The sequence below is a fragment of the Gilvimarinus sp. 2_MG-2023 genome (assembly GCF_030547685.1).
GTDB lineage: Bacteria > Pseudomonadota > Gammaproteobacteria > Pseudomonadales > Cellvibrionaceae > Gilvimarinus.
This window is the reverse complement of record NZ_JAUOQM010000020.1, coordinates 1-100,398: the sequence shown is the minus strand read 5'-3', so window position 1 is coordinate 100,398 and position 100,398 is coordinate 1. Positions and strand designations below refer to the sequence as shown.

Annotated in this window: 101 protein-coding genes and 1 pseudogene; 84 read left to right on the top strand and 18 right to left on the bottom strand. The window is 50.3% G+C overall.

Annotated features, from left to right (window positions below):
• The first annotated feature begins 185 nt into the window (after positions 1–185).
• The 16 genes from Q4526_RS04490 (at position 186) to Q4526_RS04415 (ending at position 19,124) form a co-directional block, all read left to right on the top strand.
• Positions 186–1,238 (top strand): LacI family DNA-binding transcriptional regulator, encoded by a 1,053-nt coding sequence (locus Q4526_RS04490; RefSeq protein WP_303604885.1) that lies wholly within the window; start codon positions 186–188, stop codon positions 1,236–1,238.
• Positions 1,239–1,315: 77 nt separating this feature from the next.
• Positions 1,316–4,150 carry an ATP-binding protein gene (locus Q4526_RS04485; protein ID WP_215975701.1) on the top strand — a complete coding sequence of 945 codons (2,835 nt, stop codon included), beginning with the start codon at positions 1,316–1,318 and terminating at the stop codon, positions 4,148–4,150.
• On the top strand, positions 4,140–4,865 hold the full coding sequence (locus tag Q4526_RS04480; protein WP_215975700.1) for a response regulator transcription factor: 726 nt from the start codon (positions 4,140–4,142) through the stop codon (positions 4,863–4,865). Before Q4526_RS04485 ends, Q4526_RS04480 begins: the two co-directional genes overlap by 11 nt.
• A gap of 190 nt (positions 4,866–5,055) precedes the next feature.
• Complete coding sequence (locus tag Q4526_RS04475; RefSeq protein ID WP_215975707.1) at positions 5,056–5,310, top strand: pilus assembly protein; 255 nt, start codon at positions 5,056–5,058, stop codon at positions 5,308–5,310.
• 34 nt (positions 5,311–5,344) lie between these two features.
• On the top strand, positions 5,345–7,480 hold the full coding sequence (locus Q4526_RS04470) for a pilus assembly protein TadG-related protein (RefSeq protein WP_215975699.1): 2,136 nt from the start codon (positions 5,345–5,347) through the stop codon (positions 7,478–7,480).
• Entirely contained in the window at positions 7,477–8,475 is a 999-nt protein-coding gene (locus tag Q4526_RS04465) for a hypothetical protein (RefSeq protein ID WP_215975698.1), read from the top strand. Before Q4526_RS04470 ends, Q4526_RS04465 begins: the two co-directional genes overlap by 4 nt.
• Before the next feature lie 85 nt (positions 8,476–8,560).
• The gene (locus Q4526_RS04460) at positions 8,561–9,136 is read left to right on the top strand and encodes a hypothetical protein (protein WP_215975697.1); all 576 of its coding nucleotides are present in this window, start codon (positions 8,561–8,563) and stop codon (positions 9,134–9,136) included.
• Between the two features lie 49 nt (positions 9,137–9,185).
• Positions 9,186–10,184: a hypothetical protein gene (locus Q4526_RS04455; RefSeq protein ID WP_215975696.1), complete on the top strand. Its 999-nt coding sequence runs from the start codon at positions 9,186–9,188 to the stop codon at positions 10,182–10,184.
• 79 nt (positions 10,185–10,263) lie between these two features.
• Entirely contained in the window at positions 10,264–12,621 is a 2,358-nt protein-coding gene (cpaB, locus tag Q4526_RS04450; RefSeq protein WP_215975695.1) for a Flp pilus assembly protein CpaB, read from the top strand.
• Between the two features lie 41 nt (positions 12,622–12,662).
• Positions 12,663–13,949: a type II and III secretion system protein family protein gene (locus Q4526_RS04445; protein ID WP_303609533.1), complete on the top strand. Its 1,287-nt coding sequence runs from the start codon at positions 12,663–12,665 to the stop codon at positions 13,947–13,949.
• 8 nt (positions 13,950–13,957) lie between these two features.
• On the top strand, positions 13,958–15,634 hold the full coding sequence (locus Q4526_RS04440; RefSeq protein ID WP_303609532.1) for an ATPase, T2SS/T4P/T4SS family: 1,677 nt from the start codon (positions 13,958–13,960) through the stop codon (positions 15,632–15,634).
• Positions 15,631–16,503, top strand: coding sequence for a type II secretion system F family protein (locus Q4526_RS04435; RefSeq protein WP_215975693.1), 873 nt, complete (start codon positions 15,631–15,633; stop codon positions 16,501–16,503). The genes Q4526_RS04440 and Q4526_RS04435 overlap by 4 nt, the downstream gene beginning before the upstream one ends.
• Positions 16,504–16,509: 6 nt before the next feature.
• Positions 16,510–17,394, top strand: a complete 885-nt coding sequence (locus Q4526_RS04430; protein ID WP_215975692.1) for a type II secretion system F family protein — start codon at positions 16,510–16,512, stop codon at positions 17,392–17,394.
• Entirely contained in the window at positions 17,391–17,741 is a 351-nt protein-coding gene (locus tag Q4526_RS04425; protein WP_215975691.1) for a DUF192 domain-containing protein, read from the top strand. The genes Q4526_RS04430 and Q4526_RS04425 overlap by 4 nt, the downstream gene beginning before the upstream one ends.
• A complete protein-coding gene (locus tag Q4526_RS04420; protein ID WP_215975690.1) occupies positions 17,726–18,295 on the top strand; it encodes a tetratricopeptide repeat protein in 570 nt (189 codons plus the stop codon). Before Q4526_RS04425 ends, Q4526_RS04420 begins: the two co-directional genes overlap by 16 nt.
• Positions 18,288–19,124 (top strand): TadE/TadG family type IV pilus assembly protein, encoded by an 837-nt coding sequence (locus tag Q4526_RS04415; RefSeq protein ID WP_215975689.1) that lies wholly within the window; start codon positions 18,288–18,290, stop codon positions 19,122–19,124. The genes Q4526_RS04420 and Q4526_RS04415 overlap by 8 nt, the downstream gene beginning before the upstream one ends.
• A 65-nt stretch (positions 19,125–19,189) precedes the next feature.
• On the opposite strand, the gene Q4526_RS04410 is transcribed toward Q4526_RS04415, so the two are convergent.
• Positions 19,190–20,137, bottom strand: a complete 948-nt coding sequence (locus Q4526_RS04410; protein WP_215975688.1) for a sugar kinase — start codon at positions 20,135–20,137, stop codon at positions 19,190–19,192.
• 253 nt (positions 20,138–20,390) lie between these two features.
• On the opposite strand from Q4526_RS04410, the gene uxaC reads away from it, so the two are divergent.
• From uxaC to Q4526_RS04385, 5 genes are all read left to right on the top strand, one after another.
• Entirely contained in the window at positions 20,391–21,806 is a 1,416-nt protein-coding gene (uxaC, locus tag Q4526_RS04405) for a glucuronate isomerase (protein ID WP_215975687.1), read from the top strand.
• A 259-nt stretch (positions 21,807–22,065) separates the two neighbouring features.
• Positions 22,066–22,689, top strand: a complete 624-nt coding sequence (locus Q4526_RS04400; protein ID WP_215975686.1) for an energy transducer TonB — start codon at positions 22,066–22,068, stop codon at positions 22,687–22,689.
• A gap of 309 nt (positions 22,690–22,998) precedes the next feature.
• Positions 22,999–23,961, top strand: coding sequence for a diguanylate cyclase (locus tag Q4526_RS04395; RefSeq protein WP_215975685.1), 963 nt, complete (start codon positions 22,999–23,001; stop codon positions 23,959–23,961).
• Between the two features lie 3 nt (positions 23,962–23,964).
• On the top strand, positions 23,965–27,450 hold the full coding sequence (locus Q4526_RS04390) for an ATP-binding protein (RefSeq protein ID WP_215975684.1): 3,486 nt from the start codon (positions 23,965–23,967) through the stop codon (positions 27,448–27,450).
• Between the two features lie 215 nt (positions 27,451–27,665).
• Positions 27,666–28,517, top strand: coding sequence for a transporter substrate-binding domain-containing protein (locus Q4526_RS04385; RefSeq protein WP_215975683.1), 852 nt, complete (start codon positions 27,666–27,668; stop codon positions 28,515–28,517).
• A gap of 49 nt (positions 28,518–28,566) precedes the next feature.
• Here the strand turns inward: Q4526_RS04385 and Q4526_RS04380 are convergent.
• Positions 28,567–29,340: pseudogene (locus tag Q4526_RS04380) on the bottom strand (gluconate 5-dehydrogenase).
• Positions 29,341–29,370: 30 nt separating this feature from the next.
• Positions 29,371–30,144: a FadR/GntR family transcriptional regulator gene (locus tag Q4526_RS04375; RefSeq protein ID WP_215975682.1), complete on the bottom strand. Its 774-nt coding sequence runs from the start codon at positions 30,142–30,144 to the stop codon at positions 29,371–29,373.
• Positions 30,145–30,993: 849 nt separating this feature from the next.
• Here Q4526_RS04375 and rpsJ point away from each other — a divergent pair.
• The 28 genes from rpsJ to rplQ all read left to right on the top strand — a co-directional run bounded on the left by rpsJ (position 30,994) and on the right by rplQ (position 44,863).
• Complete coding sequence (gene rpsJ / locus Q4526_RS04370) at positions 30,994–31,305, top strand: 30S ribosomal protein S10 (protein ID WP_215975681.1); 312 nt, start codon at positions 30,994–30,996, stop codon at positions 31,303–31,305.
• Between the two features lie 109 nt (positions 31,306–31,414).
• Positions 31,415–32,059 (top strand): 50S ribosomal protein L3, encoded by a 645-nt coding sequence (gene rplC / locus Q4526_RS04365; protein ID WP_215975680.1) that lies wholly within the window; start codon positions 31,415–31,417, stop codon positions 32,057–32,059.
• A gap of 20 nt (positions 32,060–32,079) precedes the next feature.
• Positions 32,080–32,694, top strand: coding sequence for a 50S ribosomal protein L4 (rplD, locus tag Q4526_RS04360; RefSeq protein WP_215975679.1), 615 nt, complete (start codon positions 32,080–32,082; stop codon positions 32,692–32,694).
• A complete protein-coding gene (gene rplW, locus Q4526_RS04355) occupies positions 32,691–32,987 on the top strand; it encodes a 50S ribosomal protein L23 (protein ID WP_215975678.1) in 297 nt (98 codons plus the stop codon). The genes rplD and rplW overlap by 4 nt, the downstream gene beginning before the upstream one ends.
• A 13-nt stretch (positions 32,988–33,000) precedes the next feature.
• Positions 33,001–33,828: a 50S ribosomal protein L2 gene (gene rplB, locus Q4526_RS04350; RefSeq protein ID WP_215975677.1), complete on the top strand. Its 828-nt coding sequence runs from the start codon at positions 33,001–33,003 to the stop codon at positions 33,826–33,828.
• Between the two features lie 33 nt (positions 33,829–33,861).
• Entirely contained in the window at positions 33,862–34,140 is a 279-nt protein-coding gene (gene rpsS / locus Q4526_RS04345; RefSeq protein WP_215975676.1) for a 30S ribosomal protein S19, read from the top strand.
• Between the two features lie 26 nt (positions 34,141–34,166).
• On the top strand, positions 34,167–34,499 hold the full coding sequence (gene rplV, locus Q4526_RS04340; RefSeq protein ID WP_215975675.1) for a 50S ribosomal protein L22: 333 nt from the start codon (positions 34,167–34,169) through the stop codon (positions 34,497–34,499).
• Positions 34,500–34,512: 13 nt separating this feature from the next.
• A complete protein-coding gene (gene rpsC, locus Q4526_RS04335) occupies positions 34,513–35,190 on the top strand; it encodes a 30S ribosomal protein S3 (RefSeq protein ID WP_215975674.1) in 678 nt (225 codons plus the stop codon).
• Positions 35,191–35,202: 12 nt separating this feature from the next.
• Complete coding sequence (rplP, locus tag Q4526_RS04330; RefSeq protein WP_215975673.1) at positions 35,203–35,616, top strand: 50S ribosomal protein L16; 414 nt, start codon at positions 35,203–35,205, stop codon at positions 35,614–35,616.
• The gene (gene rpmC, locus Q4526_RS04325; protein ID WP_215975672.1) at positions 35,616–35,807 is read left to right on the top strand and encodes a 50S ribosomal protein L29; all 192 of its coding nucleotides are present in this window, start codon (positions 35,616–35,618) and stop codon (positions 35,805–35,807) included. The genes rplP and rpmC overlap by 1 nt, the downstream gene beginning before the upstream one ends.
• A 2-nt stretch (positions 35,808–35,809) precedes the next feature.
• Positions 35,810–36,076, top strand: a complete 267-nt coding sequence (rpsQ, locus tag Q4526_RS04320; protein WP_215975671.1) for a 30S ribosomal protein S17 — start codon at positions 35,810–35,812, stop codon at positions 36,074–36,076.
• A 38-nt stretch (positions 36,077–36,114) separates the two neighbouring features.
• Positions 36,115–36,483 (top strand): 50S ribosomal protein L14, encoded by a 369-nt coding sequence (gene rplN, locus Q4526_RS04315; RefSeq protein WP_215975670.1) that lies wholly within the window; start codon positions 36,115–36,117, stop codon positions 36,481–36,483.
• Between the two features lie 29 nt (positions 36,484–36,512).
• Positions 36,513–36,827 (top strand): 50S ribosomal protein L24, encoded by a 315-nt coding sequence (rplX, locus tag Q4526_RS04310; protein ID WP_215975669.1) that lies wholly within the window; start codon positions 36,513–36,515, stop codon positions 36,825–36,827.
• A gap of 5 nt (positions 36,828–36,832) precedes the next feature.
• Entirely contained in the window at positions 36,833–37,372 is a 540-nt protein-coding gene (rplE, locus tag Q4526_RS04305; RefSeq protein WP_215975668.1) for a 50S ribosomal protein L5, read from the top strand.
• A gap of 10 nt (positions 37,373–37,382) precedes the next feature.
• Positions 37,383–37,688 (top strand): 30S ribosomal protein S14, encoded by a 306-nt coding sequence (gene rpsN / locus Q4526_RS04300; protein WP_215975667.1) that lies wholly within the window; start codon positions 37,383–37,385, stop codon positions 37,686–37,688.
• A 30-nt stretch (positions 37,689–37,718) separates the two neighbouring features.
• Positions 37,719–38,111 (top strand): 30S ribosomal protein S8, encoded by a 393-nt coding sequence (rpsH, locus tag Q4526_RS04295; RefSeq protein WP_215975666.1) that lies wholly within the window; start codon positions 37,719–37,721, stop codon positions 38,109–38,111.
• A gap of 11 nt (positions 38,112–38,122) precedes the next feature.
• A complete protein-coding gene (gene rplF / locus Q4526_RS04290; RefSeq protein ID WP_215975665.1) occupies positions 38,123–38,662 on the top strand; it encodes a 50S ribosomal protein L6 in 540 nt (179 codons plus the stop codon).
• 10 nt (positions 38,663–38,672) lie between these two features.
• Complete coding sequence (gene rplR / locus Q4526_RS04285; RefSeq protein ID WP_215975664.1) at positions 38,673–39,023, top strand: 50S ribosomal protein L18; 351 nt, start codon at positions 38,673–38,675, stop codon at positions 39,021–39,023.
• A 10-nt stretch (positions 39,024–39,033) separates the two neighbouring features.
• Entirely contained in the window at positions 39,034–39,543 is a 510-nt protein-coding gene (rpsE, locus tag Q4526_RS04280) for a 30S ribosomal protein S5 (RefSeq protein WP_215975663.1), read from the top strand.
• 38 nt (positions 39,544–39,581) lie between these two features.
• Entirely contained in the window at positions 39,582–39,767 is a 186-nt protein-coding gene (gene rpmD / locus Q4526_RS04275; protein WP_215975662.1) for a 50S ribosomal protein L30, read from the top strand.
• Position 39,768: 1 nt separating this feature from the next.
• Complete coding sequence (rplO, locus tag Q4526_RS04270; protein WP_215975661.1) at positions 39,769–40,203, top strand: 50S ribosomal protein L15; 435 nt, start codon at positions 39,769–39,771, stop codon at positions 40,201–40,203.
• A gap of 9 nt (positions 40,204–40,212) precedes the next feature.
• Positions 40,213–41,550 carry a preprotein translocase subunit SecY gene (secY, locus tag Q4526_RS04265; RefSeq protein ID WP_215975660.1) on the top strand — a complete coding sequence of 446 codons (1,338 nt, stop codon included), beginning with the start codon at positions 40,213–40,215 and terminating at the stop codon, positions 41,548–41,550.
• Between the two features lie 22 nt (positions 41,551–41,572).
• The gene (rpmJ, locus tag Q4526_RS04260) at positions 41,573–41,689 is read left to right on the top strand and encodes a 50S ribosomal protein L36 (protein WP_215975659.1); all 117 of its coding nucleotides are present in this window, start codon (positions 41,573–41,575) and stop codon (positions 41,687–41,689) included.
• A 261-nt stretch (positions 41,690–41,950) separates the two neighbouring features.
• Positions 41,951–42,307, top strand: coding sequence for a 30S ribosomal protein S13 (rpsM, locus tag Q4526_RS04255; RefSeq protein WP_215975658.1), 357 nt, complete (start codon positions 41,951–41,953; stop codon positions 42,305–42,307).
• A 55-nt stretch (positions 42,308–42,362) separates the two neighbouring features.
• Entirely contained in the window at positions 42,363–42,755 is a 393-nt protein-coding gene (gene rpsK, locus Q4526_RS04250; protein ID WP_215975657.1) for a 30S ribosomal protein S11, read from the top strand.
• Between the two features lie 12 nt (positions 42,756–42,767).
• On the top strand, positions 42,768–43,388 hold the full coding sequence (gene rpsD, locus Q4526_RS04245) for a 30S ribosomal protein S4 (RefSeq protein WP_215975656.1): 621 nt from the start codon (positions 42,768–42,770) through the stop codon (positions 43,386–43,388).
• 26 nt (positions 43,389–43,414) lie between these two features.
• Positions 43,415–44,404: a DNA-directed RNA polymerase subunit alpha gene (gene rpoA / locus Q4526_RS04240; protein ID WP_215975655.1), complete on the top strand. Its 990-nt coding sequence runs from the start codon at positions 43,415–43,417 to the stop codon at positions 44,402–44,404.
• 72 nt (positions 44,405–44,476) lie between these two features.
• Positions 44,477–44,863 carry a 50S ribosomal protein L17 gene (rplQ, locus tag Q4526_RS04235; protein WP_215975654.1) on the top strand — a complete coding sequence of 129 codons (387 nt, stop codon included), beginning with the start codon at positions 44,477–44,479 and terminating at the stop codon, positions 44,861–44,863.
• 99 nt (positions 44,864–44,962) lie between these two features.
• On the opposite strand, the gene Q4526_RS04230 is transcribed toward rplQ, so the two are convergent.
• The 3 genes from Q4526_RS04230 to uvrA all read right to left on the bottom strand — a co-directional run bounded on the left by Q4526_RS04230 (position 44,963) and on the right by uvrA (position 51,447).
• Complete coding sequence (locus tag Q4526_RS04230) at positions 44,963–45,934, bottom strand: glutathione S-transferase family protein (protein ID WP_215975653.1); 972 nt, start codon at positions 45,932–45,934, stop codon at positions 44,963–44,965.
• 173 nt (positions 45,935–46,107) lie between these two features.
• The gene (locus Q4526_RS04225) at positions 46,108–48,336 is read right to left on the bottom strand and encodes an NADP-dependent isocitrate dehydrogenase (RefSeq protein WP_215975652.1); all 2,229 of its coding nucleotides are present in this window, start codon (positions 48,334–48,336) and stop codon (positions 46,108–46,110) included.
• Between the two features lie 255 nt (positions 48,337–48,591).
• A complete protein-coding gene (gene uvrA, locus Q4526_RS04220) occupies positions 48,592–51,447 on the bottom strand; it encodes an excinuclease ABC subunit UvrA (protein ID WP_215975651.1) in 2,856 nt (951 codons plus the stop codon).
• A 171-nt stretch (positions 51,448–51,618) separates the two neighbouring features.
• On the opposite strand from uvrA, the gene Q4526_RS04215 reads away from it, so the two are divergent.
• The 6 genes from Q4526_RS04215 to Q4526_RS04190 all read left to right on the top strand — a co-directional run bounded on the left by Q4526_RS04215 (position 51,619) and on the right by Q4526_RS04190 (position 57,467).
• Positions 51,619–52,977 (top strand): MFS transporter, encoded by a 1,359-nt coding sequence (locus Q4526_RS04215; protein ID WP_215975650.1) that lies wholly within the window; start codon positions 51,619–51,621, stop codon positions 52,975–52,977.
• Between the two features lie 100 nt (positions 52,978–53,077).
• A complete protein-coding gene (ssb, locus tag Q4526_RS04210) occupies positions 53,078–53,653 on the top strand; it encodes a single-stranded DNA-binding protein (protein WP_215975649.1) in 576 nt (191 codons plus the stop codon).
• 174 nt (positions 53,654–53,827) lie between these two features.
• Positions 53,828–54,178 (top strand): hypothetical protein, encoded by a 351-nt coding sequence (locus Q4526_RS04205; RefSeq protein WP_215975648.1) that lies wholly within the window; start codon positions 53,828–53,830, stop codon positions 54,176–54,178.
• Between the two features lie 638 nt (positions 54,179–54,816).
• Complete coding sequence (locus tag Q4526_RS04200; RefSeq protein ID WP_215975647.1) at positions 54,817–56,148, top strand: cellulose binding domain-containing protein; 1,332 nt, start codon at positions 54,817–54,819, stop codon at positions 56,146–56,148.
• A gap of 313 nt (positions 56,149–56,461) precedes the next feature.
• A complete protein-coding gene (locus tag Q4526_RS04195) occupies positions 56,462–57,109 on the top strand; it encodes an RHS repeat domain-containing protein (RefSeq protein ID WP_303609531.1) in 648 nt (215 codons plus the stop codon).
• Positions 57,090–57,467, top strand: a complete 378-nt coding sequence (locus tag Q4526_RS04190; RefSeq protein ID WP_215975646.1) for a hypothetical protein — start codon at positions 57,090–57,092, stop codon at positions 57,465–57,467. Before Q4526_RS04195 ends, Q4526_RS04190 begins: the two co-directional genes overlap by 20 nt.
• Before the next feature lie 172 nt (positions 57,468–57,639).
• Here Q4526_RS04190 and Q4526_RS04185 read toward each other — a convergent pair whose 3' ends face one another.
• On the bottom strand, positions 57,640–58,659 hold the full coding sequence (locus Q4526_RS04185) for a transposase (protein ID WP_215975645.1): 1,020 nt from the start codon (positions 58,657–58,659) through the stop codon (positions 57,640–57,642).
• A gap of 226 nt (positions 58,660–58,885) precedes the next feature.
• Here Q4526_RS04185 and Q4526_RS04180 point away from each other — a divergent pair, with 226 nt between their 5' ends.
• The 4 genes from Q4526_RS04180 to Q4526_RS04165 all read left to right on the top strand — a co-directional run bounded on the left by Q4526_RS04180 (position 58,886) and on the right by Q4526_RS04165 (position 60,930).
• Positions 58,886–59,152 (top strand): hypothetical protein, encoded by a 267-nt coding sequence (locus Q4526_RS04180; RefSeq protein WP_215975644.1) that lies wholly within the window; start codon positions 58,886–58,888, stop codon positions 59,150–59,152.
• 152 nt (positions 59,153–59,304) lie between these two features.
• On the top strand, positions 59,305–59,598 hold the full coding sequence (locus Q4526_RS04175; RefSeq protein ID WP_215975643.1) for a hypothetical protein: 294 nt from the start codon (positions 59,305–59,307) through the stop codon (positions 59,596–59,598).
• Positions 59,599–59,688: 90 nt separating this feature from the next.
• Entirely contained in the window at positions 59,689–60,036 is a 348-nt protein-coding gene (locus Q4526_RS04170; RefSeq protein WP_215975642.1) for a hypothetical protein, read from the top strand.
• A gap of 156 nt (positions 60,037–60,192) precedes the next feature.
• Positions 60,193–60,930, top strand: a complete 738-nt coding sequence (locus tag Q4526_RS04165) for a class I SAM-dependent methyltransferase (RefSeq protein WP_215975641.1) — start codon at positions 60,193–60,195, stop codon at positions 60,928–60,930.
• A 68-nt stretch (positions 60,931–60,998) separates the two neighbouring features.
• Here the strand turns inward: Q4526_RS04165 and Q4526_RS04160 are convergent, their stop codons facing one another.
• Positions 60,999–61,883 (bottom strand): alpha/beta hydrolase, encoded by an 885-nt coding sequence (locus Q4526_RS04160; RefSeq protein ID WP_215975640.1) that lies wholly within the window; start codon positions 61,881–61,883, stop codon positions 60,999–61,001.
• 148 nt (positions 61,884–62,031) lie between these two features.
• Between Q4526_RS04160 and Q4526_RS04155 the strand changes: the two genes are divergently transcribed.
• On the top strand, positions 62,032–62,388 hold the full coding sequence (locus tag Q4526_RS04155) for a YibL family ribosome-associated protein (protein WP_215975639.1): 357 nt from the start codon (positions 62,032–62,034) through the stop codon (positions 62,386–62,388).
• A 67-nt stretch (positions 62,389–62,455) separates the two neighbouring features.
• The gene (gene cls / locus Q4526_RS04150) at positions 62,456–63,898 is read left to right on the top strand and encodes a cardiolipin synthase (protein WP_215975638.1); all 1,443 of its coding nucleotides are present in this window, start codon (positions 62,456–62,458) and stop codon (positions 63,896–63,898) included.
• On the opposite strand, the gene Q4526_RS04145 is transcribed toward cls, so the two are convergent.
• Positions 63,895–64,536, bottom strand: a complete 642-nt coding sequence (locus tag Q4526_RS04145) for an SDR family oxidoreductase (RefSeq protein ID WP_215975637.1) — start codon at positions 64,534–64,536, stop codon at positions 63,895–63,897. The two genes, cls and Q4526_RS04145, sit on opposite strands and share 4 nt — an antisense overlap.
• Before the next feature lie 83 nt (positions 64,537–64,619).
• Here Q4526_RS04145 and Q4526_RS04140 point away from each other — a divergent pair, with 83 nt between their 5' ends.
• Together Q4526_RS04140 and Q4526_RS04135 are read left to right on the top strand one after the other, a co-directional pair.
• On the top strand, positions 64,620–65,279 hold the full coding sequence (locus Q4526_RS04140) for an SDR family oxidoreductase (RefSeq protein WP_215975636.1): 660 nt from the start codon (positions 64,620–64,622) through the stop codon (positions 65,277–65,279).
• Positions 65,273–65,785, top strand: coding sequence for a hypothetical protein (locus Q4526_RS04135; protein ID WP_215975635.1), 513 nt, complete (start codon positions 65,273–65,275; stop codon positions 65,783–65,785). The genes Q4526_RS04140 and Q4526_RS04135 overlap by 7 nt, the downstream gene beginning before the upstream one ends.
• Positions 65,786–65,803: 18 nt before the next feature.
• Here Q4526_RS04135 and Q4526_RS04130 read toward each other — a convergent pair whose 3' ends face one another.
• Positions 65,804–66,514, bottom strand: a complete 711-nt coding sequence (locus tag Q4526_RS04130) for a DUF599 domain-containing protein (protein WP_303604854.1) — start codon at positions 66,512–66,514, stop codon at positions 65,804–65,806.
• A 323-nt stretch (positions 66,515–66,837) separates the two neighbouring features.
• Entirely contained in the window at positions 66,838–67,116 is a 279-nt protein-coding gene (locus Q4526_RS04125; RefSeq protein WP_215975634.1) for a YebG family protein, read from the bottom strand.
• 154 nt (positions 67,117–67,270) lie between these two features.
• Here Q4526_RS04125 and murJ point away from each other — a divergent pair, with 154 nt between their 5' ends.
• The 6 genes from murJ to ispH all read left to right on the top strand — a co-directional run bounded on the left by murJ (position 67,271) and on the right by ispH (position 74,656).
• Positions 67,271–68,854: a murein biosynthesis integral membrane protein MurJ gene (gene murJ, locus Q4526_RS04120; RefSeq protein ID WP_303604853.1), complete on the top strand. Its 1,584-nt coding sequence runs from the start codon at positions 67,271–67,273 to the stop codon at positions 68,852–68,854.
• A gap of 105 nt (positions 68,855–68,959) precedes the next feature.
• On the top strand, positions 68,960–69,928 hold the full coding sequence (gene ribF, locus Q4526_RS04115) for a bifunctional riboflavin kinase/FAD synthetase (RefSeq protein ID WP_215975633.1): 969 nt from the start codon (positions 68,960–68,962) through the stop codon (positions 69,926–69,928).
• On the top strand, positions 69,921–72,722 hold the full coding sequence (gene ileS / locus Q4526_RS04110) for an isoleucine--tRNA ligase (protein WP_215975632.1): 2,802 nt from the start codon (positions 69,921–69,923) through the stop codon (positions 72,720–72,722). Before ribF ends, ileS begins: the two co-directional genes overlap by 8 nt.
• Positions 72,723–72,731: 9 nt before the next feature.
• Positions 72,732–73,244 carry a signal peptidase II gene (gene lspA, locus Q4526_RS04105; RefSeq protein WP_215975631.1) on the top strand — a complete coding sequence of 171 codons (513 nt, stop codon included), beginning with the start codon at positions 72,732–72,734 and terminating at the stop codon, positions 73,242–73,244.
• Complete coding sequence (locus Q4526_RS04100; protein WP_215975630.1) at positions 73,237–73,686, top strand: peptidylprolyl isomerase; 450 nt, start codon at positions 73,237–73,239, stop codon at positions 73,684–73,686. Before lspA ends, Q4526_RS04100 begins: the two co-directional genes overlap by 8 nt.
• A 37-nt stretch (positions 73,687–73,723) precedes the next feature.
• Positions 73,724–74,656: a 4-hydroxy-3-methylbut-2-enyl diphosphate reductase gene (gene ispH / locus Q4526_RS04095; protein WP_215975629.1), complete on the top strand. Its 933-nt coding sequence runs from the start codon at positions 73,724–73,726 to the stop codon at positions 74,654–74,656.
• On the opposite strand, the gene Q4526_RS04090 is transcribed toward ispH, so the two are convergent.
• A complete protein-coding gene (locus Q4526_RS04090) occupies positions 74,653–75,168 on the bottom strand; it encodes a GspH/FimT family protein (protein WP_215975628.1) in 516 nt (171 codons plus the stop codon). The genes ispH and Q4526_RS04090 overlap by 4 nt on opposite strands.
• Before the next feature lie 160 nt (positions 75,169–75,328).
• On the opposite strand from Q4526_RS04090, the gene Q4526_RS04085 reads away from it, so the two are divergent.
• The 6 genes from Q4526_RS04085 to Q4526_RS04060 are packed head-to-tail and all read left to right on the top strand — an operon-like array spanning position 75,329 to position 82,528.
• On the top strand, positions 75,329–75,922 hold the full coding sequence (locus Q4526_RS04085; RefSeq protein ID WP_215975627.1) for a GspH/FimT family pseudopilin: 594 nt from the start codon (positions 75,329–75,331) through the stop codon (positions 75,920–75,922).
• Positions 75,923–75,924: 2 nt separating this feature from the next.
• A complete protein-coding gene (gene pilV, locus Q4526_RS04080) occupies positions 75,925–76,317 on the top strand; it encodes a type IV pilus modification protein PilV (RefSeq protein ID WP_215975626.1) in 393 nt (130 codons plus the stop codon).
• A 10-nt stretch (positions 76,318–76,327) separates the two neighbouring features.
• Entirely contained in the window at positions 76,328–77,353 is a 1,026-nt protein-coding gene (locus Q4526_RS04075) for a PilW family protein (protein WP_215975625.1), read from the top strand.
• 20 nt (positions 77,354–77,373) lie between these two features.
• On the top strand, positions 77,374–77,904 hold the full coding sequence (locus Q4526_RS04070) for a PilX N-terminal domain-containing pilus assembly protein (RefSeq protein WP_215975624.1): 531 nt from the start codon (positions 77,374–77,376) through the stop codon (positions 77,902–77,904).
• A 35-nt stretch (positions 77,905–77,939) separates the two neighbouring features.
• Complete coding sequence (locus Q4526_RS04065; RefSeq protein WP_215975623.1) at positions 77,940–82,118, top strand: pilus assembly protein; 4,179 nt, start codon at positions 77,940–77,942, stop codon at positions 82,116–82,118.
• 11 nt (positions 82,119–82,129) lie between these two features.
• Positions 82,130–82,528: a type IV pilin protein gene (locus Q4526_RS04060; RefSeq protein ID WP_215975622.1), complete on the top strand. Its 399-nt coding sequence runs from the start codon at positions 82,130–82,132 to the stop codon at positions 82,526–82,528.
• A 31-nt stretch (positions 82,529–82,559) separates the two neighbouring features.
• On the opposite strand, the gene Q4526_RS04055 is transcribed toward Q4526_RS04060, so the two are convergent.
• Complete coding sequence (locus Q4526_RS04055) at positions 82,560–83,951, bottom strand: sigma-54 dependent transcriptional regulator (RefSeq protein WP_215975621.1); 1,392 nt, start codon at positions 83,949–83,951, stop codon at positions 82,560–82,562.
• Positions 83,948–85,555 carry an ATP-binding protein gene (locus Q4526_RS04050; RefSeq protein ID WP_215975620.1) on the bottom strand — a complete coding sequence of 536 codons (1,608 nt, stop codon included), beginning with the start codon at positions 85,553–85,555 and terminating at the stop codon, positions 83,948–83,950. The genes Q4526_RS04055 and Q4526_RS04050 overlap by 4 nt, the downstream gene beginning before the upstream one ends.
• A 129-nt stretch (positions 85,556–85,684) precedes the next feature.
• Between Q4526_RS04050 and Q4526_RS04045 the strand changes: the two genes are divergently transcribed.
• Positions 85,685–87,316: an NAD+ synthase gene (locus Q4526_RS04045; RefSeq protein WP_215975619.1), complete on the top strand. Its 1,632-nt coding sequence runs from the start codon at positions 85,685–85,687 to the stop codon at positions 87,314–87,316.
• Positions 87,317–87,390: 74 nt separating this feature from the next.
• Here the strand turns inward: Q4526_RS04045 and Q4526_RS04040 are convergent, their stop codons facing one another.
• The gene (locus Q4526_RS04040) at positions 87,391–88,290 is read right to left on the bottom strand and encodes an outer membrane protein assembly factor BamD (protein WP_215975618.1); all 900 of its coding nucleotides are present in this window, start codon (positions 88,288–88,290) and stop codon (positions 87,391–87,393) included.
• Between the two features lie 146 nt (positions 88,291–88,436).
• On the opposite strand from Q4526_RS04040, the gene rluD reads away from it, so the two are divergent.
• The 3 genes from rluD (at position 88,437) to clpB (ending at position 92,948) form a co-directional block, all read left to right on the top strand.
• Positions 88,437–89,393 carry a 23S rRNA pseudouridine(1911/1915/1917) synthase RluD gene (gene rluD, locus Q4526_RS04035; protein ID WP_215975617.1) on the top strand — a complete coding sequence of 319 codons (957 nt, stop codon included), beginning with the start codon at positions 88,437–88,439 and terminating at the stop codon, positions 89,391–89,393.
• Entirely contained in the window at positions 89,383–90,150 is a 768-nt protein-coding gene (gene pgeF / locus Q4526_RS04030) for a peptidoglycan editing factor PgeF (RefSeq protein ID WP_215975616.1), read from the top strand. Before rluD ends, pgeF begins: the two co-directional genes overlap by 11 nt.
• A 149-nt stretch (positions 90,151–90,299) precedes the next feature.
• The gene (gene clpB, locus Q4526_RS04025; RefSeq protein WP_215975615.1) at positions 90,300–92,948 is read left to right on the top strand and encodes an ATP-dependent chaperone ClpB; all 2,649 of its coding nucleotides are present in this window, start codon (positions 90,300–90,302) and stop codon (positions 92,946–92,948) included.
• A gap of 39 nt (positions 92,949–92,987) precedes the next feature.
• On the opposite strand, the gene Q4526_RS04020 is transcribed toward clpB, so the two are convergent.
• On the bottom strand, positions 92,988–93,419 hold the full coding sequence (locus Q4526_RS04020; protein WP_215975614.1) for a DUF4124 domain-containing protein: 432 nt from the start codon (positions 93,417–93,419) through the stop codon (positions 92,988–92,990).
• Between the two features lie 183 nt (positions 93,420–93,602).
• Between Q4526_RS04020 and Q4526_RS04015 the strand changes: the two genes are divergently transcribed.
• The 3 genes from Q4526_RS04015 to ilvN all read left to right on the top strand — a co-directional run bounded on the left by Q4526_RS04015 (position 93,603) and on the right by ilvN (position 96,085).
• Positions 93,603–93,770, top strand: a complete 168-nt coding sequence (locus tag Q4526_RS04015; protein ID WP_215975613.1) for a hypothetical protein — start codon at positions 93,603–93,605, stop codon at positions 93,768–93,770.
• A gap of 85 nt (positions 93,771–93,855) precedes the next feature.
• A complete protein-coding gene (locus Q4526_RS04010) occupies positions 93,856–95,592 on the top strand; it encodes an acetolactate synthase 3 large subunit (protein WP_215975612.1) in 1,737 nt (578 codons plus the stop codon).
• A gap of 1 nt (position 95,593) precedes the next feature.
• Positions 95,594–96,085 (top strand): acetolactate synthase small subunit, encoded by a 492-nt coding sequence (gene ilvN / locus Q4526_RS04005; RefSeq protein ID WP_215975611.1) that lies wholly within the window; start codon positions 95,594–95,596, stop codon positions 96,083–96,085.
• 59 nt (positions 96,086–96,144) lie between these two features.
• On the opposite strand, the gene Q4526_RS04000 is transcribed toward ilvN, so the two are convergent.
• Both Q4526_RS04000 and ilvY read right to left on the bottom strand, forming a co-directional pair.
• Positions 96,145–96,960: a LuxR C-terminal-related transcriptional regulator gene (locus Q4526_RS04000; protein ID WP_215975610.1), complete on the bottom strand. Its 816-nt coding sequence runs from the start codon at positions 96,958–96,960 to the stop codon at positions 96,145–96,147.
• A gap of 399 nt (positions 96,961–97,359) precedes the next feature.
• Positions 97,360–98,226, bottom strand: a complete 867-nt coding sequence (ilvY, locus tag Q4526_RS03995) for an HTH-type transcriptional activator IlvY (protein ID WP_215975609.1) — start codon at positions 98,224–98,226, stop codon at positions 97,360–97,362.
• 117 nt (positions 98,227–98,343) lie between these two features.
• Between ilvY and ilvC the strand changes: the two genes are divergently transcribed.
• Together ilvC and pssA are read left to right on the top strand one after the other, a co-directional pair.
• Positions 98,344–99,360: a ketol-acid reductoisomerase gene (gene ilvC / locus Q4526_RS03990; RefSeq protein WP_215975608.1), complete on the top strand. Its 1,017-nt coding sequence runs from the start codon at positions 98,344–98,346 to the stop codon at positions 99,358–99,360.
• 112 nt (positions 99,361–99,472) lie between these two features.
• The gene (gene pssA / locus Q4526_RS03985) at positions 99,473–100,351 is read left to right on the top strand and encodes a CDP-diacylglycerol--serine O-phosphatidyltransferase (protein ID WP_215975607.1); all 879 of its coding nucleotides are present in this window, start codon (positions 99,473–99,475) and stop codon (positions 100,349–100,351) included.
• Positions 100,352–100,398: the final 47 nt, after the last annotated feature.

Sequence of the window (100,398 nt, the reverse complement as noted above, 5' to 3'; positions counted from 1 at the left end):
TGCCAAAATCATCGACTAATCCCTTCGGATAAGTTGATGTCAAAAGGCCGCTTTCAAGCGGCCTTTTTTTTACTCTTTGGTGGGAGAATAGCGTTTTTCGGGTAATTGTGTTATCAATACAAGGCCAATAATGTCAGAACAAGTGCCATCAGAGCACGCCTATTCACCGCTGGAAGTCAGACTGAATGAGTAAAGAGCAGACCACCAAGCACAAAAAAGTCACAATGAAAGACGTCGCCGCCATGGCAGGCGTATCCATAATGACAGTGTCACGTGTCTTAAATAACGATAAAGTCTCTGAGCAGACCCAAGAGCGGGTTATGGAGGCAGTTAAAACACTCAATTACCGGCTTAATGTTTCGGCCCGCAGCTTGTCTGGCTCGCAATCCTATCTTTTGGGTTTTTTCTACGATAACTCTTTGGGCAGCTATATCAGCCAATATCTGATTGGCGTATTAAAACGCTGTAACGAGTTGGGTTATCACTTAGTCCTAGAGCCTTGCTCCTTTGGCGAAGAAAATGTCGAGAGTATTATTGAAGAGCTTTCCAATCGCTATATGCTCGATGGTGTTATTGTACCGCCGCCACTAAGTGAGTACTTACCATTACTTGATGGTCTGGAGGCTGCGGGTATGCGTTATGTGCGAGTGGGGCCTGGCTTAGAGTTAGATCGCTCGGCTTATGTCTCAATCGACGACTACCAGGCTACCTTCGATATGACGGAGCACCTGATCGATGAAGGCCACAGACATATCGGCTTTATTAAAGGTGATAGCCATCAAGGGGTTGCGGCTAATCGCTTTCGCGGCTTTAGCGATGCCTTGGCGGCACACGACATCCCTCTGGCCGATGCGGTCGTCGCTGAAGGGGATTTTAACTTTAGTGGTGGTATGCAGGCCTGCGAGGAGATATTAGATTCCGGGCGCAAGGTAACCGCTATTTTTGCCAGTAATGATGATATGGCCAGTGCGGTACTCGCCTCGGTACACAAGCGCGGTTTGCGCGTGCCCGAGGATATTGCCGTTGCTGGCTTCGACGATACATCCATTGCCCGCTCGGTCTGGCCACCCTTAACAACGGTGAGGCAGCCTATTGATGATATGTCTGTAGATTCGGTCAATCTATTGATTGAGGCTATTAAGGCGGATCAAATGCTGGGTATTGAGCTGAATAAGCGCGATATTTTGCCGCACTCTATCGTTGTTCGAGGGTCTACCCGAGCGGCGGACAAACAGTAGAGCGCTCAGGCGCAGATCGCAGTTGCTTCGAGAGCGGGGTAAGCTTTCGCTATAAAACCATCCGGCAATAAAGATACATGCGCGAGCTGATTAATAGGTTTTTTTCCCCGACGGTGTTGGCTTTCATTGTATTGCTAACATTGATTGCCTACACGGTATTGCAGCAGCGGGCGACCCAATTGCCAGTAGTGGCTGAAGTGCGTAATGGGCAGCTGGAGGTGGGCGCGGACCAGGCTTCTCGCATAGTGCTAAGAGGGGAGTGGCGTTTCTACTGGCAAGAACTATTAACCCCCGCCCAACTTCACGATGACTACCAACTCGCATGGTTACCTGCCCGCTGGCATGACTCCAATCACGGTACAGAGCCTTTACCTGGCCAGGGGTACGCTACCTATGCTGTCGATATACATTTTGCTCAAGCCCCTCAAAATTTAGGTCTTAGGTTACCAACGTTATATCGAGCTGCCCAAGTATGGATTAATGGCGAACTGGTCTTGGCCGCAGGGCAGCCAGGAGAAAGTGCAGCGAGTGAAGTGCCGCGCGATGAAATCAAACAGGTTAAATTGAGGCCAAATATTGGCCGCCATTTACAAGTAGTGGTGCAAATATCGAGTTTTCATCATGTCGATGGGGGCATGCATCACCCTATCGTTATCGATGATTGGGATGCCTTAGTTAGCGCCGAAAAATGGCGAGTACTGCGAGGCATTTTTCTGATGTCATCGACTCTCACCTTGGCGATTTATTTACTTGTTATGTGGAGTCATGCCCATGCTGGACGCGAATATCTTTACTTGGGTGCAGGGTTGTTTTGGTACTCAGTGCGTATTTTTGGCACCGAGAAATTAATTTATTATATCTTTCCTGAATTTTCGACATTGTGGCTTTTGCGCGCCGAATACTATGGAATGTTTCTGTGTATTCCGGCCTATATATTGTTTATTCAGGCGCTTTTTCCCCGCGATATCAATTACAGATTTATACGAGGTTTTTGGTGGTTGGGGGTGGGGGCATCATTATTTGCTTCTGTAACAAGCGCGCGCTGGTTTACGTTGCTGCGAGACCCGTTTGAGGCTATCTGCGTTCTTTATATTTTGTACTTTATTGGCTGCTTGATCTTAATCGTTTGGCGCCGTCGACCTTGGAGTGGGCTTGTCAGCTTTTTGGGTGGGGTAATTGCACTTCTATTCGTCAATGAGGTACTTTATTATCGCCAGGTTACTGCAGTTCAGCTGACGCCCTGGGTGTATATTTTCGTGGCGTTGACCAGCATTATTTTTTTGGGGCAGAGGCTTAACCAGCTCCTGTCCATTGAGTCTAAACAAAAAGCATTGTTGCAAGATGCGGTCGATGCCAGAACCTTTGAATTGCAGCGCCGACTGGAAGAGCTGGATCAAGCGCGTCGACACGCTTTAGAGTTGGCGCAAAAGCGCAGTGAGTTTATGGCTGAACTTAGCCATGAAATACGCACCCCTCTTTCCGGTCTTATTGGCACTATGCGACTTGTTGGCCGGGAGGGAGCAAATCAACCGACCCTTATTCGCCATGCCATTGATGCTGGCGAATCTCTTTTAGCGGTGGTGCGTGAGTCACTCAGTGCCAGTGGCTCAGGGCATATGCAAGCGAGCAAAAGAATACGGTTTGATGTGCTTGAACTGCTGTACTCAACAATCGACATTATGCGAACGGTGGCCCAGGAAAAAGGTCTGGCGCTCGAAATAAAAACAGACCTGGACACACCCCTGTGGGTTAATAGTCACCCTCTGCGAATTCGTCAAATTGTCAGTAATTTACTGAGTAATGCCATCAAATTCACAGCCCAAGGTGGTGTGATTGTGAGCGTGAAAGTTTCTCATGCACAAAAGCAGGTTGTTCAGCTACAAATTGACGTCAGTGATACGGGGATTGGGATTGAGCCTGCAGAGCAGGAACAGGTTTTTGCAGAATACGTACAGCTGAACCCAGAGCCAGAAAATCCAGGTGTTGGATTGGGGTTGGCTATTACTCGAAAATTAGTGCTCGATTTGAAGGGCAGTATTCGATTGCAGAGTGTTCCTCGAGAGGGTACACGTTTTACGGTGGTATTGCCGCTTGAGCGTGTTGAGAATTGTCGTGACCTTGAGGCGCCTACCCGGGCTGTGTATCGCACCGAGCAGGCACTCAATGTGTTAGTGGTAGAGGATGACCGAGTCAATCGAGCGATTGTGGCGCAGCTGTTGAGGTCGGAGGGGCATAAGGTGCGTGCCACTTCACATCCAGTTGAAGCCTTAAGTTGGCTGCAGCAAGAGCATTTTCAATTGTGCCTGTTTGATATTCGCTTGCCGGATATGAGTGGCTTGGAGTTGGTTGAGCGCTCTCGGTCAATAAATGAAGGTAGGCAGACGATTTATGTAGCACTGACTGCAAACACTAGCGAAAGTGATATAGCGCAATATCGCAAGGCGAATTTTGATTATGTGATGGAGAAACCGGTAGACAAATTCCATTTGCAAATGGTGTTATCTCGGGCCGAAAAGGGAAGGGAGGCGACGGACACCTTCTTTTTGCATAATGATTTAGGGCAGGAGGCCGGTAATTTACTGGTGGATCGACGACTCTGGCAAGGCATTGTTAATGATCTGGGCCGCCACCGCGCTGAAACTTTACTCGAAGATGCTCGGTTGTCACTGCGCGAGTATAGTAATGCTCTAGAGGTGGCATTGGGGCAAGGCAGGTTCACGGACATTCGCGATGTTGCCCACAAAATAAAAAGTGCGGCCAAGTCGGTCGGTATGATCAGTGTTGCAAATATTGCTCATCATGTCGAGTCAGAGCCTACGCGCGCTTTTAGCGTCTTAACGAATCTCGATAATCTAATTACTACATCCTACGAGCAAATGCGAATGGGGCTGGAGAGCCGACATGATCAGTAACAAGATCCCCAAGGTGCTAGTGGTTGAGGACGAATTAACCGCACGCAGCCTTTTAATGGGATACCTGCAGGAACAGGGTTGGCAGGTGGACGCATTGCCGGGGGTGGAGTCCGTATTAACACAGGTGGCGCAGCAAGATTACGATTTAATCTTTTTGGATATTCGCCTGCCTGGAGGGGATGGCTTGAGTCTGTGCCGGGAAATACGGGCAAAATTCCCGGCAGGCGTCATATTCACCACCGCCATTGACGACCCTATCGAGCGGATCGTGGGGTTGGAGGCCGGGGCCGATGCTTACTATTCCAAGCCGTTGCCGATGCGCGAAATGATCGCCGGAGCCAAAGCATTGCTGCGTCGCGTGGACCAAATCAAACAATTAAGCGTCGATAACCCGCAGGCGAATCGGCGACAATATCAATTTTCCGGCTGGTGCTTTGACAGTGCAACCCAGCGCTTGAGCGGCCAGACCGTACTCTCCCTAAGTCACAACGAGACAGTAGTCATGCGAGCTTTGTGTGACCGTGCGGGGGCTTCGGTTAAGCGCGATGACTTAATGCGTGCGTTGGGTAAAATTGACTGGATGCCATTTGATCGTACGCTTGATGTGCTTATTGGCCGACTTCGCAGTAAACTTAAAAAAATTGTACCCGATGGGGGGAATCTAATTAGCGCCCAATACGGTAAGGGTTATATCTTAAATGCTCAGGAGATATAAAAAGAATCATCGACCTTTGATTTAAAAATGTAATAATTTATTACATTTGTTGCAATTGCTCTGATTTATTTGCCAATTCTGTCACATTAATTCTGTTAGTCTAATATAGCTAAGTGGGGGTGAACTCACAGTAGCGAGCGCTTGCATAGCTAGGGGGTGGGCGTTCAGGCACTTAATTCGGAGAAAAACTATGAAAATGCAACAAAAAATAAAGCAGCTCGGCCAGGGCATGACCGAGTACATCATTATCGTGGCGCTGATCGCTATTGCAGCCATTACAGTTTACAACCTGTTTGGTGACACTGTTCGTGGCCAGGTGGGGAATATGGCTCAAGAGTTGGGTGGTAGTGACAGTACCAATGACACTACCGGCCGTGGTGACGCGGCAGCGGCTGAGCAGGATGCCGACTACGGCCTGGATGACTTCCAGCAAGACGATACCTGATATTTTAGTCCCGTCGGGGCTAGATTGTTCATAGATGAACTCCATCAGATCGGATAAAGGGCAGGCCTTTATTTTTGGCCTGCTCTTTCTTGCTGTCGTTGTTATGGCGCTGCTAATCCTGTACAACCAGGGTCAGCTGGTGACCAATCGTATTCAGCTGGAAAATGCAGCTGACGCAACCGTATATTCGCAGGCCAAGCTTGCGGCCCGCAATCAAAACTTTGCCGCCTATACTAACCGTGCCATGGTGGCTAACGAAGTCTCCATCGGTCAGATGGTGTCCTTACTCTCTTGGGCCAAACACTACAAACAAGTAGGCTCATTTACCAGTTACCCGCTTTACCGGTTTCCCGTTGCTCCACCTTCTCCTACCACTTTTGCCGATGTTTTAAATGCGGTGACCACGCCGTATCGGATAATGGGGGAAACTGTTTCAGCGGCAGCTAAGCCGATGGTAGAGGTCTGGCCCACGGTGGTCTCCTACTTTAATAGCACGCTTGGCGTGTTTCAAAAAATGTTTGCTTTAGCCACCTTGGCGGCTCAGGTGGAAGTGGGCATGGGGGTGGTGGAAGACCACGAGGATGACCCCGATAACCCTGAGATGTATATACCTGTTATCGGGTGGTATTTTTTTACGCAGAATGCGTTGTTAACGTATTTTGGGGAAAATTTTAGCCCCACCAATTTAGCCGACTTGGTGGGGGATGCAACGGCTGATCAAGACTGGTCAGCTGATGCGACCGATCTGACCCGAGATTTTCTCGGCGATCAGGTCGGAGAGCTGGAAAATATGATCAATGACAACAGTCCGGGGTTGTCCAAGAAAAAAAGTAAGAATAGCAGTGGCGGGGCCAACTCCAACGTCAATACCGGTGATCAGGCCGAAGCCAATGCGGTGGAGGCCTACCAGCGCTATATGGCGATTGTGAATCGCAACCGGGCCAGCTTTACGGAAGATCGCCACTGGCAGCTGTGGGCGACTATCCCCGATATTATTCCAGAAATCACTCTGCCGCTCGGGATTGTGACCTTAACCATTGATTTAGACTTTTCCGTCGGCGGCGGTTTTAAAAACGATGGCGGCTCGGTTTATATGTCTAACTCCGCCATTGAGACCGATGAGGATATTGCCAAAATCAACTGGTCGGCTATCGATGTACTCTCCTTTGGTTTAGAGTTTGATATCGGCTTGTATGTTGAGATTGAATTATGCCTGCCTATCGTGGGCTGTAACTCTTGGGTGTTACTCGACTTTAATTTCGTGTTGCCGATAGGTTTTCCTCTGGCGGGGGCAACCCATCAGGTCGTTGCGCAAAACTCCCATGCGAAAAAGATTTTAACCGACTGGGGGCTGCCTTTTAATAATGACACGGGTAAATTCGGCGGCGATCCGGATGACTCGGATAACAATGGCGCCTTAGATGGCTTCCATATGCAAACTTTGGCTTGGGGGCAGGCCTCGCCGACATTGCTGCCGGGTATGTACGGTGCACGTACCTCGTTAGATGTTACAGACAGCTACGCCGGTCCTCCCTCCTTCTTTAGTTTAGGGGGGAGTTTTCAGGAGTCTGGGGTGAGTTATGAATTTACAACCGCTCTGGCAAAAAGCCTCGACGATGTACAGACCAGTGATAACGATAATTTAAATATCGACTCAAATGATGCCGATTGGGATAGCGGAGCGATTCAGTACACAAACTTTGATGTACAGACCCGATCTCGTGCCGAAGGCAACGATTTTGCCGCCAACTACCAACAAGTCATTTGGAATGATGATCGGCCGATGATGACCGTCAGCTCCGCCGAGACCTATTTTGCCAACCCCATGCAAAGCTTAAGTGATGGCAGTGCTGAGCCCGCGAGCTTATTCAGTCCGTTTTGGGATGCGCGCCTGCGCGAGCCCAGTGCTATTGCTATTTTATTGGCTACCGGTGAAATAGATTTTGAAGATATGTTTGAGGGGATCAGTGATACCGCCATCGGCATGGTGGATTGGCTCTTACGTGCCATCGGTGATCGTCTGGTAGATACCGGTGTGGATTACTTGGTGGAACAAATTGACCCGCCGTGGGGCAGCTTGATTGAAGGGCCAATTCGCGATGGTGCCACTCAAGTAAAAGACATCGCTGTTGATGAAATCGTCGAGGAGTTAGAGGAGTTTATGCCATGATTGCTCCGGCCTCGACGCGCCAGCACGGACAGGCCATGACAGAGTTCGTGGTCAGCGTGGCGTTTATTTTTATGGTGCTGTTTGTCATTGTGCCCACCTTCGGCAAAATCATTGATATTAAAATGAAAAACCAACAGGCCTCTCGCTATGCTGCCTGGGAGCGAACCGTCTGGCTGAAGGATATGAACGCCTGGAACGCAACGTCTACCACTAACACGGAAGACTTCGTCATCAGCTCAGACGAGTTTGAAAGCGTTGCTTTACGCAGCGACACGGAGCTGGAGAACTCGGTTGCCTCACGTTTTTTTTACGGTCAGGGGCGGGCCGAAATAGTGCCGATCAGCTCTAGCGATGTAACCGGCCCCGGTACGGCTGGGTCTGAGAGTCCTGTTTGGACCTACCATCAGTCCCGGCAGGAAATGTTGGGGCAAGTGGAAGTGCTCGATCTAAACGAGAGAGATACACCCAGTGTCGCTTATGATGTGCTCGATTATTTGGAAACAGGATTGGGCGCCATCACAACACCGATTGAATTTATGCTAAACGCTATCGGCGGCGACAACCCTGATTTGTTACAGCTCGACTATAATTTAAACGGTTACTATAAACCCAGTGTGCGCACTTCTCTTAATACCGGCAATGCTAAAGGCGGCGGTAATGGTGAGTGGGACCTCAATGATGGTGATTGGGGCGGTGGTATTGAAGATGCTATTTTTCAGCAGTGGGATGGCCGGTTTGTTTCCAACTCAGCTATTTTGGCTGATGGCTGGAATGCTCAAAGTGTAGGCTACTATGCCGACCGGGTCGATAATTTCGTTCCCTCTACCGTGTTTGATAACGCTCTGTTTGATGTACTTAAAACGGCGGCCAGTATTCTGGAGGCGGGCCCTTCGCAAAGCGCCATCTATCGTTTGGATTTTGGTGAAATGGGGGTCGAGCCAATGCCCGCTGAAGACGTAACCTGTGACGACGGACACTGCTACTACAATGATTGAAATCACTAAGCGTCTCTGCGTTTGTTGGCTTATTACAGTATCCCCACTGGGTTGGGCAAGTTGTGACTTCACCGACTTTCCAACTATGTCAGAAATGAAAGTGAGCGGTCTACTGAATGATGCCCAATACAACTCTCGGCCTATGACGGTGCGCTCATTTAGTGCCAATGTTTCGGGAGAAGAAGTGGCAGGTTTTTATCGTCGACGTTGGGAAGATGCCTTTTCTGAAAGTCGCTTTGGCCCTTGGCAACAGATAGGCACCTTAGCAGATGAGTGTTTCTTCACGGTGCAATATGGCGAAGCTGGAGGGAATGCCTTTGGCCGTCTGTTGATCAGCGTGGTCCCTAGTGGTGAGTCTAATGCCCCTTTGGGCCAGGGGGTGGTGAAGCCCTCAGACGGTGTTGTGGTGTCTGATTTGCTCACCAATGACGGTCCGAAAGAGGGGCGGGTAACGGTGATTAGCAGCGAGCAAACTGTGTCTGAGGTGGCGAGCTTTTACCAAACGGAGATGACCGTTGATGGTTGGGGTTTGGACCAGCATTTCGCGGAACGAGGTGGGGTGGTATTAGTATTTCGCAAAGGTACGGACGAGAATAATATTGTCATTATGCCCGCGGGTGATGCCACGCAAATTCTAGTCAATGAGGTTGAAATCAACTGATATGACCAGTCCCAAACGATCCAAATTATGGCGTCAACTGGGTCAATCTATGGCTGAATACACCGTGGTGATGGCCGCGCTGGTTGGGGGACTATTGGTGGCTAATCGCGGTGCCTGTCCCGATCAGTACGAGGATTGTATTGAGTACTTGCTGACGGTAATGCACGATAATTACGATGGTTATTCTGCCTCTATCGCTGCGGTTCATGAATATGCCACTGATTACGAAGTCTCTGAAGGTGGTGGCGGTGGAGATGACGATGGCGGTGGCGATGACAGCGGTGGAGGCAGTACTGGTGGCGGCGATAATGGGGGTGAGCCAACCGCAGCAATCTCGCAAACCACGATTGTCTCTTCCAACGGTGGCTTTAACAACCACGGTGAGCTCGACCCATCCACCGGTTTGGTTACCAATAATGGTGAGGTAGTCGGTACCTATGACGACGATACGGGCACTTACGAAGCCGCTGACGGCAGCACCACCGATGCCTACCTACAAGATGTGGTGGTAGATGCGGATGGCAATGTTTTGCAGCGCGAAGCGATAACCGATTGTGGCGACCCACCTCAAGTGTATGGTTTTGGGTACGAGAGTAAGGCAGACGGAAAATTTTACGACTCGCTGCAATTTAACGAAATGGATGTAGATGGGTATTGCACCGAAGCGGCATACAAGATGGTGGATCGTGATGGGGGGAGCGATGACGGTCGGATTATAGACGGACACTATTATGCTTTTTCCACTACACCGGATACCTCAATTGATACTGGCGTAATGGAGCCCGATGGCGAAGTGGTTTACTTCGATTTGGGGGGTGCTTCTTTTTGCGCAGTAATGGCCGCTGGCTGGGATAGCGGTATTGATGAAGACCTGAGTGACGATGAGTTTTACGCAGCTCAGATGGAGCTTTTATTTGAGCCCAACCAAGATGAATCTACTTGGATCGGCTCGCTCGACAATGAACATTATACCGAGCAGGTGTACATTAATGGAGAGCCTTCCTCTCCTAATGACTGCCCGTCTAACCGGGTAATCAGCGAACCATAAGAAATCTTTGGGAACTAACAGCCGAATCCGCTCATAACGGAGACATTTAAACCGGCGCACAAGTAACTTGGGGAAAACAATGAAACAAATGTCTGGCTCTCGCCTCTTTATGATTGCCGTGGTCTGCGGTGTAGTGGCTGCCTTTTTGACCGTGTATTACTTAAAATCAGTTGAAGAGCGGTATCGTAAGGCTAACCAACCTGAACAGGTAAGAACTATTGCTGTGGTCGTTCCCAAGCGCAATCTCAATAAGGGCGACAGTATTACCGTGGATGCTATTGGTAAGCTCATGGTTCCTACCAAGTTCCTTCCCTCGAACTTTGTTCCCGCATCCGAATATAAAAAAATCTTGAATCGGACCATTGCCTCGCCCATGAAAGCGGGACGCATTATGACCATGGACGCCATTACCGGCACCAAGGCAGAAACATTCTCTGAGAATTTGGATCTGGGGCGTCGTGCATTCAGCGTTAAGGTCAACAAAATTGACTCCTTTGACGGCCTGTTAAGACCGGGTGACACCATTGATTTGATGGGCGAGTTCGATTTAGAGGATCTGGGCTTTAGTGGTGGTGTACAAGATGTGAATCAGGTGGTCATGCCGGTACTGGAGAGTGTCATTGTTTTGTCGGCGGGCCGCGAGGATTACACTGGGCGCCGTTATGAGCGCTCGCGCCAACAAAACTCGGTGGATGGATTCAATATGGAATTCACCATTATTACCCTTAGTTTAACGCCGCGTCAGGTGGCGCGTGTACAGTTGGCCGAAAAAACAGGCAGTGTGTTCGCCGTATTGCGTCACCCCAAGGATACCAGTATGGCGGAATACGACTATATTCGCGCTGACGTACTGCTTGATCCTGAGCCCGAACCTGTGGTCGATGTAGTTTTAGATGAAAACGGCAACCCTATAGGGCGGATCATTGGTGACAATGTTGTCGATGCCAATGGCAATATTATCGGCAAGGTAGTGGATGGTAAGGCTGTTGGGTTTGATGGTAAATCCTTGGGTAGCATTGTCGAAAATGTGAGTGAAGACGACCCCATGCTGCGTGTGCGCGAGCGGGCAGATGTTGTGCGGGATGCCAACGGCAATGTTATTGGGAAAGTTGTAGATGGCCAAATTCTGGATCGCGACGGTAACGTCATTGGGCGTGTGGATGAAAGTGGTCGCGCGATTGGCCTGAATGGTGAAGAGATCGGCACTGTCCAGAAAAACGTTGCTCTCGATGCCAAGGGCAATGTTGTTGATTTGCGCAACTCCACCGTGCCGCAGGGCCGCTCTGAAGTGACTCAGGTCGTGCGAGATAAAGATGGCAACGTGATTGGCCGTGTGGTCGATGGAAAAATTGTCGATAAAACTGGCCGCGTGATTGGCCGCGTAGACGATAGTGGCAATGCGATTGGTTTGAACGGGGAAGCTCTCGGTACAGTGGAAGAAGCTGTTGTGGATAGAAACGGCAATGTTGTCGGTAAAGTGAAAGAAGTTGTGAGGGATTCCAGTGGTCGCGTAATTGGGGATGTGCAAGAGGTGGTGCGAGATGCTGATGGCAATGTCATTGGACGGGTAGTCAACGGCCAGCTCGTCGATGAAAACGGCAAAGTGATCGGCAAAGTTAATGCCGACGGCTCGGTTACCGGCACCGATGGAAAAATACTCGGTAAGGTTGAAAAAGCCGTACTGGACGCCGACGGCAATGTGATTGGACTAGTCGATGAAAATGGTAAAGCTGTTGGTTTGGATGGCGCCGTACTGGGCAGCGCAGAGAAAGTCATGGTTGATAGCCAGGGCAATGTCATGGGCGAAGTGGCCGAAGTAGTGCGCGATGCCAGCGGAAATATCATTGGTAAAGTTGAAGAAGTTGTGCGCGATGCGGACGGCAATATTATCGGTCGTGTTGTTAACGGCCAGGTCGTGGATACAGAAGGCAATGTGATTGGAAAGGTAAATGCTGATGGTTCAGTTACCGGAACCGATGGCGAGATATTGGGTACAGTGGAAAAAGCCGTGGTAGATGCGGATGGCAATATTGTCGGGCGTGTTAACGCAGATGGGACGGCGATTGGTATGGACGGGCAAATACTTGGCACTGTCGAAACGGCAGTGTTAGGAGCCGATGGTCAAGAGCTGGATGAGCAAACCCAAGTTGTACGCGACGCAGATGGCAACATTATTGGTCGCATTGTCGATGGACAGGTGGTGGATGCCGAGGGCAACGTTGTGGGCCAGGTGGTTGACGGTCAGGTTATTGATGCCGATGGCAATATAATTGCTTCTGGTGTCACAGTGACGACCGAAAGCCGGCGTGATGTTGCCAGCCAAATGCGTGCCGACAATGCGGCAAAAGTGACTCGCGATGTGGACTACATCGAATTTATACCGGGCGGCACGGGCGAAGAGGGTATCGTTACTGTACGTCGTGTTCGCTTGCAGTAAGAGCGATGAGTCTAACAATGAAAACAATGGATTATACAGTTATGAATATTCGAGTTTGGGTGGGGACCTTTTTGGCACTGTTGTTGGCGCTTAATGCGCAGGCCAATGTTCTGCCGGAGTCACTTACGCTGTCTGTCGGAGAGTCGCGTGTTATAGAGGCCTCCAATATAGTGCGAATGTCTGTCGGTACGACTTCGCTGGTGGACTCAACACTGCTAAAAAGTGGTGAGATAGTCTTAACGGCAAACAGTGTGGGTGAAACCAATATGCAGGTGTGGTTTGCCGACGGCAGTCGCGAGTCTATGGCGCTCACTGTGGTTCAAGTCAACAGTAGTCGACTTGAGTTGAGTGAAGTTAAAGAGTTATTGGGCGATATTCCCGGCATAAAGATTAAAAGTGCGGGACGCCACACCATCATTGATGGTGTGATCGATCAACGCGATATGGAAAAAGTTGAGATCGTGCAGAGTATGTACGGTGACCTGATTGTGATGGCTCGTATTCTCGGCGAGTTTGAGCAGAAAATGATTTTCTTTGATGTGCAAATTGCCGAGTTTGATCGCAGCAAAACCGAAGAGTTGGGCATTAATTGGCAAAAAAGCTTCTCTGGTCCGAGCCTGCGTTATGGCAATACTTGGCGGGCCGCTGGAGCTGCAATTACTCAGTGGTCGGAAGAAGACTTACCAGCCGGTTATATGTATGAAACCGGCACGCGCGGAGTGCTATTTGGTATCGCCTCAGAAATAACGTCAATGATTGACTTGCTAGAGCAGACCGGTTCGGCACTGGTTTTGTCATCGCCTAGGCTAAGTGCGCGCAGTGGTGGTGAGGCTGAGCTGACTGTGGGGGGCGAAGTGCCTGTTATTACCAGCTCGCTGAGTGGCAGCAGTGTTGAATATAAAGAGTATGGCGTTATGCTGGGTTTGCAGCCCAAAATCGACTTATATGGCAATATCACCGCTCGCGTTGATGTTGCGATCAGTCAACTCGACCTGGCACAGGCTGTGGATGGTCAACCAGCTTTTAAAAAACGCGCGACAAGCAATGATATTAAATTAAAAGAAGGGGAAACTTTAGTCTTGTCCGGCCTTATTACACGGGATGAACAAGCGACTCTAAATAAAGTGAAATGGCTGGCGGATATTCCTATTTTAGGAAAGTTATTTCAGTCAAAAAGTTTTACAGGTGGTGAAACAGAGATGGTGATTTTCTTAACGCCACACATTCTCGATGACTTGAAAAGCGGTCCCAATCAGAAGGTGTTAGACCGTGTCGATGAGTACGTCGAAGAGCATGAAGAATATATGCGTACTGGCTTAATAGATTAAGGTGACCTGTGTTTGAGATAACCGTTAGCAGTAAAGATGGTAAATGGCAAGAGGCCGTAAGATGCGGTGCCGACTCTTGCGAAATTGGTCGCTCAAGAGATGTGATTTTGCGTGTGCGTGGCTGGAAGGTCGCGCCCAAGCACTTGCGTTTTGAAAAAGAGCTGGCCGGAGTTTTCGTGGTGGATGTCAGCCGCGGTGCTGGGGTTAGCGTCAATGGGGAAACCATCGAGCGCTACGGCCCGCTTTCAAGCAATGACGAAATCGAGTTTGGCGGCTTTAAGGCCGCTATTGTCGACCACAGCCCGGACCAGGAAGCCGAAAGTCTTGTTGCCGAGTTAAAAACCGACAGCGATGAGGCTCAAGCTGCTGGCCAATCAGGCTCAGTTGCCACTGCAGTAGAGCAAAGTGACAAACTGCGCGATGATTATATGGTCTGGGCCAAGTATGTGCACAAAGAGCTGGTGCGCCAGATGGACCTTAAGCGCATGCAGACCGATACGCTTGATCACGAGCAAATGCGCAGTGAGCTCGGCGGCTTAATCGACACCGTTTTGCAAACTGTGGGTCACAAGTTACCACCGGGCATTGATCGTGAGCGTTTGAAAAAGATTGTGCTCGATGAAACGGTTGGCCTGGGTGCGCTCGAACAACTGCTGGATGACTCAGACGTGACCGAGGTAATGGTTAATGCCTTTAATGACATCTACATTGAAAAATCTGGTCGTTTGATTAAATCCCCTGTGTCTTTTACCAGTGACGAAGCTGTTATGGCAACCATCGAACGAATTGTCTCCCCTTTGGGGCGGCGTATTGATGAAAGCTCGCCTATGGTGGATGCGCGTTTGCGCGACGGCTCACGGGTGAATGCCATTATCCCACCACTTGCACTGCGCGGCCCTTGTATTACCATTCGTAAATTTTCCGATCAAAAGCTTACCGATCGCGATTTGATTCGATTTGGCTCGACCAATGAGGCCATGGTGACCTTTATGCGCACCTGTGTGGAGCAACGCTCTAACATTGTCGTGTCAGGGGGTACTGGTTCGGGTAAAACAACACTTTTGAATATCTTATCTAACTTTATTCCGGTTGAAGAACGTGTGGTAACAGTCGAGGATGCAGCCGAGCTGCGTTTGGTTCAGCCTCACGTGGTGTCACTGGAAGCGCGTCCGGCGAACATGGAAGGCAAAGGACAAGTAACTATTCGCGATTTGGTTAAAAACTGCCTGCGTATGCGCCCCGATCGTATTGTGGTGGGTGAGTGTCGAGGTGGTGAAGCTTTGGATATGTTACAGGCGATGAACACCGGTCACGATGGATCATTGACCACCGCACACGCCAACTCACCGCGCGATATGTTGCGCCGTCTTGAGGTTATGGTGCTGATGGCCGGCATGGATTTGCCCGTGAGTGCCATTCGCGAACAGGTCGCATCGGCGGTGGATATTGTGATTCAGCAGACCCGCTTCGGGGATGGCTCGCGCCGGGTTAGCTGTATTTCAGAGATCACCGGCATTGAGAGTAATACCATTCAGCTGACGGATATCTTCCGTTACAAGCAAACGGGGTTTGACAGTGATGGGCGCGTAGAGGGGCACTTTGAGGCCACTGGTATGGTGCCGACTTTCTATGAAGAGCTGCGCAGTCGGGGTGTGGAAATCGATATGAGTATTTTCAAATCATGATAGGCGGCTTAACGGATATCGGGACCTTGGCAGCGGTGGTTGTTCTCGTGTTTGTCACCGCAATGTGCTTGGCCATGGCTGTCACGCGTGAGGCCGGCGACTTTATGAGTTTCTACCGCCGGAAGTTCACCTCAAACGCCAATCAAGAGCTGGCCGAGATGTTCATTTTTATGGATACCTCGCAGCTGTTTATGATCAATATGGCAGCTCTCGTTCTGATCCCTATGGGGGTTCATTGGCTGTTTCAACTGTGGGTTATTACCGCGGGTGTCTTCGTGGTGTTACTCATTGTGCCCGGTGGGATTTGGGCTCGAATGCGAAAAAAACGCTTGGCAAAATTCGAAGAACAATTGCCCGATATTTTTATGATGCTGGCAAGCAGCCTGCAGGCAGGTGCCAGCATGAATATGGCGCTTTCCGACATGGTTAAACAGGCGCCAGCGCCGGCCAATCAGGAGTTTGGCCTGTTGGTAAAGCGAATGCAGCTTGGCGTAACCTTAGAAGACAGCCTTATTGAGTTGGAAAAGCGTCTGCCCTTGCAGAGCTTTATTATGGCGAGTTCTGCCATTCGAATCAGCCGCGAGGTCGGTGGTAATTTGGTGGAAACCATCCAAAGTATGGCCGAAACTCTGCGCCGGAAGAAAACCATGGAAGGCAAAATCGACTCTTTAACCGCGCAGGGGCGCGCACAGGGCACTTTTATGGCCATGTTGCCGATTGCCTTGGCTGTATTGCTTAGCTTTCTTGAACCCGAGGCTATGCGCAAGTTATACACGACACGCGAAGGTCTTATGGTGTTAGCTGTGATGGTTTTTATGCAGATCATGGGCTTTACCTTCATTCGTAAAATAACCAGTATCGATAGCTGAGGGCAGATGATGAATAATCTAGTCGCGCTGGGGGCAGGCTTAAGTGTCGCTTGTTGCGTCATCGCCGCGATATATATGGTCGCCTCTTTGAGTTATATGCTGGCCGATGAAGAGCGCTCCTATATGGACGAGCCTCCGGCTTTTATGCGGCCTATTTGGCCGTTGATTAAACTGGTTACCTATGTGCTAGGCAGCAACCTGCCAAGCTCATATCTGACTAAGGTAGATAATCAGCTGCAAAAGAATGGCGTCAGTTTTATGGTGACAGCCGAAGAGTATATTTCGGCTCGTGTTGTTTTGGCGATGCTGCTGCCAGCGTTGGGGTTTATGGCATTGGCAAGCTCTGGCAGTGTTGATCCACTCTTGCTAATCCTGCTCGCGGCGGGGGGGTATTATGTGCCTATCGCGTGGGTAAAGGATACACGCCGCAAGCGCGATGGCGAACTGATTCGCTCCCTGCCGGTTTACCTTGAGTATTTAACCATGTGTGTGGATGCCGGCTTGAACTTCGCCGGTGCCTTGAAGCAAGCGGTTGAAAAGGGTCCGCGCGGTGCTATGCGCAACGAGTTTCGCATTGTGTTGCGCGATATTAGCTCGGGCCAAACTCGGGGAGATGCCCTAAATCGTTTGGCGGATCGGGTTGATTTGAAAGATATTTCAGTATTTGTTCGAGCGGTAGTCCAGGCGGAAAAGATGGGCTCCAGCATGAAAAACACTCTGCTCATTCAGGCCAAAACCCGACTAAATGAACGCTTTCAACGCGCGGAAAAAATGGCAATGGAAGCGCCGGTTAAACTGGTAATTCCTCTGGTTATTTTTATCTTCCCGTTGACGTTTATTATTCTTTTATTCCCTATTGTGGTGAAATATATCGAGCAGGGAACATTTTGATTGAAAAAAATGTGCGCTGGTCGCGCCAGGAAGAAGCACTAGGTTATACCCGTGTTGGTTTAGCTGATAGCTACTGGTTGCGTCTGCGTGGTTTGCTGGGACGACCCGCGCCAGCCAGAGGCACAGCATTAAAAATTAAGCCCTGCTCATCGGTGCATACGTGTTTTATGGGGTACGCGATTGATGTCGTCTTTTTGGATCGTGGTGGCGTTGTCGTCAAGTTGGCGTCAAGCTTGAAGCCTTGGCGCTTCAGAGTGTGCCCTGGTGCAGCTTGTGTTGTCGAGTTTGCTGCCGGCGAAATACAAGCTTTGCGGTTACAGGTGGGAGATAAATGCGAATATTGTTAATGATTCTGGTGCTCACGATGCTGTGTGGCTGCGTAAGTGTCGGTGATGACAAAGCCAAAGCGGTCTTTGAATTACAGGAGTCTGCCGAGCGTTTATACCAACAAGGTGAATTTTCACACGCGTTGCCCAAGTACCGGCGCTTAGTTGAGCAATTACCGTTAAGCACTCGCTCTTGGCTGCGATTGGGTAACTGTCACGCGCAAATGGGGGCTTATAGCGACGCCGTGCTTGCTTATCAAACGGCATTGGCCATAGACGAGACCTATGCCAGTGCCTGGATTAACTTGGCTTATGTTCAGTCGCAAATACTGTCGCAGACTGTGGCTAGTATGTATGAACAGGTTCCTAAAACGGATCCTAAGGCCCAGCGAGTACAAAAAATAGTGGACGCAGTACTAGAGCCATTTCCCTCTGGTCGTTCAGCCACCGCTGAATCGCAAGGTGGAAACACAAAAGCTGTGCAACCACAAGGAGTAGAGCCCGAGGTGTCAGACACTGAGCCTCCGAGAGTGAAAGCTACCGATGTCGCCCCAGTGGATGCTCAGCGTGAATAATTTCACACGGGTACATAAAGATAAAAACCGCGGTCAGGCAATGATCGAGTTTGTCATCATCATTCCCGTGCTTTTACTGCTGATATTTGGTGCTATTCAGATAGCTTTTATTTATTCAGCCAAAACAACGCTTAATTACGCAACCTTTCAGGCCGCCAGAGTAGGGGCTACCAATCACGCTACTTACAGTGCATTGCGCCGCGGCTTAGTTCGGGGCATGGCTCCGTTGTTTACTAACTCCAGTTCCTTGGGCAATATGCGCGATGACATAGAGGCAGGTGTAGACAGTGCAGGCACCCGGCGTGATGCAGTGTCAGAAGTCGATACTTATACGCGCATCATACGCATCAATCCCACCAGTGCGATGCTGGAGTTATCCGGCTTTGGTGAAAGCACTGATGACAATGTCGCTATACCCAATGATAATTTGATGTACCGACCAACCTGGGAGGTGGATGGCGCCAGCATACAAGATGCTAATCTACTGAAAATCAGAGTGCAGTATTGTTACAAGCTGATGGTGCCGTTAGTGAATAAAATCATTGGTAATTTGAGCGAATTGAATAACAGCAAAGATCCAGGCAGCTACCATGAGCACCACACCGTTAACGATCCACGCTTTGCCGATGCGAACCGCGCCGAAGTAAATGCGGCAGCGGGGGTGACGGCTAGTTACGAGCAACTGTGTGGCGATCGCGCGGCTAACAATGAGGGCTTTGTGTTGTTTGCGGAAGCCATCGTGCGCATGCAGTCACCCGCGTACAGTGAAGAGACTGATGAGGGCTTGGAGTCCTTTATGTGCGATGGCACCAAGATGGCCTGCCCTTAGGAAGACTGAGCCACACGAGCATAACCCGGGCCATTGCATACGGACCCGGGAGCAAAACTGAAAATTTACCGCTCAGCCACTTCATTAAGAAAGACTGATTTATCAATCACACCGCCACGATGGCGAATAATCACGCTGGCGCATCGGTTGGCCTGTTGAGCGCATTGTTCGGGGGACTTGCCTTCGAGGTGAGCGGCCAAATAACCCGCGTTGAACGTGTCTCCCGCAGCGGTTGTATCAACAATGTTAGTCACTTTAGGTACGGGCACGGTGGTACGTTCCTGACCTTGCAAAATTACCACGTCCTCACTGCCGCGTTTAAGTACAATCTCCGCAATGTCACAGTTGGCGTAGCGATGCTGGAGTTCACCGACGGCATCGCCGTTAGTACCCCAGAGTAATTCTTCGTCGTCCAGTGTCAGTAGCGCCAAGTCAGTCAAGCCGAGTATGTCGCGATTCGCTTGTTGAGCTTGCTCTGGGGTTTGCCACAGGCGGGGGCGGTAGTTGCTGTCAAAAGCCACCTTTCCACCATTGTCTTTATAGCGACGCAAAAAGCTCAGCAAGTTGCTGCGCCCTTCGTCACCGATAATGGCGAGAGTGATGCCGGATAAGTACACCATGTTGCAGTCCGCCAGGCTGGCCTCTAGAGCTGACACTTCCGCTTCATGGTGGAACAGCTCACGAGCGGGGGCACGATCGCGCCAGTAAAAGAACTCGCGCTCACCATCCGGCGTGTTATGAATCATGTATAGACCCGGTACCTTGCCTTGCTGGCGCACAATGTTCTCACTGCCAATATGTTCGGCTTGTAGGCGCGAAATAACTGCATCACTGTAATTATCATCGCCCAGGCGGGTAATGTAGCTCGCTTGAGTGCCAAGGCGGGCCAAGGTTACCACCGTGTTATAGGTGTCACCGGCGTAAGATAACGCTTTCAGTTCAGTACCTTCTGGGGCGGGGGGAGCCACCGCCAGTTCAATCATTACTTCACCGATACAGGCAATCTTCGTCATGGTGTGTGACCCTTGGACTCATCAATAAATGGAACGGCGATTGTACAATTGGGCGCGCCTGCTGTACACGATGAGCTTAATATTCGAGCGAAAATGTTGTTTATTATGGCTTCTGATTCTCAAGCTTTGACTCTAATACCCCATATCGCTTTGGTAAACGCATTGTAAAGGCATTATTGGCTCTGACCTTTGCCCGTCATATTGGGCTGCTAGGCTACGGCAAAACTGACCGATAATGCTGGTGCAGCCGACCATGAGTACACTCTATTTACACCCGGACCGCCTATTACCCGCCGATGAGTCCACTCGAGCCATAGCTCGACGGTTGTACCAAGAAGTTGAAGGTCTTCCCATTATTAGCCCCCATGGTCATACCGATCCGGCCTGGTTTGCTGACAATGAGTATTTTCACAATCCTACGGAGTTGCTGATCAAGCCTGATCACTATGTGTTTCGGCTTTTATACAGTTTAGGGGTGTCCATGGCGGCACTGGGTTTGCCATGTAAAGCGGGTGAGATTGTAGAGCAAGACCCGCGTAAAATTTGGCGGTTATTTGCCCGCCATTACGCCGCGTTTAGGGGCACACCTACGCGCCTTTGGATGGATTATGTCTTCAGTAGCGTGTTTAACTTAACCCAGCTATTGAACGAAAACAGTGCCGATACCTACTACGAGCGTATTAATGAGCAGTTACACACTGAAGCCTTTCGCCCGCGCGCATTGATGGACCGCTTTAATATTGAATATTTGGCAACCACCGAGTCCCCGTTGGATGATTTGCGTCATCACCGAGCTATTCGGGGCAGCGATTGGTGCGGTGGTGTTATTACCACTTACCGCCCCGACCCTGTGGTGGACCCGGACTATGAAAACTTTGTCGACAACGTGATGGCACTAGGTGAATTGACCGGGGAAAACACAAGCAGTTGGGCGGGATACTTATCCGCATTGCGCCAACGGCGCGATTATTTTAAGACGTTCGGTGCAACCGCTACCGACCATGGCCATCCATCTGCCCAGACGTCCGATTTATCCCTTGATCAATGTCGTGCACTCTTTGCCAAAGTATTGGCTGGCAACCACACAACTGACGAGGCGGAAGTGTTTCGCGGTCAAATGCTCACCGAGATGGCAGCGATGAGCCTTGATGATGAGCTGGTGATGCAGCTTCATCCGGGTTCATTTCGCAATCATAACCCGCAGGTTTTTCGTGATTATGGGCGTGATAAGGGTGCTGATATACCTATTCAGGCCGAATACGTTAAGGCTTTGAAGCCTTTGTTGGATAAATACGGTAATGACCCGCGTTTATCCATGATCGTGTTTACGTTGGATGAGTCTGTCTATTCTCGTGAGCTGGCTCCATTGGCGGGTCACTACCCGGCCTTAAAGCTAGGGCCACCTTGGTGGTTTCACGATAGTCCAGAGGGGATGCGCCGGTTTCGCGAACAAGTAACCGAGACGGCGGGTTTCTATAATACCGTGGGCTTTAATGATGATACCCGCGCTTTTTTGTCGATTCCTGCGCGGCATGATGTGGCCCGCCGAATGGATTGCCATTTTTTAGCACGATTAGTCGCCGAGCATCGTTTGCCGGAGGACGAGGCGCGTGATGTGGTTGTGGATTTAACCTACAACCTCGTAAAGAAAGCCTATAAGCTCAAATAGCAGAATTAATGAATCGTAAAGCCTTGATTCGCTCAAACCTAGTTATGTGAACTGGCGACGGTAACACCGCCATGAGTATTTGAGAAAATTCCATAGTAAAAAATGGAAGCTTTAACCAGTACTTTTTAAGAATAAGTATAACCAGTAACGAGCATTCATATTCACTATAAGTCTTGGCTGCCATGACTTGCGCCTTCTATGTTTACAGCAGGGGTGACTAACGTCACTTTCTCCTACATTTGTTGCAGAGGGTAGCATTATGAGTACAGCACAACTAAGAGCCGCTCGTTTAACAGCCGTACCCTTGGGTATGTTGGCAACCATGGCGCTGTTGTTAATGATGGCCAGCTTAATTAAAACAGAGCTTGTCTTTGAACCTCAACCGGAAGCCGCTAAAATCGTCAATGTGATTATGCCCGAGGTGAAAACCATCGAGCCCAAATACCCTGAACTGGTGCGCCCCAAAGAGCCCGTCGTTGCTCCGCCCACTGACTTTGAAACCAGTGCTCCAGTAGTGAGCGATGTTTTTTCTCCTTACACAGTCAGCCCACCTGACAGTGTCGGTACCATCGGCCCTATTGAGATCGGTCAAGGTGACGATTTACTCCCCCGGATCAAGGTGGCTCCAAATTATCCCCGAGCAGCGGCCAGTCGCGGGATCGAGGGTGAGGTGGTCGTTTCATATATCGTGACCCGAAGCGGTGCAACACGAGACGTTCAGGTCGTGAGTGCTGTTCGTGCAGATGGCTCTCCCACCACCATTTTTAATCGTTCGGCAATTGCCGCTGCAGAAAAATTTAAATACAAACCCCGTGAAAATAATGGGATTACCATCGAAGTGCACAATGTGCAAAACCGTTTCGTATTTGAGTTGGGCGATTAATGCCTGAGCCCTCACTTTGTGAGGGCGTCATTGTGTGATTGATTTTTCGCTGCGATTCCCGCTCCCATCAATACACTTTAAACACCATGTCGCCGGTTCTGACTGACAACCCATCGTTACTTTATATCGCCGTGACCGACGTAATTGGCGAAAGCTGAAGTCAGCAGTATTCTACGTTTCTTCGCGTGCGAGAATTAAAGGCTGAAATTTGGAGGCCTGGAACAAAACAAACTATATTGAATACAGGCATTAACTGAAAGGAGCGCAGTTATGGTTAATATGTTCTAAAAGCACCGAGAGGTGGTCGCAGTGATCCACAATAAAGAGTGGGGAGGGCAGGGGGCAAAGGTCTTGGTGGTAGACGACGAGGCTATCAATGTTGAGGTAGTAAAGTCTATTGTGCAAGACACATATGCTCTGTCGATTGCAAGTAGTGGTGAGGACGCGCTTGATCAGGCGCAACGGTTTGCCCCTGATGCCATCTTGCTGGACGTTGTGCTAGGCGATATGACAGGCATTGACGTCTGTCGGACTCTAAAGCGCAATCCTCTCACCCAGTCAATTCCTGTATTATTTCTAACCAGCCTGGAGAGTCATACCAATGAGCAGATGTGTTGGGATGCGGGCGGTGTTGATTTTATTCTTAAACCGGTTAATCCCGATACCTTACTCAATCGATTACGGGTACACTTAACCTTAAGGTTTCAGTCGCAATACTTACAAAAACTCGCCTATATTGACGGTCTCACAGGCTTGTATAACCGACGCTATTTTGATGAGCAGATGCAGCGCCACTGGGAACAAGCTCAGCGCAATATGAGTGACATCAGTGTTTTAATGATCGATGTGGATTACTTTAAACGCTTTAACGATAGTATGGGGCATTTGGCGGGAGATGATTGCCTTAAAAGCATTGCCCATTCGCTCGATGAGGCCATCCAGCGGCCTCTGGATATAGCTTGCCGGTATGGAGGGGAAGAGTTTGCGATAATACTACCCGACTCCGACCTGACCGGCGCCAGTGAAGTGGCGCGCCGAGTGCAAGATTGTATTGAGCGCGAGCCGATAGTGCATCCAAAGTCGCCATGGCAGAGGGTGACGGTGAGTATCGGTATAACGACCAGCACAATGCCCAGTCAAGCCACTTACCAGCAACTATTGCAGGTCGCGGATCAACATCTCTATTGCGCTAAAGAGCAGGGGCGTAATAAAGTGTGCCACTTTGATAAAATCACGACATCGACGCCTACACCCAGTCTCCCCAAGGATTAATGGATGCAGCCCACAGCTCACAATCGAACCTTTATCTACAGTGTTATTGCTGTTTTTCTTGTATACGTGGGTATTGTGGGGGCACTCTATCAGTACTCTTACCAGTCAACACTCAAACATTTTCTCGCTCAGGGACAGACTGACGTCAATGAAAAAGTAGCGGTTATTGAAAAAGCATTAAGTGATGCACGTTCGGAAGTGAATTTTGTGTCGGCATTGCCGCCAGTTCAGGGCATGATGCGCGCCGCTGGGGCCGGTGGGGTTGACCCTCATGATGGTACTCGGTATGACACCTGGGTAAGCCGGCTTAACACAATCTTCGAAGCTTTTTTGCACGCCAAACCCAGTGTCTCCCAGGTGCGGTACATTGGTTTTGCCGACAATGGCAGAGAGCTGGTAAGGGCTGAGCACCGGATGGGCGGAGTCGTGATAGTTGCTAAAGCAGGCTTGCAGGCAAAAGGTGACCGGTCTTATATGAGACTGGCTTCGTCATTGTCCTCTGAAGAGGTGGGGGTGACGCCGCTGGAGTTGAATCGAGAGTTTGGCAAAATTCAATACCCCGAGGTTCCGACATTTCGCACCGTTAAAACAATTTACGATACGCAAGGCAACGCATTCGGTGCAATCATCATTAATTATGATGCTCAGTATGTTTTTGACTTAATTGACTCCGTCGCCGATGGTGCTGATAGTTATCTGATGAATCATGAGGGGCATTACCTGCTTCACCCTAATCCTAATAAAGCTTTCGCCTTTGAGCGCAATGCCGTGGCCAGCTGGCAGGAGGACTTTCAGCAAAATCTACCGGAATTGACGTGGCGAGAATTTGCGCGAGCTTATGATGGTAATGGCAATACAGTTTGGTATCTTGCGCAGCGAATTTTGTGGGATCAAACCCGTGATTCACAATACGTTTACCAAGTCTACCCTGTCTCTGATGCGACGGTCAGAGAGGCCGCACTGCTTAAGTTTTTGCGACTGGTAGGGGCGTCCAGTATATTATTGATGGTTGGTATAGCGATTGTTTTTTATTATCAACGTTCGCTATCGAGTCAGCGTCAAATCGCCGGTTTGCAGGTGCATTATAAAGCCATTGTGAACAGCACATTAGACAGCATTTTTTTGTTGAGTACAGAGGGGCGAATACAGGAGTGCAACTCGGCTGTCGGGCGTTTATTTTTATGTGATGCTCAAAAATTACTAGATCAAAATTTTATTGAAAATTTTGTGGCAGAAGCGGATCAAGAGCTTTGTGCCGAGGCGCTGGCTTTGGCTCGAGTAGGGCACGCTGAGAGTCTTGATGAGGTTAGGCTGAAAAAGGGAACAGCAGACATTTTTTATGGCGCACTGTCTGTGGATGGTGTGCGCGATCTTAATGGTCGCGTGGTGGCCCTATGTTTGGTGGCGCGAGATGTAAGCGAGCAAATACAGACTCGTCATTTACTGCAAAAAAGCAATGACTCGCTCGAGCAAAAGGTTGCCCAACGTACCGATCAATTGGAAGAGGCGCTAGCGCAGGCCAAACACTCAAACGAATCAAAAGGAATTTTCTTGGCTAATATGAGCCATGAAATTCGCACGCCTATTAATGGTGTTTACGGCATGCTAAACCTGCTGCGCCGCGATGGTTTGTCGCAAGCCCAGACTCGATACTTAACTATGGCCGAAGATAGTGTCAAGTCGCTCACTACATTGGTGAACGACATTTTGGACTTTTCCAAAATAGAAGCTAATAAGTTAGAGTTGGAAAAAATTGATTTTGACTTGGGCCGCATGTTGCAGTCGGTATTATCTACCTTCTCTGTGGCGTGTGATGAAAAATCGCTTATTTTGATTTGCGATACGTCCAATCTCACCGAGCGTCAGGTTAATTCAGACCCCAACCGATTGCGACAAATTTTAAATAATTTGATTAGCAATGCCGTTAAATTTACCCAGCAAGGTTACGTTCGGGTTGAGGTTTCAAGTGAGCAGCAAGGGGGGCGGGTGTTTGTCCGCTGCAGCGTGCAGGATACCGGCATGGGCATTTCGCCAGAGGTGCAAGATAAACTATTTAATCCATTTGAGCAGGGGGATACCTCCCGGGCGCGCAATTATGGGGGCACGGGGTTAGGTTTGTCTATTTGCTGGCGGCTTTGTCAATTGCTAGGAGGGGCGATAGAGCTAGACAGTGAACCTAATAAAGGCAGCGTTTTCCGGTTCCAAGTGGTGCTTGATGTCGGGAAGGCAGAGGTTTCGGCCTTGAAAGAAGTTAGAGGGGTGAAAGCGCTGTTGGGGTTGTCAGATCCTGTAGAGGCGGCGGCGGTCAAAGTAATGCTGCAAACTAACGGTGCTGAGGTATTACCACTGGCAACGTTTACCGAGTCACTCAGCCAAAAGGCATCGCAAGACTGTTCTGATATGGCCCTGTTGTTGGATCGTGTCACATTGGATGAAACAGCAGAGAAGCTTTCGGATTTCTTCCAATCTCTTTCTCCTGATCACCGTCCGTTACTTCTGTTGTGCGGCAATACCGAACCATTGGATGATCCGCTTTTATCTGCTTATACCGAGCGCTTGGCGCGCCCCTTGTTTGATGAGTATATGTGCGCTGTATTACAGCATTGGCGTAATCATCACAGTTTGTTTTCCACCTCGGGCAAAACCTTGGTGGGGGAAAAGACCCCCGATATTCGTTACCAGCCTGAAACTGTTCTGGTTGTGGATGATCACACCATTAACCAAGAAGTTATGCGCGGTTTATTGGAAGGGATGGGGCTGCTGGTGGCGATCGCTAAAGATGGTCAGGATGCACTGAAAATTCTCAAACAAAGTGGTGCAGATCGGGCAGTTGCGCTTGTATTTATGGATTGCCAGATGCCCATTATGAACGGCTATGATGCGACGCGCGCTATTCGCGATGGAGATTGTGGCGAGACGGTCGCCTCTATTCCAATTGTCGCGCTAACTGCCGGCGCGATGGATGGAGAGCGTCAGCGCTGTTTAGATGCCGGTATGAATGAATACTTGAGTAAGCCTATTAATGTTGAGGCACTTATTTATCAGCTGGACCAGTATCTTGAACGTGTTAAATGGCAACCTGTAAATGATAGCGGTCTGCCAGCAGGGTCGGTACAGGATGAGTTGGTGGCTGGCGAGCCTGTGCAAAACTTGTGGGATAAATCGGAGGCTTTGGCCAGGTTGTCGAACAGCGAGGCAATACTCACCAAAATCATCTCGATGTATGTAGCGTCATCGAATGAGAATGTCGAGCGTTTAATGACTGCAGTAACTGAGCTTGACCGAGCCTCTATTGGCCGCGAGGCGCATACTATAAAAGGCGTGGCTGCTAATTTAAGTGCAGAGCCATTAGTGGCAGTAGCGCGTCAGTTAGAGCAGGGCGCAGAGTGCTTGCCCCAAGAAACCTTAGCGTCACTGGCCGAAAGACTCAACCATATTCAGCAACGGCTGTTGATCGACTTGCGTACTTATTTAGCCCAATCCAGTTAATGAGCAGTTCGGGGTATGGTGGCTCTTAAATCTCGGCCACCTGGGGCATGCAGTGGCGTTTAATGACAGCCTCTTGGGTCAATCTCACCTATTTTTGCATAAAATTATGATTTTTGATCCAATTGCTTTTAATATTACGCAATAGGCTGCTTTTGGCGGCGTCGAGAATGATAGGAGCGGCCTCTGCCAAAGTCTGTATTGGGGCAGGGATAGCGATGATAAATCCAATCAAGTTAATACGTGTGGCGATCGCTGGGCTGGCAATGTTAAGTCTGTTGGCGAGTGCCGGTATGGCGACCGATGATGCTCAGGTGCAGGAGTATGTACTCTGGGTCGGTGCCAATGCTCCTGGTCGCGCCGATCACGAAGCAAATATTATTCGTCAGGCCTTGCAGCGCACCGCGGATGATTATGGCCCTTTTAAGTTGATTGTTTCCAGCGAAACGTCGATCTCAAAACATTGGCGCCAATTGCTCGCCCAGGGCGAGCGTATGCAAATTGCCCCCACTTCTTTAATGGACTTCCCTCCTGGGGAGATCACCTTAATTCCGGTGCCCATTGCCGGGGGTAAATTAGGGTATCGCAACTTGATAGTAAGTAAGCAGCGTTTGGCGGAGTTCCGTAAAGTGAAGAGCGCAGCCCACCTGTCACATTACACTGCAGGTCAGGGCAGTTCTTGGTTTGACACTTGGGTCTACGAGGCCAATAACCTGCCCATTATCGGAGCCCCTGAGCTAAGTGATCTGCTGATAATGCTGGCTCAAGGTAAGATCGATTACCTACCGCTGAGTGTGGATGAAACGCCAGATATATTGGCTGCCCACCCTAAGTTGGCCCGTGACTTGGTGGTCGTGCCTGACCTTTTTATTTACTACCCGCTGTCGAGCTTCCCGGTGGTGTCGAACCGCCACCCCGAGCTGATTGAGCGCCTGCGTATTGGTTTAGAGGCCATGCATGCCGATGGCAGCATCGGCGAAACTGGGCGCGATGCCATCAGTCAAGAAACACTTGCCAACTGCTCCGTCATTGCGCTGGAAAATCCCAGCCGATTGCTGCCGTTGCTTTAGGTTAGTGATCTAGAGCCACGGTCATTACGGCTTAAGGATATTCTGTCTTCTATGTTTCGATTGCCGGTCGGCCGATAGTGGCTAGAAGGCCGCCGTCGAGGTAGACGATTTGCCCGGTGACAAAATTTGATGCTTTCGAGGCCAAAAATACTGCAGCACCCTGTAAGTCATCCGGGTCGCCCCAGCGGCCTGCCGGGGTGCGATTGAGGATGAATTCGTGCATTGGGTGGCCGTCGACCCGAATGGCCTCGGTTTGGGCTGTGGCAAAATAACCGGGGCCAATGCCGTTGACTTGTACATTGTGTTTGGCCCATTCAGTGGCCATGGTGCGAGTTAACATTTTGAGCCCGCCCTTGGCGGCGACGTAAGCACCAACAGAGCTGCGGCCAAGCTCGCTCATCATCGAGCAAATGTTAATAATCTTACCGCCGCCGCGTTGCACCATATTGGCGGCAACGGGTTTGGTCATGGTGAAGACTCCGGCCAGGTCGGTTTTAATCACACATTCCCAGTCATCGAGCGCCATTTCTAATAGCGGTGTTGTTGACTAGAATATCATTCGGCCCGATCTCGCGTTCAATGGCGCCCACCGCATTATTCACCTGCGTTTCATCGGTGACATCCAAGCGGTAACCATGGGCGGTTATTCCTGCCGCGCGGTATTGCTCGACGGCGGCCTCTACTTCTCGCTGGATGAATGACCGTTTACGACCACTGTGGCGCCTGCTCGCCCCAGTCCCATCGCCATGGCTCCTCCCAGTCCGTGGGTTGCTCCGGTTACGAGGGCGATCTTACCCTGTAGTGAAAATAAGTCGGTAGGTATAATCAAACCTCTGGACGCTGTCAGGCTCCATTAATGTTCGTTGGCAAGGTTAAAGCGCTCGCGATTAAGCGCAATAGCACGCCGGGCCTCCGCCACGGCATCGGCTTCGATGGCGTCCAGCAATTGCCGAATAACGCGGCGCAGGTGTTCGCGCATCGCGGCGCGGGCAGCCTCAGGGTTGCGTTGTTCTAGTGCTATAAGAATGGCTTTGTGTTCATCAATGCGAGCTTCTCCGCCGGCTTGGTAAACTCGCTGCGCTACCGAGGTTGATACCGGTGCGCTATCGCGCAACGACCAAAGATGTCGGCACACCGATACAATAGCCGCATTTTTGGTGGCTCGTGCGATGACCCGGTGAAAATCCGCATCGGCAGTTTCTGAAAAAGTCGCCTCTTGATGGTTGTCGACAATGGTGTGGAGCGCTTGGCGTACCTCGGCCAGCTCCTGTTCGGTGATGTTTTTAGCCGCCAGTGCCGCGGCTTCACCTTCAAACACAATTCTGGCTTCGAGAATGTCAAAGGGACTTAACTGGGGCGGAGTGCCGCCCAGTTCCAGTGGGTCGCTGTGGCGCACATAAACTCCAGAGCCGCCCCGAACTTCAACTAACCCTGCCAGCTCAAGGGCAATAATGGCTTCGCGAATCGTGGGTCGACTGACCTCAAAGCGTTCGGCTAGTTTTCGTTCCGCCGGTAGTCGTGTGCCGGCCGTGTACTCGCCCTGGGCAATAGTCGCGGCAAGCTGTTGGGCGACACGTTGATAGAGGCGCCCGCCGGAAAAGTGCTCGGGTTTTAGCGTTGGGATCATAAGCAAGTAGGCCGGAAACGGTGATTGTCCTCGGGATCTTACCAATAGAGGGGGAGTTGCTCAAGCCAATACTGTTATTTTGGTAAGGCCAAATATGGTGATGGACTTACCAGTTCAGGTGCTTGCGGTATGACGGTAGCACAGAAAGCGGCCGGTGCCTCGTCACTCAGCTAAGAGTGGTAATAAAGAAGGGGTGTATGTAAATAGCGATAAGGGGGTGGCGGCGAGCCAATAAAAATTGGTGTTGTGGTTGAAATAGGTGGCGCTGTGTTTATGAGGTATTTCACCGAGGGGCTGCCATAGTGCGACTCGCCGATACCATAAAGAGGTTGGAGTTTGTGTTTGGTTGTGTTGGTTGTTTTTTTGGAGGGATTGGTGAGGATAGGAGGCGTCGCTGAGGTTTGGTTGGTGGTCGCGTTTGCAGCAGCTCGCGTTGGTGTGCGTCATGTTTATGAGGTGGCAACTGTTCGTGCTTCTATATATAGGTAAACGCCTAGAGGTGGGTGTGGGGTTGCTAGCGGGTTAAGTGATCATTGAGGTGTGGCCTTTTGTTATGGATGTGCTCTGGGTAAGGTGTGGCAAAAAAGGGGGGGGGGCGCAATATTGCGTACCATCCGGAAAATCGCTTGCTTTTAAGAGGCTGGGCTGTAGAATGGCCGGCCCTGCGAAGGGTGGCTGGCAGCTTATAACAAGCTACTGCGCTACTGGTTAAAAAATTATCACTTTTTTCCAGATATTGGTTGACACATAGTCAACTGGTCATTAATATTGCGCCTCCATTTTGCACGGGCCCCGGTGGTCTTGCCGAAATGGATTGTTCTTTAAAGTAATTATTGGAGTTTGGTTCACATGCAGAATCAACGCATTCGGATTCGCCTGAAGGCTTTTGATCACAAGCTTATCGATTCTTCTACCCAGGAGATCGTTGAGACCGCTAAACGCACAGGCGCCCAAGTGCGCGGCCCTATTCCGTTGCCGACCCGTAAGGAGCGCTTCACTGTATTGGTCTCTCCGCACGTAAACAAAGATGCGCGCGATCAGTACGAGATTCGTACACACAAGCGTTTGCTCGATATTGTTGAGCCTACTGAAAAAACTGTAGATGCCCTGATGAAGCTAGATTTGGCTGCAGGCGTTGAGGTTCAGATTAGTCTCGGCTAAAAACTTGTAAATGTATGGTCGAATAAAACAATTTATTCGGCTTTGTGTAACGCTCTGAAATGGGCGGCCATAGCGGGTAAGAGCCCCGTACACTATAGAGGTTAGTAAAATGACGATTGGTATTGTCGGCCGCAAGAGCGGCATGACTCGTATATTTACCGATGATGGTGTTTCCATTCCCGTGTCTGTGATTGAGGTTTCTCCCAATCGCGTCACTCAGGTTAAGAATGCAGAAACCGACGGTTACGATGCTGTGCAAGTTACCGTAGGGTCTCGTCGTGCCTCCCGTGTTACCAAATCTGCTGCAGGTCACTTCGCCAAGTCTAACAATGAGGCTGGTCGTGGTTTGTGGGAGTTGCGTAACAACTCTCAAGAAAGTTTCGATGCTGGTAGTGAGCTAACTGTGGCTGCTTTTGAAGCAGGTCAGATAGTTGACGTCACCGGCCAATCCAAGGGTAAAGGTTTTCAGGGCGGTGTTAAGCGCTGGAACTTTAGCATGCAAGATGCTACCCATGGTAACTCGTTGTCTCACCGTGCTCCCGGTTCTATTGGTCAATGTCAGACTCCGGGCCGCGTCTTCAAGGGCAAGAAAATGGCTGGCCACATGGGTGCTGAGCGTGTAACCGTTCAGAACCTGGAAGTGGTTCGCGTTGATGCCGAACGTAATCTGCTGTTGGTCAAAGGTGCCATCCCCGGTGCTCCGGGTGGTGACGTGATCGTGCGTCCAGCAGTTAAAGCGCGCAACAACGCCTAATTGTCCGAGGGGAATCGACCATGGAATTAAATATTGTTACTCCCGGCGGCTCCAACGGTACCTTGAAAGTATCCGAGGTGGCCTTCGGTAAAGAGTTTAATCAAGACTTAGTGCATCAAGCGGTCGTCGCTTATATGGCGGGTAGTCGTCAGGGTACTAAGGCGCAAAAATCACGTTCAGAGGTGTCTGGTGGCGGTAAGAAGCCATGGCGCCAAAAAGGTACTGGCCGCGCTCGTGCTGGTACTATTCGAAGCCCTATTTGGCGTGCAGGTGGTACTACTTTCGCTGCTAAGCCACGTAGCTTCGAGCAAAAGCTGAACAAGAAAATGTACCGTGCAGCATTGCGTTGCATTCTGTCTGAGTTGTACCGTCAGGAGCGTCTGGTGGTGGTTGAGGAGTTCGATATTGAAGCTCCAAAAACTAAAGCTCTGGTACAAAAGCTGGGTCAGTACGGTTTGTCTGAAGCCTTGGTGATTACCGAGGAAGTAAGCGAGGCTCTGTATCTGTCTTCACGCAACTTGCATAAAGTTGATGTGCGTGACGTTGCAGGCATCGATCCGGTAAGCCTGATTCGCTTTGACAAAGTTGTAGTGACTGTGTCTGCGATGAAGAAATTCGAGGAGATCCTGGGATGAATCAAGAGCGAATTTATAAAGTCTTGTTAGGCCCAGTGGTTTCTGAAAAAGCCGCAATCGTGGGCGAAATGGGTAATCAAGTGGTATTTAAAGTTGCCGCTGATGCCACCAAGCTGGAAGTGAAGGCTGCTGTTCAAGCTTTGTTTGATGCAAAAGTTGAGCAAGTCCGCATCCTGAATGTTAAAGGCAAAACCAAGCGTACACGCTACGGTCTCGGCAAGCGCAGTGACTGGAAAAAAGCTTACGTGCGCCTTGAGCAAGGTCAAGACATCGACTTTGCGGTAGCTGAGTAAGGGGATTGTTGCAATGGCTATTGTAAAACGTAAACCAACCTCGCCCGGTCGCCGCTTTGTAGTAAGCGTCGTGAATCCGGATCTGCACAAAGGTGCGCCATATGCCCCTTTGTTGGAGAAGCAATCTCGCAATGGCGGTCGTAATAACGCTGGTCGTATCACCACTCGTCACGTTGGTGGTGGTCACAAGCAGCACTATCGACTGATCGATTTCCGTCGCAATAAAGACGGAATTCCAGCGACTGTTGAGCGTATCGAATACGATCCAAACCGCACTGCATATATTGCACTGGTTTGTTATGCCGATGGTGAGCGTCGTTATATTATCGCTCCCAAAGGTTTGAAAGCTGGCGATAAAATTGAATCTGGTGATGCTGCTTCTATTAAAGCGGGCAACACCTTGCCACTGCGCAACCTGCCTTTGGGTAGTGTTGTTCACTGTGTGGAGCTTAAGCCTGGTAAAGGTGCTCAGCTGGCGCGTTCAGCAGGTACATCTGCCAACTTAGTGGCTCGTGACGGTGCTTACGCAACTTTGCGTCTGCGCAGCGGTGAAACTCGTCGCGTTCTGTCTGAGTGTCGTGCAACTCTGGGTGAAGTATCCAACAGTGAGCACAGCTTGCGCTCTCTGGGTAAAGCAGGTGCCAAGCGCTGGCGCGGTGTACGCCCAACTGTTCGCGGTGTTGCTATGAACCCGGTTGATCACCCGCATGGTGGTGGTGAAGGTCGTACCTCTGGTGGCCGTCACCCAATTTCACCTTGGGGTACTCCAACTAAGGGTTATAAGACACGCAAGAACAAGCGTACCGATAAGATGATTGTTCGTCGTCGCGACAAGCGCTAATTGACGACCTAACAACCAAAAGAGGAAGCAACAGTGCCACGTTCACTGAAGAAAGGTCCTTTTATCGATCTTCACCTGATTAAGAAGGTCGAAGCAGCGATCGAAGCAAACGATCGTCGTCCGATCAAAACCTGGTCTCGCCGCTCCATGATTCTTCCGGAGATGGTTGGCTTGACTCTGGCGGTACATAACGGACGTCAACACGTGCCAGTCCTGATCAACGAAGAGATGGTTGGGCACAAACTGGGCGAGTTTGCAGCGACCCGCACGTATCGCGGTCATATTGCAGACAAGAAAGCTAAAAAGCGCTAAGCGCTAGTGCCTAACGAGGTTTAACGATGGAAGTAGCAGCAAAATTAAGCGGTGCTCGTCTGTCGGCGCAAAAAGCGCGTTTGGTTGCAGATCAAATTCGTGGAAAAAGCGTTGAAGACGCCCTTGATATTCTGGCTTTTAGTCCGAAAAAGGGCGCTGCGATAGTGAAAAAAGTGCTTGAGTCTGCAATTGCAAACGCAGAGCACAATGAAGGTGCTGATATTGATGAGTTGAAAGTGTCCACGATTTTTGTGGATGAGGGCATGACGATGAAACGCATCATGCCTCGCGCTAAAGGTCGTGCTGACCGCATTCTGAAGCGCACTTGTCATATCACCGTAAAAGTAGCCGATCAGTAAGAGAGTAGGCGTTATGGGTCAGAAAGTACATCCGACAGGTATTCGTCTGGGTATTGTCAAAAGCCATACCTCTACTTGGTATGCTGGCAGCGATGAATACGCAGACAAGCTCAACAACGACTTGGAAGTGCGCTCGTACATCCAAGACAAACTGGCAAACGCATCTGTTAGCCGTGTTGACATCGAGCGTCCGGCTAACACCGCACGCATCACCATTCACACTGCCCGTCCAGGTATTGTGATTGGTAAGAAAGGTGAAGATGTTGATCGTCTGCGTGCTGAAATCAGCCAGAAGATGGGCGTGCCTGTTCACATTAATATTGAAGAGATTCGCAAACCTGATCTGGATGCGGCTTTGGTCGCCCAGGGTGTTGCCCAGCAGCTAGAACGTCGTGTGATGTTCCGTCGTGCCATGAAGCGCGCGGTACAAAATGCCATGCGTCAAGGTGCTGAAGGTATCAAAATTCAGGTTGGTGGCCGTCTTGGTGGTGCCGAGATTGCCCGTACCGAATGGTATCGAGAAGGTCGAGTACCTTTGCACACATTGCGTGCAGACATCGACTACAACACCGCAGAGGCGTCAACTACCTACGGGATTATTGGCGTTAAAGTTTGGATTTTCAAAGGCGAAGTTATCGGTGATGTTGAGCCGGAAACTGCACCTAAGAAAAAAGGCTCAAAGTCTAAGTAAGGGGTACGCAAGATGCTGCAACCGAAGCGTACGAAGTTTCGCAAGCAACAGAAAGGCCGCAACCGCGGTTTGGCCCATCGCGGCTCCAAAGTTAGCTTTGGCGACTTTGGATTAAAAGCGACTGGTCGCGGTCGTATTACAGCACGTCAGATCGAAGCGGCCCGTCGTGCTATGACTCGTCACATTAAACGTGGCGGTAAAATTTGGATCCGAGTATTCCCGGACAAGCCAATTACCGAAAAGCCTTTGGAAGTACGTCAAGGTAAAGGTAAGGGTAACGTCGAATACTGGGTGGCACAAATTTGCCCTGGCAAAGTCCTGTACGAAATGGACGGTGTTAGCGAAGAGCTGGCTCGCGAAGCATTCGCGCTGGCTGCGGCAAAGTTGCCAATTTCTACAACATTCGTTAAACGTTCGGTGATGTGATGAAAGCTTCAGAACTCCGGGAAAAATCCGTTGAAGAGCTGAACAGCGAGTTGCTTTCCCAGCTTAAGGAACAGTTTAAGTTGCGTATGCAGGCTTCAACTGGCCAGCTGAGTCAGACTCACTTGTTGTCGCAAACTCGTAAAGATATTGCTCGCATCAAAACGGCGCTTAGACAAAAGGCAGGTAATTAACGATGGCTCAGACTGAAAAACTGGCTCGTACACTGACTGGTAAAGTTGTCAGCGACAAGATGGATAAAACCATCTCAGTATTGATCGAGCGTCGTGTTAAGCACCCGATTTACGGCAAGTACGTGAGTAAGTCATCTAAGCTAAAAGCACATGACGAAAACAATGAGTCCAAGATGGGCGATACCGTGACAATTGCTGAGTCACGTCCGCTATCGAAAAGCAAGTCATGGGCTTTAGTAAAAATTGAAGAGCGCGCAACTGAAATCTAACGATTTCGTGCGACATAGATTAGTTTCGGAGACGGACGATGATTCAAACAGAATCCTACTTAGATGTAGCTGATAACAGTGGCGCACGCCGCGTTCAGTGCATCAAGGTGCTTGGCGGCTCCCACCGTCGTTACGCAGCCGTGGGCGACATCATCAAAGTTACTGTAAAGGAAGCAATTCCTCGCGGTAAGGTGAAGAAAGGCCAGGTTATGAATGCGGTTGTTGTGCGCACCAAGCATGGTGTGCGTCGTCAGGACGGTTCATTGATCAAGTTCGACGACAACGCTGCGGTGCTGCTGAACAACCAGGATGCTCCGGTTGGTACGCGTATTTTCGGACCCGTAACTCGTGAGTTGCGTGGCGAGAAATTTATGAAAATCATTTCTCTGGCACCTGAAGTGCTTTAAGCACTTGGCGGAGACTCGAGGGCAGACAAATGCGTAAAATTAAACGTGATGACGAAGTGATTGTTATCGCCGGTCGCGACAAAGGCAAACGTGGCAAGGTTGTTCGCGTACTGTCAGATGAAAAGCTGATCGTATCCGGTATCAATCTCGTCAAAAAACACCAGAAGCCTAACCCGCAGTTAGGGGTAGCTGGTGGTATTGTTGAGAAAGAAGCCGCTATTAATGTTTCCAATGTGGCCATTTTTAATGCCGCTACTGGAAAAGCTGATCGTGTGGGCTTCAAGCTTGAAGGCGAAAAGAAAGTTCGCGTCTTCAAATCCACTGGCGAAGCCGTAGGGGCGTAAGTGACATGGCTAGGCTGAAAAAAATATATAGCAAAGAAATCGCTCCCAAACTGAAAGAAGATTTGGGTTTGGCGAACGTAATGGAAGTTCCTCGCATCACCAAGATCACCATTAACATGGGTGTTGGTGAAGCTGTGGGCGACAAGAAAGTGCTTGAGCACGCTGTAGCTGACCTGGAGAAAATCGCCGGTCAGAAGGTTGTTGTAACCAAGGCGCGCAAGTCTATCGCAGGTTTTAAAATCCGTGATAACTGGCCAATTGGTTGTAAAGTAACCCTGCGTCAAGATCGCATGTACGAGTTTCTGGATCGTTTAATCTCGATCTCTATTCCTCGTATTCGTGACTTCCGCGGTATTAGCCCTAAGCAGTTTGACGGTCGCGGTAACTTCTCGATGGGTGTGACTGAGCAAATTATCTTCCCGGAAATCGAATACGATAAAGTCGATAAAATCCGTGGTTTGGATATTTGTATCACCACAAGTGCACGCAATGACGAAGAAGGTCGCGCTTTGTTGAAAGCGTTCAACTTCCCGTTCAAAGGCTAAGGGTAGAGACATGGCTAAAAAATCTATGATCGCACGCGAAGCGAAACGAACTAAAGCTGCTGCTAAGTTCGCTGCTAAGCGCGCCGAATTAAAGGCGATTATTTCCAGCCCTGCTTCATCTGAAGAACAAGTATGGGAAGCACAAACCAAACTGCAACAACTGCCTCGTGATGCAAGTCCATCTCGTGGTCGTAACCGCTGTCGCGTGACTGGTCGTCCGCACGGCGTTTATCGTAAGTTTGGTCTTTGCCGTCACAAGCTGCGTGAAGCAGCGATGCGCGGCGATGTCCCGGGCCTGGTCAAGGCGAGCTGGTAAGCTCTGGCCCATATATAGGAGCAGATTCAGATGAGTATGCAAGATCCGTTAGCAGATATGCTGACCCGCATTCGTAATGCGCTGCAAGTTGGTAAGACTGACGTAGCTATTCCATCTTCTAAACTGAAGATTAACGTGGCCAAAGTGCTACAGGAAGAAGGCTATATCAGCGGTTATTCTGTCAGTGAAGGCGCTAAGCCAGACCTGATCGTTGAGCTGAAATATTTTGAAGGCAAACCTGTCATTGCGGAACTCGACCGCGTGAGTCGTCCTGGTTTGCGCAATTACGCTGGTAAAACCGAGTTGCCGAGTGTTCGCAACGGCCTTGGTGTTGCCATCGTTTCGACTAGTCAAGGTGTAATGACTGATCGTGCTGCCCGCGCCGCTGGCGTTGGTGGTGAAGTCCTCTGCACAGTATTCTAACGGGAAGAATCATGTCACGAGTTGCAAACAGTCCGGTTGAAGTACCCGCTGCAGTTAAGGTCACCCTTGATGGGCAAGAGCTTAGCTTAAAAGGCAGCAATGGTACGTTGGCTCTGACCGTTCACGAAGCAGTTGAAATAAAGCAGGAAGAAAACGTTCTGCAATTCGCTGCTCGCGATGGTGGTGCCAAGCAGGAATCGATCGCTTTAGCAGGCACAATGCGTGCTCTGGTAAACAACATGGTTAAAGGCGTTTCTGTAGGTTTCGAAAAGAAACTGCAGTTAGTCGGTGTTGGTTATCGTGCAAAAGCATCGGGCAAATCTGTAAACCTGTCTTTGGGTTTCTCTAACCCTGTTGACTATACCCTCCCTGAGGGCGTAACAGCGGAAACTCCAAGCCAGACCGATATCGTACTTAAGAGCGCTGATAATCAGTTGCTCGGTCAGGTAGCCGCGGAAATCCGCGCGCTTCGTCCACCAGAGCCTTATAAAGGTAAAGGTGTACGCTTTGCTGACGAACAAGTACGTCGTAAAGAAGCTAAGAAGAAGTAAGGGCTAGGTTATGAGCGATAAGAAGCAATCTCGTCTTCGCCGTGCACGCCGTGCCCGTGCCAAGATCCGTCAGTTAGGCGAAACTCGTCTGGCCGTTCACCGCACGCCACGTCATATTTATGCACAAATTATTGCCCAGGATGGTGCGAGTGTTTTAGCAAGCGCATCCACACTGGACAAGTCACTGCGCAGTGGCGCTACTGGTAATGCAGATGCCGCTAAGGCCGTTGGCGAGTTAATCGCCGAGCGTGCCAAAGCCGCCGGTATTACTAACGTGGCCTTTGATCGTAGTGGTTTCAAATACCACGGTCGCGTAAAGGCATTGGCTGATGCCGCGCGTGAAGCTGGACTGGAATTCTAAGGGTAAAGACATGGCTTTTACTAAAAAAGATGATGGTAATAACGAAGGCTTCCAGGAAAAACTGGTACAGGTCAATCGTGTTGCCAAAACTGTTAAAGGTGGTCGTATCTTTGCCTTCACCGCCCTCACCGTTGTAGGCGACGGTAATGGCAAAGTAGGTTTCGGCCGCGGCAAAGCACGTGAAGTGCCTGTTGCTATTCAAAAAGCAATGGAAGCCGCCCGTCGCAACATGATCAACGTTGATTTGAACGGCGATACACTGCAATATGCCACCAAAGGTCGCCACGGCGCCTCTAAAGTGTATATGCAACCTGCGTCTCCAGGTACCGGTGTTATTGCCGGTGGTGCAATGCGCGCCGTCTTGGAAATTGCCGGTGTACAGAACGTACTAGCCAAGTGCTATGGTTCTACCAACCCGGTAAACGTAGTTCGCGCGACTTACAACGCGTTGAAAGATATGGCTTCTCCAGAGTCTGTTGCTGCCAAGCGCGGTAAGAGCGTAGAAGATATTCTGAATTAATCGGCCCTGGCCGATTCTTAGGAAAGCGGTATACAAGCATGGCTAAGAAAATGATTAAAGTGACTCAGCTCAGAAGTACCGCAGGCCGTCTGAAGAACCATCAGGCTTGCGTTACCGGTTTGGGACTGCGTCGCATCGGTCACACCGTAGAAGTAGAGGACACTCCTTCTACTCGTGGCATGATTAATAAAGTACACTATCTGATTAAGGTAGAGGGAGAGTAACATGCGTCTTAATACGCTAAGTCCCGCTCCAGGCAGCACTCATAGCAAGAAACGTGTTGGCCGTGGTATCGGTAGCGGTGTAGGTAAAACCGCTGGTCGTGGTCACAAAGGTCTTAAGTCTCGTTCTGGTGGTACTGTTAAGCCAGGTTTCGAGGGTGGTCAGATGCCTTTGCAGAAGCGCTTGCCAAAATATGGCTTTAGCTCTCGCATCGGTCGTGTGACTGCTGAGGTTCGTCTCAACGAGTTGAACAAAGTTGAAGGCGAAACCGTTGATCTGGAAACCTTGAAGCAGGCCGATATTATCGGTGCTCACATCAAGCGTGCCAAGATCTTTGCTTCTGGCGAAGTGACCAAAGCCGTTACAGTGAAAGGTTTGGCTGTGACTAAAGGTGCCAAAGCTGCGATTGAAGCGGCGGGCGGTAAAGTCGAAGAGTAAGAGGTGCCAATGGCAACTCCCGGTAATCTGCCGTTAGGGAATAAAAAAGGACTGGGCGAGCTATGGGCTCGCCTTCGTTTTCTGTTTTTGGCGATCGTGGTTTACCGGATCGGTACCCACATTCCGGTACCGGGACTAGACCCCGAACGAATCGCCGATCTGTTTAATCAGAATCAGGGAACGGTCCTCGGATTGTTCAATATGTTCTCGGGTGGTGCTCTGGAGCGGATGAGTATTCTCGCTCTGGGTATCTTTCCCTACATTTCAGCGTCGATCATCATGCAGTTGATGACCGCGGTGACTCCTTCACTGGAGCAACTGAAAAAAGAAGGGGATGCTGGTCGTCGTAAGATCAACCAGTACACTCGATACGGTACCGTTATACTGGCAACCGTGCAGGCAATGGCTATGGCTGTTAGCTTCTCCGGTTTTGCCTATGGTGGTGAGCCAACCATCGCATTTTACTTTATTGCGGTTGTGTCACTGGTCACCGGTGCGGTATTTATGATGTGGCTGGGTGAGCAAGTCACTGAGCGCGGTATTGGTAATGGTATCTCCATGCTGATCTTCGCCGGTATTGTGGCGGGCTTCCCTACAGCGATTGGTTCTGCGATTGAAAGCGCACGCCAAGGTGATTTACACGTACTTATGTTGTTAATCATCACCGTTGTTGCTATGGCCGTGATTTGGGCAATTGTTCGAATTGAGCGTGGTCAGCGTCGAATTACTGTGAATTACGCGAAGCGTCAGCAAGGGGCTCAGGCCTATGCTGCACAAACTAGCCACCTGCCTCTTAAGATTAATATGGCCGGTGTGATTCCAGCAATTTTTGCCAGCTCGATTTTATTGTTCCCCGCGTCTATTGCGCAGTGGTTCGGTGAAGGTGGCGAAGGTCCGGTTGCTAACTTTTTGCAAGACTTTGCTCTTGCAATTGGCCCCGGTCAGCCTCTGAACATCATTTTGTTTACAGGTATGATTGCTTTTTTCTGTTTCTTCTACACGGCGTTGATGTTCAACCCGAAAGAAGTTGCCGATAACCTGAAAAAATCAGGTGCTTATATTCCGGGGATTCGTCCCGGTGAGCAGTCAGCCAAATATATCGATAGTGTTTTGACCCGTTTGACGGTAATTGGCGCTATCTATATGTCGGTAGTTTGTCTGATGCCGCAGTTCCTGGTAGTGGCCTTTAATGTGCCATTCTACTTAGGTGGTACCTCGCTACTCATCGTAGTGGTGGTGGTAATGGACTTTATGTCCCAGGTACAGGCTCACTTGATGTCGCATCAGTATGAATCACTGATGAAGAAGTCAAACTTGAAGGGGTATGGCAGCGGAAACGCTCGCTAACCTCTGTTGAAAGGGTAGGATCATGAAAGTTCGTGCTTCTGTTAAAAAGATTTGCCGCAACTGTAAAATGGTACGTCGCAACGGTGTTCTGCGAGTTATCTGCAACACTGAGCCGCGCCACAAGCAGCGTCAAGGCTAAGCAAGACGAGGGGCGGCTCGCCGCTCATCGGCCAGAAAAGGTGGCATTTCATGCCACCTTTTCTGCCAGCTGAGTACTGAAATAAGCCTTTTCAGCTGGCTTGCACACTGGGGGCGTTGACTGTCGTCTGATGAGAAATCATCAGGCTATTGCTTTTTTGTGTTTTTATCGCTATCCTTGCGCGCCTTTTTACCATGTGCGTTACGGGGTGGGGTAAATCCACGTCAACGCTGCAATTTTAAAGTTACTGGAGTAATTTGAATGGCCCGTATTGCTGGTGTCAACATACCAGACCACAAACACGCGGTTATATCCCTGACTTATATTTTCGGGGTAGGCCGTACTACTGCCAAGCAGATTTGCGCTGCGACTGGCATTGCGGAAGATGTGAAAATCGGTTCTTTGTCTGAAGAACAGGTTGATCAGATCCGTAACGAAGTAGGCAAGTTCACCGTAGAGGGTGACCTGCGTCGTGTTGTGTCTATGAACATTAAACGCCTGATGGATTTGGGATGCTACCGTGGTTTGCGCCACCGTCGTAGTCTGCCGCTCCGTGGTCAGCGTACTAAGACTAACGCTCGTACCCGCAAAGGTCCGCGTAAGCCAATTAGAAAATAATTGACTGAACGCTTACATTCAAAAGTACGGTAACAACAGTTAGGAAGAGATTGCTATGGCCAAGCCAGGTAATAAGTCTACAAAGAAAAAAGTTAGAAAGCAGGTTGCTGATGGTGTTGCACACATCCACGCCTCTTTCAACAACACGATCGTTACGATCTCCGACCGCCAGGGCAATACCCTGAGCTGGGCGACTGCAGGTGGCTCCGGCTTCCGCGGTTCGCGTAAAAGCACCCCGTTCGCAGCCCAGGTTGCTGCAGAGCGTGCCGGTGAAGCCGCTAAAGAATACGGCTTAAAGAACCTTGACGTTGAGGTTAAAGGTCCAGGGCCAGGCCGTGAGTCGGCTGTACGTGCTCTGAACAACGCTGGTTACAAGATAACCAACATCACTGACGTGACGCCTATTCCGCACAATGGATGTCGTCCGCCGAAGAAACGTCGAGTGTAAGGGGGCAAACTAATGGCACGTTATATTGGACCAACATGTAAGCTGGCCCGTCGCGAAGGTACTGATCTTTTTCTAAAAAGTGGTGCCCGCGCGCTGGACTCAAAATGTAAGCTGGAAACCGCTCCAGGTATGCACGGCCAACGCCGTGGACGCCTGTCTGATTACGGTGTACAGCTGCGTGAGAAACAAAAAGTACGTCGCACCTACGGTGTGCTCGAGAAGCAATTCCGTGCTTACTACAAAGAAGCCGCTCGTCGTAAAGGCGCTACCGGTGAGAACTTGTTGAAGCTGCTGGAATGTCGTCTGGACAATGTTGTATACCGCATGGGTTTTGGTTCTACACGCGCCGAATCTCGTCAGTTGGTATCGCATAAGGCGATTGTTGTTAATGGCCAAACCGTTAACATTGCTTCTTTCCAAGTAGCAGAAGGTGATGTTGTGACCATCCGCGAGAAGGCTAAAAACCAACTTCGCATCCAGAACGCTCTGACTCTGTCAGGCCAGCGCGCTGATGTTGAGTGGGTTGAAGTCAACGCTGACAAAAAGGAAGGCACTTTTAAGCGCGTTCCTGAGCGCAGCGACTTGCCGGCTGAAATCAACGAAAACCTTATCGTAGAGCTTTACTCCAAGTAAGGGATTAACCGTTAACAGGTGTGGCTATGCAGACTGCAGTAAACGAATTTTTGACTCCGCGTCATATCGACGTAACCGAAAACGGCCCGACCCACGCCAAGGTCGTGCTGGAGCCGCTAGAACGTGGTTTCGGACATACTCTGGGCAATGCGCTGCGTCGTATTCTGCTCTCCTCAATGGCCGGTTGTGCCATTACGGAAGCCGAAATCGACGGTGTGCTGCATGAGTACAGCGATATTGAAGGTGTACGTGAGGATGTTATTGAAATCCTCCTTAACCTGAAAGGCGTCGCCGTTGTTATGCACGGCAAGGATCAGGCAGTTCTGACCCTGACCAAAAAAGGTCCGGGTGTCGTCACTGCCGGTGATATCCAAGTAGACCACGAAATCGAGATTAAAAACCCCGAGCACGTGATCTGCAACATTACTGGCGACACCACCGTAAGCATGCGTTTAACCGTTGCTCGCGGTCGTGGTTATCAGCCTGCTGACGCCCGTCGTCAGGAGGAAGATGAAAACCGCGCAATTGGTCGTCTGCAATTGGACGCTTCTTACAGCCCAGTGCGTCGTGTTGCCTACAGTGTAGACAGCGCTCGTGTTGAGCAGCGTACCGATCTGGATAAACTGATTTTGGATCTGGAGACCAACGGTACCCTGGACCCCGAAGAAGCTATCCGTCGTGCAGCGACTATCCTCCAGCAGCAGCTGGCGGTGTTTGTTGACCTCGAAGGTGAAAGCCAGTCACAACCGGAAGAAAAAGAAGAGGCGATTGATCCTGTTCTGTTGCGTCCGGTGGATGATCTGGAGCTGACCGTTCGTTCGGCCAACTGCCTAAAAGCGGAAAATATCTACTACATCGGTGATTTGATTCAGCGCACAGAAGTTGAGCTGTTAAAAACTCCGAACTTGGGTAAAAAGTCTCTGACCGAGATCAAAGACGTACTTGCCTCGCGCGGTTTGTCTCTCGGTATGCGTTTGGAAAACTGGCCACCCGCCAGCCTGCGCAACGAAGACTAATTAATTCAGTCCCGCGTTTGCGCGGGTTAACGAGATTGCTGTGAAGCAATCATAAGTGAAGGATTTAGCGTCATGCGTCATCGTCATAGTGGCCGTCAACTGAATCGTAACAGTTCACATCGCAAAGCCATGTTTCGCAACATGACAGCGTCACTGGTTGAGCACGAACTGATTAAAACCACTTTGCCTAAGGCAAAAGAGCTGCGTCGTTACGCTGAGCCTCTGATTACCTTGGCAAAGAGCGACAGCGTAGCCAATCGCCGTTTAGCGTTTGCTCGTCTGCGTAACCCAAAAGCGGTAGGTAAGTTGTTTGCCGAGCTGGGCCCACGCTACGAGTCACGTCCTGGTGGCTACCTGCGTATTATGAAGTGCGGTCTGCGTACCGGCGACAAAGCTACCATGGCTTACGTCGAGTTGGTTGATCGTCCTGCAGTTGAAGAAGCGGCAGAAGTCGAGTAACACCGACTTTCTCATCGCAAACACAAAAAGCCGGCTTGCCGGCTTTTTGTGTTTTTGTGCGTGTGGATTTTTTGTTTCAAATGGCCTTTCGCGATGGGTTTAATCGCGCCCGTGTGCTGCGTTTAAATCGAGAATAGGCCCTTTAGGCACTATGCCTGTGGGATTAATGGTTGTGTGGCTTTGATAATAGTGTGATTTGATATGGTCAAAGTGCACAGTGTCGGCTACCCCAGGCCATTGGTACAACTCGCGCATATAAGCTGATAGGTTAGGGTAGTTGGCAATTTGTTTTAAATTGCATTTAAAGTGGCCGTGGTAAACGGCGTCGAACCGGATGAGTGTGGTAAAAAGCCGCCAGTCTGCCTCTGTAATCTTATACCCGGTTAAGTAGCGGTTGCGCGACAGAATTCCCTCTAGCCACTCTAGGCTGTCAAACAGCTCGCTAACGGCCTCGTTATAAGCTTCTTGAGTGGTGGCAAAGCCTGCCCGATAAACGCCGTTGTTGACGGTGTGGTAAACCCTGTTATTAACGCTGTTGATCTCGCTGTGTAAAGCTTGCGGGTAATAGTCGCCTTGAGCGGCGCCTAGGTGGTCAAACGCTTGATTGAACATGCGAATAATATCCGCTGATTCATTGCTGACAATGCGCTTTAGTTGTTTATCCCACAGTAAAGGTACGGTCACACGACCGGTAAAGTCCGGGGTGTCGGCGGTGTAAATTTGGTATAGATATTGAGCGTTGTGAATAGGGTCTGGTACGACTTTTTCATTGGGGTTAAACGTCCAGCCGTTGTCTTGCATTAGTGGGTGGACGACTGAAACACCGATCCAGTCGGTTAAACCCTTAAGGGCGCGGAAAATTAACGTTCGGTGTGCCCAGGGGCAGGCGTAAGAAACATATAAGTGGTAACGCCCTTTTTCGGCTCTAAAGCCATCTCCACCCTTGGGGCCAGCGCTACCGTCGGCAGTAATCCAATGACGAAAAGTGGCTTCTTGGCGGACAAATTTGCCGCCGCTCTTTTGCGTGTCGTACCAACGGTCTTGCCACTGGCCTTCTACTAATAAGCCCATGATTTACTCCTTTCTACGTCTTTCGACCAAGCTTAGCGTAAATAACAGAGTCCACCCACAGACTGGTTAGGCGGGTTTGATTGAATTTATCGATGAATGTATACGACGGTATTTTTGGGGCAAAAAAAAACCGGAGCAGAGCTCCGGTTTTTCAGCAAAGGTAAGTAGGCGATTTACAGCGCGTTTACTATTGCGTTTAAGGTGCTGCTGGCGCGCATAGCGGCCGCGACCTTGGTGTCGTCGGTTTTATAGTAACCACCGATATCTACCGGACTGCCTTGGGCGCTGTTGAGTTCTTCGATAATCTTAGCTTCATTGGCGGCCAAGTCGGTTGCCACCTTTTTAAAGCGCTCGGCAAGCTCGGCGTCTTCAGCTTGGCTGGCCAAGGCTTCTGCCCAGTACAGAGCCAAGTAGAAATGGCTGCCGCGGTTGTCGATTTCGCCAACTTTACGGCTGGGCGATTTGTTTTCGTCCAGGAATTTACCAGTAGCGCTATCCAGAGCGGCGCCCAGAATACCGGCTTTGGCGTTGTCGTTAACTTGGCTGAAGTGCTCCAGTGATGCAGACAAAGCCAAGAATTCACCCAGTGAATCCCAGCGCAAATGACCTTCGTCGGTCAGCTGTTCAACGTGCTTGGGGGCAGAGCCGCCCGCACCGGTTTCAAACAGGCCGCCGCCGTTCATTAACGGTACGATAGACAGCATTTTGGCACTGGTGCCCAGCTCCAAAATCGGGAACAGATCGGTCAGGTAATCGCGCAATACATTACCGGTGACCGAGATGGTGTCTTCTCCGTCTTTGGTGCGTTGCAGTGTCAGGCGGGTCGCTTCTTCCGGTGACAGAATGCGGATGTCTAAGCCTTCGGTGTCGTGTTCAGGCAGATAAGCCTCTACCTTCTTAATCAGTTCGGCGTCATGGGCACGGTTTTTATCCAGCCAGAAAATAGCAGGATTACCGGTAGCACGCGCGCGGTTGACCGCAAGCTTAACCCAGTCTTTGATCGGTGCATCTTTTACCTGACAAGCGCGGAAGATATCGCCTTCCTCGACGGTTTGCTCCAATAGAGTATTGCCGTCGGCATCGAGCACGCGTACGGTGCCGGCGCTAGAGATTTCGAAAGTCTTGTCGTGTGAGCCGTATTCTTCGGCTTTCTGCGCCATCAAGCCTACGTTAGGAACGCTGCCCATGGTGGTGGGGTCAAAGGCACCGTTTTGCTTACAGAACTCAATGGTTTCAGCGTAAACACCGGCGTAGCAACGATCGGGAATGGTGAATTTGGTGTCTTGCAGAGTGCCCGCTGGGCCCCACATCTTACCGGATGAGCGGATGGCCGCCGGCATAGAAGCATCGATGATGACATCGTTAGGGACGTGCAAGTTGGTAATGCCTTTATCGGAATTCACCATGGCCATTTCTGGGCCGGCGGCATAAATCGCTTTAATATCAGCTTCAATGGCTTCGCGTTTGTCAGCGGGCAGTTTTTGGATGCTGCTGATCACATCGGCAAAACCGTAGGTGGGGTCAACACCCAGCTCGGCAAATTCGGTGGCGTACTTGTCAAACAAGTCTTTGTAGAAAACGCTGACCGCGTGACCAAAGATGATAGGGTCAGAGACTTTCATCATAGTGGCTTTCATGTGCAGCGAGAACAGTACGTTTTGCTCTTTCGCATCGGCGATGGCATCGGCCAAAAAGGCGCGCAGTGACTTGGCGCTTAAGACGGCGGCGTCAACGATTTCACCGGCTTGCAGGGCGAGGCCTTGTTTTAAAACGTCTTTAGTGCCGTCGGCTTTTTCGAGCTCAATAGTGGCGGTGGTGGCCGCAGGCAGGGTGACCGATTTTTCGCTGCCGTAAAAGTCGCCTTCGCTCATGTGCGAAACGTGTGACTTAGAGTCTTTGTCCCAAGCGCCCATCGAGTGTGGGTTTTTACGAGCGTAAGCTTTAACCGAAGCCGGTGCGCGGCGATCGGAGTTGCCTTCGCGCAGTACAGGGTTTACCGCAGAGCCTTTGACTTTGTCATAGCGAGCGGCAACGGATTTTTCTTCGTCGGTTTTCGGTTCGGTCGGGTAATCGGGGAGGGCGTAGCCCTGATCTTGCAACTCTTTGATAGCTGCTTTCAGCTGCGGGATAGACGCGCTGATATTAGGCAGTTTAACGATATTCGCTTCGGGCTGCTTAGCCAGTTCGCCCAGCTCAGCCAATGCATCGCTCTGGCGTTGATCTTCGGTCAGATACTCGGGGAACTGAGAAATGATACGGCCAGCCAATGAGATGTCTTTCAGCTCAATGCCAACACCAGAAACCTTGGTGAACGCTTCAATAATGGGCAGCAGCGACTGGGTGGCCAGGGCTGGAGCTTCGTCGGTTTTGGTGTAGATGATTTTGGAATCTGATGTAGCCATTCTGTTACCTGTATTTAAAGAGGGTATCTTCAGAGGCCGGAAAAGCGGGGACGGGCCGAAATCGTTCCATTTCGGGCGGCAGTACGCGCATTCCCGCGCCCAACGCTGATCCTAAAATTGGCCACTTGTGATGGCCAATCAATACGACAATAAGCCTCTGTATTGGAGGAGCGCGAATTATACCAGCAAGAGGCAAAGTTCGCACTTAGGCCGGGATATTTACTCTATGCCCGGCCCAAGTGGCGGTGGTGTATCTTAGGGTGTTTTGGCTTGGTTTTTTTGCCGTGCCGCTTTGAGCATGGGTGCCAAAAAGTGGCCTGTGTGGGATTTTTTATTTTTGGCGACTTCTTCCGGGGTGCCGGTGGCGATAATCTGGCCGCCGCCGCTGCCGCCCTCGGGGCCCAGATCGACGATATAGTCCGCGGTTTTGATGACGTCCAGGTTGTGCTCAATCACCACAATCGTGTTGCCGTCGTTGCGCAGGCGGTGCAGCACATCCAGCAGCAGCTGAATATCGGCAAAGTGTAGGCCGGTGGTGGGTTCGTCCAAAATATACAGGGTTTGGCCGGTATCGCGTTTGGACAGCTCTTTGGCCAGCTTCACCCGTTGTGCTTCACCGCCCGAAAGGGTGGTGGCTGCCTGCCCCAGGCGAATATAACTCAGGCCCACATCCATTAGGGTTTGTAGCTTTTTGGCCACCGCCGGTATGGCGTCGAAAAATTCGCGCCCCTCTTCGATGGTGAGCTCCAATACCTCGTGGATATTTTTGCCTTTGTATTTGATCTCCAGAGTTTCGCGGTTGTAGCGCTTGCCTTTACAGACATCGCAGGGGACGTACACATCCGGTAAAAAGTGCATTTCCACCTTGGTGACCCCATCACCCTGGCAGGCCTCGCAGCGGCCGCCTTTGACATTAAAGCTAAAGCGCCCAGGCTTGTAGCCGCGCGATCGGGCCTCTTGAGTGCCGGCAAACAGTTCGCGCACCGGAGTAAAAATACCCGTGTAGGTGGCGGGGTTGGAGCGCGGCGTACGGCCGATGGGGCTCTGGTCAATGTCGACGCATTTGTCCAGCTGGTCCATGCCCTCTATGGTGTCGAAATCGGCGGGCTTTAAGGTCGTGGCGCCGTTGAGCTCGGTGGCGGCTACCGGGTAAAGCGTGGCGTTAATCAAGGTGGACTTGCCCGAGCCGGACACACCGGTGACGCAAGTCATCAGCCCCAAGGGCAGTGTTAAATCGATATTTTGCAGATTGTTGCCGCGGGCACCGGTTAGGCTTAGAGTGCGCTTGGCGTCGGCTTTGACGCGCTTTGTGGGCACGGCAATTTCTTTGCCGCCTGATAGGTACTGGCCGGTCAGAGAGTTCTGATTGGCCATAATGTCGTTCACGGTACCCTCGGCAATGACTTCGCCGCCGTGAACCCCCGCGCCCGGGCCAATATCAATCACATGGTCAGCCAGGCGTATGGCGTCTTCATCGTGCTCAACCACAATCACCGTGTTGCCTAAGTCGCGCAGGTGGGTCAGGGTTTTCAATAGGCGTTCGTTGTCGCGCTGGTGCAGGCCGATGGAGGGCTCGTCGAGAATGTACATCACGCCCACAAGGCCCGCACCAATTTGGCTGGCCAATCGAATGCGTTGGGCTTCCCCGCCAGAAAGCGTATCGGCGCTGCGGCTCAGGGTGAGGTAATTTAGCCCGACATCTACCAAAAATTGGAAGCGATCGCGCAACTCTTTTAGAATTTTATCGGCGATGCCGGCTTTGGCACCCTCGAACGTCAGTTGAGTGAAATAGGTTTGAGCTTCACCCACCGGCATATCTGCCAGCTCGGGCAAGGTCTTTTCATCGACAAACACGTTGCGTGCGGATTCGCGAAGGCGAGCGCCATGGCAGCTGGGACAGTGCTGGGTGGATAAATACTTGGCCAGCTCTTCGCGCACACTGGCCGATTCGGTGTCGCGGTAGCGCCGCTCTAGGTTAGGCACCACCCCTTCAAAGGTGTGATTGCGCTTAATCACATCGCCGCGCTCATTGACGTAGTTAAAGCTGATGGATTCGCTGCCGGAACCGGTGAGAATCACCTTGCGGTGTTCGGCCTGTAATTCGTTCCAGGGAGTGTCGACATCAAAGCCGTAGTGCTCGGCCAGTGCCGTCAGCATATGGAAGTAATAAATGTTGCGTTTATCCCAGCCGCGAATGGCTCCTTGCGACAGGGGCGCCTCGGGAAAGAGTACAACCTTGCTCTCATCGAAAAATTGTTTAATCCCCAGGCCATCACAGGTGGGGCAGGCGCCGGCGGGATTGTTAAACGAGAACAAGCGCGGTTCCAGCTCGCTCAAGCTGTAGTCACACACTGGGCAGGCGTGTTTGGCGCTGAACAGCCGGTCGTCTTGCTCACCGTCCATATAGCTGATGCTGACCAGCCCTTCCGATAAATTCAGTGCCGTTTCGAATGACTCCGCCAGGCGCACTTGTAAATCGTCGCGCACTTTAAAGCGGTCGACCACCACTTCAATGGTGTGTTTTTTCTTTTTATCCAGCTCTGGGGCATCATCTAGGTCAACCAGAATGCCGTCGATGCGAGCACGAATAAAGCCATCGCGCTGCAAACTCTCCAAGGTGTGTAAGTGCTCACCTTTGCGGTCGCGCACCACCGGTGCCATCAGCATCAGCTTAGTGCCTTCGGGCAGAGCCAGTACGGTATCCACCATTTCGCTAATGGTTTGCGCGGCCAGCGGCTGTTTGTGCGTGGGGCAGCGCGGCTCGCCCACCCGGGCAAACAGCAAACGCAGGTAATCGTATATCTCGGTAATGGTGCCCACGGTAGAGCGCGGGTTGTGCGAGGTGGACTTTTGCTCGATGGAAATGGCGGGGCTCAAACCCTCAACATGGTCGACGTCGGGTTTTTCCATCATCGACAAAAACTGGCGGGCATAGGTGGAGAGCGATTCGACGTAGCGGCGCTGGCCCTCGGCGTATAGAGTGTCAAACGCCAGAGACGATTTACCCGAGCCCGATAAACCGGTAATGACCACCAGCTTATCGCGGGGAATATCCAAGTCGATATTCTTTAAATTATGAGTGCGGGCGCCGCGTACAAAAATCGTATCCAAAAAGCTCACCTGTGGGGACGTCGGAAAACCCATCATTATACGGCATGAGCGCTGCATCTGTATTGTGTAGTTTCAGTGATTGGTTGGTCGCGATAGTGGTGGTAGAATTCCGCTCTTTCGCGGCGTATCAAGAGTCTTCCAATCGCGCTGCCATAACACGATAGGTTAGCTTTGAGCCCCAATCCGTCCACCTTTGAGCGCCGCACAGTCTCGGCGCTGGCCTCGCTGTATGCGTTTCGCATGCTGGGGCTGTTTATGGTGCTGCCGGTGCTCACCCTGTACGGCGAGAGCTATACCGGCGCCAGTGCCGCCCTGTTGGGGTTGGCGCTGGGCGCTTACGGAGCCTCACAGGCCTTGCTGCAAATCCCCTTTGGTGTTTTGTCCGACAAAATTGGTCGCAAGCCCGTTATTATTGGCGGCTTGCTGATTTTTATCGCAGGCTCAGTCATTGCCGCACTGGCCGACTCGGTATGGGGCTTAATTCTGGGGCGTTTACTGCAAGGGGGGGGAGCCATCGCCAGTGCTGTGATGGCTCTGGTCACCGATTTGACCGCCGACGAAAATCGCACTAAAGCCATGGCCAGTATTGGCGCCAGCATTGGGGTGTCTTTCGCACTGGCGTTGGTTTTGGGGCCGGCCCTGGCCGGTCTGGGTGGGTTGAGCCTGATTTTTTGGGTGACCGCTGCGCTCGGCCTAGTCGGGATCTTTGTTGTCGTGTTTTTGGTACCCTCGGTTGCTCCCAGTTTGAAGCGTCGCCGCGAATCCGGGGCCGTGCCGCAACTACTCTGGCATACCTTGCAAAACAAAGAACTACTGCGCCTAAATGCCGGTATATTTGCGCTGCATTTTGTCCTGATGGCCAGCTTTGTGGTGGTGCCGGTGGTGCTCAATGGCCCTCTGGGTTTGGCTCGGGCCCACCATTGGTGGGTGTATTTACCTATTCTGGGATTGTCCTTTTTGGCCATGCTGCCATTTATTATTGTTGCCGAAAAACGCCGCCAGATAAAACCCGTGTTTTTGTTGGCCATTGGGTTGATAGGGCTATCGCTGGTCTGGCTCATGTTGGCGCCAAAAGCAATGGTGTGGTGGCTCATTGGCTTGTTCGGGTTTTTTATGGCGTTTAACTTATTGGAGGCGACTTTGCCGTCTCTGGTGAGCAAAATGGCGCCGGCGGGCTCCAAGGGCACGGCCACGGGCATTTACTCCACGGCTCAATTTGCCGGTGCTTTTTGTGGCGGTGCATTGGGCGGCGTGGTGTTGCAGTTGGCGGGCGTGTTTTGGGTGTTGGCGCTGTGCGCACTGGTGGTTGCCCTGTGGTGGTTGGTGGCCCGGTCGATGTCGCCCCCGCGGTATCTCGCCAGCATGCTCTTTCCCTTGGCCGGTCGCAGCGCAGAAGAGATTGAGCAAAAGCTGGCGGGGGTCGAAGCGGTGGCCGAAATATTGGTGGTGCCGAGCGAGGATATGGTCTATCTCAAGGTGGATTCCGCCGGCGTTAATCGCACCGAAATCAATCGGCTGCTGGGGCTCTGAGACCAGCGTTATAGTGATAGCGGCTGCAATAGTGTAAGCTCAACACCCGATATATTGAACCAACCATTCGAAAAAGACACGAGAACTTCAGGAGAACGATATGGCATCGCGCGGCATTAATAAGGTCATTTTGGTCGGTAATCTGGGGCAAGACCCAGAAACCAAGTTTATGCCCTCCGGTGGCGCCGTCACCAATATCAGCGTCGCGACCTCCGAGTCCTGGAAAGACAAAAACACCGGTCAGCCGCAAGAGCGCACCGAGTGGCACCGCGTAGTATTTTTTAACCGCCTGGCCGAAATTGCCGGTGAGTATCTGCGCAAAGGCTCCAAGGTGTATATCGAAGGCTCACTGCGCACTCGCAAGTGGCAGGGCCAAGACGGTCAAGATCGCTACACCACCGAGATTGTGGCTGGTGAAATGCAAATGCTCGACTCTCGCGGTGGCGACAACTCAGGCTACAATCAAGACAGCTACAACCAAGGCGGTGGCCAAAACTACGGCGGGCAAAATCAAGCGCCACAACAGGCACCCCAAAACCAGGCACCCCAAAACCAAGGCGGCTATAACCAGCCACAGGGCCAGCCACCGCAGCAAGCACCTCAGCAGCCTCCTCAGCAAGCGCCACAACAGCCCGCCGGTGGGTTTGACTCGTTTGATGATGAGATTCCTTTTTAGAGGTCACCTAAGACCTTAATTGTAAAAAATGTTTCTAAGATTAAAAAGGGTCACGTATTGCGTGGCCTTTTTTTATGGTTTTTTGGGGAGAGAAAAGAATAAATGTCAGAGGGGTGTTTGACTTTATTGATACCCAGTGATTAACTAGATTTTTTGCTAAGGAAGTTCTTTAAAATGGATTCTAAAAAGTTAACAGTGCATATGCTTATGTTCATAGGCGTAGCCTATCTTATTGTCACTCGATATTTAGTTTATGTAGCAATGCCGGAAGTGGCAAATATCAGCCTTACTAAAGCAATCGGGGCAAATTTGGCGTATTTCGTGATATGGACATTGGCTTATTTTTTTTCAATTACATCGCCAAGGCCAGTAAGGGAGGCTTCAATAGGACTTTTGGCGGTGGTTATTTCGCCTTTAGTAATGCCTCTTATCGGTTGGATTTTATTGCTTGTTATCTTCTTTCTCAGAAAGAAAAGTATTAAACAAAAAACGGAAGACTTAGCGGGAGAGGTTTCTCCAGAGTAATACCAAATAATTAGGGGCTGCCCCTTGTTTCTCCTACCGTAATGATCACTTAAGCACACCCAGGGCGCTGACCAATGCCTCTCACCGTGGTGTGGCAAGCCGATTACACGCCCTTCGGTGAGCTGACCGAAACTGTGAGTATTGTTGAGCAGCCATTTCGTTTCTCTGGAAAAAATAGAAATAAAAAATAGGACATATATGGACGCTCCACGACTGTCAAACAAATAAATCCCTTTTTCTTAAAATCATTTGAGAAATTGATTGTAACTTAACACCTCACGTCCTGATTAACCGGCATTTAACCAAGATGGCGGTAACGAAGACATATATCCGGCGTCTGTAAGGCGGCATAAAATGTGTTGTCTTCGCGCCCTAATGAGATCCCCATCTGACCGCCTAAAACACCCATAAATTTTCTGGACAGGCACGGAACGCGCCAAATTGTGCCTGCCCGATATATTGATTCGACAGTGATAATGAGGAATTGAGCTGAATTTGAGCGGCCAACAAATGAGAGTATTTTGCGTATAATGCTTCCGCAAAAGGACAAATTGTGGTGTGTACTTTCTATCCCCATATGCACACAACTTGTACGTAACACAGATCAATCTTAATATTAAATTAAAAAGGAATTAATAATGATATCAACCATTAGAGTTTACCCCCTAATACTCTCACTAGCTTTGATGCTGACACTTGCGCAATTTGCCACTGGAGAGGATTTGGTATTGTTGTACCCCGAAGGGAGTGCGAAGTTTTTGGATAGTGATTCAAATGGAGATTTCGAAACCATTTCTGAGCAGCCGAGCTCATTGAGTGTAAGAAAATTTGATTCGATACTTCAGGAAGTTTCAACTGCCTGCTACTATTTTGAGGGGGACAGTTACGATGTTAACAGCGCAGCACTGTCTATTCAAATTGCAGGTTATACGAGCAATAGTAACCCAGTAAATATTAACGCGTTTAGTAGTAGCTCTGCATTTTTTCCAGAAGGTACAGTTTCCCCGGCAATAACTATAGCGTCCTACGATCCGACCGCTCTCGGATTAGGCTCTCACAGCATTAGCTTAGATTCCGACACATTGAATACAGTCCAGTTTAATGATAACTCATATCTATGCTTACGTTTTGAGGCAAGTGCGAGTTCCGTGAACACACAGCTACAAGCGAACCCTTCACTTGAAATGACCGTAGTGGAGGCACCGCCCAGTGAGGCTGAGAATTTAAATATTGCCTCTTCTTTAAGCACAAAACTGATAGACAACGACGTTGATGGAATTTTTGAGGAGATCACAGAAAATCCCAGCTCCCTCAGTGTGAGGACATTCAATGCTTTAAAAGAAGTTTCTATTGCTTGTCATTATGTAGACACTCAGCTTACCGAGGTCGTAGATGCCTCTATTAGTTTGTATGTGGCGGGGTTTTCTAACAATACCAGTAATGTGGAAATTGATTTGCTGAATTTTCAACACTTCCTGGACAGTGAAGCCGCAGCAGATCACGGCATATATTTGGGCAATTACAATCCAACTTCCCTTGGCCTCGGGACTCATGAAATTCAATTAGATGAAACGAGTATCGAGCTTGAAGATTTCAACCAAAACTACCTGTGCTTGCGTTATTCCAGCGATGAATATGCTGCCAATACACAACTGCATTCAAATCCTGTATTACAACTATCTGTAAAAGAGGCAGACTCCTCATCTTCAAATATTGACGACGTGACCGCGATATATACCATCAACAATGATTGGGGTAGCGGCTACTGTGCAAACATTCTCATAACAAATAGTGGTAGCAGCGCTGAATTGTGGGCAGTTGATCTTGAAGTTGAAGGTACTATCAATAACTTGTGGAATGGCATTTATAATCAAAGTGGATCTGCACTCACTCTGTCGGGCCTTTCCTGGAATAACACGCTACAACCTGGACAGACTGACTCTTCTATCGGCTTTTGTGCTTCTCGATGAAATCAGCATAAAGCCTTAAAAAATTTCAATGCTGTTAATTTAAGTATTGCAGTCGGCCGAAAGACTGAAAAATCCGATATCAATGATGTGATATCGGTTTTTTTATTCTTCAAACAATTCTTTTAGAGAGAAAGAAAATAAAGGACATCCACAAATTAAAGGTGGCGCCTCTTAGTTTGGGGCTTTCGTGACAGTTTTTGGCTTAAGTGGTTTGCGGTGAGTTACCTGGGGTGCTTTCCGGCCTAATAGTTATTTCCGGGTATAGGAGTTCCTGCCCACCAAGAGCATAAAGGCATTTGAAGGAGATGTGAGGTTGTCAAATTTGTGGGTGTCCTGGATATTTCACCACAATGATCATCTAGGCACACCCAAGGCACTAACCAATGCCTCTGGCACTGTGGTATGGCAGGCCGATTACACGCCCTTTGGTGAGCTGACCGAAACCGTGAGTATTGTAGAGCAACCGTTTCGGTTTCCGGGGCAGTATTATGATGGGGAGGCCGGGTTGCACTATAACTACTTTCGGGATTATGACCCGGGGCTTGGTCGGTATGTGCAGAGTGATCCGATTGGGTTGCGAGGGGGGATTAATACGTTTGGGTATGGATATCAAAACCCTCTGAAATTTACCGATTCATATGGTTTAAATGTTGAAAGTTGTGATCATGCTTGGAGGCCAGCGAGTGCAAATACTGGATACGGGCTGTTTGGTACTGTCTGTGGTCCGGCCGGTGACCCAAGAGCAGCTTCGCATATTCCTGATGGGCCTTATAGTTATGCTTGTAGAAAACATGATGAATGCTATTCTACATGTGGAAAATCAAAGTTGTCGTGTGATCTTCAGTTGTGGGCATTAACAGGAGGAAGTGCAATTTACTTTTGGGCGGTTGCAATTTCTGAGACTGCGAGTCAAGCATATAGCAAGGCTCAAGAGGATTGCGATGATTGCGAAGAAAATTAGTTTTTTTATTGGCAAGATGCTTCTGATTCAATTCTATGTGGTCAGCCTTTTGGGGCTATGGTGGAGTGGTGGCAGAACAATGGATGATCGCGAGTTGCTGGTATGGTGCATGCTGGTGCTTCTGGCTGCACATGGTCTACTTTATTCTGCGAATATTAAAAATTCATTGATTATAGGTGTTCTGTCATTTCTTCTATCCTTAGTTGTAGTTTTCAGAGGTATTTATTTATATGTTGTTGGAGTAGTAGATGTTCCTCATGGTCCATATTATGTAATTATTATTCCTGGCCTTTTCTTGGTTTATTTGTCGCCTCTGATTGGCAGGTGTGTAGAATACTTCCGGCAAATAAGAAAATAAAGGACATCCACAAATTAAAGGTGGCGCCTCTTAGTTTGGGGCTTTCGTGACAGTTTTTGGCTTAAGTGGTTTGCGGTGAATTGCTCGGAGAATTTTCTGGTCTAATAGCTATTGTCGGGCATAGGCGCCTCTACCCACCAAGAGCATACAGGCATTTATAGGAGGTGTGAGGTTAGCCGGTTTTTGGGTAAAGTCGTCGGCAGTTTTGAATGCCGTGCATCCATCGTGCATTGACCGATTCGCAGAGTTCGCTGACTTTAGCGACGGGTCCGATAGCTCGGCCAAAGTGACTTTCGATATTGCAGAAAATGTCCAGCCAATCTCTTGAAGGCAAGCCTAATCGCTCGAGTATGTTGGGTAAGGTCTTGTCGATTGCGCCACGTTTATCGTCTCTAATGGCTCGACCACTCCAATCTACCAGCTCTAGATAGTCACTAAAATCGAAAGGTAAGTGGTTCGGCTGGTTGTGTTGGTGTTCACCACCCGAAAAAGGCATAAGTTCCGCCAGTGGCAGGGGCTCTTTGGGTTGTGTTTCGGCGGCGGGCTCAATTGGTTGCTCTGGTTTAATACCCAGTCGTTCCTGAATACTTGTGAAGTCGGAGTTCTCAGGTGTATCAGCAATTGCGGCCCTAATAGGGTTTAAGTCCACATAAGCCATACAGCCGAGTAGAGCCCGCTCATCCAAAAGAGCTTGGCTTTTAAATCGTCCCTCAAAGAATCGCCCGGTACAGTTATCCTCCTGGTTGGCCCAGCGCGCAATAGGCTCATTGAGGTAGCGCATAAACCAGCTGATGTTTGATAGTCGTTGTTGCCACGTTGCGACTATGTCGTCTAGCATTTTGAACTCTTCGGGGGAGAGTGTCTGACCGCCTTGAAACCTTTGCACCAGTAGCGGACCCTTAAACAGCTGGCTCCAGCGCTCTATCACTTCATTTTTGCTAAGTGAATCACTCAAGTCTCGGTTGACGCGCAAGACAACATGATAATGATTCGACATAACTGCGTAGGCGGCTACATCAATAGCAAAAACGGCTGATAACTCTTTTAGTCGATAGGCAATCCAGCCGCGGCGGTGTTCAAAGTTATAGTCTTTACCTGAGCCACATAAGAATGCCCGCCTCACGCAGCGGGATACGCAGTGATAGAACGGAGTGTCGTCGAGAGAAATTAATCGGTTGCGGGGTTGAGTCATGGCTCCTCCTTGAGCATAGGGTAATGTTTACTGTCTAAATTTACTTTGGTTCACGTGTGCGGCATTGTCAAATTTGTGGGTGTCCTGAATTTTGTCACGAAGAAAATTAGAAATTTCTATAAAAAGTATCAGCAAGTGTTGGATGATGTATCACCAACCTCGGGCCCGGTCCCGGCAACTAGGGCACAGCTGATGGATAAGATAATAAAGATGTGGGATTGATAGAATGAATAATGGTTATAGTGGCGAAATCGTAATTAGGAATTCTACTTCCGATATAATGGAGGTATTTATTGAGCCATGGGGTGACAAATATCAGCTGAGAAAGAAGAAATCGTTAATTGTCAAAGGCGAGGGAGGGGAAGGGGTGTTCGAGATTGCTATGAATGATCAATCTGTTTCTATTCATGGTTGGGCTGGATCCACTGTAAGTGTGTTTACCGAGGATGGCAAAGACATAACTATAGGGTCTTCATATATGCCGGCATTTTAAGAAGTGAAAGTATTTGGGCCTTTTGACGCTAAATACATACACATCCAACGATGTTCCGGATCAAAACTAAGACATCCTCAAACTGAAAGAAAATAAAGGACATCCACAAATTAAAGGTGGCGCCTCTTAGTTTGGGGCTTTCGAGACAGTTTTTGGCTTATTGGTTTGCGGCGAGTTACCTGGGGTACTTTCCGGCACAGGTAACCCTACCCAATAAAAGCATAAAGGCATTTGATGGAGGTATGAGCTTAGCCGATTTTTTGGGTAAGGCCGCCTGCAGTGTCGATCACCCGCACTATGTCACACAGCCTTGTGCGCGGCGTGTGGCAACCTTTTTTTCGGATGATGATTACTTCTGTTGCTTTGATCCGGCGGCATCGGTATCTGTGGATGCTTTGGTCCAGTCTGGTGTCTGGCAATACTTGGCTGAGCTTACAGGTCTTTGAGGGCAGAAACCCCGCCGATACCGTGTTCTACCTTACCCATTAATGGCTGGCTCTGGTAAGCTATTGCGCACAATTATCCAGGAGTCGCCGATGTCTGAAGACCCTCTAAAAGCGCTGTCCGATCAGGCCACTGAGGCCCACACTAAAATTCAGCAAGCTTATCAGCATATCAACCCTGTGGTGGCGGTACGCCGAGGGCTCCGTGATGTGGGCTTTCCCGCAGACGTTATGACAATCGACTGCTTGCGCACCCGTCGCCGTATTATGTTGATACTGCATGACAAAGAGCCGGGGATGTTGCTCTATCAGTTTGCCGGTCTGGACGAAGAGGCCAGCGAAGAATTTCAGCGCAAGGTTTTAACCGAAGTGTGTGTTGATACGCTGTTTGGTTGGATGCAGGATTACTTCTCTGATGCTCCCACTCAAGAAAGTGAGTGATCAAGGGGCAAGCGGCGGTGCAGGTTATTTTCTCTGAGGTAAGGCAGCTCATGGGTCGGTTTGCATTATGCAGTGACCAATGGGATAGTTATAAATTAAGGTCTTAGTGCATTTCAGCCGAGCCCTGTGTTAACACTCATGCATTCAGGTAAGAATATGTCGTCAGGCGCTGAGCAGTCCGGGTTACGCCAAACCAATCAGAAATTTTACGATGGCCTGTGGTCCAAGGTTCGTCTTATTGAGCCTAGCCGCTTTAATACCTGGCGGCATTTTAGCGAATATTCTCGCAATGCGCCTGAGCGGCTAGAGGTGGGCGCTGGTATGCGTCCGCGTTTGCCAATAGAGGGGACGCATTTTGTCGATATCAGTGAGCCGGCTTTGCAGCAGCTCGCTGCTAAGGGGGGCGTGAGTAAGGCGGGGGATATTACGCAATTACCTTATGCCGATAATACTTTTGATTTGATCTGTGCGCTGGATATTATCGAGCATGTCGAGGCCGGTGATGTCGCCTTGGCCGAGCTGTGTCGTGTCGCCAAGCCTGGCGCAAAATTATTGATGTCTGTACCTTTGCACTCGTCGTACTGGACCGCATTCGATGAGGTGGTCGGGCATTATCGGCGTTATGAGAGTGAAGAGCTTTCGGACTTACTGACGCAGAACAACCTACAGGTGTTACACAGCGCCGGGTTTGGCATGAAACCCAAATCTTCTGTGTTGGTCAACTGGGGTATGGATCAATTACAAAAAAATCCTAAAAGAGCCCTGCGCTGGTACAACGGTGTTTTTATGCCGCTGGGGCTTTTTTTTCAAAAACCATTGAGTTTATCCGAGGGGTTGGTTGATACCAGCACTATTGCCGATGTGTTAATGGTGTGTGAGTTGCAAAAGGCTTAATGCGCTGAGGTTTTGTCCTCTCGTGATATAGGTAAGCATCTCATGATAGGTAAGTCTCCCGTTGTCGGCTAGGTGCTTTGGTTGGCGCGTTCTGCGCAGTGTTGATTTAGTTTGTGTTCAACATCGTTTAGCGTTGGCGCTAGAAAGTGCAGGGGCCAGCCCATGGCTGCCACAATTCGTACATGGCCGACGCCTTGATATAGTTTCTTGGAGACTTCAACGTTTGCAGCGGTAAGTTTACGCTCCAATGAACTGGCCGATTTGGGGACGACAGTGTAATCATCTTCCCCATGAAGTATCAGTGTGCTTGGGCTGTCAGAGGTTATATGTTCAGCGGTAAGTGCCGTGCGCTGTTGTTTGGGCGTGTCACCGAATATATCGCGCCAGTGTGGCTTCTCGCTCGGTAGAAAATAATCGTGGGGCCCGGCGAGGCTGATATAACCATTAATGATGGTTGTGTCTAGGCCCTGAGCTTTTAGGTAGCGGTTATCATAGCTAATTAACCCCGCTATCATGGCTCCGGCCGAGTGACCCATGATAACCAACGGGCGATCTTGCCTGTGTTGAGCAACTATGTCGCTAGCGGTAGCTAGGGCAATATCGTGGATAAAATCGGGATGAGTGACCTCAGGAAAAAGGCGGTAATCCGGAATAATAACGGTATGGCCACGTTTTGCGAGTTGGGCTCCGACAAAACCATACTGTTCTTTGCTTCCCGACGTCCATCCTCCGCCATACACAAAGAGCACGATGCAGCCACTGCGCTGAGTGTTGAGTGGTTGGTAGATGTCCAGTGTATGGCGCGACTCTGGACCATAGCTTAAATCAGTGTAAGTTCGGTATTGGTCGGCTCGATTTAAGGCATTGAGTATCGATGTGCCTGTACACGCGCTAAGGCTTAATGCTCCGGCAAGTAGACTAAATACAGTGGTGAAGGGTGAAATACGTTTCACAGTGGCGGCCTTGGTTGATCAATGAGTTTACCGATACTGATACGTAGAGTCGGGTTCCGTGGATGACAGGCCGGGGGCAAAGATAATGCACCCACCTCGGCCGGATATGCCAGACATGCTATAATCACAATTTGTGCAGGTGTCCATTTTGAAACTTCAGCAGTCCATCCAGAACCTCAATAATACACTCGATAAGTCTCGCCGTAAGCTCGCTGCAGCGAAAGCGCGAGGTGACGAGATAATGGCCAAGCAATTGCAAAACGATATACGCAAACTCGAAAGTGAGCTGGCTGCCAATAATGAAATTAAAACTCGCCAGGCCGATCAAACCGCTCTCGATATCAAAAATATGCCTTTTAATCGCCCCCTTACCAAGCAAGAGCAGGCTGATATGGGCAAGTTAAAAAAATCGGTTAAAGGTTTAGTGGTTGTACACCCTTTAACCGCTGTCGGTAAGAAAATGGGTGTTAAAGTCGTTACCGGGTTTGCTCCGAAGGCATTTTAAACACTGGCTCGTGTCTCTGATATGCTGACGGTTGTTAATCGTTGGTGAGGGGCGTGTTGGAGGTGTGGTGAACGGTTTAGTCGCTTTTATTCAGCAGCTTTTTATTTGGGGTTATTTTTTACTGGTTATTGGTATGGCGGTGCGCGTGATTATGCGCCGTTTGCCGGTGGGCGTAACCTTGGCATGGATATTAGTGCTCATTGTCTTTCCCTATTTAGGCGGCGCGCTCTACCTATTGTTTGGCGAGCGGTTTTTGGGGGTAAAGCGCGCCCAGCGCGAGGCGCGATTGCGCTTTGTGTACTTGGACTCTGTGCCACTTAGTTTGCCGCCGATTGATTGGCGCCGCTACCACAGTGCGGCCGAGCCGCTGGCCCGATTAGAGGCTTTTGTGTCGGGCATCGACCCTGTAGGCGGTAACAGGGTGCAATTTATTGAGACCGCGCCCGCCATTATCGATGCGTTAGTACAAGATATTAACCAGGCGCAATCATACTGTCATATCGAATTTTATATTTGGCAGCCCGGTGGGGCGACTAACAAGGTAGTTGATGCCCTTGAGCGCGCGGTAGAGCGCAATGTTGTGGTTCGCATTATGCTGGATGCCGTTGGCAGTTCGGCTTTTTTTGGCTCTAAGCCCTACCGCCGTCTTACCCGTATAGGGGTAAGTATTGAGAAGGCCTGTCCTATTGGTGTTATTCCCTGGCAATTGGCGCGTTATGACCTGCGTAATCATCGCAAATCGGTCATTGTCGATCAGCGCGTGGCCTACATGGGAAGTTTTAATTTAGTGGACCCTGAGTTTTTTAAGGCGGATGCCGGAGTCGGCCAATGGATTGATGTGATGGCCCGGGTTGAAGGGCCCGCGGTGGTGCAATTTGATGCTGTTTTCCGGTGGTACTGGCAAGTGGAGTGTGGCACCACCTTGCCCGACGCCTTGCCGTCGGCTCCGGCCGCTGCGGGCTCGGCCCTGTTACAGGTGGCACCGTCCGGCCCCGATGTGGCAAAAGAAAGTATTTTAAATGCCTTGCTGCAGGCGATTTACGGAGCCAAGGTGTCGGTCGATATTGTGACGCCGTATTTTGTGCCCGGCGAGGCACTGGAGCATGCGCTAAAGATTGCCGCTCGGCGTGGAGTGCGGGTGAGTGTGATTGTGCCCGAAAAGGTCGATTCATTTTTAGTGCGACACGCCAGCCACTCTTACTTCTCTTCGCTGCTGGAGGCGGGCGTAGCCATTGCTACCTATGGCAAGGGTTTGTTGCACACAAAGGCGGTCGTGGTTGATGACAGTCTTGCATTTTTTGGTACGGTTAATTTGGATTTACGTTCGCTGTGGTTGAACTTCGAAATGACTATGATTATTTACGATGCTCCAACGGTGCAGCAATTGGCGAAGGTATTGGCGGCCTACCGGCAGGACTCTAGCGAGGTGCACATTGAGCAGTGGCGACAGCGCAGCGCACTGTCCCGGTTTATTGAAAATATCGTTCACTTGGTAAGCCCGTTAATTTAATTGTCAGGCTCGGATAAAAACGCATCACTTAGCGTTTGCTCACCATTAACCAGCGGGTAAATAGCATTTTGGGCGCTGGTGTTTTGCAGGCAAAAGGCGGCCACCGCGGCCACATCGGCGCGGGTAATCACTTGCTGCTCCGGGTCGGTAGGCAAGGTGGTGCTGATAGTGCCGCGGGCAGGTTCGTTCAGCAGTCGCCCGGGGCGCAAAATGGTAAAAGGTAGTTGGCTTCGTATTAAATGGTCATCGGCCAACTTTTTACACACTGCGTAATGTTTAATTGCCGCAGGTCCTTTGTCTGGGTTTTCTGCTCCGCGCGAGCTGATCATAACAAAATGCTTTACGCCCGCTTGAGCCGCGTAATCGATAGCTTTTATTGCGCCCCACAGGTCGACTAAAATAGTTTTGTCCGCGCCAGTTTTAGCGCCGGATCCTGCGCTAAAAACCACCTTTTGACAGCCATTAAAAAGGTGGGAGAAATCCTGTTCCAGGTCACTAATGCAAACCTCGGCCCCGAGGGTTTGCAATTCCGGGTTGGGGGTGCGCACCATTGCGCGCACCTCGTCACCCGCCTGGCAGAGATCGCGAGTCAGCAGGCGGCCTATTTGACCGCCCGCGCCAATAATCAGTGTGCTCATGCTGCCCTCCGGTATTTAAATGAAACCTTGCTATGGTAACCTAACCGCCATTCAATGCGCTAAGCGTTAGAGGAGTTCGAAGTATGAATGTTGTTATTACCGGAGCCAATCGTGGTATTGGTTTATCGTTCGTTAAACATTATTTGGCACAAGGCGCCACGGTGTACGCCGCTTGTCGTACCCCCTCAGCTGAGTTGCAACACTCAGGAGCTGAAGTGCTCGACGGAGTTGATGTCGGTACCGACCAGGGGCTGAAGGTGTTGGTGGATTCGCTGTCTGGAGTGAGCATCGATTTATTGATCAATAATGCCGGCATTTTACGCAATGAAAGCTTGGGTGATCTTAATGTGGCCACTATTCGCGATCAGTTTGAAATCAACGCACTGGCGCCGCTGCGTGTTACTGATGCGTTGGCGGGGCAGTTGAGCTCGGGTGCAAAAGTTGCGTTGATTACCAGTCGTATGGGCTCTATTACCGATAACACCAGCGGCGGTCGCTACGGTTACCGGATGTCAAAGGCAGCACTCAATGCCGCTGGTATGTCGCTGGCACAAGATTTAAAAAGTCGCGGTGTGGCGGTGGCGATTTTGCATCCGGGGTTAGTGGGTACCGAAATGATCGGTGGGGTTGGTGATATTACCCCCGATCAGGCCGCCGAGCGTTTAATGGAGCGCATTAATGGTTTAACTTTGGATAATACCGGCACTTTTTGGCACTCCAGTGGTGAGGTTTTGCCTTGGTAGCAGGCATAGGTGATACCGGGTACCGGTTGGCGTTTTGTGTCGCCAACCGGCCGCCGCTGGATGATTACCCTGTGCGGGAGAACCTCGCACCACTGCTGCCCGGTGAGTTACAGCATATCGTGGCGAACACCAGTAACCACTGGCGCAAGTTGTTTAATGTTTATGCCAAAGTGGTTTATGCCCTCGGTGTGGAGCCGGGTTGGCCGCCAACATGGCAAGAGTTTCGTGATCGGCGTTTACTGCAGTCGGGCTCGCGCCTGGCGTTGCTGTTTACGCCGCCCCAGCTAGAATTCCCTAAATCAAACGAGCGGCCCCCGCTGTATTTGGTCGCGGGGAAAGGCTACGCCTCAGCGCTTAATATCGCGGGCTTGCAGTGGCTCGATGCGCACTTTGCGGTGGCGGCGCAGCAGCGTGTATTGGTTACGCCTTATTTGGATTATCGGCAATTGTCTAATGAACGAATAGAACGTCTGGTTGAGCTGATTCGCCGCTATGCTTTGCTTTAAGCGGGAGTTAATCAGCCTTTAGGCTTTCGGTGGTAGTTTAAGATCATATGCCAGTGTTCTTAATGTGGTGGATTGAAATTCTCGCCGATAAAGCACGCCTACCACCGTCGCTACTGCGGCGATAAATAGCCAGGTGTTAAAAAACCAAGGCAGTACCGCCAGAGAAAAGTAATAGGCGCGCAACCCATAGTTATAACTATGACCCGCTTGGTCAATAATTTTGGCGGTGCTGATCGCGTAGCGCCGCTTCTCCTCTGTCGAAATGTCGGCGTCGTGAGCGGGAGCAGCGCCAAACAAAATGGCGCAAAAGCCGTACTGGCGCATGGCCCAGGTCAGGGTAAAAAATGCGTACACGTAAATCATAAGCAGCAAAATTACTTTTAGCTGCAGCTGCCGTGGGGTCATGCTGTCATTGGCAAAGGGTAGGGCGCTCAGGGTGATATACACTTTATCTATGGACGCCATAATAGTGACCAGACCGGCGATAATCAGAATAGAGGTTGAGGCGAGAAAGGATACATTCCTCTCAAGACTTGCCACCAATGCAGTATCGGCAATTCGGTTTTGCCTGCCCAGCATTTCAATCATCCAGCTTTTGCGATAGACATGCAGGGTCGAGGCTAAGCAGTGATCGGTACGGGCTCTCTTGCGGGCAAAGCGAGCGTAACCTGTCCAGGCAACAAACAGCCATAGGGCTGCGCAAAGGTTTATCCAGTCGTACGTGCTCACTCATATCTCCTGTCTGTGGTGTGGCTCACTCAGTTTGAGGCTGGGACAGGTTAATTCTACACGACTTGCGAGACTTTTCGATGACGGGTTGTTCGACCAAAAATCTCTGTTGGAAATGGTCGGTCAGTTCTTGCGTGAAAAGATAAGCTGGTGTATCAACGTAAAAAGCCGCCACACCGTTGAGGGGAGTGCGGCGGTAAAAAACTGCGCTGGCACGTAGTGGAAGCGATGCGCCAGTGCAGGCGCCGTGTGGATTGGCGGCGTGGTGGGGCCGCCCGGCGCTTAGCTCAAGCCGGAGTCATCGTGTCGGCTTGTTCGAAGAGTCACTGGTTGGCGACTATAGGGGTTACACTGTCGTCGGTGGTTTCGTCCAGCAGTAACTCTGGCTTGCCCTTACAGGCCTTGGCCAATACCTCACTTTTGCCCGCCAGCAGTAAACCAATTGCCTCGCTGTGCTCTTCACTAATGCCTTGAACAGAGTTTTCAATCAAATCGGTAATATTAGCGGCCAGTTCGAGCATTTTATCGTGAGCTTCGGCGGCTTTTTTATCGTCAAACATCTTTCCATCCCGGTCACATTTCCATACGGCAATTACAGCCATGGTTTACCTCCATTGCGATACTGTTTGGATGTACAGTATCGGGTTGTGGCGATATTGTCAACTGAGGGTTGTGTGGTTCGGGGCGATTTAGGTGCTGTTCAAGAGGTGGCAGGGTATGGATAATGTCGCTATTAACTACAGCTCAGGATGAAATGTGTCGACAACTGCCGTAAAACCTAAGCCCGGCTTGCTTAAGTCCAGCTCCAAAGTGGGTGTGATGACCATGCTCTCGCGCGTGCTTGGGTTGCTGCGCGATGTGGTCTTTGCCCATACCATTGGTGCTGGGGGTGGGGCGGATGTGTTTATTGTCGCTTTTAAGATTCCGAATTTTATGCGCCGGCTATTTGCCGAGGGCGCATTTGCGCAGGCGTTTGTGCCGGTATTGTCGGAATATCGGCAAAATGGCCCCCATGCGGCAGTGCAGGCTCTGGTGGATCGGGTTGCCGGTGCTCTGGGACTGGTGCTTTTAGTCGTTACCGCTTTGGCGGTAGCTGGTGCCCCGCTGGTGGCAACGGTATTTGCTCCTGGGTTTCGGCTCGACAGTCCAGAGAAATTTGCCTTAGCCACTGATATGATCCGCATCACCTTCCCTTATTTAATGTTGATCTCTCTTAGTGGGTTGGTCGGCGCCATACTCAATAGTTACGATCGCTTCGCAATACCGGCTTTTACCCCCGTCTTACTTAATATTACCTTGATTGTGGCCGCGCTCTTTGCCGCCCCATTATTTGCTACCCCCGCTATGGGTTTGGCTTGGGGCGTGCTGGCCGCTGGAGTGTTGCAGTTTTTGTTTCAGCTGCCTTTTTTGCGGCCGCTGCATATCGCCCCCGTCCCCAAGCTCGACTGGCGTGATCCGGGCGTGAAGCGCATTCTGGCGCTCATGGTTCCCGCCCTATTTGGCGTATCGGTCAGTCAAATAAACTTGATGTTGGATACGATTATCGCTTCGCTGCTGCCCGATGGCAGTCCGTCGTGGTTGTATTATTCAGAGCGCTTGGCGGATCTGCCTCTGGGGGTCTTTGCGGTGGCGATCGCCACGGTTATTTTGCCCAATCTGGCTCGGCAATACAGTGCCAGCAACCCAGAGGCTTTCTCTCGCACTCTTGATTGGGCTATGCGTTGGGTGGTGTTAATCGCGGTGCCGGCGGTGGTGGCCTTGGTGATTTTGGCCGAGCCGATTTTAACCACATTATTTCAATACGGTGCTATGTCTGAGCACGATACCGCCATGGCGAGTATGAGCTTGCGCGCCTATGCTCTAGGTTTGTTGGCGTTTATGCTGATTAAAGTGCTGGCGCCTGGCTTTTATGCCCGCCAAGATATGAAAACCCCCGTGCGAATTGGGGTGGTGGCAATGGTGGCTAATATGGTGCTGAACGGCTTGTTTGTGGTGCCCTTACACCATTATTACCAGCTGGGTTTTGTCGGGTTGGCGCTGGCGACGAGCCTGTCGGCCTACATTAACGTAGGCTTGCTGTTTAGGGGGCTGCTCAAGCGCGGTATTTACCAGCCAAACTTGGGCTGGTTGAAGTTTTTGTTGCGAGTGCTGCTGGCCAATGTGGTTATGGCGGGGCTGCTTTACTGGGGGCTTACTCTGTGGCCGGTTTGGGGCGACTGGAGTGCGCTGGAGCGAATCTGGCGTTTGGCCTTGTTGTGTGGGGCTGGGGCTTTGATTTACGCCTTTATTTTGCTGGCCGGCGGCTTGCGCCTGAAAGATTTGCGCCAAGCTTCTTTTTAAGGAGTGCGCGGGGTTGCCTCGCGTACAAACTGCCTGTGCTGTATACTCTCGCGCCGGGATCGGCGGCTTTAACAGCCACTGGAAGACGGGCGAGAGGCTCCCAGAGTGCAATTAATACGCGGCTTACACAATCTGCGACCTACTCACCGAGGTTCGGTGGCAACTATTGGCACCTTTGATGGTGTGCATTTAGGGCATCAGGCTATATTGAGTCAATTGGCTGAGGCCGCTCGCGCCGCCAACTTGCCCTCGGTGGTTATTCTGTTCGAACCTCAGCCCCATGAGTATTTTGCTCGCGATAAGGCGCCCGCGCGTTTAATGCGCCTGCGGGAAAAGCTCGATGCCCTGGCGCAGTCTGGTGTCGACCGAGTGTTGTGTTTGCATTTTAATCATGAATTGCGCAGCCTGACCGCCGGCCAGTTTGTCCAGCGGGTATTATTGGATGGGCTGGCTATCCAGCATCTGGTGGTGGGCGATGATTTTCGCTTTGGTTGCGACCGCGCCGGGGATTACTCGTTGCTCAAAACGGCAGGGGAAAGAAACGGCTTCTCGGTAACCGATACCTGCACCTTAATGATAGGGGCTGAACGAATCAGCAGTACCCGTATTCGGGAGTTGTTGGCTCAAGGTGATTTTGAGCGGGCTGAGGCCTGCCTAGGGCGCCCTTATACGATTGCCGGAAGGGTCGCGCATGGTCGCAAGTTGGGCCGAGAAATCGGCGTGCCCACGGCAAATATTCGACTACTGCGCCATCGCTCGCCACTGTCTGGCGTGTTTGTGATTAGTGCTCGAGTCGATGGCGAGCTATTGTTTGGGGTAGCGAATGTGGGGGTTAAGCCCACAGTGAGTGATGTGCCTGAGCCATTGTTAGAAGTGCATTTGTTTGATTTTGATCGCACTATTTATGGCCATCCCATTGTTGTGCGTTTTCACGCTAAGCTGCGTGATGAGCACAAGTTTGCATCATTAGACGCTTTAAAAGCACAATTGCAAGATGATATTCATCGCGGTCGGACGTATCTGTCCGACCTCGACATTAACACCGTTAAAGGTATGACTAGCGACCATGAGTGACTATAAATCGACCTTGAATTTGCCCCATACCCCGTTTGCGATGAAGGCAAACTTGGCGCAACGCGAGCCCCAGATGCTTAAAGCCTGGGATAAGGCGGGGTTTTATCAGGAAATTCGTCAAGCCCGTAAGGGCCGCGACACTTATATCTTGCACGATGGACCTCCCTATGCCAACGGCGATATTCACATCGGTCATGCGGTCAACAAAGTTCTAAAAGATATTATTATTAAGAGTAAAACCTTAAGTGGATTTGATGCGCCCTATGTTCCTGGCTGGGACTGCCATGGTTTGCCGATTGAGCATAATGTTGAGAAAAAGCACGGTAAGGCCGGTGTAAAGCTCGATGTAAAGGCCTTTCGTGAAAAATGTCGCGCTTATGCTGCACGCCAAGTCGAAGGCCAGAAAAAAGATTTTGTGCGATTGGGTATTCTCGGTGACTGGAACAACCCCTATCTCACCATGGATTTTAAGTTCGAAGCCGACATTATCCGTTCTCTCGGTAAGATTGTTGAAAATGGCCATTTAACCCGTGGATTTAAGCCAGTTTACTGGTCGGTCGTTGGTGGCTCGGCCCTAGCCGAGGCGGAGGTTGAGTATCAAGACAAAACCTCGTTCAGTATCGATGTGAAATTTGCCTTTGCCGATCAAGGCAAAGCCGCTGCCGCTTTTTCTGAGCTACACGGTGAAGGTGATCTTTCAGTGGTTATTTGGACCACGACTCCCTGGACCTTGCCGGCCAACCAAGCGGTCAGTGTTAATCCAGAGCTGGATTACGTCGCGGTGCAAGTGGCGGGTGAGCGTTTGGTCGTGGCCGAAGGTTTGCTTGAGTCTGTCGTAGCCCGAGCCGAGGTCAGTGATTATCAAGTAGTCGGGCGAATAGATGGTAGAGCGCTGGAAGGCTTGCTGCTGCAACATCCATTCTACGACCGCCAAGTCCCTATCTTGCTGGGTGATCATGTCACCCTCGATGCGGGTACCGGTTGTGTTCATACGGCACCCGATCACGGTGTGGATGACTTTTTGGTTGGCAAAAAATACGATATTGGTACGCTCAATTACATCAATGATAACGGTATATACCGCGATCATGTGCCTGTCTTTGCTGGCGAGCATGTGTATAAGGTCGATGAAAAAGTACTAGATTTACTGAAGGAGAAACAGGCGCTTTTTTGTGAAGATAAAATCACTCACAGTTTTCCGCACTGCTGGCGAACTAAGACGCCGTTGATTTTTCGCGCCACACCGCAGTGGTTTGTCAGTATGAGCAAGAACGATTTGCGCGGCCAGGTTTCTGAGGCGGTTGAGCATGTGAACTGGGTGCCCAACTGGGGGCGTGCGCGTATCGACTCTATGCTGGAATCGAGTCCGGATTGGTGTATTTCACGTCAGCGTACTTGGGGCGTGCCGATCGCTTTGTTTGTACATAAAGAAACTGGTGACTTACACCCTCGAACGCCTGAGCTGATTGAGCAGGTGGCTCAAGCGGTTGAGCGGGAGGGAATGGATGCTTGGTACGAGCTTGATGCTGCCCCGTTGCTTGGCGATGATGCCGGCCATTACGAAAAAGTAACCGATACACTGGATGTGTGGTTTGACTCGGGCGTGACTCATTATGCAGTTCTGGAGCAGCGTGAAGGTTTACGTTATCCGGCCGACTTATATTTGGAAGGATCTGATCAACACCGCGGTTGGTTTCAGTCTTCACTTAAAACCGCCATGGCAATGAATGGCAACGCCCCTTATAAAACTGTGCTGACTCACGGCTTTACGGTGGATGCCGACGGCCGCAAAATGTCTAAATCTATTGGTAATACCGTCTCGCCTCAAAAAGTGGTCAACGAGCTCGGGGCAGATGTATTGCGCTTGTGGGTGGCGGCGACAGATTTTAGTTCTGAAATGAGCGTTAGTGACGAAATCCTAAAGCGCACGGCAGACTCCTATCGCCGGATTCGCAATACCGCCCGCTTTATGTTGGCTAATTTGAATGGCTTTGATCCGGCAACTGATATGGTTGCTAGCCATAATATGGTGGCGCTGGATCGCTGGATCGTGCGTCGTGCGCAAGTGCTGCAGCAGGAATTAATTGCTGCCTACGATAACTTTCAGTTACATCAAATTTATCAGAAACTGCACAATTTTTGTGTGGTGGAGTTGGGTGGTTTTTATCTGGATATTATTAAAGATCGCCAATACACCACCAAGGCAGACTCGCGACCACGCTTATCGGCGCAAACGGCACTGTATTATTTGTCAGAGGCCATGGTTCGCTGGATGGCGCCCATTTTGAGCTTTACAGCGGATGAAATGTGGCAGCAAGTGCCGGGAAATCGTATTGGCAGTGTGTTTGCGGCCGAGTGGTACCAGTTGCCGGATTTTACCGATGATGAGTTCGGTGATGAATTTTGGCAGCAAGTGGTCGATGTGAAGACTGCCGTTAACCGTGTGCTGGAAACGGCGCGCGGCGAGGGCACTCTTGGCGGTTCACTGACTGCAGAGCTTACACTGTACTGCGATACCAACTTAAAAACAGCCTTGGCAAAAGTGGCCGACGAGCTGCGTTTTATTTTAATTAGTTCAACCGCGCAGCTGGCTGATTTGACCGATGCGCCACCTGACGCTGTGGCCACCGAAGTCGCAGGGCTGCAAGTTGGATTGGTGAAGTCACCTTATGCCAAGTGTGAGCGCTGTTATCACCATCGTGCTGATGTGGGTGCAATTGCCGAGCATTCCACTATTTGTAAGCGCTGTGTCGATAATATCGAAGGCGCCGGTGAAGTGCGTTACTACGCTTAAGGTGTTGCGATGAAAAAAATTCTTCACCCTTGGGGGTGGTATGCAGTAGCGCTGTTGGTCATTGTGCTCGATCAGTGGAGTAAGGCGGTTGCGGTTGCGCACCTTAATTACGGTCAGCCGGTAACAGTGACGAGTTTTTTTGATTGGACATTACTGCACAATCACGGTGCGGCATTTAGCTTTTTAAGCGATGCCGGCGGTTGGCAGCGCTGGTTTTTTACCGCCATTGCCGTAGGGATGAGTATTGCGATTACGATTTGGCTTTACCGCATTGCGCGCGAACGTTGGCTAGAGAGCATGGCGCTGGGGTTTGTGTTGGGTGGTGCGGTTGGCAATTTGTACGACCGTTTAACACTTGGCTATGTGGTCGATTTTATTTCCGTACATTATCAAGATAAGTATTTCCCTGCATTTAATGTGGCGGATTCGGCAATTTGTTTCGGAGCGTTTTTAATGATTGTGCACATGCTGTTTTTCTCCGAGGAAGGTAAGGTCAAGCGAGAGGAATCTGATCATGCGTGATTTGTGTGTGGGGCCGGGTACCACAGTAACCTTACACTTTTCTCTCTCGCTCACCGATGGCGAGTTGGTTGACTCTAATTTTGAATCAAAGCCTGCGCAGTTTACCGTCGGTGATGGCAAAATGTTAAAAGGGTTTGAAGAGGCTTTGTTTGGCTTGGAAGAGGGAACCGAAGAAGAGTTTTTGCTTGGCCCCGAGGCGGGCTTTGGTGCTCACAACCCTAATAATGTTCAGGTGGTGGACCGCTCAGAGTTTGACCCCGGCATTACCCTAGAGGAAGGGCTGATGCTGTCGTTTGCCGATGCGCAAAATGCTGAATTGCCTGGCGTAGTGGTTGAATTTGACGATGAGCAAGTCACGATAGACTTTAACCACCCTTTGGCGGGTCGAGACATCCTCTTTAAAGTGGCGGTATTGGAAATAAAACCAGCTACTGTACACTGAGAGCGCAGAACAGTGCGCCTAACTCGAAGAGTTGCTTATGCAAATTAAACTGGCTAATCCACGAGGCTTTTGCGCCGGCGTTGATCGTGCGATTGATATCGTCAATCGTGCCCTCGATGTTTTTGGTGCGCCCATATATGTGCGCCATGAGGTAGTGCACAACCGCTATGTGGTGGATGATCTGCGCGAGCGCGGTGCAGTGTTTGTCGAAGAATTACACGAAGTGCCGGACGACGTTATTGTTATCTTTAGTGCGCACGGAGTTTCGCAAGCCGTGCGCAATGAGGCCGACCAACGCCAGCTCAAGGTGTTCGATGCCACTTGTCCCCTAGTGACTAAGGTGCATATGGAGGTGACCAGCTTCGCCCGCGATGGGCGAGAGTGTATTTTAATTGGTCACCAGGGTCATCCAGAGGTGGAAGGCACCATGGGCCAGTACGATGCCAGTCAGGGTGGGAAGATTTATCTGGTGGAAAATGAGCAAGATGTAGAGCGATTGAAGGTTGCAGATCCTGAGCATCTGGCTTATGTCACTCAAACCACTTTATCCATGGATGATACGGCTAAAATCATTGCTGCACTGCGGCAAACTTTCCCCAATATTGAGGGGCCGCGCAAAGACGATATTTGTTACGCAACCACCAACCGGCAAGATGCCGTGCGTCAGTTGGCGTTAGAGTGCGACTTGGTTTTAGTGGTAGGTTCGCCCAATAGCTCCAATTCAAATCGGCTCCGCGAGTTGGCCGAGCGCTGTGGTGCCGAGGCTTACCTAGTTGACGGTCCGGAGCAAATTGATAGTAATTGGTTGGTCGGCAAGCGCCAAGTGGGGATTACTGCAGGGGCTTCGGCGCCAGAGACCTTGGTGCAGCAGGTCATTGCCACCTTGGTCCAGCATGGTGCGGACTCCCCACAAGAGGTGGACGGCATTCCGGAGACAATTCAATTTTCTTTGCCTAAAGCATTGCGCTAACACTCTTCGGGTTCCAGTTTCTCTTTGCGGACGCGGCCGCCGCGGGCAAGAATCAGTTTATAGCCTTCGCCGTCAGCCTCCGGGCAAATGGTCAGTGTTCCCGCTTGGAATCCTCCGCCGCGTTTTCCCGTCGCCCACCGGCTCTCACCGCTTCCTAGATAAGAGATATAATCAGCCACTGGCTGATTGCCCTCAATGGTGATCCCTTCTGGTATATCGCTCATTGATAATAGAATGGTCTCATCGTTGTCCGGCTCGCCGTTGTGGTTGTTGTCGTAGAAAATTTGCCAGCCTTGCTGCCACGTTGGATTGGCGCTCATACTGGCACGCTTATTGGCTTTAATGGCGTAGGAGCGGGTGATCTGAGTGGCTTCGAATAGGCTCCACATAGTGGTCTCAACCCGTAAATCCTGAATTAAACGCTGGAAGATGGGGGTGGCCAGTACGGCGAGAATAGCAAGAATGAGCAGCGTTATAATAGCTTCTATAAGAGTGAATCCATTGTGGTTCATGATGCCTCCCTGGCGTCTAATGCTTCTTGAGTGTCCGTTCAGACCGATTGCTTAACCGTATATCCTCTTCTCGTTATGTTGCAATTTAGCGTGTGCTAATTTAACGAACATAGTAATGGCAGAATTGTTTGTCAAATGTGCAATGGCTGGAGAATAAACTTTGAATCGGATACAACCTATGTGCCCTGAGAATGCTCAACCCCATCGCTCTTTGGGCTTTACGATTATCGAGTTAATGCTGACGGTTGCTGTGGTTGCTGTTTTGATTGCTTTAGCGGCCCCCAATATGAGCACTTTGCTGACAAATAACCGCTCGGAAGCGCTGAGTGAGGAGTTGACAAACGCTCTACAGATTACCCGCACTGAGGCTATTAAGCGTGGTGAGAGGGTCAGTATTTGCGCAGCCAATGCGGCTATGAGTGCATGTGGCGGCGCTTGGACGAACGGTTGGTTGATTGTGACGGATGATGCAGTTACTGACGGTGCTGGTGCGGTGGTCGTTGGCGATATTGTCGCCCAGTTTGACGCGCCTCACGGCGACAGTAGGATTGCAGCTGATAATGGCGGCGCTGTTAGTTTTGTTCGTTATACCAGTACCGGTGAGCTGGCCCGTATTGGCGGTAATAACAATACGACTCCGGTGACCTTTACGGTGCACGTCGATGGCTGCAAGGGTAGCAAGCAGCGCCAAATTAGTATTGGGGTGGCGGGAATGATGGATGTTAATAAAACCGAATGCCCGGAGGGTAGTTGAGCATGAGAAACCAGAAGTCGCAAAACGGGGTTGGTTTGATAGAAGTGCTGGTAACGGCGCTGATTCTCTCAACGGCCTTAATGGCCGTTGCCGCACTGCAAACCCGTTCATTGCAATATAACGGCAGTGCATATCTACGTTCTCAAGCTAATATTATCGCCTACGATATATTGGAGCAATTGCGCATATTATCTGACACGGGTTGGTTTGAGGTCGGCGGCGCGGTGGTTCAGCCCAACGTTGATCAGCTGGTTTCGGTATTGCCCGATGGTGAAGGTGACGTGGCATGTGCCGGTCGCACTTGTACTGTTTCGATCTCTTGGGCTGAGCCGGTCGAGGGAGATGATGAAGGTGACGCTGAAAAGGCAACGTTTGAATATGTATCACGGATTTAAAGGCCCTCACATGAAACGTCAAGTTGGTTTTTCGATTGTCGAGTTAATGGTTGCAATCACTTTAGGGATTGTACTAATGACAGGCGTGGTGCAGATGTTTGTCTCCAGTAAGTCGGTTTTTACCACTCAGCAGGGACTCTCGCGCTTGCAGGAAACGGGGCGTTTGGCCGTTGATTATTTGGCGCGAGATATTCGCCAGGCAGGGTACTTTGGCTGCGCCGATGTTACGGCTTGGAATTTAAAAAATTCATTAAACAATACTAATATGTATGGCAGTAATTTCAGTTTGGAAAATTCACTACGTGTTTATGCGGATAATGCTTTGCCCGCAGGGTTGGTGTTAGACCCCGCGCCTGTCGATGATACGCCTGTGTTGATTGTACAAACGGCCAATGAGCGCTCAGTGTCTGTTTCTCGAGTAAATACCGCGAACCAGGTATTTGTCGACCTGACTACCCCTCCAGGGGAAGATTGCCCAAGCGGCATTTGTGAAAACGATATAGTGGTCGCGGCGGACTGCGATAAAGCGATTATATTCCAGGCGACGGGTTTAGCAGAAATGGCGGGTGAGGTTGCGATTAGTCATGCCGCAGGGGCCGATCCTGGCAACGCTCGAACCGTTTGGGGCGGTGGGGATGCTCGGCAAGATACCATCGACGTTGGTGCTGAAGTGTTTAGTCTCAACAACGTTGTGTATTACATAGCCGAAGATGGCGATGGGGCTTTAGGCTTGTATCAAAAAGTGCAAAATAATCCGGCATTTCAATTGCTACGGGGAGTGGAAAATATTAATTATACCGTCGGCATTACTAATGACGATGACCCTCAGGCAGATGTGTTCCTGGACTACGATGCAGGTGTGGATTGGGGAAATGCCGTGGCTATCCGAATGGATGTTTTGGTTCAGACGCCCGATGATAATGCCACTGTAGATAAGCAAACCTATGATTTTGCAGGCGAAGAAGTAACAGCCGATGATAATCGTATACGGCAAGTATTTTCTACGACTGTGGGCGCTAGGCCCCGTTTGCCCTAATCGAATTGGAGACGCGTTATATGCGAAAAAACAATTTTTTTCAACAGCAAGGCGCCACATTAATTGTTGGGCTGATTATGGTCTTGGCTATTACCATTGTCGGTTTGTCGGCAGTGCGCGGCACGGCTCTGCAAGAGCAAATGGCCGGCAATATGCGGGATCGACAACTTGCATTCCAGGCCTCAGAGTCGGCACTGCGTCAAGCCGAGGCTAGCTTGATCGGGGGCGTTGCCACTGTACCCGTTGGGCTGCAGCAGGGGTTTATTGAATCGCTGGATAGTTCTAGCACTGCTTTTTGGCAAGACTACGATGTCAATTGGAAAGCCTTGGCGGCTACTTACGCAGAAGATCTGGCAAACGTTAGTGAACGACCAATGTTCGTGGTCGAAGAGGTGAGTTATTACGGTTCAGGGTTGGATGGTAATGCTAATGATTTTGCCAGCCTTATGAAGGCAGGAATGGATGTTCGTTATCGAGTGACATCACGCGCGGTGGGTGGGTCAACAGATGCACAAGTGATCGTGCAATCTACATATCGCAATGAAATTTAAATTACTCCCGTTAATGGTTTACGGAGGGAAATGACATGCACATGATTAAAAATGTAACAAAAATGTTTAAACGCCCGCATTGGCTAGTCGCGTTAGTGACTGGTCTGATGTCGCTTGGCAGTGTTCACAGTGTGCATGCCGTTCAGCTCGCACAGATGCCGCTGTTTTTGGCTCAGCCTGTCCGACCGATTGTCATGCTGAATATGTCGAATGATCATCAGTTGTTTTTTAAAGCGTACGATGATTATTCAGATTTGGACGAAGACGGTATTGTCGACACGACCTATAAGAACGACTACGACTACTACGGCTATTTTGACAGCGAAAAGTGTTATAGCTATTCCGGTGGTGTGTTTTCCGTTAGTGGTAATGCTTCGGGACATTATTGTTCAGGTAACTGGAGTGGCAACTTCATGAACTGGGCCACCATGACCCGGATGGATGCCGTTCGGAAAATTTTGTACGGTGGAAAACGACAAAAAGATTCTAAAACTGAAACCATCTTAGAGCGTGCTTTTCTACCTGAAGATGCCCATGCTTTTGCCAAATATTATAATGGTTCAGACTTGAATAAATTGACGCCTTACGGTTCCACCTCAGGCGTGGAAATGAGTGCAAATAGTGGTTTGACTTTATGTAATGTCACGCCTGCCGGGTCGGGTCAGTCGCAGGATATAACAGCGGCGCCTGCTATTTTAGTAGCCAAAGGCAATTACTCACTCTGGGCCAGTAATGAGCGGGATCAATGTGTTATCGGTCAAGGAAACAATGGTAATAGCAGTACTGCGTCGGGTATTTATGCTCATTCGTCTTCTCCTAATTCCGCCGATAAATACTCGGTACGGGTTAAAGTGTGCGCCAATGGTATATCGGCTACTAATAACGAAAGCTGTAAAGAATATGATGATGGCTCGTTAAAGCCCGTAGGGTTGCTGCAGAACTACGGAGAAGATGACGCCATTTGGTTTGGTTTAATGACAGGCTCTTACACCAAAAACAAGTCCGGCGGTGTGTTGCGAAAAAATGTAGCCAGTATGGCAGAAGAGGTTAACGCTAATGGTGTATTTGTTGTTCCGAGTAGCGGTGAAAGCATTGTAAAAACTTTAGATAGCCTGCGCATTGCACGTTACCAATACAGCGACGGACTTTATAATAACGCTGATAACTGCTCCTGGGGTAGGGGTAGTTTCAATAATGGTCAGTGTACCAACTGGGGCAACCCGCAATCGGAAATATACCTGGAATCATTGCGTTATTTGGCAGGGAAAACCGCTAATGGTGCGTTTGACACCGATGACAGTGGCATCATTTCAACGCTAAATAAGGTCGCCTGGGTCGACCCTGTCAATGAAGATAATTATTGTGCTCCCACTGCAGTGATGCAGTTTAACGCCTCGACCAGCTCTTATGATGGCGATGAACTGAGTAGTTTTTCTGATATTGCGCAAGGCGGCCAGACTTTAAATTCCCTTACCGATTATGTGGGCAGTGCTGAGGGGATTCATGGTGGTAGCTATTTTATTGGTGAGTCTGGGAGCGATCAAAACCAACTTTGCACCGCTAAAAAAGTCGATAGCTTATCAGCAGTGGCGGGTACGTGCCCAGACGCTCCTCGATTAGAGGGGAGTTATGCGATTGCAGGTTTAGCCTATCACGCCCGTGTTAATGGTATTGCTCCCGGGCAAGAAACGGTTCAAACCTTTGGTATTGCACTTGCACCAGCGGTGCCTAGCATAACAATACCTGTACCGAATTCAGCGGATGAGGTAACCCTGTTACCCGCTTGTCGCAACCGCACTCCCAGCCCCGATGGTAATTGTGCCATTGTGGATTTTAAAGTGGTTGAGCAAAATCATTCGAGTGCAATTCACACAGGTACCTTGTATGTAAACTGGGAAGACAGTGAGCAGGGTGGTGATTTTGACCAAGATATGTGGGGTATGATTGATTACCATGTGTCGAGTGATAAAGTGGCCATCACCACGCAAGTGGTAGCACAGTCAACTGGCAACCCAATGGGTTTTGGTTATGTTATTGGCGGGACTGATAAGGACGGCTTCCATGCTCATTCGGGGATTAATGGATTCGCTCGTGCGAGTGACTTCACCGATGGTTTAACCTGTGATGGTGAAGATACTAACTGTATTTGTCGTAATACAGGCGGCCAAGGTGCTTGTAACGCACCTGAAGCTGCTGCTACCACACAGGTGTTTACGTTGCAAACATCAGCCAGTGCTACGTTAGAGCAGCCGCTGTACTACGCCTCGCGCTGGGGCGGGTTTGATACTCAAGATGAAACCGGTAATGAGGTGACTGCACCGCCCGGTGACGATGCACCCACCTATTTCTACGCCACAGATCCACGTGCACTGGAAGAATCGCTTGAAACCGCACTGGAAACTTTCGCTCAGGCGGCAGGTTCTGCTAGTGCGGTTGCGACCAACTCTACCCGCCTGGGGACTGATTCGGTTGCCTACCAAGCGACATTTAATACCACCAGTTGGAGTGGTGACCTAATTGCTGCACCACTGGGAAATGTCGGCTTGGGTGATGTGATGTGGTCGGCTTCCAGTGCACTTCCATCAGCCGATACTCGTAACATTTGGACTCATGATGGTGCAAGTGCAGTGGAGTTCGAATGGGGTAAGCTCAGTGCTGACCAAAAATCTATTTTAAATGCGGCAGATGGCGCTGGCTCGGATCGGGTTGACTGGACACGCGGTAAAGAAGTGGTCGGCTTTAATGAGCGTGACCCTGACCAGCGTTTAGGGGACATCGTTAACTCTAACCCCAAGTATGCCGGTCTGGATAACTACGGTTACTCACGTATTGATGCCAATGGTGCAGACGACTACCAAGCATTTGCTGATAGTAAAAATAGTCGCACGGTCTTTGTCGGCGCTAATGATGGCATGTTGCACGCATTCGATGGACTAACTGGGCAGGAATTGTTTGCTTATATACCCTCTACAGTCTACGAGCAGTTGAAGCGTCGTACTGATGAAAATTATGGCTCTTCGTTCAACCCCCATCGTTTTTCTGTCGACGGTCAAATTTTTGTTGGTGATGCTTATGTAAATGGTAAGTGGCGAACTATATTGGTGGGCACACTCGGGGCCGGTGGCCAAGGTGTTTTTGGTTTGGATGTTACGGATCCAGCATCGTTTAATGCAGACAATGTGTTGTTTGAATATAACGAAAATAATGCACCTAAAATTGGCAATGTCACCAGTACACCGGTGGTGGCACCTATGCCGGATGGCAGCTGGGCCGTATTGGTGGGTAATGGCTATAACAGTCATGATGCCAATGCACGGTTGGTGGTGATCCCGCTTGATGGAAGTTTCACACCTCAATACATTGAAACGGGTGAAGGCAACGATAACGGCTTGAGTGAACCGGCCTTGTCGGTTGGAGCAGGCTTTTTACCTAACTACGCTTATGCGGGAGATCAAAAAGGTAATCTGTATAAGTTCGATCTTGAAAATTTGGATTTGGAATATAAGCTATTCGAGGCGGAAGATGACCAAGCTATCACGTCCTCACCTGTGCTGGGTTTAAATCCCTTCCGAAAATTCACTGACGGTACAGATGGTGTGATGGTTTATTTTGGCACAGGTAGTTACCAAGCTACGGGGGATTTGAGTGATCAGTCTCTGCAAAGCTTTTATGCAATTGCTGATACCGGGGCTCTCGTTGACCGTGATGCATTGTTCGAAAAAAAAATCCAGTCAGAAGTTAATTCTTCTCGCCAAGTCTATGAGGGCGATGGTCCCAATGGTGATGAGATAGACTGGGAGACTCACGAGGGTTGGGTTCTAGACTTCGATACGGTTTCCGGTGAGAGAGTGGTGGATAAGCCTATTCTTCTGTTTGATCGTGTTATTTTTCCAACCGTGGTACCAACCGATAGCCCTTGCGACTTTGGTGGTAACAGTTGGATTATGGCCTTGATCGGTGTAGGTGGTCTGTATTCATCTTACTCGCCTTTCTCGGAGGGTGAAGATGATACAGACCCTCAAGAGGGCATTGAAAGTTCAACCTTAGCTAAATTGTCGCCACCTAATGACGCAGGAACCGGTGGCGGCGACCCTGTCCCTTGCGATGGTGGAACGTTTATTATTCAACAAAATAGTGATGGCAGCGTAGAGTTTATCTGCACGGGCGAGCCCAGTGTGACTCGCGGCCGTCAATCGTGGCGACAAGTTCAGTAGGGGGTAAGCATATGCAAAAAAATAAGGGTTTTACATTAATTGAAATGTTAATCGTGGTTGCTATTTTGGGGATCATCGGCGCTATTGCTTACCCCTCCTATTTAGATAGTGTGAGAAAAAGTAACCGAGCAGATGCCAAAGCCACATTAAATGATAGAGTGCAGCAAATGCATAGGTGCTACAGTCGGGATTTTGATTTTACTGACTGTAGTACGGTAGGTACGGAAGATTCTGCCGAAGGCTTGTATTCTATTACCGTGGCAATAGCTGATGGGGGGCAAAGTTTCGAGGCTACAGCCACCCCAAAATCTGGAACTCCTCAAGAGAAGGACTCAGACTGTCAAGAGTTTAGTATTAATAACTTAGGCGAAAAAGATGCATCGCCAGATTCAGCTGGGCGGTGTTGGTGACAGTTGTTTGAGAAGAATAGGCCCCAATGGCCTATTCTTGATCTAGCCCAAGTTTTTGCAGTCGATAACGCAAAGAGCGAAAGCTAATCCCTAAGCATTTCGCTGTTTGTGTTTTATTCCAGCGACACTGTTCTAGTGTTTTACACAAAATTTCTTTTTCAACTTCTTCTAAATATTCAACTAAGCTGTCAAATTCTTTGCAGCGCAGGTAGTAATAGCTATTTTCTGTGTTTGTACTGGATAAGGTTTGAGTGTCAGTTTTGTTGATGTTTTGAATGTTTTCGGGAAGCTGGAGGTCAGCCACTTCGATTTCAGTTTCTTCGCACAGGGTGTAGGCTCGTTCAAGAATATTCTCAAGTTCACGTACATTTCCAGGGAATGGGTACTGGCAAAGGGCTGTCATTGCAGACTTGGCTAGTTTCGGCTGTGGGCCAATGCTGCCTTGCGAGATTTTGTTTAATAAATGTTCGGCGAGTTGTGGGATATCTTCAGTGCGCTGCCTGAGGGACGGCACTTTAAGCTGAATAACATTAATCCGGTAAAATAAATCCTGCCGAAAGTTTCCTTGGGCTACTTCCTCTTGTAAATTTTTATGGGTGGCACACAGGACTCTAACATTTGTTTTTATTTCCTCGGAAGCGCCTACCGGCCGAACGGACTTTTCTTGTATCGCTCGCAATAGTTTTACTTGCATGTCCAAAGGAAGGTCCGCCACCTCATCGAAGAATAAAGTGCCCCCTTTGGCTGTTTGGAAAAGTCCTAGTTTGTCCTGGTGAGCGCCAGTGAAGCTACCTTTTGCATGTCCAAAAAGTTCGCTTTCTAGTAATTCCTTGGGAATTGCCCCGCAATTAACCGCAACAAAAGGGGCATTGTGTCTAGGGCCCTGTTGGTGAATGGAGCGCGCCACCAACTCTTTTCCCGCTCCAGATTCGCCGCTGATATAAACGGGGGCTTGCGAGCGCGCCAGCTTTTCGATTCGGCTGTTAAGTTGGAGCATGGTGTGAGACTCCCCAGTTAATAGGGAACTGGGGGGCGTATTTTTTTGCTCAAGCTGATTGGTCTGAATGGCAGTGTTGACAAGATTGCGCAGAGTGGCTAAATCAACGGGCTTAGAGATAAAATCGAAGGCGCCTGCCTTCATTGATTCTATGGCGATATCAATGTTGCCGTGGGCTGTGATAACAGCACAGGGTAATTTTGGTTGATGTTGCTGGATATGCTCTACAATCTCCAAGCCATTGCCGTCAGGTAGGCGCATATCAGTTAAACAAATCGAAAACTCTCTTTCACTTAGTAATCGTTTAGCTTGAGAGACACACTCTACACTAAAAGTCTCAATGTGCATCCTGCCTAAAGTGATTTCGAGTAGCTCTCGAATATCAGGCTCATCATCGACAATAAGCGCGGTTTTTGCGTGCGTCATTTTTGTTCCTTTTTCGGGTGAGCAAATAAAATAGTAAATTGGCTTCCGGTGTTGTCACTGTTTTGATAGTCAATATACGCTTGATTGGCTTCGCACAACTCTTTACAGATAAATAGCCCAAGACCAGAGCCGGTGTTTTCGGTAGTGAAGAATGGCTCAAAAATATTCTTTTGATGATGTTGAGGAATTCCCGGACCGTTATCAATAATTTTTAGAAAGGGGGCTTCGCGACCAGTGCTAATTCCGGTGATAAGTTGAATCGATGGAGAGTCTGGGCTGGTTTTTACGTAGCGAATCGCATTGTCGAGTAGATTAGACACAACCTGATGGAGCTGCGATGGATCAAATGGGGCGAATAGTGAGCTGTGTTGGTGTCTGGTGATTACTAAGGGGGACGAGTGACCCAACTCATTAACGAATTTATCCGTCCATGCAATAAGATCGATGTTGGTCGGCTCAGCGCTCCTGCGCCGAGAAACCTGCAGAATGTTTTCTATAATTTGATTGACGCGTATTGTGTGAGTCTTGATTATTTCCAATAAACGCTTGTCCGATACGTCTATCTGTTCAGATTCATCCAATAATTCACTGGCGTGTGATATAGCGCTTAAAGGGTTGCGAATCTCGTGAGCAATACTGGCAGTTAGTCTACCTAGGGATGCCAGTTTTAATTGCTGCGCCTGTTGGGTGATGGCTCGATTGTCCTCTATAAAGACTAAAGTGTCTTCTTCTTTGCCCAGTTCAAGCTGGGCCAAGCTTATTTTCAATTCGTAGGCAGATTTCTCATTTTGGATGACAGCACTGGCCGGTGGTGTGCTGGATTTTTGTCGCCATTGGGTGAGTTGCTGTTTAATGGAGGGTAAGCTGTCAAGGTTGGCTGAACGGTCTTTATGGTTTTGAATGCCCAGTAAGGATTGAGCAGCGTCATTGATAAGTTCAATTTCGTCTTCTTTATTAAGAACCAGTATGCCCGTACGCATTCGCTCAACAATCAGTCGTGCGAGTTTTTGCAGGTGCGCGACATGTTGTGTTTGTTGTTTAAGTTCGGCCGTACTTCGACGGATTTTTCCTGTGACATACTGGAAGGCAAGTGCAGTCAGAAAAATTAGAGCGCCGAGAGCGCCTGCTGAGAAGAGCGATTTAGTATCAATGCCTGATATTACGTGGTGAGCAATGCTTTCGCCAATAAGGGCAATGGTCGCCAAAGCGGCCATAAATATGGCTAGTTGTGCAGGGAGCAACATACCCGCAGCGGCTACGGAGACTACCATTAAGTAACCTAAGCCGCTTGTGGCGCCGCCGCTTGAGTACATCAGTAGCGTGATGGCGAGGATATCGGATAGCAGGGCAAACACCCGAGACTGCAGGGTTGGTGTCCGCTTGTTGCGCCAGACGGCCAACAAAGAGATAGCACTTATACAGGTGTATACCCAGGTGGTGGTGGAGAAAACGAGCCCGTTTTCACTGCCCAATACGTTCGTTAAAAGGTTGCTGTTGTATATAAGCAGCATAATGCAGCCGAGTAAAACCCGGTAATAGGTATATACCCGCAGTAGTTGGTAGGGGTCGTAGCCCTGCTCAAAAATCGAATGCTGCGTTTTCATCTGGGTTTATGGATGCCTGCTGTTTAAAGGATTCAATTATGCTTAAGGGAGTATTGTACAGTATCGCTTAGTTTTGCTTAATGGCCCGTTTTCTAGGAAAATATCCCCGACTTTACCAGCGGAGCAACCATGGCAAACCTAACAATCGCCTTAGGGCAAATTAATACACTTGTGGGCGATATTCCAGGCAATACCCAGCGTGTGCTTGAGGCTGCCCGCCGAGCCTACACACAAAACTGTGCAGACGCGATTTTATTTCCTGAGTTGACGCTTACAGGTTACCCGCCCGAAGACTTATTATTGCGCCCAAGCCTACAGTTGCGCATTGAGCGCGCCTTACAAGCGCTTGCTGCGGCCCAATTGCCTATAACATTGATCGTGGGATACCCCAAGGCTACCGAAGCCGGCGTCTTTAATATGGCAGGTGTTATAGAAAGTGGCCACCTGATTGCTGAGTACGCTAAGCAGCATCTTCCTAATTATCAGGTATTTGATGAGATGCGTTACTTTGTGGCGGGTGATCGACCTTGTGTGTTTGAGCTTAAAGGCACCAAAGCGGCACTGACGATTTGCGAAGATATTTGGCAGGAGCAGCCAATGCTGCAAGCTCGCGAGGCGGGCGCTGAAATCATGCTAAACCTTAATGCCTCGCCTTTTCATCAGGGTAAGTCCGGTGAGCGCGAAGCGTTATTGGCCGAGCGTGCTCGTCAGGGGCAGATGCCCATCGTGTATACCAATTTAGTTGGGGGGCAAGATGAGTTGGTCTTTGATGGTGCATCCATGGTGGTGGATAAAAATGGTCAACTTTGTCTGCGATCAAAAGCATTTACCGAGTCCCTTGATACTTGTGAGATAACTCGCAATTCCGATGGTTTAGTGATTAAGCCGCAGCAGCCACTCACGCCCGCCATGGAGCGGTTGGATGTTGTGTACCAAGCGTTGGTATTGGGGCTGCGCGATTATGTGGAAAAAAACCGGTTTCGCGGTGTGGTTTTAGGTTTATCAGGTGGTATAGATTCGGCATTGACTCTGGCCATTGCTGTCGATGCGCTGGGGGCGGATCGTGTGGAAGCGGTGATGATGCCATTTCGCTATACATCGGATATGAGTAAAGACGATGCCGCCGATGAAGCTGAGCGATTAGGTGTGCGCTACCAGTCGATCAGCATTGAACCTATGTATGATTCGTTTATGGAGGCTTTGGCGCCGGAGTTTGCTGGAATGTCTGCCGATACGACAGAGGAGAACTTACAAGCCCGCTGTCGCGGAGTGTTGCTGATGGCTATTTCTAATAAAAAGGGCTTTTTGGTGTTAACTACAGGCAATAAAAGTGAGTTGGCCGTCGGTTATTCCACGCTTTACGGGGATATGGCGGGTGGTTTTGATGTACTGAAAGATGTCCCTAAAACTCAGGTATTTGCCCTGGCTCGCCATCGCAATAGTCTATCGTCGGTGATCCCGGACAATGTCCTAACGCGACCGCCATCGGCAGAGCTGGCGCCAGACCAAAAAGATGAAGACTCTCTGCCTGCCTATGATGTTCTCGATGAAATATTGGCTTTGTATGTGGAGCGCGATTACAGCGCCGACCAGATTGTCGCCCAAGGGTTTAATGAGGATGACGTACGGCAGGTAATACGTCTGGTAGATCTTAATGAGTATAAACGGCGCCAAAGCCCCATCGGGCCTAGAGTTACTGCTCGCGGATTTGGTCGCGATCGGCGCTACCCGATCACCTCTGGTTGGCGTCCAGGGGAATAGTCGTTAGGTGGTTAGAAGTTGATTAAAGGTGCGCGCGAGTCCGACAAAGCCCAGTGAGCTTTGTCGGACTTTAATTATTGAGAGACGCGAGGAGTATCTTGGTATTGCGGGGCGTAATAGCGTCTCGAATCAAAGCCTCGTGGGTCGCGTTTATCAAACAAGCCGAAAGTCGCTTTGCTTATCCAGCTGCGGTCTTCGATATCGCCATGCTGGAAGTCGAAATCCCCCTCATTGTTAAAAGCGGGGTGGTCCGGGTAATTTAATCTCAGTACTGCCAGTGTTCTATCCGATAACTCGTCCATGCCGAGCAAGTGATAACCCTGTACAATCACCGCCAGCGCATCAGGCACCGCAGGGGTCTCTTGGAAGTTTTCAAGTACGTACTGACCGCGATTAATCGAGGCGAGATAAGCGCCGCGTTTAAAATAATAATTGGCGACGTGAATTTCGTAGCGCGCTAAACGGTTGCGCAGGTAGAGCATACGCTTTTTGGCATCTTCGGCATAGGTGCTGTCAGGGTACCGGTTAAGTAGCTGAGTAAAATGCCCGAGAGATTCGCGAGCCGCTCCTGGGTCGCGTTGGGTTTGGTCAAGCGGCATAACGGTCGACAGGAAGTTTTCATCCTTACTGTATGTGCTCAAGCCCTTCATGTAATAGGCGTAATCGACATTGCGGTGTTGCGGGTGCAGTCGAATAAAGCGGTCAGCCGCAGCGATAGCGGCGTCTGGGTCACCAGATTTGTAATAGGCGAAGATAATTTCCAGCTGTGCCTGCTCGGCGTACTTGCCAAAAGGGAAGTGCTCTTCAATCAGTTGTAAAGAGCTGATTGCGCTCTCCCAGCGACTGTTTTGGAGGTGCTGAATAGCCCTGTCGTAAACGTCGGCCTCGGACGTTAGGTCCTGCCTTTCACCGGTGGAAGAACAGGCGCTGAGTAGCATAAGGGCACCACTCAGAAAAAAAACTAGAGCTCGCATAGGGTTACAACTCACAATTCGTTATCATTTAGCCTTGTAGATAGGCTACCGGGCCCACGCCTCGTTAGGGATAGGGTGCGCCAACCCGCTATTTAAACACAGTCGGAGGTTAAGCCAAAGCTGCCGCCGCAATAGAGAATGCTTAAATGACAACCATCATAGAACTCTCGGCTCTGGTTCCACAGGAGTGTCGGGGGCAGCGCTTTGACCAAATCGCTGCGAACTTGTTCCCCGATTATTCACGCGCTCGCTTGCAAGGGTGGATAAAAGCCGGCGAGCTCACCGTTAATGGGGCCGCGGCCAAGGCAAAAGACAAATTGTTTGGCGGTGAGTCTCTGGTGTTAAAGGCTGAGCTGGAAAGCGAACAAAGCTGGCAGGCAGAAAATATTGAGTTAGATATTGTCCACGAGGACGATCATTTGATGGTGATCAATAAGCCGGCAGGCTTGGTGGTGCACCCTGCTGCGGGAAACTATACTGGCACCATGGTCAATGCGCTCCTGCATCATGCACCGCAAATGGCAGAGTTACCACGTGCAGGCATTGTGCACCGGCTCGATAAAGACACTACTGGGTTAATGATGGTGGCTAAAACCTTGGCGGCACACCACAATTTAGTCAGTCAGCTGCAAGCGCGCACCGTCAGCCGGGAATATGAAGCGGTTGCTATAGGCCAGTTTACCGGGCCGGGCAAAGTCAATGCGCCGATTGGCAGGCACCCAAAGCAGCGCAAGCAGATGGCAGTGGTGCCCCACAGCGGAAAGCCGGCGGTGACTCATTACAGTGTGCTTCAGCGTTATACTCGACATGCCCACCTGCGGTTAAAGTTAGAGACGGGGCGAACGCACCAAATTCGAGTGCATATGGCGCATATTAACCATCCATTGGTCGGAGATCCGGTATACGGAGGTCGCTTTAAACGCCCGGCGGGTATTAGTCCGCATCTGGCAGATGTTCTGCGGCAGTTTTCACGGCAAGCCTTACATGCCGCTGAGTTGGGCTTAGTTCATCCTGCGACAGGAGAGTATCGGCAATGGAGTGCACCCTTACCGCTTGATATGCAAACGTTACTGACAGAGCTGGAGCAAGATCATGAGTCGTGAGACAGACTTTATTATCCCCGAGTGGCCAGCACCCACCACCGTTCGCGCCCTAACCAGCACACGTTTGGGCGGTGCTAGCCGGGGGGGGTATGCAAGCAATAATCTCGCCCTCCATGTGGGGGATGATGAATCATTGGTACGCGAAAATCGGCAGCGTTTAGTCGAGGATAAGTTGATTCCGCGAGCCCCCCAGTGGCTGGAGCAAGTGCATGGCGACAAAGTCGTTGAGGCTTCGGCCGATGGCTGGGTGCAAACTGCCGACGCTTGTTTTACTCGTCAGCGCGAGTTGCCCTGTGCCGTACTGACGGCGGATTGCTTGCCGATTTTGTTGTGCAATACGGCGGGTACGCAAGTGGCTGCTGTGCATGCAGGTTGGCGTTCGCTGGCTGCCGGTATTGTTCGTAAAACCTTGGCGACTTTTTCTGACGATACCCCAGAGCTAATGGCTTGGCTTGGGCCTGCTATTGGGCCGGCTCAGTTCGAGGTGGGGGTGGATGTACTGGAGGCCTTTTTTGCCTCCGCTATTGATGACCAGCACGCTGATATGATCGCTGGCGCGTTTACTGCCGGCCAAAAGCCTATGCGGTTTATGGCCGATCTTTACGCCTTGGCCCGTGCTGAGTTAAACGGCGCTGGAGTGGATCGAATATTCGGCGGAGATTTTTGCACCTACGAGCAAGGTGATCGCTTTTACTCTTTTCGCCGTGATGGTAAAGGCTCTGGGCGTATGGCTTCTATTATTTGGCTGGCAGTTTAAACCGGCTACAGGGCAATATAAAAATAACCAGGGCGCCACGAGTCTTGATTTATAAGCCACAAGCCCTTATCTATTTAATAGTACTTCTGGTAAAGAGATAAACGGCGACCATGCCGCTTGCCAATGCCGCTTTAGTGTGAGGAAAGACTATGCGCATCGATCGTTTCACCAACCAATTACAATTGGCCTTATCAGACGCCCAGTCGGCTGCGGTGGGTCGTGACCACAGTCAGCTGGAACCGGTGCACCTAATGCTGGCCATGCTGGATCAGCAAGGCGGCACTGTACAGCCGTTACTCATGCAAGCTGGGTTCGATGTTAAGGGATTGCGCAATGAGCTCAATAAATCCCTCGATCGGTTGGCGCGAGTGCAATCCCCAGATGGCGATGTGCGCATGTCGCAAGATTTGGCTCGCCTGTTAAATCTGGCCGATCGTCACGCTCAAAAAGCCGGTGATAAATTCGTCTCTAGCGAGTCCCTGTTATTGTCAGCAATGGAAGACGGTACCAGCGAGCTGGGGAGGCTGCTCGGTGAGTCTGGAAATACCAAACGATTAAAGCAGGCGGTCGAGTCCGTTCGCGGTGGTGAAACTGTTGATGATGCCGATGCCGAGGGTAATCGCCAATCGCTGGATAAATTCACTGTCGATTTAACCGCGCGAGCCGAGGCCGGAAAACTGGACCCAGTGATTGGTCGCGACGATGAAATCCGCCGCACCGTACAAGTTTTACAGCGCCGCACCAAAAACAACCCGGTTCTGATCGGCGAGCCGGGTGTGGGTAAAACCGCGATCGTCGAGGGCCTGGCACAGCGGATTGTGAACGGTGAAGTACCTGAAGGGCTTAAAAACAAGCGCTTGCTGTCGCTCGACTTAGGCTCACTCTTGGCCGGCGCAAAGTTCCGTGGTGATTTTGAAGAGCGGTTAAAGTCCGTGCTTAATGAACTCGCCAAGCAAGAAGGGCGTGTCATATTATTTGTGGATGAGTTGCACACCATGGTCGGTGCCGGTAAGGCCGAGGGCGCGATGGATGCCGGGAACATGCTCAAACCGGCCTTGGCGCGGGGCGAGCTGCATTGCGTAGGGGCCACAACCTTGGATGAATACCGCCAATTTATTGAAAAAGACGCCGCGCTCGAGCGTCGTTTTCAAAAAGTCTTGGTTGACGAGCCCTCGGAGGCGGACACTATCGCGATATTGCGTGGACTAAAAGAGCGCTATGAGTTGCATCACGGGGTCGATATAACCGACTCGGCGATTATTGCCGCCGCTAAATTATCACAGCGCTACATCACCGATCGGCAATTGCCTGATAAAGCCATTGATCTTATCGATGAGGCGGGTAGCCGCATTCGCATGGAAATCGACTCCAAGCCAGAAGAGATGGACAAGCTTGAGCGCCGATTAATACAGCTCAAAATCGAGCGTGAAGCCGTCAAAAAAGATGAAGACGAGCCCAGTCGCAAACGGCTGGCAAAAATTGAGGCAGACATTGACGATTTAGAGCGCAAGTATTCTGAGCTAGAAGAGGTATGGCGCACTGAGAAAGCGGCTTTACACGGCTCGCAAGAAATAAAAAGTAGTTTGGAGCAAGCTCGCCTCGACTTAGAAGCCGCTCGCCGGGCCGGTGACTTGGGGCGTATGTCGGAGTTGCAATACGGCATTATTCCCGAGTTGGAGCGACAGTTGGATATGGCCAGCCAGGTCGACATGATGGAAATGAAACTGCTGCGCAACCGTGTGGGTGAAGAAGAAATCGCCGAGGTTGTCTCCAAGTGGACGGGCATCCCCGTGGCCAAAATGTTGGAAGGGGAGCGAGAGAAACTATTGCAAATGGAGGCCGCGCTGCACAAGCGAGTCATTGGGCAGGAAGAGGCCGTGGTGGCCGTTGCCAATGCCGTACGGCGTTCACGAGCGGGCTTGTCGGATGAGAATCGCCCCAACGGCTCTTTCTTGTTCTTGGGGCCAACCGGCGTGGGTAAAACCGAGTTGTGCAAAACGCTGGCCTCTTTCTTGTTTGATACCGAAGAGGCGATGGTGCGCATTGATATGTCTGAGTTTATGGAGAAGCACTCTGTGGCGCGCTTAATAGGTGCCCCGCCCGGTTACGTCGGTTATGAAGAGGGCGGTTATCTCACCGAAGCGGTGCGCCGCAAACCCTACTCGGTGCTCCTGCTCGATGAAATCGAAAAAGCGCACCCTGACGTGTTTAATATACTGTTGCAAGTATTGGACGATGGCCGCCTAACCGATGGCCAGGGCCGCACTGTAGATTTTCGCAATACCGTGGTGGTGATGACCTCTAACCTAGGGTCGGACCGCATTCAGGACTTAGCCGAAGATAAGTCTTTCGACACCGTTAGCTTCGACGCCAATGGCGAGTTGGCCGACTCCACCAATAATGAAAATCGCTATGCCGCAATGAAAGATGCGGTGATGGAAGTGGTGGGGCAGCATTTTCGCCCCGAGTTCATTAACCGAGTCGATGAGGCCGTGGTTTTCCATCCGCTGGCCAAAAACCAGATTCGTGGTATTACCGATATCCAAATCGCTCAGCTGGCTAAGCGCTTGGCGGAGAAAGATATGACGTTGGAGCTCAGTGCGCAGGCCATGGATCAGCTGGCCGATGCGGGATATGACCCAGTCTATGGTGCTCGGCCATTAAAAAGGGCGATTCAACAGCAAATCGAAAACCCGTTAGCGCAAGACATTTTGGCCGGTAAGTTTGCCGCTGGCGATGTGATTGAGGCGGTTCTGGAAGGCGGTCGGATACAGTTTCAGGTCAAGCTTAAACACTGATGTGCTTACGCGGGCCGCTCAAGCGGCCCGTATGCCACCTTAGCAGGCTTCGTTTATCGCTTTTTGAGCTGCTTCCAGGCGAGTTTTCTTCTCATCTTCACCTAAAAACCGAAAGCTGCCGTCTTCGGTGCTTTCTCGAACGCGTCCGCCGCGGCTTAAGATCTCGGCATTTTTTCGAGCTTTTGCGCAGCGCTCAGGGTCTTTCTTTGATTCCGCTTCTGCGCTTGCACTCTCAGGGGTTCCCGAATTGGTGCTGTTCTCGGGGCTGGAGTGCTGGTAATTAACCGGTTCACTGTGGCCCGTTTTGGGCGTAATGGCCGTGCTCTGGGAGTTATTGGGGGGGCGAGTGCCGTAGTGTGTCGTCCCGTCTTCATCGACCCATTTATAAAAAGTGTCGGCGGCGTGTGTGGTGTTTGCCCCTAAAATTAGAAGCGTACACGCTAATCCTAAGCGCCAGTTACGTTTTAGCATGAGATCATCCTATTATGCTGTATCAACGTCCTCACTATAACGCTAAATGTCAGTGGACGCGAAAGTTTGATTCCGATTCTGTGAAAAGTGTGTCGCAGGCGGAGTTAAAAGCGTGGATAAACGCTGCAAAATCTTGACTTTATAGCATATGTTGAGACAATACACAGTCTCGCTAGATGGCGCGTGGAACCAGCCGATAACCTCGGCGCCTATCGCTACGCCCAGCAAGTCACCCGCTTGTTGAACCATCCGCACCGCGTAGGCGCATCCACCGATGGTGCCTACCCAAGAAACCGCATGAGCTACAAGCGCGTAACTTGGGGAATCCAGAATATTCAACAGCACCAGTGATCCGGCCTTGACTATCTCAAGGTTCGGGGTTGCTCATTGGTGCTTGAGTCCATGATTGAGACAAGCAGTTTAAAGGGGAAATGACGTGGAAATGCTATCAGGCGGCGATATGTTGATTCGCGCACTGCATGACGAAGGCGTTGAATACGTTTTCGGTTATCCAGGCGGTGCAGCGCTGCATATATATGACGCTATTTTCAGGCAACAAGAAGTTAAACATATATTGGTTCGCCACGAGCAAGCGGCTACTCATGCCGCCGATGCATACTCGCGTGCGACCGGCCAAGTGGGCACCGTTTTGGTAACCTCAGGTCCAGGGGCTACCAATGCCATTACCGGCATTGCCACTGCCTATATGGATTCTATTCCGATGGTGGTGATCTCAGGCCAGGTGGTTTCAGAGCGTATCGGTGAAGATGCCTTTCAGGAAACCGACATGGTTGGCGTATCGCGCCCTATCGTGAAACACAGCTTTATGGTGCGCGATCAGCGCGATATTCCTGAGATTGTGAAAAAGGCGTATTACATTGCCGCAACCGGCCGGCCGGGCCCGGTGGTGATTGATGTACCTAAAGATATCACCAATCCGTTTGATACCTTCCCTTATGAGTATCCGGAAAAGGTGAAAATCCGTTCTTACACGCCAGCGACTCGTGGCCACGCCGGGCAAATTAAAAAAGCTGTGCAGTTGCTTATTGAGGCAAAGCGCCCGGTGATTTACGCCGGTGGTGGTGTAGTGCAAGGCAATGGTTCGGAGTTGCTGACCGAGCTGGCGCGCAAATTGAATTACCCGGTGACCAATACTTTAATGGGCCTTGGGGCTTATCCGGGCACCGATCGTCAGTTTGTGGGTATGCTGGGTATGCACGGCACCTACGAGGCGAATATGGTTATGCATCACGCCGACGCCATTTTGGCCGTGGGCGCGCGTTTTGATGACCGGGTAACTAATGCGGTCAACAAATTCTGCCCTAACGCTAAGATCATTCATATTGATGTTGACCCGGCCTCTATATCGAAAACCGTTACCGCCGACATCCCCATTGTTGGGGCTGTGGATAGTGTATTGACCGATATGCTGGCGTTGGTGAACGAAAGTGACGAAGTTCCGGATGCTGGGGCGATTAAAAATTGGTGGCAGCAGATTGAAGAGTGGCGAGATAACCACGGCATCTATGTGGCACCGCGGTACCAGCAGGCCGAATCTGGCAAGATCATGCCGCAGGATGTGATTAAAACCTTGCATGAAGTGACCAAGGGCGATGCCTATGTCACCTCTGATGTGGGGCAGCATCAAATGTTTGCCGCGCAGTATTATTTATTTGATAAACCACGTCGTTGGATCAACTCCGGCGGTTTGGGCACCATGGGCTTTGGTTTGCCCGCCGCTATGGGGGCGCAAATGGCCGACCGCGATGCCGTTGTGGCCTGTGTAACCGGCGAAGGCAGCATTCAAATGTGTATTCAGGAGTTGGCAACCTGCACACAGTACCATTTGCCAATCAAAATCATCTGCCTGAATAACCAAGCGTTGGGTATGGTGAAGCAGTGGCAGGATATGCAGTACGGTAGTCGCTACTCTGAAAGCTTGTACGAAGACTCGCTGCCAGACTTTGTTAAGCTGGCTGAGGCGTACGGTCATGTGGGTATTCGTGTCACCAAAAAAGAAGAGCTCAAGGCGAAAATGGAAGAGTGCTTTGCAATGAAAGATCGCGTGGTGTTTATGGATATTGCGGTGGATAACTCCGAGCACGTCTATCCCATGCAAATCGCAGGCGCGTCTATGCGTGACATGTGGCTGAGCAAAACGGAGCGCACTTAATATGAGACGAATTATTTCAGTATTAATGGAAAACGAGCCGGGCTCATTGTCGCGCGTTGTTGGGTTATTTTCTCAGCGCGGCTATAACATTGAGTCGCTGACTGTTGCGCCCACAGAAGATGAAACCCTGTCGCGTTTAACGTTGACCACCATCGGTGACGATCACAAAATCGAGCAAATCACCAAGCACCTTAACAAGTTAATTGATGTGGTGAAATTGGTCGACTTAACCGAAGGCGCGCACATCGAACGTGAGGTTATGCTGATTAAAGTTAAGGCGGCCGGAGCTCAGCGCGCGGAAATTAAGCGTTGCGTGGACATCTTTCGCGGTCAAATAGTCGATGTCACTGCCAGCCTTTATATTATTCAGATTACCGGCACTTCCGATAAACTCGACGCCTTCTTGCAGGCGGTCGGTGACGCTTCCATTTTGGAGGTGGTACGTTCCGGCGTCTCGGGCATTGCCCGCGGCGAGAAAGTCTTAAGCTTGTAATTGGCTTGGTCGGGGCGGGAAGAGCGCTAAGCTTTTCCCGCCCTGCCAGTCGTCTCTTATCAACAAACTGTTAAGCCTTTCCCCAACCACAAAGCCGTCAAGCCGGCCCGTCCATTCACATCAAACTTGCGGTAAATAGAGGTCACATAGGAATGCACAGTTGTGTAGGCCAAGCCTAACTCGTCGGCGATCTCGCGCTCGCTGCTGTCGGTGAGTAATTGCTGCAGTACTCGGCGCTCGGTGGGGGTGATGGCCACGGCGCCAATATGCAAGCCATAAGACAGTGCCACCTGACGCTGGAACCAACTTAATCCGCGCAGTAGCGCCGCGGCTTGCTGGCAGTCGCTGCGGCAAAAAGGCGGTTGTGTACCCACCCGGTCAACCGTTATGTAGCACTCCATATCCTCATTGAGAGGCGTTACCACATACAGCCGATCCACCAACCCATTGTGTTCCTTTTGCGTTAAATAATAGTCACCTTGGTACCAAGTTTTATCCACAATATCATCTTGTAAATAGACTCTAAACTTGCCCGCCATACGCACCTGGGTTTGCAGCGATGGGTCTGGTCCCGTCTTATCAATTTCTTGCATTTTGTTTTTTATAAAGGCGTTGGTACTGGGCTTGCTATCCATTAGATGAGTAATACGCGGGCGCCAGCCCAGTAAAGGGTCGTTTGGCTCGTGCGCGTTTAAACGCAACGCGCCTATCCAGGATGCTGAAGTGCCCTCTACCAGTTGGCACAGCGACTCCAGTAAATAATCCAGCGCTTCGTCGCTCCTGGCCGCATCAAATTGTGCCAATTGATCCCATATTTGGCATATTTGCGGTGTGATCTGCAGTGAGTTAGGGGCGGTAGGCGGATCGGATTTCATGTTAAGTGTCTATTTGAGGTTGGGTGAATAAGCCAAATAGGCTGTTAAGTGAGCGATATACAAAGCCTTAAAAAGCGTAGTGCCTGTTATAGACCCTCTGTTTAGAGGTTACCGAACAACCTCGGTAATTGCGACAATTGCGCGTTTGATAACAGGTCTAATACTTTGTAGGGGATAGTACAGTGACTCAGTGCCACCACACTGCTTGGGAAGTGCGTAAATACAACTCACAAGTGCCGTCCAAAGCCACTATCAGTTGCGGGGTGCACCTGTCGTCGATGGCATTGCCAGTATCTATCGCTACGGCAACATGATGGGTATAAGTCAGCAGGGCCCAAATACCACTATGGTGTGGACATCTTACCAACGCTGGGCATGATGCGGTATAGCCCCGTTCCTCTATTGAACCTCAGCCCACAGGGCGGAGACGATTGGGCTTTTAAGGCGTTTTTCCAGTACACAAATTCCCGTGTCAAAAGGTCCCAAGTCTGGCTGGTCCGCCAATAAAGCGACACGGTCTTTTAGGGGGCTGTTTTCCAGTACGATATGCGGCACCAAGCCCACCCCAAAACCTAAACTCACCATGCTGACAATGGCTTCGTTGCCTTTTACTTCCGCGTAGATGTTGGGTGCAATTCCTTCAAGCTGGCACCACTGGTTAAAGCGTTCGCGGGCGAGCCCTTCTTCGGAGATGATCATTGGCAGTGTTTGCCAGTGTTCGCCGTCAGCTGCAGGGAGCAAGGATGAATCTTTAGGGCCAATAAAGCGCAGTGGCGAGCTGGCAATCGCTTTGAAGTTAATCTCTGCAGGCAGGGTGCTGGGGCGCGCCGCGATGGCGATATCTTCATAACCGCCGGTAACTCGTTCGATCGCTTGTGCGGGATCACCGGTGTGCAATTTAATATTAATACCGGGGTGGCGGGTTCGGAACTCGGCGAGAATTTCATACAAAAAGCTGTAGCTGGCCGTTACGGAACAATAAATACTGAGTTGACCGCGCAGGGTATGGGCGTCAGCCAGAATGGAGTCTTGAAAGGTTTCCCACTGTTGTAATGTTTCCCGGGCAAACTGCAAAAAACGATGGCCGGCTTCAGTAAGGGCAACGGAACGGTTGTTTCTGTCCATCAAGGCGGCTCCAAGCTCCTGTTCTAGCTGCTGAAGGTTGCGGCTCATGGTAGAGGGGCTGACGTGGCACTGCGCGGCTGCGCGGCCAAAGTGGCCGGTGGAGGCCAGCGAGAGAAAGAGCTTAAGTTTGTGTATGTCCATAGGTCTATTGTTGCATATTATGAAATATAAGGTTTTAAATATATCATTTTACGTAACAAGAAATATTGACTAAACTGCGCGCAATTCTTTCCATTCACTGATTACTAGGAGTCTGTTATGCAGGTTTACTACGATAAAGATTGCGATCTTTCCATTATCCAAGGCAAAAAAGTTGCCATCATCGGTTACGGTTCACAGGGTCACGCCCACGCTTGTAACCTGAACGACTCTGGCGTTAACGTCACTGTCGGTCTGCGTAAAGGCTCTTCTTCGGTTGCTAAAGCGCAAGCTCACGGCTTAAAAGTAAGCGAAGTAGCTGAAGCCGTTGCCGGCGCCGAAGTGGTTATGCTGCTGACTCCCGATGAATTCCAAGCTCAGCTATATAAAGAAGAGATTGAGCCAAACCTGAAAGAAGGCGCTACCTTGGCTTTCGCCCACGGCTTTGCAATCCACTACAACCAAATCGTGCCGCGCAAAGATCTGGACGTGATTATGGTTGCCCCTAAGGCGCCTGGCCACACCGTGCGTACCGAGTTTGTTCGCGGTGGCGGTATCCCTGATTTGATCGCGATTCAACAAGATGCCTCTGGCAAAGCTAAAGATGTAGCCTTGTCTTACGCCTCAGGTGTAGGTGGTGGTCGTACCGGTATTATCGAGACTACCTTTAAAGACGAAACCGAAACTGACCTGTTTGGTGAGCAAGCGGTTCTGTGTGGTGGTGCAGTTGAACTGGTTAAAATGGGCTTCGAAACCCTGACCGAAGCGGGTTACGCGCCCGAGATGGCTTACTTTGAGTGTCTGCACGAGCTGAAGCTGATCGTTGACTTGATGTACGAAGGCGGCATCGCCAACATGAACTACTCGATCTCGAACAATGCCGAGTACGGCGAGTACGTGACCGGCCCAGAAGTGATCAACGCTGAGTCACGCGAAGCCATGCGCAATGCACTTAAGCGCATTCAAAACGGTGAGTACGCCAAGATGTTTGTCGCCGAAGGTGCACACAACTACCCATCCATGACTGCTAACCGTCGCAACAACGCGGCTCACCCAATCGAGCAAGTGGGTGAGAAGCTGCGCGCCATGATGCCTTGGATCCAGGCTAACAAGATCGTCGACAAAGACAAAAACTAAGTCGCGTCCTGTTATTTTCGGAAGCGCCGCTTCTGGCCACAAACCCTTGCTTGCGCAGGGGTTTGTTGTTTTTGTGTTAGGCTAATGTTTTAAATGGGTAATATGAGGCTTTATGAGTCAGGAATCGGAAAAGTCAGTTGGCGAGCAAGAGGACGATAGCCTGCTTCCTTTCGACGAGCATGTCGAAGAGGTGCAAGAGGGCGATAAAAAAGTTCGGCATCGCGGCGTGTACTTACTGCCTAATTTATTTACTACAGCGGCCTTGTTTAGTGGCTTCTACGCCATTATTACAGCGACACAAGGTAAATTCGATGTGGCGGCTATCGCCATTTTCGTTGCGATGCTGCTAGATGGCATGGATGGCCGTGTGGCACGTCTGACCAACACTTCCAGCGCCTTTGGTGAGCAATACGATAGCTTGTCGGATATGGTGTCTTTCGGGCTGGCCCCTGCTTTGGTGATGTTTAACTGGGCCTTGGCGGATTTGGGTAAGTTTGGTTGGGCGGCGGCCTTTGGCTTTGCCGCTTGTGCTGCTTTGCGCTTGGCGCGGTTTAATACTCAGATTGGCAAGGTCGATAAAGGCGAATTTGTCGGGCTGGCAAGCCCCTCGGCGGCCGCGCTTATCGCCGCGACCGTCTGGACGGGGCACGATGTCGCAATGAATGTGCCCTTAGCGATACTGGCCGCCTTTATGACGGGGGTGGCTGCGCTCTTGATGGTGTCCAATGTCCGCTATACCAGCTTTAAGAATATTGATTTTCGTGGGCGCGTCCCATTTGTAAAAATGCTGGTTGTAGTGTTGATTTTTGTTGTCGTTAGTATTGATCCGCCCCGGGTATTGTTGGGGATGGCACTTATATATGCGGCATCTGGGCCGGCAATGTGGATTTGGCAGAGAAAATCCATACTTGTTCCGGCTAAAAGCACTGCAAACTCTGAGAAAGCGGGGGTTGTGGCGGATGAGGAACGGCATCCCCAGGGCCCTGCCTGAGTGTAATAGGGCTTGTTAGGGTAAAAAGGCGGCCGCAGGCCGCCTTT

What these genes read in the sequence shown, in the direction of transcription:
- Q4526_RS04490 (WP_303604885.1), top strand. Translation starts at nt 186, where the DNA reads ATGAGTAAAGAGCAGACCACCAAGCACAAAAAAGTCACAATGAAAGAC.
- Q4526_RS04485 (WP_215975701.1), top strand. Translation starts at nt 1,316, where the DNA reads ATGCGCGAGCTGATTAATAGGTTTTTTTCCCCGACGGTGTTGGCTTTC.
- Q4526_RS04480 (WP_215975700.1), top strand. Translation starts at nt 4,140, where the DNA reads ATGATCAGTAACAAGATCCCCAAGGTGCTAGTGGTTGAGGACGAATTA.
- Q4526_RS04475 (WP_215975707.1), top strand. Translation starts at nt 5,056, where the DNA reads ATGAAAATGCAACAAAAAATAAAGCAGCTCGGCCAGGGCATGACCGAG.
- Q4526_RS04470 (WP_215975699.1), top strand. Translation starts at nt 5,345, where the DNA reads ATGAACTCCATCAGATCGGATAAAGGGCAGGCCTTTATTTTTGGCCTG.
- Q4526_RS04465 (WP_215975698.1), top strand. Translation starts at nt 7,477, where the DNA reads ATGATTGCTCCGGCCTCGACGCGCCAGCACGGACAGGCCATGACAGAG.
- Q4526_RS04460 (WP_215975697.1), top strand. Translation starts at nt 8,561, where the DNA reads ATGTCAGAAATGAAAGTGAGCGGTCTACTGAATGATGCCCAATACAAC.
- Q4526_RS04455 (WP_215975696.1), top strand. Translation starts at nt 9,186, where the DNA reads ATGGCTGAATACACCGTGGTGATGGCCGCGCTGGTTGGGGGACTATTG.
- cpaB (WP_215975695.1), top strand. Translation starts at nt 10,264, where the DNA reads ATGAAACAAATGTCTGGCTCTCGCCTCTTTATGATTGCCGTGGTCTGC.
- Q4526_RS04445 (WP_303609533.1), top strand. Translation starts at nt 12,663, where the DNA reads ATGAATATTCGAGTTTGGGTGGGGACCTTTTTGGCACTGTTGTTGGCG.
- Q4526_RS04435 (WP_215975693.1), top strand. Translation starts at nt 15,631, where the DNA reads ATGATAGGCGGCTTAACGGATATCGGGACCTTGGCAGCGGTGGTTGTT.
- Q4526_RS04430 (WP_215975692.1), top strand. Translation starts at nt 16,510, where the DNA reads ATGATGAATAATCTAGTCGCGCTGGGGGCAGGCTTAAGTGTCGCTTGT.
- Q4526_RS04420 (WP_215975690.1), top strand. Translation starts at nt 17,726, where the DNA reads ATGCGAATATTGTTAATGATTCTGGTGCTCACGATGCTGTGTGGCTGC.
- Q4526_RS04410 (WP_215975688.1), bottom strand. Translation starts at nt 20,137, where the DNA reads ATGACGAAGATTGCCTGTATCGGTGAAGTAATGATTGAACTGGCGGTG.
- uxaC (WP_215975687.1), top strand. Translation starts at nt 20,391, where the DNA reads ATGAGTACACTCTATTTACACCCGGACCGCCTATTACCCGCCGATGAG.
- Q4526_RS04400 (WP_215975686.1), top strand. Translation starts at nt 22,066, where the DNA reads ATGAGTACAGCACAACTAAGAGCCGCTCGTTTAACAGCCGTACCCTTG.
- Q4526_RS04390 (WP_215975684.1), top strand. Translation starts at nt 23,965, where the DNA reads ATGCAGCCCACAGCTCACAATCGAACCTTTATCTACAGTGTTATTGCT.
- Q4526_RS04385 (WP_215975683.1), top strand. Translation starts at nt 27,666, where the DNA reads ATGATAAATCCAATCAAGTTAATACGTGTGGCGATCGCTGGGCTGGCA.
- Q4526_RS04375 (WP_215975682.1), bottom strand. Translation starts at nt 30,144, where the DNA reads ATGATCCCAACGCTAAAACCCGAGCACTTTTCCGGCGGGCGCCTCTAT.
- rpsJ (WP_215975681.1), top strand. Translation starts at nt 30,994, where the DNA reads ATGCAGAATCAACGCATTCGGATTCGCCTGAAGGCTTTTGATCACAAG.
- rplC (WP_215975680.1), top strand. Translation starts at nt 31,415, where the DNA reads ATGACGATTGGTATTGTCGGCCGCAAGAGCGGCATGACTCGTATATTT.
- rplD (WP_215975679.1), top strand. Translation starts at nt 32,080, where the DNA reads ATGGAATTAAATATTGTTACTCCCGGCGGCTCCAACGGTACCTTGAAA.
- rplW (WP_215975678.1), top strand. Translation starts at nt 32,691, where the DNA reads ATGAATCAAGAGCGAATTTATAAAGTCTTGTTAGGCCCAGTGGTTTCT.
- rplB (WP_215975677.1), top strand. Translation starts at nt 33,001, where the DNA reads ATGGCTATTGTAAAACGTAAACCAACCTCGCCCGGTCGCCGCTTTGTA.
- rplV (WP_215975675.1), top strand. Translation starts at nt 34,167, where the DNA reads ATGGAAGTAGCAGCAAAATTAAGCGGTGCTCGTCTGTCGGCGCAAAAA.
- rpsC (WP_215975674.1), top strand. Translation starts at nt 34,513, where the DNA reads ATGGGTCAGAAAGTACATCCGACAGGTATTCGTCTGGGTATTGTCAAA.
- rplP (WP_215975673.1), top strand. Translation starts at nt 35,203, where the DNA reads ATGCTGCAACCGAAGCGTACGAAGTTTCGCAAGCAACAGAAAGGCCGC.
- rpmC (WP_215975672.1), top strand. Translation starts at nt 35,616, where the DNA reads ATGAAAGCTTCAGAACTCCGGGAAAAATCCGTTGAAGAGCTGAACAGC.
- rpsQ (WP_215975671.1), top strand. Translation starts at nt 35,810, where the DNA reads ATGGCTCAGACTGAAAAACTGGCTCGTACACTGACTGGTAAAGTTGTC.
- rplN (WP_215975670.1), top strand. Translation starts at nt 36,115, where the DNA reads ATGATTCAAACAGAATCCTACTTAGATGTAGCTGATAACAGTGGCGCA.
- rplX (WP_215975669.1), top strand. Translation starts at nt 36,513, where the DNA reads ATGCGTAAAATTAAACGTGATGACGAAGTGATTGTTATCGCCGGTCGC.
- rplE (WP_215975668.1), top strand. Translation starts at nt 36,833, where the DNA reads ATGGCTAGGCTGAAAAAAATATATAGCAAAGAAATCGCTCCCAAACTG.
- rpsN (WP_215975667.1), top strand. Translation starts at nt 37,383, where the DNA reads ATGGCTAAAAAATCTATGATCGCACGCGAAGCGAAACGAACTAAAGCT.
- rpsH (WP_215975666.1), top strand. Translation starts at nt 37,719, where the DNA reads ATGAGTATGCAAGATCCGTTAGCAGATATGCTGACCCGCATTCGTAAT.
- rplF (WP_215975665.1), top strand. Translation starts at nt 38,123, where the DNA reads ATGTCACGAGTTGCAAACAGTCCGGTTGAAGTACCCGCTGCAGTTAAG.
- rplR (WP_215975664.1), top strand. Translation starts at nt 38,673, where the DNA reads ATGAGCGATAAGAAGCAATCTCGTCTTCGCCGTGCACGCCGTGCCCGT.
- rpsE (WP_215975663.1), top strand. Translation starts at nt 39,034, where the DNA reads ATGGCTTTTACTAAAAAAGATGATGGTAATAACGAAGGCTTCCAGGAA.
- rpmD (WP_215975662.1), top strand. Translation starts at nt 39,582, where the DNA reads ATGGCTAAGAAAATGATTAAAGTGACTCAGCTCAGAAGTACCGCAGGC.
- rplO (WP_215975661.1), top strand. Translation starts at nt 39,769, where the DNA reads ATGCGTCTTAATACGCTAAGTCCCGCTCCAGGCAGCACTCATAGCAAG.
- secY (WP_215975660.1), top strand. Translation starts at nt 40,213, where the DNA reads ATGGCAACTCCCGGTAATCTGCCGTTAGGGAATAAAAAAGGACTGGGC.
- rpmJ (WP_215975659.1), top strand. Translation starts at nt 41,573, where the DNA reads ATGAAAGTTCGTGCTTCTGTTAAAAAGATTTGCCGCAACTGTAAAATG.
- rpsM (WP_215975658.1), top strand. Translation starts at nt 41,951, where the DNA reads ATGGCCCGTATTGCTGGTGTCAACATACCAGACCACAAACACGCGGTT.
- rpsK (WP_215975657.1), top strand. Translation starts at nt 42,363, where the DNA reads ATGGCCAAGCCAGGTAATAAGTCTACAAAGAAAAAAGTTAGAAAGCAG.
- rpsD (WP_215975656.1), top strand. Translation starts at nt 42,768, where the DNA reads ATGGCACGTTATATTGGACCAACATGTAAGCTGGCCCGTCGCGAAGGT.
- rpoA (WP_215975655.1), top strand. Translation starts at nt 43,415, where the DNA reads ATGCAGACTGCAGTAAACGAATTTTTGACTCCGCGTCATATCGACGTA.
- rplQ (WP_215975654.1), top strand. Translation starts at nt 44,477, where the DNA reads ATGCGTCATCGTCATAGTGGCCGTCAACTGAATCGTAACAGTTCACAT.
- Q4526_RS04230 (WP_215975653.1), bottom strand. Translation starts at nt 45,934, where the DNA reads ATGGGCTTATTAGTAGAAGGCCAGTGGCAAGACCGTTGGTACGACACG.
- Q4526_RS04225 (WP_215975652.1), bottom strand. Translation starts at nt 48,336, where the DNA reads ATGGCTACATCAGATTCCAAAATCATCTACACCAAAACCGACGAAGCT.
- ssb (WP_215975649.1), top strand. Translation starts at nt 53,078, where the DNA reads ATGGCATCGCGCGGCATTAATAAGGTCATTTTGGTCGGTAATCTGGGG.
- Q4526_RS04205 (WP_215975648.1), top strand. Translation starts at nt 53,828, where the DNA reads ATGGATTCTAAAAAGTTAACAGTGCATATGCTTATGTTCATAGGCGTA.
- Q4526_RS04200 (WP_215975647.1), top strand. Translation starts at nt 54,817, where the DNA reads ATGATATCAACCATTAGAGTTTACCCCCTAATACTCTCACTAGCTTTG.
- Q4526_RS04190 (WP_215975646.1), top strand. Translation starts at nt 57,090, where the DNA reads ATGATTGCGAAGAAAATTAGTTTTTTTATTGGCAAGATGCTTCTGATT.
- Q4526_RS04185 (WP_215975645.1), bottom strand. Translation starts at nt 58,659, where the DNA reads ATGACTCAACCCCGCAACCGATTAATTTCTCTCGACGACACTCCGTTC.
- Q4526_RS04180 (WP_215975644.1), top strand. Translation starts at nt 58,886, where the DNA reads ATGAATAATGGTTATAGTGGCGAAATCGTAATTAGGAATTCTACTTCC.
- Q4526_RS04170 (WP_215975642.1), top strand. Translation starts at nt 59,689, where the DNA reads ATGTCTGAAGACCCTCTAAAAGCGCTGTCCGATCAGGCCACTGAGGCC.
- Q4526_RS04165 (WP_215975641.1), top strand. Translation starts at nt 60,193, where the DNA reads ATGTCGTCAGGCGCTGAGCAGTCCGGGTTACGCCAAACCAATCAGAAA.
- Q4526_RS04145 (WP_215975637.1), bottom strand. Translation starts at nt 64,536, where the DNA reads ATGAGCACACTGATTATTGGCGCGGGCGGTCAAATAGGCCGCCTGCTG.
- Q4526_RS04140 (WP_215975636.1), top strand. Translation starts at nt 64,620, where the DNA reads ATGAATGTTGTTATTACCGGAGCCAATCGTGGTATTGGTTTATCGTTC.
- Q4526_RS04125 (WP_215975634.1), bottom strand. Translation starts at nt 67,116, where the DNA reads ATGGCTGTAATTGCCGTATGGAAATGTGACCGGGATGGAAAGATGTTT.
- ileS (WP_215975632.1), top strand. Translation starts at nt 69,921, where the DNA reads ATGAGTGACTATAAATCGACCTTGAATTTGCCCCATACCCCGTTTGCG.
- lspA (WP_215975631.1), top strand. Translation starts at nt 72,732, where the DNA reads ATGAAAAAAATTCTTCACCCTTGGGGGTGGTATGCAGTAGCGCTGTTG.
- Q4526_RS04100 (WP_215975630.1), top strand. Translation starts at nt 73,237, where the DNA reads ATGCGTGATTTGTGTGTGGGGCCGGGTACCACAGTAACCTTACACTTT.
- ispH (WP_215975629.1), top strand. Translation starts at nt 73,724, where the DNA reads ATGCAAATTAAACTGGCTAATCCACGAGGCTTTTGCGCCGGCGTTGAT.
- Q4526_RS04090 (WP_215975628.1), bottom strand. Translation starts at nt 75,168, where the DNA reads ATGAACCACAATGGATTCACTCTTATAGAAGCTATTATAACGCTGCTC.
- pilV (WP_215975626.1), top strand. Translation starts at nt 75,925, where the DNA reads ATGAGAAACCAGAAGTCGCAAAACGGGGTTGGTTTGATAGAAGTGCTG.
- Q4526_RS04075 (WP_215975625.1), top strand. Translation starts at nt 76,328, where the DNA reads ATGAAACGTCAAGTTGGTTTTTCGATTGTCGAGTTAATGGTTGCAATC.
- Q4526_RS04070 (WP_215975624.1), top strand. Translation starts at nt 77,374, where the DNA reads ATGCGAAAAAACAATTTTTTTCAACAGCAAGGCGCCACATTAATTGTT.
- Q4526_RS04065 (WP_215975623.1), top strand. Translation starts at nt 77,940, where the DNA reads ATGCACATGATTAAAAATGTAACAAAAATGTTTAAACGCCCGCATTGG.
- Q4526_RS04060 (WP_215975622.1), top strand. Translation starts at nt 82,130, where the DNA reads ATGCAAAAAAATAAGGGTTTTACATTAATTGAAATGTTAATCGTGGTT.
- Q4526_RS04055 (WP_215975621.1), bottom strand. Translation starts at nt 83,951, where the DNA reads ATGACGCACGCAAAAACCGCGCTTATTGTCGATGATGAGCCTGATATT.
- Q4526_RS04050 (WP_215975620.1), bottom strand. Translation starts at nt 85,555, where the DNA reads ATGAAAACGCAGCATTCGATTTTTGAGCAGGGCTACGACCCCTACCAA.
- Q4526_RS04045 (WP_215975619.1), top strand. Translation starts at nt 85,685, where the DNA reads ATGGCAAACCTAACAATCGCCTTAGGGCAAATTAATACACTTGTGGGC.
- Q4526_RS04040 (WP_215975618.1), bottom strand. Translation starts at nt 88,290, where the DNA reads ATGCGAGCTCTAGTTTTTTTTCTGAGTGGTGCCCTTATGCTACTCAGC.
- rluD (WP_215975617.1), top strand. Translation starts at nt 88,437, where the DNA reads ATGACAACCATCATAGAACTCTCGGCTCTGGTTCCACAGGAGTGTCGG.
- pgeF (WP_215975616.1), top strand. Translation starts at nt 89,383, where the DNA reads ATGAGTCGTGAGACAGACTTTATTATCCCCGAGTGGCCAGCACCCACC.
- clpB (WP_215975615.1), top strand. Translation starts at nt 90,300, where the DNA reads ATGCGCATCGATCGTTTCACCAACCAATTACAATTGGCCTTATCAGAC.
- Q4526_RS04020 (WP_215975614.1), bottom strand. Translation starts at nt 93,419, where the DNA reads ATGCTAAAACGTAACTGGCGCTTAGGATTAGCGTGTACGCTTCTAATT.
- ilvN (WP_215975611.1), top strand. Translation starts at nt 95,594, where the DNA reads ATGAGACGAATTATTTCAGTATTAATGGAAAACGAGCCGGGCTCATTG.
- Q4526_RS04000 (WP_215975610.1), bottom strand. Translation starts at nt 96,960, where the DNA reads ATGAAATCCGATCCGCCTACCGCCCCTAACTCACTGCAGATCACACCG.
- ilvY (WP_215975609.1), bottom strand. Translation starts at nt 98,226, where the DNA reads ATGGACATACACAAACTTAAGCTCTTTCTCTCGCTGGCCTCCACCGGC.
- ilvC (WP_215975608.1), top strand. Translation starts at nt 98,344, where the DNA reads ATGCAGGTTTACTACGATAAAGATTGCGATCTTTCCATTATCCAAGGC.
- pssA (WP_215975607.1), top strand. Translation starts at nt 99,473, where the DNA reads ATGAGTCAGGAATCGGAAAAGTCAGTTGGCGAGCAAGAGGACGATAGC.